This is a genomic window from Marinobacter sp. ANT_B65 (genome assembly GCF_002407605.1).
GTDB lineage: Bacteria > Pseudomonadota > Gammaproteobacteria > Pseudomonadales > Oleiphilaceae > Marinobacter.
Genome location: NZ_NXGV01000006.1, coordinates 1 through 115,343 on the forward strand (window position 1 = coordinate 1; position 115,343 = coordinate 115,343).

At 53.7% G+C, this 115,343-nt stretch carries 98 protein-coding genes and 1 rRNA gene (1 of these 99 running past the window's edge); 41 read left to right on the top strand and 58 right to left on the bottom strand.

From position 1 onward, the window contains the following. The 5 genes from CPA50_RS18420 to CPA50_RS18440 all read right to left on the bottom strand — a co-directional run. Window positions 1-794: ribosomal RNA gene (locus CPA50_RS18420) — 16S ribosomal RNA — on the bottom strand; the annotation flags it as partial. 538 nt (window positions 795-1,332) lie between these two features. Continuing rightward, a complete protein-coding gene (pssA, locus tag CPA50_RS18425) occupies window positions 1,333-2,202 on the bottom strand; it encodes a CDP-diacylglycerol--serine O-phosphatidyltransferase (protein ID WP_096784018.1) in 870 nt (289 codons plus the stop codon). A gap of 89 nt (window positions 2,203-2,291) precedes the next feature. Then, a complete protein-coding gene (gene ilvC, locus CPA50_RS18430) occupies window positions 2,292-3,308 on the bottom strand; it encodes a ketol-acid reductoisomerase (RefSeq protein ID WP_096784019.1) in 1,017 nt (338 codons plus the stop codon). Window positions 3,309-3,373: 65 nt separating this feature from the next. Continuing rightward, window positions 3,374-3,865 carry an acetolactate synthase small subunit gene (gene ilvN / locus CPA50_RS18435; RefSeq protein ID WP_096784020.1) on the bottom strand — a complete coding sequence of 164 codons (492 nt, stop codon included), beginning with the start codon at window positions 3,863-3,865 and terminating at the stop codon, window positions 3,374-3,376. 2 nt (window positions 3,866-3,867) lie between these two features. Beyond that, window positions 3,868-5,586: an acetolactate synthase 3 large subunit gene (locus CPA50_RS18440; RefSeq protein WP_096784021.1), complete on the bottom strand. Its 1,719-nt coding sequence runs from the start codon at window positions 5,584-5,586 to the stop codon at window positions 3,868-3,870. 516 nt (window positions 5,587-6,102) lie between these two features. On the opposite strand from CPA50_RS18440, the gene CPA50_RS18445 reads away from it, so the two are divergent. Further along, complete coding sequence (locus CPA50_RS18445; RefSeq protein ID WP_096784154.1) at window positions 6,103-6,567, top strand: DUF4124 domain-containing protein; 465 nt, start codon at window positions 6,103-6,105, stop codon at window positions 6,565-6,567. A 72-nt stretch (window positions 6,568-6,639) separates the two neighbouring features. On the opposite strand, the gene clpB is transcribed toward CPA50_RS18445, so the two are convergent. The 3 genes from clpB to rluD form a co-directional block, all read right to left on the bottom strand. Beyond that, window positions 6,640-9,216, bottom strand: a complete 2,577-nt coding sequence (gene clpB, locus CPA50_RS18450; protein WP_096784022.1) for an ATP-dependent chaperone ClpB — start codon at window positions 9,214-9,216, stop codon at window positions 6,640-6,642. 134 nt (window positions 9,217-9,350) lie between these two features. Continuing rightward, a complete protein-coding gene (gene pgeF, locus CPA50_RS18455) occupies window positions 9,351-10,118 on the bottom strand; it encodes a peptidoglycan editing factor PgeF (RefSeq protein WP_096784023.1) in 768 nt (255 codons plus the stop codon). Continuing rightward, window positions 10,108-11,085 (bottom strand): 23S rRNA pseudouridine(1911/1915/1917) synthase RluD, encoded by a 978-nt coding sequence (gene rluD / locus CPA50_RS18460; protein WP_096784024.1) that lies wholly within the window; start codon window positions 11,083-11,085, stop codon window positions 10,108-10,110. The genes pgeF and rluD overlap by 11 nt, the downstream gene beginning before the upstream one ends. A 155-nt stretch (window positions 11,086-11,240) precedes the next feature. Here rluD and CPA50_RS18465 point away from each other — a divergent pair, with 155 nt between their 5' ends. Beyond that, on the top strand, window positions 11,241-12,074 hold the full coding sequence (locus CPA50_RS18465) for an outer membrane protein assembly factor BamD (RefSeq protein WP_096784155.1): 834 nt from the start codon (window positions 11,241-11,243) through the stop codon (window positions 12,072-12,074). 17 nt (window positions 12,075-12,091) lie between these two features. On the opposite strand, the gene CPA50_RS18470 is transcribed toward CPA50_RS18465, so the two are convergent. Next, on the bottom strand, window positions 12,092-13,756 hold the full coding sequence (locus CPA50_RS18470; RefSeq protein WP_096784025.1) for an NAD+ synthase: 1,665 nt from the start codon (window positions 13,754-13,756) through the stop codon (window positions 12,092-12,094). Between the two features lie 93 nt (window positions 13,757-13,849). Between CPA50_RS18470 and CPA50_RS18475 the strand changes: the two genes are divergently transcribed. The 10 genes from CPA50_RS18475 (at window position 13,850) to CPA50_RS18520 (ending at window position 24,874) form a co-directional block, all read left to right on the top strand. Continuing rightward, a complete protein-coding gene (locus tag CPA50_RS18475; RefSeq protein ID WP_096784026.1) occupies window positions 13,850-15,490 on the top strand; it encodes a sensor histidine kinase in 1,641 nt (546 codons plus the stop codon). Window positions 15,491-15,510: 20 nt separating this feature from the next. Continuing rightward, the gene (locus CPA50_RS18480) at window positions 15,511-16,890 is read left to right on the top strand and encodes a sigma-54-dependent transcriptional regulator (RefSeq protein ID WP_096784027.1); all 1,380 of its coding nucleotides are present in this window, start codon (window positions 15,511-15,513) and stop codon (window positions 16,888-16,890) included. 126 nt (window positions 16,891-17,016) lie between these two features. Then, window positions 17,017-17,589, top strand: coding sequence for a GspH/FimT family pseudopilin (locus CPA50_RS18485; protein WP_096784156.1), 573 nt, complete (start codon window positions 17,017-17,019; stop codon window positions 17,587-17,589). 163 nt (window positions 17,590-17,752) lie between these two features. After that, a complete protein-coding gene (locus CPA50_RS18490) occupies window positions 17,753-18,241 on the top strand; it encodes a GspH/FimT family pseudopilin (RefSeq protein ID WP_096784157.1) in 489 nt (162 codons plus the stop codon). Next, the gene (gene pilV / locus CPA50_RS18495) at window positions 18,238-18,717 is read left to right on the top strand and encodes a type IV pilus modification protein PilV (RefSeq protein WP_179397266.1); all 480 of its coding nucleotides are present in this window, start codon (window positions 18,238-18,240) and stop codon (window positions 18,715-18,717) included. The genes CPA50_RS18490 and pilV overlap by 4 nt, the downstream gene beginning before the upstream one ends. Before the next feature lie 2 nt (window positions 18,718-18,719). After that, window positions 18,720-19,853 (top strand): PilW family protein, encoded by a 1,134-nt coding sequence (locus CPA50_RS18500; protein WP_096784029.1) that lies wholly within the window; start codon window positions 18,720-18,722, stop codon window positions 19,851-19,853. Continuing rightward, the gene (locus CPA50_RS18505) at window positions 19,850-20,380 is read left to right on the top strand and encodes a PilX N-terminal domain-containing pilus assembly protein (protein WP_096784030.1); all 531 of its coding nucleotides are present in this window, start codon (window positions 19,850-19,852) and stop codon (window positions 20,378-20,380) included. The genes CPA50_RS18500 and CPA50_RS18505 overlap by 4 nt, the downstream gene beginning before the upstream one ends. Window positions 20,381-20,452: 72 nt before the next feature. Further along, a complete protein-coding gene (locus CPA50_RS18510) occupies window positions 20,453-23,956 on the top strand; it encodes a pilus assembly protein (RefSeq protein WP_179397267.1) in 3,504 nt (1,167 codons plus the stop codon). Between the two features lie 89 nt (window positions 23,957-24,045). Continuing rightward, window positions 24,046-24,429, top strand: a complete 384-nt coding sequence (locus tag CPA50_RS18515; RefSeq protein WP_096784032.1) for a hypothetical protein — start codon at window positions 24,046-24,048, stop codon at window positions 24,427-24,429. A 40-nt stretch (window positions 24,430-24,469) separates the two neighbouring features. Further along, a complete protein-coding gene (locus tag CPA50_RS18520; RefSeq protein ID WP_096784033.1) occupies window positions 24,470-24,874 on the top strand; it encodes a type IV pilin protein in 405 nt (134 codons plus the stop codon). Between the two features lie 33 nt (window positions 24,875-24,907). On the opposite strand, the gene ispH is transcribed toward CPA50_RS18520, so the two are convergent. The 6 genes from ispH to murJ form a co-directional block, all read right to left on the bottom strand. Then, entirely contained in the window at window positions 24,908-25,858 is a 951-nt protein-coding gene (gene ispH, locus CPA50_RS18525) for a 4-hydroxy-3-methylbut-2-enyl diphosphate reductase (RefSeq protein WP_096784034.1), read from the bottom strand. Between the two features lie 2 nt (window positions 25,859-25,860). Next, window positions 25,861-26,313, bottom strand: a complete 453-nt coding sequence (gene fkpB / locus CPA50_RS18530; protein WP_096784035.1) for an FKBP-type peptidyl-prolyl cis-trans isomerase — start codon at window positions 26,311-26,313, stop codon at window positions 25,861-25,863. A gap of 5 nt (window positions 26,314-26,318) precedes the next feature. Next, window positions 26,319-26,843 carry a signal peptidase II gene (gene lspA, locus CPA50_RS18535; protein WP_096784036.1) on the bottom strand — a complete coding sequence of 175 codons (525 nt, stop codon included), beginning with the start codon at window positions 26,841-26,843 and terminating at the stop codon, window positions 26,319-26,321. Next, window positions 26,843-29,662, bottom strand: coding sequence for an isoleucine--tRNA ligase (gene ileS / locus CPA50_RS18540; protein ID WP_096784037.1), 2,820 nt, complete (start codon window positions 29,660-29,662; stop codon window positions 26,843-26,845). The genes lspA and ileS overlap by 1 nt, the downstream gene beginning before the upstream one ends. Window positions 29,663-29,685: 23 nt before the next feature. Next, on the bottom strand, window positions 29,686-30,663 hold the full coding sequence (gene ribF, locus CPA50_RS18545; protein ID WP_096784038.1) for a bifunctional riboflavin kinase/FAD synthetase: 978 nt from the start codon (window positions 30,661-30,663) through the stop codon (window positions 29,686-29,688). A gap of 83 nt (window positions 30,664-30,746) precedes the next feature. After that, the gene (gene murJ / locus CPA50_RS18550) at window positions 30,747-32,327 is read right to left on the bottom strand and encodes a murein biosynthesis integral membrane protein MurJ (protein ID WP_096784039.1); all 1,581 of its coding nucleotides are present in this window, start codon (window positions 32,325-32,327) and stop codon (window positions 30,747-30,749) included. Window positions 32,328-32,626: 299 nt separating this feature from the next. On the opposite strand from murJ, the gene rpsT reads away from it, so the two are divergent. Beyond that, window positions 32,627-32,896 carry a 30S ribosomal protein S20 gene (gene rpsT / locus CPA50_RS18555; protein ID WP_096784040.1) on the top strand — a complete coding sequence of 90 codons (270 nt, stop codon included), beginning with the start codon at window positions 32,627-32,629 and terminating at the stop codon, window positions 32,894-32,896. 70 nt (window positions 32,897-32,966) lie between these two features. Here rpsT and proB read toward each other — a convergent pair whose 3' ends face one another. The 4 genes from proB to rplU all read right to left on the bottom strand — a co-directional run bounded on the left by proB (window position 32,967) and on the right by rplU (window position 36,051). Continuing rightward, entirely contained in the window at window positions 32,967-34,091 is a 1,125-nt protein-coding gene (proB, locus tag CPA50_RS18560; protein ID WP_096784041.1) for a glutamate 5-kinase, read from the bottom strand. 15 nt (window positions 34,092-34,106) lie between these two features. After that, entirely contained in the window at window positions 34,107-35,297 is a 1,191-nt protein-coding gene (cgtA, locus tag CPA50_RS18565) for an Obg family GTPase CgtA (RefSeq protein ID WP_096784042.1), read from the bottom strand. Between the two features lie 146 nt (window positions 35,298-35,443). Further along, window positions 35,444-35,704, bottom strand: a complete 261-nt coding sequence (rpmA, locus tag CPA50_RS18570; RefSeq protein ID WP_096784043.1) for a 50S ribosomal protein L27 — start codon at window positions 35,702-35,704, stop codon at window positions 35,444-35,446. A gap of 35 nt (window positions 35,705-35,739) precedes the next feature. Beyond that, entirely contained in the window at window positions 35,740-36,051 is a 312-nt protein-coding gene (gene rplU / locus CPA50_RS18575; RefSeq protein ID WP_096784044.1) for a 50S ribosomal protein L21, read from the bottom strand. A gap of 249 nt (window positions 36,052-36,300) precedes the next feature. On the opposite strand from rplU, the gene ispB reads away from it, so the two are divergent. After that, complete coding sequence (ispB, locus tag CPA50_RS18580; protein WP_096784045.1) at window positions 36,301-37,269, top strand: octaprenyl diphosphate synthase; 969 nt, start codon at window positions 36,301-36,303, stop codon at window positions 37,267-37,269. Here ispB and CPA50_RS18585 read toward each other — a convergent pair. After that, window positions 37,262-38,248 carry a glutathione S-transferase family protein gene (locus CPA50_RS18585; RefSeq protein WP_096784046.1) on the bottom strand — a complete coding sequence of 329 codons (987 nt, stop codon included), beginning with the start codon at window positions 38,246-38,248 and terminating at the stop codon, window positions 37,262-37,264. The two genes, ispB and CPA50_RS18585, sit on opposite strands and share 8 nt — an antisense overlap. Window positions 38,249-38,407: 159 nt before the next feature. Between CPA50_RS18585 and CPA50_RS18590 the strand changes: the two genes are divergently transcribed. Next, complete coding sequence (locus CPA50_RS18590) at window positions 38,408-39,319, top strand: LysR substrate-binding domain-containing protein (protein WP_096784047.1); 912 nt, start codon at window positions 38,408-38,410, stop codon at window positions 39,317-39,319. A gap of 125 nt (window positions 39,320-39,444) precedes the next feature. Next, window positions 39,445-40,989, top strand: a complete 1,545-nt coding sequence (locus CPA50_RS18595; protein WP_096784048.1) for a wax ester/triacylglycerol synthase family O-acyltransferase — start codon at window positions 39,445-39,447, stop codon at window positions 40,987-40,989. A gap of 22 nt (window positions 40,990-41,011) precedes the next feature. Here CPA50_RS18595 and CPA50_RS18600 read toward each other — a convergent pair whose 3' ends face one another. Next, window positions 41,012-41,716, bottom strand: a complete 705-nt coding sequence (locus tag CPA50_RS18600) for a DUF2057 family protein (protein WP_227519728.1) — start codon at window positions 41,714-41,716, stop codon at window positions 41,012-41,014. Window positions 41,717-41,972: 256 nt separating this feature from the next. Between CPA50_RS18600 and CPA50_RS19745 the strand changes: the two genes are divergently transcribed. Further along, a complete protein-coding gene (locus CPA50_RS19745) occupies window positions 41,973-42,176 on the top strand; it encodes a DUF6316 family protein (protein WP_096784049.1) in 204 nt (67 codons plus the stop codon). Between the two features lie 24 nt (window positions 42,177-42,200). On the opposite strand, the gene CPA50_RS18610 is transcribed toward CPA50_RS19745, so the two are convergent. From CPA50_RS18610 to glyA, 8 genes are all read right to left on the bottom strand, one after another. After that, window positions 42,201-42,728, bottom strand: coding sequence for a phosphatidylglycerophosphatase A (locus tag CPA50_RS18610; RefSeq protein WP_096784050.1), 528 nt, complete (start codon window positions 42,726-42,728; stop codon window positions 42,201-42,203). Continuing rightward, window positions 42,725-43,699 carry a thiamine-phosphate kinase gene (gene thiL, locus CPA50_RS18615; protein ID WP_096784051.1) on the bottom strand — a complete coding sequence of 325 codons (975 nt, stop codon included), beginning with the start codon at window positions 43,697-43,699 and terminating at the stop codon, window positions 42,725-42,727. Before thiL ends, CPA50_RS18610 begins: the two co-directional genes overlap by 4 nt. 3 nt (window positions 43,700-43,702) lie before the next feature. After that, window positions 43,703-44,179, bottom strand: coding sequence for a transcription antitermination factor NusB (gene nusB, locus CPA50_RS18620; RefSeq protein WP_096784052.1), 477 nt, complete (start codon window positions 44,177-44,179; stop codon window positions 43,703-43,705). Then, entirely contained in the window at window positions 44,179-44,655 is a 477-nt protein-coding gene (ribE, locus tag CPA50_RS18625; RefSeq protein WP_096784053.1) for a 6,7-dimethyl-8-ribityllumazine synthase, read from the bottom strand. The genes nusB and ribE overlap by 1 nt, the downstream gene beginning before the upstream one ends. A gap of 47 nt (window positions 44,656-44,702) precedes the next feature. Then, entirely contained in the window at window positions 44,703-45,818 is a 1,116-nt protein-coding gene (ribBA, locus tag CPA50_RS18630) for a bifunctional 3,4-dihydroxy-2-butanone-4-phosphate synthase/GTP cyclohydrolase II (RefSeq protein ID WP_096784054.1), read from the bottom strand. 75 nt (window positions 45,819-45,893) lie between these two features. Next, window positions 45,894-47,009, bottom strand: coding sequence for a bifunctional diaminohydroxyphosphoribosylaminopyrimidine deaminase/5-amino-6-(5-phosphoribosylamino)uracil reductase RibD (gene ribD / locus CPA50_RS18635; RefSeq protein ID WP_096784055.1), 1,116 nt, complete (start codon window positions 47,007-47,009; stop codon window positions 45,894-45,896). Beyond that, window positions 47,006-47,524, bottom strand: a complete 519-nt coding sequence (gene nrdR, locus CPA50_RS18640) for a transcriptional regulator NrdR (protein WP_096784056.1) — start codon at window positions 47,522-47,524, stop codon at window positions 47,006-47,008. Before nrdR ends, ribD begins: the two co-directional genes overlap by 4 nt. Before the next feature lie 72 nt (window positions 47,525-47,596). Further along, window positions 47,597-48,850, bottom strand: coding sequence for a serine hydroxymethyltransferase (glyA, locus tag CPA50_RS18645; protein WP_096784057.1), 1,254 nt, complete (start codon window positions 48,848-48,850; stop codon window positions 47,597-47,599). Window positions 48,851-49,132: 282 nt separating this feature from the next. Between glyA and ettA the strand changes: the two genes are divergently transcribed. Both ettA and radA read left to right on the top strand, forming a co-directional pair. Next, window positions 49,133-50,794 carry an energy-dependent translational throttle protein EttA gene (gene ettA, locus CPA50_RS18650; protein ID WP_096784058.1) on the top strand — a complete coding sequence of 554 codons (1,662 nt, stop codon included), beginning with the start codon at window positions 49,133-49,135 and terminating at the stop codon, window positions 50,792-50,794. Then, a complete protein-coding gene (radA, locus tag CPA50_RS18655; protein ID WP_096784059.1) occupies window positions 50,794-52,170 on the top strand; it encodes a DNA repair protein RadA in 1,377 nt (458 codons plus the stop codon). The genes ettA and radA overlap by 1 nt, the downstream gene beginning before the upstream one ends. Window positions 52,171-52,221: 51 nt before the next feature. Here radA and CPA50_RS18660 read toward each other — a convergent pair whose 3' ends face one another. From CPA50_RS18660 to CPA50_RS18715, 12 genes are all read right to left on the bottom strand, one after another. Next, window positions 52,222-52,590, bottom strand: a complete 369-nt coding sequence (locus tag CPA50_RS18660; protein WP_096784060.1) for a PilZ domain-containing protein — start codon at window positions 52,588-52,590, stop codon at window positions 52,222-52,224. Window positions 52,591-52,672: 82 nt separating this feature from the next. After that, complete coding sequence (gene hemE / locus CPA50_RS18665) at window positions 52,673-53,737, bottom strand: uroporphyrinogen decarboxylase (RefSeq protein WP_096784061.1); 1,065 nt, start codon at window positions 53,735-53,737, stop codon at window positions 52,673-52,675. A 128-nt stretch (window positions 53,738-53,865) separates the two neighbouring features. After that, window positions 53,866-55,284, bottom strand: a complete 1,419-nt coding sequence (locus tag CPA50_RS18670) for an FAD-dependent oxidoreductase (RefSeq protein WP_096784062.1) — start codon at window positions 55,282-55,284, stop codon at window positions 53,866-53,868. 90 nt (window positions 55,285-55,374) lie between these two features. Continuing rightward, on the bottom strand, window positions 55,375-59,823 hold the full coding sequence (gene gltB / locus CPA50_RS18675) for a glutamate synthase large subunit (RefSeq protein ID WP_096784063.1): 4,449 nt from the start codon (window positions 59,821-59,823) through the stop codon (window positions 55,375-55,377). 222 nt (window positions 59,824-60,045) lie between these two features. Further along, window positions 60,046-61,560, bottom strand: coding sequence for an AAA family ATPase (locus CPA50_RS18680; protein ID WP_096784064.1), 1,515 nt, complete (start codon window positions 61,558-61,560; stop codon window positions 60,046-60,048). A 35-nt stretch (window positions 61,561-61,595) separates the two neighbouring features. Next, complete coding sequence (gene aroB, locus CPA50_RS18685; RefSeq protein ID WP_096784065.1) at window positions 61,596-62,693, bottom strand: 3-dehydroquinate synthase; 1,098 nt, start codon at window positions 62,691-62,693, stop codon at window positions 61,596-61,598. Next, the gene (gene aroK / locus CPA50_RS18690) at window positions 62,686-63,252 is read right to left on the bottom strand and encodes a shikimate kinase AroK (protein WP_096784066.1); all 567 of its coding nucleotides are present in this window, start codon (window positions 63,250-63,252) and stop codon (window positions 62,686-62,688) included. Before aroK ends, aroB begins: the two co-directional genes overlap by 8 nt. A gap of 133 nt (window positions 63,253-63,385) precedes the next feature. Beyond that, window positions 63,386-65,455 carry a type IV pilus secretin PilQ family protein gene (pilQ, locus tag CPA50_RS18695; RefSeq protein WP_179397268.1) on the bottom strand — a complete coding sequence of 690 codons (2,070 nt, stop codon included), beginning with the start codon at window positions 65,453-65,455 and terminating at the stop codon, window positions 63,386-63,388. A 65-nt stretch (window positions 65,456-65,520) separates the two neighbouring features. Next, entirely contained in the window at window positions 65,521-66,069 is a 549-nt protein-coding gene (locus CPA50_RS18700) for a pilus assembly protein PilP (RefSeq protein ID WP_096784068.1), read from the bottom strand. A 2-nt stretch (window positions 66,070-66,071) separates the two neighbouring features. Beyond that, the gene (locus CPA50_RS18705; RefSeq protein WP_096784069.1) at window positions 66,072-66,683 is read right to left on the bottom strand and encodes a type 4a pilus biogenesis protein PilO; all 612 of its coding nucleotides are present in this window, start codon (window positions 66,681-66,683) and stop codon (window positions 66,072-66,074) included. Further along, entirely contained in the window at window positions 66,683-67,246 is a 564-nt protein-coding gene (locus CPA50_RS18710) for a PilN domain-containing protein (RefSeq protein WP_096784070.1), read from the bottom strand. The genes CPA50_RS18705 and CPA50_RS18710 overlap by 1 nt, the downstream gene beginning before the upstream one ends. After that, complete coding sequence (locus CPA50_RS18715; RefSeq protein ID WP_096784071.1) at window positions 67,246-68,310, bottom strand: pilus assembly protein PilM; 1,065 nt, start codon at window positions 68,308-68,310, stop codon at window positions 67,246-67,248. The genes CPA50_RS18710 and CPA50_RS18715 overlap by 1 nt, the downstream gene beginning before the upstream one ends. 195 nt (window positions 68,311-68,505) lie before the next feature. Here CPA50_RS18715 and CPA50_RS18720 point away from each other — a divergent pair, with 195 nt between their 5' ends. Then, the gene (locus tag CPA50_RS18720) at window positions 68,506-71,043 is read left to right on the top strand and encodes a penicillin-binding protein 1A (protein ID WP_096784072.1); all 2,538 of its coding nucleotides are present in this window, start codon (window positions 68,506-68,508) and stop codon (window positions 71,041-71,043) included. 98 nt (window positions 71,044-71,141) lie between these two features. On the opposite strand, the gene CPA50_RS18725 is transcribed toward CPA50_RS18720, so the two are convergent. Together CPA50_RS18725 and rpmE are read right to left on the bottom strand one after the other, a co-directional pair. Continuing rightward, a complete protein-coding gene (locus CPA50_RS18725) occupies window positions 71,142-72,407 on the bottom strand; it encodes a malic enzyme-like NAD(P)-binding protein (RefSeq protein WP_096784073.1) in 1,266 nt (421 codons plus the stop codon). A 227-nt stretch (window positions 72,408-72,634) separates the two neighbouring features. Further along, entirely contained in the window at window positions 72,635-72,856 is a 222-nt protein-coding gene (rpmE, locus tag CPA50_RS18730; protein ID WP_096784074.1) for a 50S ribosomal protein L31, read from the bottom strand. Between the two features lie 262 nt (window positions 72,857-73,118). Here rpmE and CPA50_RS18735 point away from each other — a divergent pair, with 262 nt between their 5' ends. The 6 genes from CPA50_RS18735 (at window position 73,119) to hslU (ending at window position 81,855) form a co-directional block, all read left to right on the top strand. Further along, window positions 73,119-75,293, top strand: a complete 2,175-nt coding sequence (locus CPA50_RS18735) for a primosomal protein N' (protein WP_096784075.1) — start codon at window positions 73,119-73,121, stop codon at window positions 75,291-75,293. Window positions 75,294-75,493: 200 nt separating this feature from the next. After that, a complete protein-coding gene (locus CPA50_RS18740) occupies window positions 75,494-77,404 on the top strand; it encodes an Ig-like domain-containing protein (RefSeq protein WP_096784076.1) in 1,911 nt (636 codons plus the stop codon). Window positions 77,405-77,568: 164 nt separating this feature from the next. After that, window positions 77,569-79,254 carry an arginine--tRNA ligase gene (gene argS / locus CPA50_RS18745; RefSeq protein WP_096784077.1) on the top strand — a complete coding sequence of 562 codons (1,686 nt, stop codon included), beginning with the start codon at window positions 77,569-77,571 and terminating at the stop codon, window positions 79,252-79,254. Between the two features lie 9 nt (window positions 79,255-79,263). Continuing rightward, entirely contained in the window at window positions 79,264-79,884 is a 621-nt protein-coding gene (locus CPA50_RS18750) for an SPOR domain-containing protein (protein WP_096784078.1), read from the top strand. Between the two features lie 81 nt (window positions 79,885-79,965). Then, window positions 79,966-80,511, top strand: coding sequence for an ATP-dependent protease subunit HslV (gene hslV / locus CPA50_RS18755; protein WP_096784079.1), 546 nt, complete (start codon window positions 79,966-79,968; stop codon window positions 80,509-80,511). A 12-nt stretch (window positions 80,512-80,523) separates the two neighbouring features. After that, window positions 80,524-81,855, top strand: a complete 1,332-nt coding sequence (hslU, locus tag CPA50_RS18760; protein WP_096784080.1) for an ATP-dependent protease ATPase subunit HslU — start codon at window positions 80,524-80,526, stop codon at window positions 81,853-81,855. Window positions 81,856-81,918: 63 nt separating this feature from the next. Here hslU and CPA50_RS18765 read toward each other — a convergent pair whose 3' ends face one another. The 3 genes from CPA50_RS18765 to CPA50_RS18775 form a co-directional block, all read right to left on the bottom strand. Then, window positions 81,919-83,163 carry a patatin-like phospholipase family protein gene (locus tag CPA50_RS18765; RefSeq protein ID WP_096784081.1) on the bottom strand — a complete coding sequence of 415 codons (1,245 nt, stop codon included), beginning with the start codon at window positions 83,161-83,163 and terminating at the stop codon, window positions 81,919-81,921. A 126-nt stretch (window positions 83,164-83,289) separates the two neighbouring features. Further along, window positions 83,290-85,596 (bottom strand): phosphoenolpyruvate--protein phosphotransferase, encoded by a 2,307-nt coding sequence (gene ptsP, locus CPA50_RS18770; RefSeq protein ID WP_096784082.1) that lies wholly within the window; start codon window positions 85,594-85,596, stop codon window positions 83,290-83,292. 14 nt (window positions 85,597-85,610) lie between these two features. Beyond that, complete coding sequence (locus CPA50_RS18775; RefSeq protein WP_096784083.1) at window positions 85,611-86,141, bottom strand: RNA pyrophosphohydrolase; 531 nt, start codon at window positions 86,139-86,141, stop codon at window positions 85,611-85,613. Window positions 86,142-86,312: 171 nt separating this feature from the next. Between CPA50_RS18775 and CPA50_RS18780 the strand changes: the two genes are divergently transcribed. Further along, entirely contained in the window at window positions 86,313-86,969 is a 657-nt protein-coding gene (locus CPA50_RS18780; RefSeq protein WP_096784084.1) for an HAD family hydrolase, read from the top strand. A 45-nt stretch (window positions 86,970-87,014) separates the two neighbouring features. Here the strand turns inward: CPA50_RS18780 and CPA50_RS18785 are convergent, their stop codons facing one another. The 3 genes from CPA50_RS18785 to CPA50_RS18795 form a co-directional block, all read right to left on the bottom strand. Continuing rightward, window positions 87,015-88,211 (bottom strand): class I SAM-dependent rRNA methyltransferase, encoded by a 1,197-nt coding sequence (locus CPA50_RS18785; RefSeq protein ID WP_096784085.1) that lies wholly within the window; start codon window positions 88,209-88,211, stop codon window positions 87,015-87,017. A 183-nt stretch (window positions 88,212-88,394) separates the two neighbouring features. After that, window positions 88,395-88,787 carry a glycine cleavage system protein GcvH gene (gene gcvH / locus CPA50_RS18790; protein ID WP_096784086.1) on the bottom strand — a complete coding sequence of 131 codons (393 nt, stop codon included), beginning with the start codon at window positions 88,785-88,787 and terminating at the stop codon, window positions 88,395-88,397. A gap of 44 nt (window positions 88,788-88,831) precedes the next feature. After that, window positions 88,832-89,722 carry a LysR family transcriptional regulator gene (locus tag CPA50_RS18795; RefSeq protein ID WP_096784087.1) on the bottom strand — a complete coding sequence of 297 codons (891 nt, stop codon included), beginning with the start codon at window positions 89,720-89,722 and terminating at the stop codon, window positions 88,832-88,834. 122 nt (window positions 89,723-89,844) lie between these two features. On the opposite strand from CPA50_RS18795, the gene metE reads away from it, so the two are divergent. After that, window positions 89,845-92,166 (top strand): 5-methyltetrahydropteroyltriglutamate--homocysteine S-methyltransferase, encoded by a 2,322-nt coding sequence (metE, locus tag CPA50_RS18800; RefSeq protein ID WP_096784088.1) that lies wholly within the window; start codon window positions 89,845-89,847, stop codon window positions 92,164-92,166. Here the strand turns inward: metE and cpdA are convergent. From cpdA to CPA50_RS18815, 3 genes are all read right to left on the bottom strand, one after another. Then, entirely contained in the window at window positions 92,160-92,966 is an 807-nt protein-coding gene (cpdA, locus tag CPA50_RS18805) for a 3',5'-cyclic-AMP phosphodiesterase (protein WP_096784089.1), read from the bottom strand. The genes metE and cpdA overlap by 7 nt on opposite strands. Before the next feature lie 160 nt (window positions 92,967-93,126). Beyond that, on the bottom strand, window positions 93,127-93,609 hold the full coding sequence (locus CPA50_RS18810) for a DUF1249 domain-containing protein (RefSeq protein ID WP_096784090.1): 483 nt from the start codon (window positions 93,607-93,609) through the stop codon (window positions 93,127-93,129). Continuing rightward, complete coding sequence (locus CPA50_RS18815; protein WP_096784091.1) at window positions 93,609-94,226, bottom strand: NUDIX domain-containing protein; 618 nt, start codon at window positions 94,224-94,226, stop codon at window positions 93,609-93,611. The genes CPA50_RS18810 and CPA50_RS18815 overlap by 1 nt, the downstream gene beginning before the upstream one ends. A 271-nt stretch (window positions 94,227-94,497) precedes the next feature. On the opposite strand from CPA50_RS18815, the gene CPA50_RS18820 reads away from it, so the two are divergent. After that, the gene (locus tag CPA50_RS18820; RefSeq protein ID WP_096784092.1) at window positions 94,498-95,856 is read left to right on the top strand and encodes a TolC family outer membrane protein; all 1,359 of its coding nucleotides are present in this window, start codon (window positions 94,498-94,500) and stop codon (window positions 95,854-95,856) included. A gap of 87 nt (window positions 95,857-95,943) precedes the next feature. Here CPA50_RS18820 and waaA read toward each other — a convergent pair whose 3' ends face one another. Continuing rightward, window positions 95,944-97,197, bottom strand: coding sequence for a lipid IV(A) 3-deoxy-D-manno-octulosonic acid transferase (waaA, locus tag CPA50_RS18825; protein ID WP_096784093.1), 1,254 nt, complete (start codon window positions 97,195-97,197; stop codon window positions 95,944-95,946). 122 nt (window positions 97,198-97,319) lie between these two features. Between waaA and lpxL the strand changes: the two genes are divergently transcribed. The 4 genes from lpxL to CPA50_RS18845 are packed head-to-tail and all read left to right on the top strand — an operon-like array spanning window position 97,320 to window position 101,394. Continuing rightward, window positions 97,320-98,267, top strand: a complete 948-nt coding sequence (lpxL, locus tag CPA50_RS18830) for an LpxL/LpxP family Kdo(2)-lipid IV(A) lauroyl/palmitoleoyl acyltransferase (RefSeq protein WP_096784159.1) — start codon at window positions 97,320-97,322, stop codon at window positions 98,265-98,267. After that, window positions 98,254-99,234 carry a mitochondrial fission ELM1 family protein gene (locus CPA50_RS18835; RefSeq protein WP_096784094.1) on the top strand — a complete coding sequence of 327 codons (981 nt, stop codon included), beginning with the start codon at window positions 98,254-98,256 and terminating at the stop codon, window positions 99,232-99,234. Before lpxL ends, CPA50_RS18835 begins: the two co-directional genes overlap by 14 nt. Further along, window positions 99,231-100,343, top strand: a complete 1,113-nt coding sequence (locus CPA50_RS18840; protein WP_096784095.1) for a glycosyltransferase family 4 protein — start codon at window positions 99,231-99,233, stop codon at window positions 100,341-100,343. The genes CPA50_RS18835 and CPA50_RS18840 overlap by 4 nt, the downstream gene beginning before the upstream one ends. A gap of 10 nt (window positions 100,344-100,353) precedes the next feature. Further along, complete coding sequence (locus CPA50_RS18845) at window positions 100,354-101,394, top strand: glycosyltransferase (protein WP_096784096.1); 1,041 nt, start codon at window positions 100,354-100,356, stop codon at window positions 101,392-101,394. Here the strand turns inward: CPA50_RS18845 and CPA50_RS18850 are convergent. Next, window positions 101,372-102,055 (bottom strand): SGNH/GDSL hydrolase family protein, encoded by a 684-nt coding sequence (locus tag CPA50_RS18850; RefSeq protein ID WP_096784097.1) that lies wholly within the window; start codon window positions 102,053-102,055, stop codon window positions 101,372-101,374. The two genes, CPA50_RS18845 and CPA50_RS18850, sit on opposite strands and share 23 nt — an antisense overlap. Window positions 102,056-102,147: 92 nt before the next feature. On the opposite strand from CPA50_RS18850, the gene CPA50_RS18855 reads away from it, so the two are divergent. The 4 genes from CPA50_RS18855 to CPA50_RS18870 all read left to right on the top strand — a co-directional run bounded on the left by CPA50_RS18855 (window position 102,148) and on the right by CPA50_RS18870 (window position 107,103). Beyond that, the gene (locus tag CPA50_RS18855; protein WP_096784098.1) at window positions 102,148-102,816 is read left to right on the top strand and encodes a YrbL family protein; all 669 of its coding nucleotides are present in this window, start codon (window positions 102,148-102,150) and stop codon (window positions 102,814-102,816) included. Between the two features lie 123 nt (window positions 102,817-102,939). Next, window positions 102,940-104,355, top strand: coding sequence for a mannose-1-phosphate guanylyltransferase/mannose-6-phosphate isomerase (locus CPA50_RS18860; protein ID WP_096784099.1), 1,416 nt, complete (start codon window positions 102,940-102,942; stop codon window positions 104,353-104,355). Continuing rightward, on the top strand, window positions 104,352-105,257 hold the full coding sequence (locus CPA50_RS18865) for a lysophospholipid acyltransferase family protein (RefSeq protein ID WP_096784100.1): 906 nt from the start codon (window positions 104,352-104,354) through the stop codon (window positions 105,255-105,257). The genes CPA50_RS18860 and CPA50_RS18865 overlap by 4 nt, the downstream gene beginning before the upstream one ends. A 25-nt stretch (window positions 105,258-105,282) precedes the next feature. Next, a complete protein-coding gene (locus CPA50_RS18870; protein WP_096784101.1) occupies window positions 105,283-107,103 on the top strand; it encodes a glycosyltransferase family 2 protein in 1,821 nt (606 codons plus the stop codon). 28 nt (window positions 107,104-107,131) lie between these two features. Here the strand turns inward: CPA50_RS18870 and CPA50_RS18875 are convergent, their stop codons facing one another. Genes CPA50_RS18875 through CPA50_RS18885 form a run of 3 tightly spaced genes read right to left on the bottom strand, consistent with a single transcriptional unit; the run spans window position 107,132 to window position 110,339 of the window. After that, window positions 107,132-108,142, bottom strand: a complete 1,011-nt coding sequence (locus tag CPA50_RS18875) for a hypothetical protein (protein WP_096784102.1) — start codon at window positions 108,140-108,142, stop codon at window positions 107,132-107,134. A gap of 55 nt (window positions 108,143-108,197) precedes the next feature. Beyond that, window positions 108,198-109,265 carry a CDP-glycerol glycerophosphotransferase family protein gene (locus CPA50_RS18880; RefSeq protein ID WP_096784103.1) on the bottom strand — a complete coding sequence of 356 codons (1,068 nt, stop codon included), beginning with the start codon at window positions 109,263-109,265 and terminating at the stop codon, window positions 108,198-108,200. Further along, a complete protein-coding gene (locus CPA50_RS18885; RefSeq protein WP_227519730.1) occupies window positions 109,266-110,339 on the bottom strand; it encodes a glycosyltransferase family 4 protein in 1,074 nt (357 codons plus the stop codon). Window positions 110,340-110,540: 201 nt separating this feature from the next. Here CPA50_RS18885 and CPA50_RS18890 point away from each other — a divergent pair, with 201 nt between their 5' ends. From CPA50_RS18890 to CPA50_RS18900, 3 genes are read left to right on the top strand one after another with little or no spacing between them, the layout of a single operon-like run. Further along, a complete protein-coding gene (locus tag CPA50_RS18890) occupies window positions 110,541-112,139 on the top strand; it encodes an aldolase catalytic domain-containing protein (RefSeq protein WP_096784104.1) in 1,599 nt (532 codons plus the stop codon). A 7-nt stretch (window positions 112,140-112,146) separates the two neighbouring features. Further along, on the top strand, window positions 112,147-112,884 hold the full coding sequence (locus CPA50_RS18895) for a 3-deoxy-manno-octulosonate cytidylyltransferase (RefSeq protein WP_096784105.1): 738 nt from the start codon (window positions 112,147-112,149) through the stop codon (window positions 112,882-112,884). Continuing rightward, the gene (locus tag CPA50_RS18900; RefSeq protein WP_096784106.1) at window positions 112,881-113,528 is read left to right on the top strand and encodes an HAD family hydrolase; all 648 of its coding nucleotides are present in this window, start codon (window positions 112,881-112,883) and stop codon (window positions 113,526-113,528) included. Before CPA50_RS18895 ends, CPA50_RS18900 begins: the two co-directional genes overlap by 4 nt. Here CPA50_RS18900 and CPA50_RS18905 read toward each other — a convergent pair. Continuing rightward, complete coding sequence (locus tag CPA50_RS18905; RefSeq protein ID WP_096784107.1) at window positions 113,507-114,238, bottom strand: 3-deoxy-D-manno-octulosonic acid kinase; 732 nt, start codon at window positions 114,236-114,238, stop codon at window positions 113,507-113,509. The genes CPA50_RS18900 and CPA50_RS18905 overlap by 22 nt on opposite strands. A 160-nt stretch (window positions 114,239-114,398) precedes the next feature. On the opposite strand from CPA50_RS18905, the gene CPA50_RS18910 reads away from it, so the two are divergent. Then, a protein-coding gene (locus CPA50_RS18910; RefSeq protein WP_096784108.1) for a glycosyltransferase family 9 protein crosses the window boundary here: on the top strand, window positions 114,399-115,343 show its 5' portion. Its footprint extends 102 nt past the window's final position; only the first 945 of its 1,047 coding nucleotides appear in the window; its start codon is at window positions 114,399-114,401; its stop codon lies beyond the right edge, outside the window.

Consider the following 115,343-nt stretch of genomic DNA (forward strand, 5'->3'; position numbering starts at 1 on the left):
GGTATCTAATCCTTTTTGCTCCCCACGCTTTCGCACCTCAGTGTCAGTGTTGGTCCAGGTAGCCGNCTTCGCCACTGGTGTTCCTTCCTATATCTACGCATTTCACCGCTACACAGGAAATTCCACTACCCTCTACCACACTCTAGCCGAGCAGTTCGAAGTGCCGTTCCCAGGTTAAGCCCGGGGCTTTCACATCTCGCTTACTCAACCACCTACGCGCGCTTTACGCCCAGTAATTCCGATTAACGCTTGCACCCTCCGTATTACCGCGGCTGCTGGCACGGAGTTAGCCGGTGCTTCTTCTGTGAGTAACGTCAATCCTCCAGAGTATTAATCTGAAAGCCTTCCTCCTCACTGAAAGTGCTTTACAACCCGAAAGCCTTCTTCACACACGCGGCATGGCTGGATCAGGGTTGCCCCCATTGTCCAATATTCCCCACTGCTGCCTCCCGTAGGAGTTCGGGCCGTGTCTCAGTCCCGATGTGGCTGATCATCCTCTCAGACCAGCTACGGATCGTCGCCTTGGTGGGCCATTACCCCACCAACTAGCTAATCCGACTTAGGCTCATCCAATAGCGCAAGGTCCGAAGATCCCCTGCTTTCCCCAAAAGGGCGTATGCGGTATTAATCCGGGTTTCCCCGGGCTATCCCCCACTACTGGGCAGATTCCTAAGCATTACTCACCCGTCCGCCGCTCGACGCCTGGTAGCAAGCTACCATCGTTTCCGCTCGACTTGCATGTGTTAAGCCTGCCGCCAGCGTTCAATCTGAGCCATGATCAAACTCTTCAGTTTAAATCATACAAGAATCCGAAGATTCTTAATTCTTGCTCAAGACAAAACTCAATTTTCGACGAGTCGCTTGCCTTGGTATTTCTTGTCGAAATACTCCAGCCAGCGCCCACACGAATTACTTGGTCAATTTGTTAAAGAGCGTTTGAGCCGTTGCTCAATCAAGGAGGCGTATTCTACTTTCTCTCGCCGCCTTGTCAACCGTTTTTTTCGAGNCGTTTCAGAAGCTTTCCTTCCAAAACCACCGATACTTACCGGCTGATTCATACTTGATTCCGAGGGGCGTATTCTACATCGAATCCCGACCCTGTCAACCGTTATCTCGAAGAATNCTGAAAGCTTTTTCTTCAACATTTTCAAACGGTTAACTCTCTCAAAACACTCCGCTGCTCCGGTGTGTCCCTCAAGCGAGATGCGCATTCTACAGAGCTGGGCGCAGGTGTCAACGGCCACTTTCAGTTAATTCTGCCGGACTTCGGTTTCCACTTATAAAACCACCCGTTCAACGGCAGAATCGGTTGAAAATCGCACCTCTATTCCTTTAAACCTCCGAATCCTGCTTACCGGCTTTCGCCGACCGGCGACGCGGCTTTCCCCGGAATAGCGCGCGAACAGGTCCCGACGCCGCATAAATCAGAAAACCAGTGAATAGTACTGTAGCCGGATCCAGAGCAATAACCACAAGAATCAGGACGACAAGCAGAATTGCAGCGAAAGGAACGCGGCCGCGCAGATCAAGGTCCTTGAAACTACGATACAACACGTTACTGACCATCAAGACTCCCGTACCACCCACAACGACGACTGTCAGTAATGTCAGCCAGCTCGAAGGCTCAAAAGCATGAAAACACCATACCAGGCCAGCAACGCATGCCGCAGCCGCAGGGCTGGGCAGTCCCACGAAAAACTTTTTATCAACAGAGCCTATCTGCGTATTGAATCGAGCCAGACGCAGCGCTGCACCAGCAACGTATATGAACGTAATGGCCCAACCGATTTTATCCAGGCTGTTAAGAGACCAAAAGAATGCTACAAATCCGGGAGCGACACCAAAGGCAACCATATCTGCGAGGCTGTCATACTCCTCACCGAATTTGCTCTGGGTATTGGTCATTCGGGCAACCCGCCCATCAAGACCATCGAGAATCATGGACACAAATATAGCGATGGCAGCATTATCGAAAACACCGCCCGCCGCAGAAACAACCGCGTAGAACCCAGAAAACAACGACGCCGTTGTAAGTGCGTTAGGCAGAAGGTATATCCCCTTCCTGCGTACTGGCGCACCTTCAACAAGCTCTTCTTCAACCACTTCGCCCGGTTCGATATCACAATCGACGGCCGAGCAGGAAGTCGGTTTGGACTCACCGGCCACGGAGCCCGGTTCAGCATCTTTTCTTTCTTCAGTCATTCCCATTACTCCGGAAAGTATTTGGGCGAAGTATATACGAAAAACGCGGCCACCCGGGCCGCGTTTCGTTAAACCAAGCAGAACTCCGCTTAGTTTTTATCCTTATCTACAATCTTGTTTGCAGAGATCCACGGCATCATTCCGCGAAGCTTTTCGCCTGTTACTTCAATCTCATGAGCTGCATTCTGACGACGGCGAGCTGTCATGGACGGGTAACCAAGGGCACCTTCCGAAATAAACATCTTCGCGTACTCGCCACTCTGAATACGCTTCAGTGCATTACGCATGGCTTCACGGGACTGCTCGTTGATAACCTCAGGACCAGTAACATACTCTCCATACTCTGCATTGTTAGAGATGGAGTAGTTCATGTTGGCGATGCCGCCCTCGTACATCAGGTCTACAATAAGCTTCAGTTCGTGCAGACACTCAAAGTACGCCATTTCCGGCGCATACCCTGCTTCAGTCAGAGTCTCAAAACCGGCCTTTACCAGCTCAACAGCACCACCACACAGAACGGCCTGTTCGCCGAACAGATCGGTTTCAGTTTCGTCCTTGAAGGTTGTTTCAATGATGCCAGTACGACCACCACCGATACCGCTGGCGTATGACAGGGACAGATTCTTGGCGTTGCCTGAAGCGTCCTGGAAGATCGCAATCAAATCAGGAATGCCGCCACCATTGGCGAACTCAGTACGAACGGTGTGACCAGGCGCCTTGGGCGCAACCATAATAACATCCAGATCCTTACGCGGAACGATCTGGTTGTAGTGAATAGCAAAACCATGTGCAAACGCCAGGGTTGCGCCCTGCTTCAGATTCGGCTCGATTTCAGCTTTGTACAGCTGGGACTGGAACTCATCCGGAGTCAGAACCATAACTACATCAGCAGCAGCAACTGCAGATGGCACATCGCTGGTCTTCAGGCCGTAGGCTTCTGCCTTGGCGATAGAAGAAGACCCGGGGCGCAGACCTACAGTTACATCAACACCGGACTCTTTCAGGTTGCACGCATGCGCATGACCCTGTGAGCCAAAACCGATGATGGCAACTTTCTTGCCCTGGATGATAGAAAGATCGCAATCCTTATCGTAATAAACCTGCATAACAAACCTCTGTTATTTGTGGCGGCCTTTCAAAAGGCCAGACCGTTCGTAATATATGAAAACGCTTAAAGGCTCAAAACCTTCTCGCCTCTGGCGATTCCGGAAACGCCAGAGCGCACTACCTCAAGAACACCCGACGTACCGATAGCCTGAATAAAGCCATCCAGCTTGTCGCTGTCACCCGCTAACTGAACCGTATAGACAGAACTTGTCACATCAACAATCTGCCCCCGGAAAATATCTACCGTGCGCTTTATTTCAGCGCGCTGAGAGCCTGTCGCCTTGAGCTTGACCAACATCAGTTCCCGCTCAATGTGCGGACCTTCAGTCAAATCTACCAGCTTGACCACTTCAACGAGCTTGTTCAGCTGCTTGGTGATCTGCTCAATAACCCGATCAGAACCGGATGTGGTAACCGTCAGCCGGGATAAGGTTTCATCCTCCGTGGGCGCGACAGTCAGCGTCTCAATGTTGTAGTTCCGCTGCGAAAACAGCCCGACCACACGAGACAGGGCGCCCGGTTCATTTTCAAGCAACACAGAAATGATTCGACGCATGATCACACCCTCTCCGTCTTGCTGATCCACATATCCTTCATGCAGCCGCGGGCAACCTGCATCGGATATACGTGCTCAAAACGATCAACCTGAATGTCCACGAAAACCAGCTTGTCTTTCATGGCCAGAACTTCTTTGAGCATCGGCTCCAGATCTTCTTTTCTGTCGATCCGGACACCCACATGCCCGTATGCTTCCGCCAGCTTGATAAAGTCTGGCAAGGATTCCATATACGAATGTGAGTGGCGGGACTCGTAGTTCATGTCCTGCCACTGCCTCACCATACCCAGAGACTGGTTATTCAGGTTGATGATTTTCACCGGCAGATTGTACTGCTTGCAGGTAGACAGCTCCTGAATATTCATCTGGATACTGCCCTCACCGGTAATGCAAAGCACTTCATCATCCGGGTGAGTCAGCTTTACTCCCATAGCTGCAGGCAAGCCGAAGCCCATAGTCCCCAGACCACCTGAGTTGATCCAACGATTGGGCTTGTCGAACTTGTAGTATTGGGCTGCGAACATCTGATGCTGCCCTACGTCGGAAGTAACAAATGCATCGCCCTTGGTAAGACGGCACAGCATTTCGATCACTTCCTGAGGCTTGATTACATCCGGACTGGTTTCATAGCGCATACCGTGGAAGGCTCGCCATTCATCGATCTGCTTCCACCACGATGCAAGAGCCTCCGCATCCGGCTTTTCCTTACTCTCTTTGACCAGCGCAATCATTTCCTTGAGAACAGCATCAACAGGCCCGACAATCGGGACATCTGCATCTATTGTTTTGGAGATGGACGCCGGATCAATATCAATATGAATAATCCGTGCACCAGGACAGAATTTTTCAGTTGCGTTGGTTACGCGATCATCAAACCGGGCACCGACCGCCAGGATAAGATCCGAGTGGTGCATCGCCATATTGGCTTCATATGTTCCATGCATACCCAGCCAGCCGAGATGCTGCTTGTCACTGGCCGGATAACAACCAATACCCATCAGGGTGTTGGTGATCGGAAAACCCAGTTTGTGCACCAGGTCGGTCAACTGGTCCGAAGCCTTACCTAGAATAACTCCGCCGCCGGCATAAATGATCGGACGACGAGCCGCCAACATCATGTCTACCGCTTTTTTGATCTGCCCCGCGTGACCGCGTATTGCCGGATTGTAAGATCGAAGTTTGACCTTCTTCGGATAAGCATACTCAAAGCGCTCATTCGGTGCGGTCATATCCTTGGGAATATCAACAACAACAGGCCCGGGACGACCAGTCGACGCAATGTAATACGCCTTACGGACAACCTCGGGAATCTCGGAAGGATGACGCACACTGAGGTTGTGCTTAACCACGGGCCGGGAAACACCAATCATGTCGGTTTCCTGAAAGGCATCTTCGCCGATCAGGGTAGACGCAACCTGGCCGCACAGAACCACCATCGGAATGGAGTCCATGAAAGCGGTCGCGATACCGGTAATAGTGTTGGTAGCTCCAGGACCGGAAGTGACAAGCACGGTTCCAGGCAGCCCGGTTGCACGGGCGTAGCCGTCAGCCATATGTACAGCTGCCTGCTCGTGCCTTACCAGAATATGCTTGACCTTATCCTGCCTGAACAACGCATCATAAATATGCAGGGCTGCGCCACCCGGATAGCCGTATATGTACTCGATCCCTTCATCCTGCAGGGAGCGGATCAGCATATCGGCGCCAGACAATAACTCCACGATTTTCTACCCTCTTCTACGAGTGAATGAGCCGGGCACATGCCCGATTGCCTGGATCCACGGTTTCCCTGCTTCTTTTGAAAGCGGAACCGGCTGCTCCACACCTTGTTAAGAGGTTGTCTCCTGGCCAGCCGCCCTCCTGAGGGTTGCGGAGAACGGCCAATCAACGGGTTGCACGTAAGCAACAACCATTCCGCGACAGATGCGCGGCACGCTCAGTGTGGTAAATAACAGGGGATACTTGCACGGGATTGCCGGCCGTATTAACCCCAGTCTTCAGGCAATCGGTAATTCTGACAGCGGGAAACTCCCTGTCAATAGCCTCTGCTGCTTTCTATGCCCATACTGACCAATGCTCTGGCATAATTAATCGCAACTGAGATGCATAGATTTGAACCAGGCGGAAGAAAATGCTTCGCTCAAATGGCATTATAGGAATACATGAAACAGAATAACGGGCCCGGATTTGCAGGCTGCGGCCTTGCCGGGAGCAGTGCACACACCACGAGTATAGCCATGAACAGAAAAACCCTGACGCTGACACTTTTGATGGCCTTAACACCTGGCATGGCCATGAGCGCCTCCGTATTCAAATGGACCGACGAAAATGGCGTGACACACTTTGGTGACCGCCAGCCCACAGGCGCAAATTCTGAAACAGTAAACGTTCGTTCCGGAACATCTTCGAGTGCCGCAGCCAGCCGACCCAGCCCTCAACAGCAACTTGGAGAGCTTCAGGAACAGCAAGAGGAAGAAGCTCAAAGAGAAAAGGAAACGGCAGTCGAAGCAGCTCGCCGCAAACAACGCGAGGCAAACTGCGAAACCGCCCGCACGAACCTGGACGTCATTAAAGACAATGCCCGGATTCGCATCAAGGAAGACGGTGAAATGCGTTACCTGACCCCGGAAGAAATCATTGAACAACGTAAGAAGCTGGAAAAAATTGCAGCTGAAAATTGCGAACCCGAAGCTCCACAATAAAGTCAGGACCTGACGGCAAAAAAAAGGGGGCAAAGCCTAGGCTCTGCCCCCTTGTATGCCCTAAAGCTCTGTTCAGGCCTTGTCGAAAACCAGCTTACCCCCCTCCACTTTAGCCAGGATCGTGTCGCCAGCAACAAAGTCACCTTTCAGCAACCTCTGAGCCAGAGGATTTTCGATCATCCGCTGAATTGCACGCTTGAGTGGTCGCGCGCCGTAAACCGGGTCATACCCCACTTCTGCCAGCAGATCCATGGCGGTTTCGTCCAGCTCCAGCTTCATATCCCGCTCTTGTAATCGTTTACCAAGAATCTCTATCTGGACTTTAGCGATACCATGTATCTGATCTTCCGCAAGCGGATGAAATACAACCACTTCATCAACACGGTTAATAAACTCCGGACGGAAGTGAGTACCCACTTCTTCCATCACGGCACTCTTCATGGACTCGTAATTCTCTTCTCCCGCCCTCTGCTGGATGATGTCCGAGCCAAGGTTAGATGTCATTACAATCACTGTATTACGGAAGTCTACTGTGCGGCCCTGGCCGTCCGTCAGGCGGCCGTCATCCAGCACCTGCAGAAGTATGTTAAATACATCCGGGTGCGCCTTCTCAACTTCGTCGAGCAGAAGCACAGAGTACGGGCGGCGACGAACCGCTTCAGTGAGGTACCCCCCCTCCTCGTAACCAACATAACCCGGGGGCGCACCAATCAAACGGGCAACAGAGTGCTTCTCCATAAACTCTGACATGTCAATACGCACCATGGCGTCGTCGGTGTCGAAAAGGAACGAAGCCAAAGCTTTACAAAGCTCGGTTTTACCCACTCCGGTTGGGCCCAGAAAGAGAAACGACCCATTTGGCCTGTTCGGATCTGAAAGGCCTGCCCGCGAACGACGAACAGCGTTCGAGACAGCTTCTACAGCCTCGTTCTGACCAATTACGCGATTATGCAATGCATCTTCCATGCGCATCAGTTTGTCGCGCTCGCCTTCAAGCATCTTGGAGACCGGAATTCCCGTCCACTTGGATACCACTTCCGCAATTTCCTCATCGGTAACGCGGTTTCTCAGGAGTTTCATTTCCATCATTTCTGCCTGGCTCGCCATATCCAGCTGGCGCTCCAGCTCCGGAATGCGACCGTACTGCAGTTCAGACATCTTGCCCAGATCCCCTGCCCGCCGAGCGTTTTCCAGATCAATGCGGGCTTGCTCAAGCTGACTCTTGATTTTCTGGGAACCCTGCAACGCAGCTTTTTCGGTGTTCCATACTTCCTCAAGGTCTGCGTACTCACGCTCAATACCCTGAATCACCCCGGACAACTCTTCCAGGCGCTTCTTCGATGCCGCGTCCGTTTCCTTTTTCAAGGCTTCACGCTCAATTTTGAGCTGAATCAGCCTGCGCTCGAGGCGATCAAGGGGCTCCGGCTTCGAGTCCATCTCCATACGAATCTGGCTGGCCGCTTCATCGATCAGGTCAATGGCCTTATCCGGCAGTTGACGGTCCGTTATGTAACGCTGTGACAACTTGGCGGCAGCAATAATCGCTCCGTCGGTCACTTCTACACCGTGGTGCACCTCATAACGCTCTTTCAAACCACGAAGGATCGCAACCGTATCTTCTTCACTCGGCTCGGCCACCAGCACCTTCTGGAACCGACGCTCCAAGGCTGCGTCTTTCTCAATATTTTCACGATACTCGTTCAACGTGGTGGCGCCCACGCAATGCAACTCACCACGTGCCAAAGCAGGCTTCAGCATATTGCCCGCATCCATAGAACCTTCGGCTTTACCCGCACCCACCATGGTATGAATTTCGTCGATAAACAGGATGATCTGGCCTTCCTGTTTGGCAAGCTCACTCAACACTGCTTTCAGGCGCTCTTCAAACTCGCCCCTGAACTTGGCACCCGCAATAAGCGAGCCCATATCCAAGGACAAAACCCGCTTGTTTTTCAGGCCTTCCGGTACCTCACCGTTTACAATCCGCTGCGCCAGGCCTTCCGCGATTGCAGTTTTACCAACCCCTGGCTCACCAATCAGAACCGGGTTGTTTTTACGCCGACGCTGCAACACCTGAATAGTGCGACGAATTTCATCATCGCGACCTATCACCGGATCAAGTTTCCCCGCTTCCGCTCTCTCGGTCAGATCAATCGTGTACTTCGACAAGGCCTGACGGTTTTCCTCTGCACCCGCATCATTCACTGTTTCACCACCCCGCACCGCATTAATAGCGTTTTCCAGCGCCGCTTTATCCACACCCTGCTCACGTAAAACCCGACCAAGCGTGCCCCTGTCTTCCAATGCGGCCAGCAGCATTAACTCACTCGAGATAAACTGGTCTTTGCGCTTCTGAGCCAACTTGTCGGCTATATTAAACAGGCGTCCCATGTCGTTTGACATGGCAACATCTCCAGCGCTGCCGCTTACTTCAGGCAGATCCTCAATTTCCTTCGCCACAGCCTGACGAACCCGGCCAGGCTCAGCACCCGCCTGCTTGAGAAGCGGTTTGATCGAACTACCCTTCTGGTCAAGCATCGCCTGCATTAAATGCAGGGGTTCGATAAAGTTATGATCCTTGCCTACAGCGAGTGACTGGGCATCGGCCAGCGCGGTTTGCAGAAGACTGGTAAGTTTGTCAATTCTCATGAATTTTTCCCCGATTTATCCGGCAAATGCGATCATTTATTATGCATTTTGCTTTCCTTTGACAACTAATGTAGGGGCATTCGGAGGAAGTTCAAGGTCAGCACCAAAGGCAACCGTCAGGAAATTGACATGGCTCAGTTTTTCCAGACGAGCGTTACCATACGGCCTGTCTGCCCATCACGCCGGTAAGAGTAGAAACGCTGAGTGTCGGCAACCGTGCAAAAATTACCGCCCGATATATTTTTGACGCCCAGCGCCTCGAGCCGCTGTCGGGCAAGACGGTATATGTCGGCCATATAATGGCCTTCGCGGGCACCCAACGAACTGAAAGCCACCTCGGACCGTGGGTCTTGTTCTATAAAAGCGGCTTTTACTTCAGGCCCGACCTCAAACGACTGCGGGCCTATTGCGGGCCCGAGCCAAGCCATCAGCGTTTTACCCGGCAACTCCATGCTGGCAACCAGATTTTCCAGGACTCCATTACAAAGACCCCGCCAACCAGCGTGAGCTGCAGCTACAGTGGTTCCATCCTGATCGCAAAGAATTACAGGCAAACAGTCTGCCGTGAGAATTGCACAGGCCCTGCCGGATACCCGGGTAAAGCATGCATCTGCGTCCGGAATACCAATGAGGCCTCCTGCAAACAGTTCGACAACCTCTGTGCCATGAACCTGATTTAACCACCCAAAGGCGTCAACCGGAAGACTACAAGCACCAGACAGCCTCAAACGGTTTTCGGCCACATGCTCCGGAATGTCGCCCACGTGGGCTCCCAGGTTCAGGCTCGCCCAGGGGGGCTGACTGACACCACCATCTCTGGTTGTGCACAGGGCACAGATATTCGGAGGCGCTGACCAGTCAGGGCGAATAAAGGTTAGCAAAGACGCAGCTTCAGAACTCATTACTCTCCAGTTCATGGGCATGCTTACGCAAAGCAGCGAGCAGGCCGACGAAATCCTCTGGCAAAGGTACATCCCAGCTCAGGGTTTCTCCGGTCTCCGGGTGTTCCAACGTGAGTTGGCGCGCATGCAGAGCCTGCCGGTGAAACGCCGATAACACTTCCCGCAACTCTTCCGTTGTACCCTTTGGCAGGCGCAGGCGACCACCATAAAGCGGATCACCAACCAGCGGGTGTTTTACATGAGCCATATGTACACGGATCTGATGAGTACGACCGCTTTCAAGTTTGCAACGCACATGGGTATGGGCAGCAAAGCGCTCAATCAGACGGTAGTGGGTTATTGCGGGCTTACCACTTTTGACCACCCCCATTTTTTTACGCTCATGGGGATGACGGCCAATGGGCGCATCCACTGTAGCACCACCTGTCAGGGTGCCTACGACAACTGCTTCGTACTCACGCCCCATAGTACGGGTCTGCAACTGACCTACCAGAGATGTATGAGCAATCAGGCTTCGAGCCACCACCATAACGCCGGAGGTGTCTTTATCAAGACGATGGACGATGCCCGCACGGGGCAGATTTTCCACTTCTGGCGCGTAGTTCAGAAGCGCGTTCACCAGTGTGCCATCAGCATGACCAGCAGCCGGATGAACAACCAGACCAGCGGGTTTATTGATCACGAGAATGTGTTCGTCTTCATAGACGATATCCAGGCTGATTGCTTCGGCCTGCCAGGTCACCTGAGCCTCAGGCTCAGCGTCAAGCTCCAGCCGGTCGCTCAGCATAACCTTGTCTCTTGGCTTGCGAACTTCGCCGTTTACCGTTAGCGCGCCGCTGCGAATCCATGACTGCAGGCGCGAACGGGAATGCTCCGGCATGAGTTCAGCAGCAGCCTGATCCAGGCGCCGGTCACTGAGAGCGGGCGGCACAGAAAAACTGGCAATTATTCGGTTTTCAGATGACATTAAGCCCCCGGGGCCTTGTGTGTGTTACGTTTCAGTCAGAATATTTGAAGCATCTGGGGTGTACACTCTACTTGGATTACGTGAGACTGCACATGAGACAAGTTCCCCGCTACAATACCGCACTCGAATTTATCGACATTATACGGGATTCCGGCATGAGATCAGGTTTTCGTTTACTGCTACTTTCCACACTGGTTGTACTGATCAGTGCCTGCGCGTCACACAAGCAGGAGGAAGTATTGCCGGAGAAGCTTTACTACGACAATGCCCGCCAGGCAATGAATTCAGGCAACTTCAACGAAGCCGAACAGAACCTTGATGCTCTGGAGACATACTATCCGTTCGGTCGCTACGCCGAACAGGCACAGCTTGATCTTATTTATGCCCGCTATCAGAACCTGGACCTTGAAGGCTCCAGGGCGGCAGCAGACCGTTTTTTGCGCCTGAACCCTCAGAGCGAACACGCTGATTATGCACTTTATATGCGCGGCCTCGCTTCCTATAATCTCGACATAGGACTGGCAGCGCGTTACCTCCCTATTGATGTCGCAGCACGGAACCCGGGGGAGCAACAGCAAGCATTTCGTGATTTCAGCGAACTACTGAACCGCTACCCGGAAAGCGCATACGCCTCCGACGCACGCCAGCGCATGATTGCTGTTCGCAACCGTATGGCAGAGCTGGAGTTATACGCTGCACGCTACTATATCAAGCGCGAAGCCTACGTTGCCGCCAATAACAGGGCACGCTTCATCATAGAGAGCTTTCCTTCATCACCGGCTGTCGAAGATGCCTTGATTATCCTTGCAGAAACCTTCGATTTTCTGAAGTTCAAAAAAGGCTCTCAGGATGCAATCGCCCTGCTTCGTCAGAACTTTCCGGAAAGTGATGCATTCAACAGCGACGGCGAATTCGAGGCCAACCTGCTGAAACGCGAGAACCGCTCGCTTTCCAGCGTAGTTACCTTCGGTCTAATGGGCGACGAGTAGTCTCGCCCCCCCTTTAATTAGTTGCCGCTTTTCCAGCCACTGGTAATGGGATAGCGGCGATCCTTACCAAACCCCCGTTCTGTGATCCGAACTCCGATCGGTGCCTGCCGACGCTTGTACTCATTGATATCCACAAGACGGATAACACGGTTTACATCCACCTGATCGAAGCCTTCAGCAATAATTGCATCTGCACTGAAATCCCTCTCCACGTAGAGATTAAGAATCTCGTCCAGCACGTCATAGCCGGGAAGGCTGTCTTCATCTTTCTGATCCGGAGCCAGCTCTGCTGATGGCGGACGCGTAATAACCCTCTCGGGAATCACTGGCGACACTGAATTACGGAACCAGGCAAGACGAAACACCAGCGTTTTGGGCACATCCTTTAGCACATCAAACCCGCCAGCCATATCACCATACAGAGTGGAGTACCCCACGGCCATTTCGCTTTTATTTCCGGTTGTCAGCACCAGCGAGCCAAACTTGTTGGATAGCGACATAAGCAATACACCACGAATGCGTGCCTGCAGATTCTCTTCTGTAGTGTCAGGAGTCGTCCCTTCAAATGGCGCCGCAAGTGTTGCCATGAAAGATTCGTACATCGGCTCAATCGAATACACATCATACTGTACACCCATGGCCACAGCCTGAGCTTCCGCGTCTTCAAGACTGATATCCGATGTGTACCTGAAAGGCATCATAACGGCCCGGACACGCTCAGGCCCCAGCGCATCTGCAGCAATGGCCAGGGTTACGGCGGAATCAATACCGCCAGAAAGGCCAAGCACTACCGACTTGAAACCATTTTTATTTACATAGTCACGCACGCCGGTTACAAGCGCATTGTAAACGTTTGCTTCAAGCGAAGGCGTGTCAGGCAATAACTGAGACGCAGGCTGGCAATGATGGTCACAGAGGAAATCGACCGGAAACAGGCCATCTTTGAACTGGGGAGCCTCCACAGCAAGCGTGCCGGAATGGTCATAAACCATCGAGCCGCCGTCGAACACCAGTTCATCCTGAGCCCCCACCAGGTTTACATAGACAATACTCACGCGATTCTCGCGCGACTTGCGTTCAAGCAGCGCCTTTCTCCGCTCCTGCTTACCGATATCATAGGGTGAGGCATTCAGATTGATGATCAACCGCGCGCCTGCAGATGCAGAGTCTTCCACAGGGCCATCTGACCAGATATCTTCGCAAACGGTAAGGCCCACCGGCACACCACAGATCTCAACCACCGCCGCAGCCTTACCATCCGAGAAATAGCGTTTCTCATCAAAAACCTGGTAATTGGGGGGGAACCGCTTGAAGTAGCGACCGGTGACCTGGCCGTTTTCAATCACAACGGCGGCATTGTAAAGCAGGCCATCAACCCTCAAAGGTGCGCCAATAACGATTGCCGCGCCAATGTCTGCAGCTTGCAGCCGCTCCAGCGCCTCGCTCACTCTGAGATCCATACTGGGGCGCAGTAACAAATCCTCAGGCGGATATCCGGTAATGCAAAGCTCAGGAAAAACGACGATATCTGCCTGGAGCCCGGAGCAAGCTCGCTCCGCAGCGTCAATGACCAGCCCGGTGTTGCCGGGAATATCCCCAACCAGAAAATCAATCTGGGCCATCACAATCCGCAGCTTGCGGTGCGATGCATTAGAAAGCAGGGTGCGCCCGGAAACAGACATAAATTGGCTCCTGTAACTCATTGCCACGAAAAGGCTATTATAACCCTGCACAGACCCTGATTTCTTCCGCTCATCAACGGATTCCCGAAAAGCATGGCGACAGATACAGTATCGGCAGTCAGTACCGGCAAGAGAACCTCCGGCTTCCAGCAGGCTAAGCTGTTTCGCATCTATAACCATTACCGGGTTGTAATCAGCCTGGTTCTGGCCGCCCTGTTGTTTGTTGACCCTGTCAATTTTGATACCCGTTTCCGGATGCTGGATGACTACCAGTTTGGCGTACTGGGTTACCTGGCTCTGAACAGTTTTATTTCGCTCACCCTGCTGGCAGGCTTTCAGCCCAAAAACCGGCATATCACCTTATCAATCCTGCTGGACATCCTGATTCTGCATGGACTGTTACTTGCCAGCACAGGCGTAACCAATGGACTCGCAAACCTCGTTATCGTGTCCGTGGCTGCCGGAAACATTCTTACCCCCAGCCGAACAGGCACCTTCTATGCAGCACTCGCTGCGATCTGCTCACTCAGTATTTCAGGGTGGGCAGTACTGGTACTCGACGAATCCGCTGATGAAATCGTGCGGGCAGGCTCTCTGGGCATTCTGTATTTTGCCGCGGCATTTATCCTGCAGAACATTTCGCGAAGGATGATGAAGAGTGAAGCTCTCGCCAATAGCCGGGCACAAAGCATTGTGGAACTGGAACAGATTAACCAGCAGATTATCCAGCGCATGCGCACCGGCATTCTGGTGCTTGACCGTAACGACCATATCCGTCTGGCGAATGCTGCTGCTGAAGAGCTGCTATTTGGGATTCCCACAGATACGGAAGTGCCCGCCACGAAACTACGGGCCCTTCCACAACCACTCAAATCCGGGCTTGATGCCTGGTTAAAAAACCCCGAAAAGCGCACGGAACCCTTCCAGTCCGCGCCCACTTCGCCTCTGCTACAAGTCAACTTTACTCAGCTTGATCAGGAACGCGGAGACCAGATACTGGTATTTATCGAAGACATGAGCAAAGTAACGCAGCAGGCCCAACAAATGAAACTGGCCTCGCTCGGACGACTGACTGCCGGCATTGCCCACGAAATCCGCAATCCGCTCGGGGCCATCAGTCATGCAGCCCAGCTGATGGAAGAGTCTCCCCACCTCGATAGTGGAGACATTAAAATGCTGGATATTATCCGGCGCCACTCCCGTCGAGTGAACGGTATTATCGAGAATGTGCTCAGTCTTTCACGGCGTAAATCAGCCAATGCTGATATCGTTGACACAGGAAACTGGCTGAAGGAATTCAGAACAGACTTCCTCCAGACTCAGGAAAACGCCATACCTGCGACCATTGTGAAATTAAATGCCGTATCAGCCATACCCGAAGCGCGCTTCGATAAAAGCCAGATTGAACAGGTGATGGTGAATCTGTGTGATAATGGTTTGCGCTACTCCCATCAGCAAACCGGCGCACGCAGAATTGAATTGCGCGCAGGTGCCACTGCAGATGGAAAGCGAGCTTACGTGGATGTAAGGGATTTTGGCCCAGGTATACCTCCGGGCTCTCGCCACCAGATTTTTGAGCCGTTTTACACTACGGATAAAGGCGGTACAGGCCTTGGGCTTTATCTGGCAAAGGAACTGTGCGAGGCTAACCAGGCTCATTTATCCCTGGTGGATGACAACCAACCCGGCTGCTGTTTCCGCATTACCTTTGCGCCCCCAGGACGAATGATCTGACATGGAACCGAAAAAACAAGATGACCACTCACACAGCGCTGATTGTTGACGACGAACCCGACATCCGGGATCTCCTTGAAATTACGCTCACCCGTATGGGCATTAAAACCCTGACCGCTCCAGACCTTGGCAGTGCGCTCAAGCTGTTGGAACAACATACGCCGCAGCTCTGCCTGACGGATATGAACCTGCCTGATGGCAATGGCATTGAGCTGGTGCAGTGGATCCAGAAGAACCGGCCAGACACACCGGTTGCCGTTATCACCGCCCATGGCAATATGGACACAGCGATCGAATCCCTGAAAGCCGGCGCGTTCGATTTTGTATCCAAACCCGTTGAACTCCCAAGACTTCGTGAGCTCGTGAACAGTGCTCTGAAGCTATCGGAGCCAAGCCCGGAGATTAATGACGCCGGTGATGACCCAGGCCTCCTGCTTGGCAACTCCACACAGATTAAAAAACTACGCAACCAGACCCGCAAGCTCTCACGAAGCCAGGCACCGGTTTTTATCAGCGGAGAATCTGGCAGCGGTAAAGAACTGGTAGCGAGAATGATTCACCTTCAGGGCCCCCGCAGTGACAAGCCTTTTATTGCTGTTAACTGCGGAGCGATCCCTTCCGAGCTGATGGAAAGTGAATTTTTCGGGCACAAGAAAGGCAGTTTTACGGGCGCAGTTGAAAACAAGGATGGGCTATTCCGTTCCGCTGACGGCGGCACACTGTTTTTGGACGAGGTAGCAGACCTGCCTCTCGCCATGCAGGTAAAACTACTACGCGCCATTCAGGAAAAGGCTGTTCGCCCAGTAGGCGATACCAAAGAACTGCCTGTCGATATCAGATTACTGAGCGCAACTCACAAAAATCTGGCTGAACTTGTTCAGGAAGGGAGCTTCCGGCAGGATCTGTTTTACCGGATTAATGTAATCGAGCTTGCAGTCCCTCCCCTGCGGGATCGCAAGGACGATATCGGGCTTCTGGCCAACCACATCCTTGAACGCATTGCCCGGGAATACGAGTGCGACAAGGCAACGCTCACCCAGGACGCGATCAGCAGGCTGAAAGAGCACGATTTCCCGGGCAACGTGCGGGAACTGGAAAATATTCTTGAGCGCGCCTTCACCTTGTGTGACGCTGAAAAAATCAGCGCCTCCGACCTGCACCTTGGCAATGGCCTGCATAACGAGGCGGACAGCCTAAACGACGGAACTATGTCTGACACCAGCTCAGCCCTGGTACCAGAGGGGGACATTGATCTGGAAGGGTATCTGGAGTCTATCGAGCGCCAGGCCATTGAGAAGGCTCTGGAAGCGACTCGCTGGAACAAGACTGCAGCAGCAAAAAAACTCGGAATCAGCTTTCGTGCACTGCGATACCGCTTGAAGAAGCTGGAAATGGAGTGATCACTATCGCAAATGACGATCTGAATCCGTGCTCAAGAAGCTCGTTATATTTAAACTTTTAATCCGCTTTTCCCACAGGATGTGAAAAAAGCTGAAAACAGTATCAACCAACATGGAAGTTGAACAATGCAAACCCCAAAACTGTCTCAGGGATTTACCCTGACAGAGCTCGCCGTAACCCTGTTACTCATTGGTCTCCTGGCCGGACTGGCAGGCAACTCCTGGACATCTCTGGTCTCCTCAACCCGCCACGTCAGCGCCATTAACGAGACGCACCGGGTGTTTGCTTTTGCCCGCTCCTACGCCATTAACAAAAGAGTCCTGACGACGATTTGCCCACTATCCAGCTCAATGACCTGCACGGATGACTGGAACAAGCCTGTATCTGTATTCCCCGACGAAGATAACGACAAGCGCCCGGACGGCGGAAAGATCCACCGGATCAGTCACCTCGCTAATAGCAACCTGGATTTTTACTCAAGAACTGCTGGCAGGGGATACTTTCAGTTCTCACCAGACGGGATGAGCCACGGCACCATGGGCAGCCTGATCATCTGCTCCCGGTCAAGCAAAGACCCTGTCGAGATCAGCTACCTTGCTCTTAACATTGGGGGCCGTTTACGACATCTGCGTGATGACAATGGTGATGGGGTTATCAAGCTTCCATGGGGTGTCAGCCTGACCTGCCCAAAAACCTAGCGCCAGAAACAACCGGGAGCATCCAACAAAACAATGTGACATCGATCACACCCACAACTTATGGTTGCCGTTCGTTCATGATCTTCTACCGCTTGTCGCATACCCGGTGCATATCACCAGCAGCTTTGATCTACTAACTTCGGGCCTACCAGCAGGATAAAGCATGTTGAAAAAAGCAGCAGGTTTCACATTAATTGAACTGATAATAACCATGGTGATTCTCGCCATAGTCGCGATGGTCGCAATTCCCGGTTTTGGTAATTTGATTGAAGGCAACAGGTTAGTATCTGGCACCAATCTTTTGGCATCGTCGATTAAGTTCGCACGAACAGAAGCCATCAAACGCGGCACCAACGTCACCTTTAGCTCAGATGGTGGTTTGGGAACTGGCTGGTGCGTCCATACCGGAGATGCAACAGGAGATTGCGCCAACGATCAAATTCGAAGTTTCGAGTCACCGGGAAATTTGACGTTTAATCCATCTGTCGGCTTCGATCTCGTCTTCGACCGACGTGGCTTTCTGGTTCCACAAACAGCCCAGGCCTTTGACATCTACCCGGATAACTGCACCAGTGGGAGCAGTTCATTTCGGACAGTACGTGTAAGCCCGGTAGGAAGAACTGAAATTGACGATAACGGAGTATGCCCGTGACTCAAGCAATTCCTATGAAAACCAAGTGGCAGAGTCGCCAGATTTCCCTCAAAAAACAATCAGGCCTCGGCCTGATCGAAATTCTTGTCGCTGTTCTGGTATTGGGTATAGGCATACTCGGTGTAGCCTCAACCCAGGTCGTATCTTTGAAAATGAACTCTCAGTCACAAAGCCGGAGCCAGGCAGTTCTGCTTGCAGAAGACATTCTTGACCGCGTTCGGGCCAACCCCGACAACCCTGCGGCTTATGCCTTAGCCAACGGCAGCGCCAATGGCGGGGTATGTAACACAGCATTTGCTGCAAATGGCGGAACCGTGGCCGCGAATGATATTGCCGCCTGGGAAAACAGTCTGGCCTGCCTGCTTCCAGAGGCGGAGCGCACTATCACTGTGGCAGGCAATACAGTTACAGTCACCATCGACTGGGATCAGGATGATGCAACCATGATCCCCCTCGTCGTAAGGACAGAGATCTGACCATGAAAAAATCAACGCTCCCTTACGGTTTTAAACCTCGCAAGACCTCCAACCAATTCGGCTTGTCGATGGTCGAGCTACTTATTGCAATGGCTCTGGGCTTGCTGCTCACGCTGGGTGTAACCCAGATCTACCTCAGCAGCAACGAAACCTATCGCCAAACCCAGGGCTTTGCACACGCCCAAGAGAGTTCACGTTTTGTGTCAGCGATACTCACGCCGGCCCTGAGATCCGCAGGAAGTTTCGGTTGTCTCACTCAGGAGAGCCGACCTCTTGACAGCGAGATTACCCCTCAACTAAATGCTGATCTAAATCTAACGGTACCATTGGGGGAAGCACTGCGCGGTTGGGAATATACCGGCACAGGCCCCAATGACTCAATCACCCTTGCTGGCGGGGCGCTGGCAACGCCCGGTGCAGGAAATTGGGCGTCAGGTACAGCGGGCACTAATTTGCCTGCATCTCTTGCCGGTGATGTCGTAACCAATTCCGATGTGATCATTGTTAATGCGCTCACCCCCACTCCGGTAACCGTTAATGCCGTTACCGCGGTTGGCGGAAATAGCATAAGCCTGTCCAGCGCATCTGGCATTAATGCAAATCATGTGGTCCTCGCAACAAACGACAATAGCAGTGGCGCATGCTTCAGAGGGGAACTGTTCCAAAACGGTGACAATGCTACCGATAGCTCCGTCGCCATGCTCGCCGGCAATACATTCAACCTCAGTTATGGCCCGGAGACCCGGATTTATGAGTTTACTCAAATGGCGTATTACATTGCCGAAGGGACCAACCAAGAACCGGCACTTTTCCGAAGATTAATGACACCTCTTGAAGCACCACAAGAACTGATCTCCGGTGTAGAAACGCTTCAAATTCTTTATGGCATCAGAAACGCGACGGGGAGCAATAACGCTGCAGCCAATTATGTAACGGCAGCCCAGGTAACAGACTGGGACCGGGTAGTAAGCGTTCGGTTTTCCGTCATGACCCGAAGCCCTGACAATGTTCTTGATGAAGTAAACGATCGTAATTTTAATATGCTTGGCAGCGAAGTGACCCAAGGTATGGGCGGAGACCGGCGAGCACGCCTGGTATCCGTTGGTACAACAGCACTCAGGAGGATATTGCCATGAGAACTACTCAAGGATCACCAGAACTGACCAGATCTGCAGGCAGTCCTCCACGATTCCAACAGGGGGCCACACTTATTATCGCTCTCGTTATGCTGCTGCTGATATCGCTGCTCGCGATTGGTGGGATGCAAGGCTCTATTCTGCAGGAACGCATGTCGAGTAACGCACATGACGGTGCGATTTCATTTCAGGCGACTGAGGCCGCACTAAGACAAGCAGAGGCGGACCTGATGGGATCCATTGCGTCACGCACCGCAGCAGAAACGATCGCACCACTGGTAACGCTAGGAACACCAGCGGACTGGGATGGAGCAAACCCCGCACCCGCCGGGACAGGCGATGCCGGCGGCAATGTAAGCGCACAACCGGTTTATCATCACGCCAAGTTGTCAGAAGTTTTTCCATCGGGCGCGGAAACAGGAGGCGGCGGCGTCTTCGAACGATTTGAAGTTACATCCCGCGGGCAAGGCGGCACCGATGAAGCCATCACCGTGCTGCAGTCAACCGTACTATTACCTCCGCAATAAAGGTAATAAGAAAGTTAATCACAAGACGACAACGGTCACTATTTAATGCTGACTCGATATGGAGAGTTTGTCATGAGAAACGATAAGCAAAAGGGGCATAACAGCTCCCGTTTCACAAAGTTTGGTACATTTGCAGCCAGCCTCGTGTTGTCGCTATGCACCGTGCAGTCCGCACTGGCACAGGTCAACCTGTCCCAGGTGCCGCTGTTCCTGAAAGAGTCTGTCGACTCAAACCTCGTTTTTGTTTTTGACGACTCAGGATCAATGGGATGGAGATACATGCCGGATAGTCTGGGGGGCAGCGGCAGCAGGAATTACTATTACTCCAGTCACGTCAACAAGGTCTACTACGACCCAACAGTAACCTATCTGCCACCTTTCAAGCCAGACGGTAGTGGGCGCTTCCCTGATTCAAGCTACACCAATGCCTGGGTCGATGGTTTCAATCCATCCGGAGCCAGAGACAATTTAAGCAACAATATCCGGTTCGACTCGCTTGGTGCGATTGAGGAAGGCTTTTACATGCAGTTCAACTCCTCGCCGAGCTGCGACAGCAACCCGATGCAGGATAGTTGCTATACCCCTGTCCTTCTTAATACTGCCTCCGCCGACATTAAACAGAACTATGCAAACTGGTTCTCTTACTACAGTACACGTGCGCTGGCGGCAAAATCCGGGATCACGGAAGCCTTCTTTGACCTCCCCGAAACTATCCGCATTGGCTACGGAGCCATAAACGTCAATAACAATACAATCGACGGCGTGAACAATACCGATACTCTGGTGAGTGGTGTACGCACCTATGATGCGGCACGCCGCCAGCAATTTCTTACTTGGCTGCAGGGAAAAAATGTTAGTGGCGGCACTCCACTAAGGACTGCGTTGAAGGATGTGGGCGAATACTACTCCCGCGCCGACAACAGGGGGCCTTGGGGCGAAACACCTGGCACCAACGACAACACCGATCATATTGAGTGTCGCCAGAGCTTCGCAATCTTGATGACAGACGGTATATGGAATGGGTCTAACCCTGGCGTAGGAAATACCGATAACACAGCTGGCCCGTCCTACATTAACCCGGACCCGGATGGCGCCGATTTTACTTATAGTCCTGTCTCACCCTTCTCAGACAGTCACTCCAACACTTTGGCCGACGTTGCCATGGAGTACTGGAAAAATGATTTACGAACAGATCTGGACAACAAAGTTCCGCTTACATCCACGGACCCAGCGTTCTGGCAACACATGACAACATTTACCATCGGCATGGGGGTTGTCGGTGATGTAAGTGAAGCCGACGCACTCGCCGCCTTAGATCCTGCAAGTGGCATCACAATCACTTGGCCAAACCCTACAAACGGTACCGCGAAAATCGATGACCTGCTACACGCGGCAATCAATGCGCGAGGGGGCTATGCAAGCGCCCAGAACCCTTCTGAATTTACGGCTAAAATTCAGGGTTTTCTTGGCGATGTGATCGCCCGCTCTCAAACATCCGCCTCCGCTGCCGCTGTTAGTTCGGCTGTGCTAGAGACTGAATCCCTGGGCTTCTTCGCTGGCTTCCGAAGCGATGACTGGTCCGGAACACTGACAGGCTACAGTTTTTCTTTAGGTTCAGAAATCTGGGACGTTGAAGAAGTTCTTGCAAATACACCCCCGGCTAACCGCAAGCTGATTACCCATACAGGTAGTCAGGCCGTCGAACTAAAATTCAACTCTGCCGGAGACCTCTCAAACCTGTCAACAGCACAACAAAACGCGCTCAATGCTGACCCGACATTAAGTGCTTCTCAGGACAATCTTGGCCATAACCGGCTCGCCTGGCTTCATGGTGACAATACTGCTCACCCTACATTCAGGAATCGTCTGGTGAAAGATTCCGGTGGTGCAGACGTTCTCCGACTGCTGGGCGATATAATTAATGCAAACCCTCAGCTTGCGGGTAAAACCAATTACGGTTTTTCCACACTGGATGGCACTGAAGGCACCAGCTATCCCACCTTTCGGGCAGATTCATCTTATCAAAACAGAATTGATGCTCTCTATGTTCCGGCAAACGATGGCATTCTGCACGCCTTCAACAGTGAGACCGGCGAAGAGCTCTTTGGGTATATCCCCTCAGAACTGCTGCTTCCCTCCGGCTCAAATACATACGCTAGAATTTCGGAGCTGATGTCTCCTACCTATACCCATAAGTACTTTATGGACGGCACCCCCCGCATTCAGGATGCCTATATAGATAAAGACGGGGATGGTACAAAAGAGTGGCGAACCATTCTTTTGGGCGCAATGGGAGCCGGGGGTAAAACTATATTTGCCCTTGACGTAACAGATCCCGGATCTTTCTCTCCAGCTGATGACGTACTTTGGGAATTCAAGCATCCAAACCTTGGCTATGGAGTTTCGAACCCAAACATCTCGCGCCTGGAAAGCGGTCAGTGGGTCGCGCTATTCGGTAACGGCTATAATGGTAACAGTAATGAATCAAGCCTTTTCGTCGTTGACCTGGCAACCGGATCCCTCATCAAAGAGCTCAATACCGGGGCTGGCAGTACGGCGACTCCCAATGGGTTGGCAGAGGTCGGCACAGCGAGCTTTCCTGAATCCGACGCCATCACCCGGTACGCCTATGCAGGTGACCTGTTAGGCAATCTCTGGAGATTCAGCCTCACGGGCGCAGCAAGTGGCTGGGGTACAACAAAACTGTTCAACGCAAAGAGCCCTGCGGGATACACCCAGCCAATCACCGTCGCGCCCCGGCTTGCGATCAATCCCGATGCAAGAGACGAGTTGGTGATCGCATTTGGAACCGGCAGTTTTATGCGTAGCGGTGACGAAGGGGACTATGATATCCAAAGTCTCTATGCCATTTATGACAACCTTTCAGTGTCAGAGCTGAACCGTTCAGACTTACTTGAACAAACCATCACTCAACAGAAAAGCGTGGTTGTAGACAAGGCGTCCGGCAGCGGCACCAACAGCTTCACTGTACGTGACACATCCAATAATGAACTCACTGATGAAAAAGGCTGGTACCTCGACCTGGTGTACAATTCAAATCAGGTTGGCGAACGAGTCGTCAGTCAAGCGAGCTTTCCCTTCGGTATAGATCCGGACCGGATCCGCTTTACTACAATGATCCCGGATAGTGACCCATGTGGTAGTGGACTTACTGGCTTTATCATGGACCTGAAACTCACCTCAGGAGCACCTTCAGAAAGCCCGGTATTTGACCTCAATAGCGATGGAATTTTCGACACCGGCGACCTGATAAGCGACTTCGTTGGCGGCGGCACTGGCACTGGCACTGGCACTGGCACTGGCAATGGCACTGGCAATGGCACTGGCACTGGCACTACTGATGGAGGCGCACCCAGCGGCATCCAGGTAGGATATGGAGGCGAAATCCGCACCATCGCAACAACCGATGGCGAGACTGAAATTTTAATCCCTGGTCTCGACCCGACACAGCTTTCCCCAGAGGATCCTTTTGGAACTAACCCCTCAGGGTCAAGCCCTCTAGGGCTGCTCTCTGGCGGAAACCTGGGAAGACAAACCTGGGAACAGGTTCGGTAAGAAATAATCCAGATTGTGGAGCAGCTTCGCCAAGAGGTTGCTCCACAAGGCAAGATCAAAACCATTAATCCTGATGGCAGGAAAAGATTATGATGACTCGTTTTCTTTCACATGAACTGAACAGACAACTCGCAACAGTCCTGTTTTTACTAATGGCAGCGCTGTCCGGCCCATTGGTAGCCAGTGAATCTCGTTCCGAAGATCAAATAACTGAAACGGCCCTGCCTAATGAAAATCAGCCTTACCAGGGAACGGTGAACTTTGTACACCAGAGTTCCTTTGAACTGGTCATCGATGACCACTTATTCGCATTGCCCCCGGTCGTTCGCTTCAATAACGCCTCATGGTCGCGGGAACAAGTAGTGCAACGGATAAAACAGGGAGATTTGGTCAAAATGGAGCTTGGCGACCTTACAACCCGCGATGACGCCTATACACATACCATCCGGAGTATAACCGTCATAGGTCAATGATTGCCGGCAATAGTCCATGAACGACTGAAGGATACTAGACTTGAACAGATACAAGCAGACAGGTTTCACCCTGATTGAAATGTTGGTTACCGTAGCGATTATCGGCATTCTTGCGGCAATCGCGTTCCCTATTTATCAGAACCAGGTTGAGCAAACCAGGCGAACAACGGCAAAATCTGACCTGCTGGAACTGACGCAGTGGATGGAGCGGCGCTATTCCAATGGGTTTGACTATCGCGATGCTGGTGGCGACCCTGCATTACCTTTTACTCAGTCACCACAGAATGGTACGGCTTTTTATAATATCAGCTTCGTAGGCAGCGTAACCAGAGATGCTTTCTCTCTTCAGGCTGTCCCAACGGCAGGACAATCAAACGATGACTGCGGCACGCTGACTATAGACGAGCAAGGCACTCGTGGGGCCGCTCAGGCAGGCTGTTGGTAGAAAACTCAGACAATCCAGGCCATTGAGCTCAGGCTAGAGCTCAATGGCTTCAATTCTTAACTCTTTTGGCATAGAGAACACAATATTCTCCTCACGCCCCGCAATCTCTTCCGGCACACTGCCGCCCAGGTCCTGCAAGCGGGCAATCACATCATTAACCAACACTTCCGGCGCCGAAGCACCTGCGGTAACACCAATAGAAGACTTGCCTTCCAGCCATACAGGGTCAATCTGAGAGGCTTCGTCAATCAGATAGGCTGGCGTTCCCATGCGCTCGGCCAACTCCCGCAGGCGGTTGGAGTTGGAACTGTTAGGAGAGCCAACTACCAGCATCAGGTCGCAGTCGCCAGCCAACTGCTTTACCGCATCCTGACGATTTTGGGTGGCATAGCAAATGTCATTTTTACGCGGGCCTTCAATCTTTGGGAATCGCGCGCGCAGTGCGTCGATTACGCGGGCGGTATCATCCATGGAAAGCGTGGTCTGAGTAACATAGGAAACGTGAGCTGGATCATTCACTTCCAGACGTGAAACGTCTTCTTCATTCTCGACCAGATAGATATCACCACCATTTCCAAGATCATATTGTCCCATGGTGCCTTCTACCTCCGGATGACCATGGTGTCCGATCAGCACGCATTCACGCCCATCGCGGCTATAACGCATGACTTCCAGGTGCACTTTGGTGACCAGCGGGCAAGTAGCGTCGAATACTTTGAGGCCCCTGCGGGCGGCTTCATTCTGTACGGCCTGGGATACACCGTGGGCACTGAAGATAACCAGCTTGTCGTCTGGCACTTCATCCAGTTCATCCACGAAGATGGCGCCGCGATTGCGCAGATTATCAACCACAAATTTATTGTGCACCACCTCATGGCGGACGTAGATAGGCGCACCAAACACGTCCAGTGCTCGATTTACAATTTCGATAGCGCGATCCACGCCAGCACAAAAGCCACGGGGGTTTGCCAGTCTTATCTGCATAGTCAGTGCGTCTGCCCTGCCGGTTCTACATCAACAATTTCTACATCAAAAGTCAGTGTACGCCCCGACAACGGATGATTGAAGTCTACTTCAACCTCATCACCTTCCACACGGCTCACCACTCCTGGAAGCTCTTGCTGGCGTGCATCCGCGAAAGAAATCATCACTCCGGGTTCCAGAACCATATCCGCACTGAACTCGTGCCGCTTGAATGTCTGCACATTATTGGGATTGCGCTGACCAAAAGCCTTTTCTGGCGGCACCTGATAGCTGGCCTTGTCACCGGCTTTCATGCCCATCAGATAAGCCTCGAAGTTCTCCGGCAAGCTTTCATCACCGATCTCCAGAGTCGCTGCATCTTTATCAAAGGTGCTATCGACGACTTCGCCGCTCTCAAACTTCAGCGCAAAATGCAGAGTCACACGTGTTCCCTTATCTACAGGCAGTTCTTTCATTAACTTTATTCGCTCCTGTCCGCAGCCGCTCCGGAATCAGCAGGCTTGCGGAACATATCAAGAATCATCATGGCTGCACCCACAGTAATAGCGGTATCAGCCAGGTTGAATGCGGGAAAGTGCCAGTTCTGCCAGTAAAAATGCAGGAAATCTACAACGTAACCGTGAATAACCCGGTCGTATACGTTGCCAAGAGCACCACCCAGGATCAGTACTATAGCAATGGCTGTCCAGGTTTCATGTCGCTTCAGGTTTCTCAGCCAGCCCACCAGAACCACGCTGACAATAAGCGCCAGTGCCACGAAGAACCATCGCTGCCAGCCAGCAGCGCCAGCAAGAAAGCTGAACGCTGCCCCCGTGTTGTGCAGCAGCGTCAGATTGAACATTGGAACTACCGGTACCGCGTTGCCATAGGTCAGCATCGCAGTAGCCATAGACTTGGAGCCGAGATCAAGTACGATCACCAGCACCGCAAGCCATAGCCACTTCAATTTGGTACCGGTTACCTGTTCACTCATTGCCGCACCCATCAAGCGAACGAGCGGGTTTCACCCGGTCCATCCACATTGGTGATACAACGGCCACAAAGGTCTTTATGGGCTGCATTCGCGCCCACGTCCTCCCGGTGATGCCAGCAGCGCTCGCACTTCGCGTAGGTTGCAGGGCTAACTTTCACACGTAATCCTTCATAACCTGTCAACTCGGCATCGCCTGCTTCCGATACTGGCCTCACGGTTGCTTCAGATGTGATCAGAACAAACCGGAGTTCTTCACCGAGAAACTCCAGGTCAGCAGACAGATCACCTTCACAGTACAGCGTGACTTCAGCACTCAATGATCCCTTGATCTCACCGCGGGCACGGGCTTCTTCCATACACTTGTTTACGGCTTCTTTCACACCGTATATCCGGCGCCAGTAATCACGACCCAGCTCGGCGTCTTCAGGAAGCTCTGTGAGGCCCTGATACCAGGTTTCATAAAATACGGTGTCGCCACGCTCACCTGGCAGGTGCTGCCAGATTTCATCAGCAGTGAAGCTCAGAATCGGAGCGATCCAGCGAACCAGAGCCTCAGCTACGTGATAAAGCGCAGTCTGGCAGGAACGCCGGGCCAGACTATCAGCCTGAGTTGTGTACTGGCGATCCTTGATAATGTCCAGGTAAAAGCCACCCAGCGTAGCTTCACAGAAACTGTATACCTTCTGATAGATTCGAAGAAAAGCGTAGTTCTGGTAATCCTCGTGCAGCTCGTTCTGCAGTTGCAGGGCACGATCTACCATCCAGCGATCCAGAGCAATCATCTCATCCGGAGCGACCATGTGCTGCTTCGGATCAAAACCAGTGAGATTGCTCAACAGGAAGCGTGAGGTATTACGAATACGGCGATACCCGTCGGCTGTCTGCCGCAGGATATCCTTGGAAACCGTCATTTCGCCACTGTAATCGGTAGCAGACACCCACAGGCGAAGAATGTCGGCACCCAACTCGTTCATGACTTCCTGAGGCGCAATTACGTTGCCCAGGGATTTGGACATTTTCAGCCCTTTGCCATCCACAGTGAAACCGTGGGTCAGAACCTGCCGATAAGGCGCTACACCATTCATGGCGATAGAGGTTTTCAGTGACGACTGAAACCAGCCGCGATGCTGATCAGAGCCCTCCAGATACATATCCGCGGGAAACTGGCCCAGCTCCGGGCGCACACGCAAAACAGACTCATGGGTCACACCGGAATCAAACCATACATCCAGGGTATCCAGAACTTTTTCGTAGTGATCCGCATCGTCGCCAAGCAGTTCACGGGCATCGATCTCATACCAGGCATCAATGCCACCGGTTTCGATCGCCTGGGCCACTTTTTCAATTAAGCCCTGAGTATCCGGGTGCAGCTCCTGCGTCTCTTTATGGATAAACAGGGTGATAGGCACGCCCCAGGTACGTTGACGCGAGATACACCAGTCCGGGGACTGCTGAACCATAGCCTCAATGCGATTCTGGCCCCAGGCCGGCACCCAGCGCACACCTTTGATGGCCTCCAGAGCGTCTGCCCGGAGATTTTCTTTTTCCATACTGATAAACCACTGCGGTGTCGCACGGTAGATCAGCGGCGTTTTGGTGCGCCAGCAATGGGGGAAACTGTGGCGGAATTTTTCCTTGCGGACCAACTTGCCTTCGCGCGTCAGAGCATCGCAAACCGGGTCATCAGCCTTGTAGACATGAATGCCAGCAAACTCTCCGGCAGCACTGGTATAGGTACCATCGGCCTGCACCATGTTAAGGGTGCCGATGTCGTAGGCTTTGCCCACCACAAAATCTTCCATACCGTGGTCGGGCGCAGTATGCACGGCACCTGTACCTGCTTCGAGGGAAACGTGGTCACCCAGGATTGTGGGCACCTGCTTATCATAAACCGGGTGATGCAGAGACATGTGCTCAAGCGCAGCACCCAGACAGGTACCCAACACTTCAAAATCTGTAATATCCCAACGCGCCATAACTCCTTCGACCATGGCCGCGGCAAGAATCATGCGCTCAGGTCCATTGCCAGCATCAACCTGTACCAACGCATATTCCAGGTCAGCATTAACAGATACAGCCTGATTGGCAGGGATGGTCCAGGGAGTGGTAGTCCAGATAACCAGAGACACGTCACCTTCGCCTTTATCCGTACCAAACAGCGACAGGGCTTTAGCCTGATCCACCGCTGTAAAGCGCACATCAATCTGTGTTGAGGTTTTATCCTGGTATTCCACTTCAGCCTCTGCGAGCGCGGACTGACCAACCACACTCCAGTAAACAGGCTTATATCCACGAACCAGATGGCCTTTAGCGATGATCTTGCCCAGTGCCCGCACAATGCCCGCTTCTACCTTCGGGTCCATGGTGAGGTATGGCTTGTCCCATGACCCCATCACGCCAAGACGGATAAAGTCCGCCTTCTGGCCGGCGATCTGCTTGGTAGCATAGTCGCGGCATGCCTGGCGGAAGGTTTTGTAATCAACCTTCACACCGGCCTTGCCAATCTCCTGCTCAACCTTATGCTCAATCGGCAAACCATGACAATCCCAGCCGGGCACATAGGGCGCATCAAAACCCATGAATCCGCGGGACTTGACGATCATGTCCTTCAGAATCTTGTTAACCGCATGACCAATGTGAATGCTGCCGTTGGCATAGGGAGGGCCGTCGTGAAGAATAAATTTTTCACGACCTTCACGCTGCTGGCGCAGATTGGCATATACATTCAGGTCCTGCCAACGCTTGAGCATCTCAGGCTCGCGCTTGGCCAGGTTGCCGCGCATTGGGAACGCGGTTTCCGGCAGATTCAGAGTGTGCTTATAGTCGCTCATGATTTGTGTGCGTACTCTTTTGGTCAGTTTGGGTCAGTAGTGCTCTGTCCGGGATGTTCGGCCAGCCATACTCTGGCAGCGGCGAAATCCCTGGCTATCTGTGCTTTAAGTGCGTCGATGGAGTCAAATTTTTCTTCGTCCCGCAGTTTATGGCGGAAAACAACATCAATATGCTGGCCATAAAGTGTGCCAGTAAAGTCAAACAGGTGCACTTCCAATGCTGGCTGTTTGCCATCTACCGTCGGACGCAGCCCTATATTGGCAACACCGTCCTGTGTCATACCGTTTTCCAGTGTCACATCAACCACATAAACACCACGCAGGGCGGGCATCTGAGACAGCAGAACATTGGCAGTAGGGGATCCGATGCGGCGACCTAGTTGCCTGCCATAAACGACCCGTCCGAATATACGATAGGGGTACCCAAGCAGGGCTTCGGCCTTTTCCAACTGATTTTCAAGAAGCAGGTTACGGATGCGAGTGCTGCTTACGCGCGCTCCCTCAACAGTTATCGTGCGGGTGTTTTCCACTGAAAAGCCAACAATCGCGCCCACCGCTTCCAACAATCCGAAATCCCCGGCCCGATCACACCCAAAGCGGAAATCGTCACCAACAACGAGGTGACGTACTGCAAGCCCCTCGATAAGAACATCCTCAATAAAACCCATGCCAGAATATGCGCGAAAGGTGTCATCAAACTTCAGGCATAACACGACATCAATACCCGCCGCCAGCAATGCGCCAAGCTTATGCCGGAATCCCATCAGCCTGGGCGGCGCCTCCAGCCCCTGAAAGAATTCCCTGGGCTGTGGCTCGAAAATAATGACAACCGAAGGCAGACTCAATGCCAGGGCTTTGCTTTTTACCTGATCGATAATGGTTTGATGGCCCAGATGAACACCATCAAAGTTGCCAATGGTAGCGACACAGCCTTCTGCCAGTGGTGAATTCACCTGCCGGGAGAGTATTTTCAGGTTGGTCAGACCCCGAATCAGACGCATGCAATGCGAACCTTCATTTGCCAGTTGGCTTTCAGCGCAGAATAAGTGCGTAAGGCGCTGGTGAGAAAACGCGCGATTATACCTTACCTGTGACGGAAATGTCTTACCCGAACCCCCACCAGCCCCAGAACAATAAAGTAGGTACCGCCTGCTACAGCTACCAGCATCCCCATATGCAGAGAACGCTCGATACCATCCGCCGACAACCAGCGCATGACAGGCATATTCAGCCAGAGTATGACAGCAACCATAGCGGTGTTCGCCAAAAGGATCTGCGCGAGATATTCAGGCCAGCCAGGCTGGCTTTTCCAGGCCCCCTGACGCTTCAGGCCACGCCAGAGCAAAACAGCATTAAGCCATGCGGACAAAGATGTCGCCAGAGCCAGACCTGCGTGAGCCATAGGAACAATGAGAGCCAGATTGAACACCATATTCGCGACCATCGCTATGATCCCGATTTTCACTGGCGTGCTCGTGTCCTGACGGGCGAAGAATCCCGGCGCCAACACCTTGATTACCATAAAGGCGAGCAAACCGGCGGAGTAAGCCCGTAAGCTTTGGGCTGACATGGCGACATCCCGGTCGGTGACTTCACCATAATGAAAGAGCGTCGCTATCAGCGGCTCAGCCAATAAGGCCAAAGCCAGAGCTGCGGGCACTCCTATAATCAAAACAGCACGAACGGCCCAGTCCAGTGTTGCAGCAAACTGGTCATTGGAGGCGGCAGCATGCTTGCGGGACAGGCTAGGAAGAATCACTGTTGCAATAGCAATTCCGAATACGCCCAAAGGCAATTCTGAAAGCCGGTCGGAGTAGTACAGCCAGGACACGCTTCCGGTTTCCAGGAACGAAGCCAGAACAGTATCCAGCAAAAGGTTGAGCTGACTGACCGACACGCCAAAAAGGGCTGGCACCATAAGCTTGAGAATACGGCTGACACCTTCGTGCCGGTAATCCACTCTGGGCCGCGGCATCAGCCCCAGGCGCATCAAAAACGGTAACTGGAAGAAAAACTGCAGCGCACCGGCAATCAAGACCCCCCAGGCCAAAGCCATAACCGGCTCACTCATTACAGGAGCCAGGTAGACCGCAGCGCCAATCATCGCCAGGTTGAGCAGCACCGGCGTAAACGCAGGCACCGCAAAGCGGTCATAACTGTTCAGAATACCGCCAGCAAACGCAGTCAGAGAAATCAGCAACAGATAGGGAAAAGTGATGCGCAGCATGTCACTGGTCAACGCAAACTTGACGTCATCATCCAGAAAGCCGGGGGCGAAAACGGCCGTCAGAAGTGGTGCACCAAGCATGGCTGCAAGGGTGATACCCAGCAGAACAAGGCCAAGAGAGCCGGCAACTGCATCTACCAGGCGCTTTACGTCGGAGGTAGGGCAGTTCTCACGATAAGATGAAAGCACGGGCACAAACGCCTGAGAAAACGCACCTTCGGCGAAAAGCCGGCGTAAAAAGTTGGGGATCTTAAAGGCAACAAAAAACGCATCGGCACCAGCGCCGGCGCCAAAATAACGCGCAATGACCATGTCCCGCACCAGGCCCAGGACCCGGGAGAGCATGGTCATTATACCCACCAGACCAGAAGACCTGAGCAGGCCTGGCCCTCTGGCGGGTGGTTGTTCGTCCGGTGACGTGTCGGGCTGCGATGACATTCGGGCTTTATTCCGGGTTGCACACTCTTTCGGCTGGGCACTTCGGGAATTACCTGCTTCCCTGTGGAGCCCTTATCCGGCGAGCCGGGAGTTTAACACAGCCCTATTGATTCCTGGGATCAAATGGGGTTTAGTATTGACATTAACGGGTTTGAGCGGCATAGTTCCGCGTCATTTATTTCGACGCGCTGGTTATGGGCGCGCCCGCGATTTCAGGAATCCTCTGGATAGTATTTTGCCCAGAGTTTTCTGTACGAATCATTCAGTAACGAATTTTAAGTACTTTCAGGAGTTTTACGGTGGCAAATACCCCGCAAGCCAAAAAGCGCGCACGTCAGAACGAGAAGAACCGCAAGCACAACACAAGCCTGCGTTCCATGACCCGCACTTACATGAAAAAAGTTCAGGTTCAGATTGAATCCGGCAATTATGAAGAAGCCCAGGCTGCCTTCAAAGCTGCCCAACCGATTATGGACAGCATGGTCAACAAAGGCATCTTTGCCAAGAACAAGGTTGCCCGCCAGAAGAGCCGCATGAGTGCCAAAATCAAGGCCCTGAAGAGCGCCTGACAGCATTTGCTGCACTAGCTCAAAGCTCTTACTGCTAAAAAAACCGGCCTCCAAGCCGGTTTTTTTTATTTCAGACAATAACCATGTTATCCCGATGAATCATCTCTTCGTCGGATATATAACCCAGAACATCTGCAATACTGCGACTTGACCGACCAGCTATCGCTCCGGCATCACGAGAATCGTAATTTACCAACCCACGGGCAATCTCCCTACCCTCAGAGTCAACGCAAGACACCATCTCTCCACGCCGGAACTTCCCGGCAACACGCCTGACCCCAACCGGCAGAAGACTACGACCACCTTGCCGAAGCACCTTCACAGCCCCATCATCAAGCATCAACTCACCCCGGGTTTGCAGGTGACTAGCCAGCCACTGCTTGCGTGCAGCAATACGCTCCTGCTCCGGAAGCAGCAAAGTACCAATAACATCCCCCTGGCGTAGCCGGGCAAGAACACCCTCAATACGCCCTCCCGCAATCACCGTAAACGCTCCGGAGCGTGCAGCGAGGCGCGCTGCGCGAAGCTTGGTCTGCATACCACCACGACCAAGAACCCCCGCACTCCCACCAGCCATGGCATCCAGCTCACGATCACCAGCAAACCTCTCTGTTACCAGACTTGCATCGGAATTCTTGCGAGGATCCTTATCAAACAAGCCAAGCTGATCAGTCAGAATAATCAGCCCGTCAGCCTCAACCACGTTAGCCACCAGGGCACCCAAGGTATCGTTATCGCCAAAGCGGATTTCATCTGTAACAACCGTATCGTTTTCATTCACAATCGGCACAACACCAAAATCCAACAGCGCCTTCAGCGTACTACGCCCATTCAGATAACGCTTACGGTCAGAAAGATCATCATGAGTCAGCAGAATCTGGGCAGTGTGTATACCATGGCGCTTGAACTCTGCCTCCCAGGTCTGTACCAATCCCATCTGACCCACTGCAGCCGCAGCCTGAAGTTCGTGCAACTGTTCTGGCCGCTTTGCCCATCCCAGACGACTCATACCCTCCGCCACCGAGCCGGAAGACACCACAACGAGCTCAACACCCTGCCCAACCAGTGCCGCCATCTGATCCACCCAAAGTCCAAGTGCAGGCACATCCAACCCCTGGCCATCGTTTGTCAGAAGGGCACTACCAATTTTCACCACCAAACGGCGTGCCTGACGCAGCCGGACGCGTTCTGTCATAGGAAAGTCCAAAATCTACTCAGGCGCATATACCACTTCAACGTCATAATCATCGTCGTCGAAGTCATCATCACTTTCTTCACGGGCTGCGCGGCGGGCCTGTCGCTCTTCCTCGATACCAGCCCTGGCCTCTTCATCCATACGCTTGCGCCTTGCAGCTTCCTGCTCGGCAACCTCCGGGTTTTCAGCCTCTTCCTCTGCACGCTCTTCAATCCAGCGCATAACCGCCTGAGTCAGCGGCTTGGTACCCTCACCAGTTAGTGCAGAAATACGGAATACCGGACCCTGCCAGTCAAGCTCATCGATGATCGCCTGACAATGAGCATCACGATCCTCTTCCGGCACCATATCCACCTTATTCAGCACCAGCCAGCGATCACGACCAGCCAGAGTCTCGCTGAACTTTTCAAGCTCATGCGCAATCGTTGTTACTGCATGAGCTGGTGAGGAGCCGTCGTAAGGCGCCACATCTACCAGATGCAGCAACAATCGGGTACGCACAAGGTGCTTCAGGAAACGAATCCCCAAGCCCGCCCCTTCCGCAGCCCCCTCGATCAGACCGGGTATGTCCGCAATAACAAAGCTCTGGTGCGTCTGCACACTAACAACACCCAGGTTCGGCACCAGTGTTGTAAACGGATAATCTGCCACTTTTGGCGTCGCGGCTGATACAGAACGTATAAACGTGGACTTGCCGGCATTGGGCAACCCAAGAAGGCCGACATCTGCCAGAACTTTCAGCTCCAGACGCAGATTCCGAAGCTCACCCTCGGAACCTTTGGAAGTCTGGCGGGGCGCACGGTTTATCGATGATTTGAACCGGGTATTGCCAAGGCCATGGAACCCACCCTGAGCCACCTTCAGGCGCTGCCCGACACGGGTCAGATCCCCAAGCACCTCATGGGTATCCACATCAACAACCGTGGTACCAACCGGCACAGGCAACACCAGATCCTCACCTTTGGTGCCGGTACAGTTGCGCCCGGAACCCTGCTCACCTCCGGGCGCCTTGTGCTTACGCTGAAACTGGTAGTCCACCAGCGTATTAAGAGCATCGCTGGCCTCAAGATACACGGAACCACCATCACCACCATCGCCTCCATCAGGACCACCTCTGGGGACGTATTTCTCTCGCCGGAAACTAAGGCAGCCGTGTCCGCCTTTGCCGGCTTCAACGATGATGGTGGCTTCGTCTACGAATTTCATGGATCAACCCTTTGCGCGTAGCGCATAAACTAAAAAGCCCCGCAGCCTCAAAGAAGCTTTGCGGGGCTCCGGGCGATTCTGAATTCTGATTATACTAGCAGAATATCAGAGCCACCCAAGATTCGACAGAACCGGATCGCCGCTGCTTATGCAGCCGGAACGATACTTACAAACTTGCGGTTTTGCGGACCTTTTACTTCGAATTTGACCTGACCGTCTGCTTTCGCAAACAAGGTGTGGTCTTTACCCAGGCCAACATTAACGCCAGGGTGGAAACGGGTTCCGCGCTGACGAACGATAATGCTGCCTGCGGATACGGATTCGCCGCCGTAGCGCTTGACACCAAGTCGTTTCGACTCGGAATCGCGACCGTTACGGGTACTACCTGCTGCTTTTTTGTGAGCCATGACAAGCCTCCTGATTAAGGGGTTTTTCCGGGAGCTTAGCCCTGGATACCCGTGATCTTGACTTCAGTAAACCACTGACGGTGGCCCTGACGCTTCATTGAGTGCTTACGACGACGGAACTTGATGATATTGATCTTGTCGTGACGACCGTGGCTTACCACTTCCGCAGTCACTTTGGCACCATCAACTACCGGCGCGCCAACTTTGAAATTGTCGCCATCGGCGATCAGCAGAACGCGGTCAAACTCAACGTTGCCGCCAGTTTCCACTTCCAGCTTTTCAAGCTTCAGAGTTTCGCCTTCTTTCACTCGGTGCTGTTTACCACCGCTAACAATAACTGCGTACATTAACTTTCTCCGCGATTGACCCATCCCTGCTCTTATCCGCCTGATTCTAAGGGAAGCGCTTTGGCAACCCTATAACAGGGAGCGCAGGTTGGGATGAGTTGGGCGCGTGATTGTACGAAAAGGCGCCCGGCAATACAAGTCAAGTTGACACTAACTACAGCAATACCTAGCATTGCCGCGTCCTCCCTGTATTATCAGCAGGCCAGACAGTCACATAACTACGACACCAGCAAGGGATCCAGAAGCCGCATGACAGCCCAGCGCATTTACGACACAGTGGCGGACGACTTCAACCGCGTTAATGACCTGATCATCAAACAGCTTTCTTCAGACGTTCCGCTGGTAGAAAAAATAGCCCAATACATCATCGAAAGCGGTGGCAAGCGCCTGAGACCCCTGCTGGTTTTACTTGCCTGCAGGGCTGCAGGCTATAGCAAAGACGAGCATCTCAAGCTGGCAGCTGTCATAGAGTTCCTGCATACCGCCACCCTCTTGCATGACGATGTGGTAGATACCTCTGATATGCGCCGGGGGCGGAGCACTGCCAACGCAAAATGGGGAAACGCCCCAAGCGTGCTGGTAGGTGATTTCCTTTACGCCCGTGCATTCGAGATGATGGTAGAGCTGCAAAGCCTTCCGATCATGACAGTTCTGTCCCACGCCACAGCAGTAATTGCCCAGGGCGAAGTCATGCAACTGACGAACGTAAAAAACCCGGACCTGACCGAAGATCAGTACATGCAGGTCATCCACAATAAAACTGCCATGCTTTTTGAGGCAGCCTCCCATACCGGAGCCTTACTCGCCAATGCAGACCAAACCCAGGAGCAGGCCCTTAAAGACTACGGCAAACATCTTGGCCTTGCCTTTCAGTTGGTGGACGATGTTCTGGATTATCGCGGCGATGCCGAAGCTATGGGCAAAAACGTCGGTGACGATCTGGCCGAAGGCAAAACCACCCTCCCCCTGATCCACGCCATGACCCACAGTAAAGAAGAAGACCGCCAACTCATTCGCAAAGCTATCCGTAAAGGCGGCCTGGATGACTTGCCACTAATCCTGAAACTCGTTGAGAGCTCCGGAGCTTTGGAGTACACCATGGAGCGGGCCAGGGCAGAGGCCACAAAAGCCTCAGACACCCTGAAAGCTCTTGCAGCCTCTCCGCACAAAGAAGCTCTGGAACTGCTTACTCAGGTTGCTGTCGCGCGAGTCAGCTAAGGCCGCTCCGACCGTGGGGCGCGCTGAAATCCAGCCGCGGCCCCACCGGAACAATCTGCACGGGGTTAATGGTACGCTGACTCACGTAATAGTGGCGTTTGACCTGGTCAATATTCACCGTACCAGCCACACCAGGCATCTGATACAACTCGCGCAAATACCCTGAAAGAGCAGGAAAATCGCTCACTGGCTGGCGATTGCATTTAAAGTGCCCATAGTACACAGCATCAAACCGGACCAGTGTTGTAAACAAGCGCCAATCGGCTTCAGTAACACGATCACCCATCAGATAACGCTGCCGTGACAACCGCGCCTCCAGCCAGTCCATAGTGTCAAACAGATCAGAATACGCATTCTCATACTGTGCCTGAACCGTCGCAAAGCCTGCCTTATAAACACCATTATTAACTGTGTGATACACACGTTCATTCACTGCATCGATGTCTGCACGCAACGCCTCTGGATAGTAATCCAAATCGCTGCGAACACCATCCAGGCTGTCAAATTCACAGTTAAACATCCGGATAATATCAGCCGACTCATTACTGACAATGGTCTGCCTGTGTTTATCCCACAAAACCGGAACTGTCACTCGCCCCGTATACTCAGGCGCCGCTTTCGTATAGATCTGACGCAAAAAGCGGAAGTCGTACAAATCATCCCTGCCCCCCTCTTCTCCCGGGCGGAATTCCCAGCCATCCTCCAGCATATCCGGATGCACAACCGACACCGAAACATGAGCCTCAAGCCCCTTCAGTTTCCGGAAAATCATCGTACGATGGGCCCAGGGACAAGCCAGAGAAACATAGAGATGGTAACGTCCTGACTCAGCTTTAAAGCCCCCCTCACCCGTCAGCCCCGGCGAGCCATCCACGGTCACCCAGTTCCGGAACCGCGCCGCATCACGCTCAAACCTGCCGCCGGTCTTGCCGGTGTCATACCACTGATCATGCCACTTACCATCGACGAGAAGGCCCACTAATGACTCCCATGAACAAACGAATAGCTCAACAACTGAAGGTGCAGGCTCAGTTGCCACCATGCACCTGCACCCAACATTTAATAAGAGTAGAATAACGGCGACCCTGCTACCCTCACAAACGAGCAATTCTGGCCAACAACTTCAGATAATTCGAACATGCACGCAGCCATCACTATAGACGCCCTCCGGGTGCTCGACGCCATTGACCGCAAAGGTAGTTTTGCAGGTGCCGCCGGAGAGCTCTTCCGAGTGCCATCAGCCATTAGCTACACAGTGCAAAAGCTCGAAGAAGACCTGAGCGTAGCTCTGTTCGACCGAAGTGGACACAGGGCTGTACTTACTCCAGCAGGCCGTTACCTGCTAAATGAAGGCAGGACCCTCCTGGGTGCTGCCGAAAACCTCGCACATTCAACCCGGCAAGTTGCACAAGGCTGGGAAACCCGATTGCGCATCGGGTTCAATTCACTATTACCAGCGGAGTGCCTGTTCCCGGCCATCAAGGACTTCTCCGCACTGGGCGTTCCTGTCGACGTTCAAATTACAGAAGAGGTTTTTGCCGGCACATGGGATGCACTCCAAAGCCGCAGAGTAGATCTGATTGTCGGAGCCGACGACATCAGCAAGCCCGCCGGAAACTTTACCAGCCATATACTAGGCAACATGGAATTTATTTTTGCTGTCTCACCTGACCACCCACTGGCATCGGCAGAAGAGCCGTTAAGCGAAGAAGTGATCTGTGGCTTCCCGGCAGCGGTTGCCGCAGACACATCCCGCTCCCTGCCCGCTGGTAACGCCGGCATCTTTCACAGACAGCGTACGCTGACCGGTGCCACTATCGACCATAAAATTGCCATACAAAAAGCCGGCCTTGGCATAGGCTGGCTACCAAAACCTCGTATAAAGGAACTCCTGGCTTCTGGCCAGCTCATAGAGAAGCAAGTATGCGAACCCCGGCAACCCATTTCACTCCAGACCGCCAGGCACGCAGACGACAAACGTAAGGCTTTGACATGGTTCTGGAAAAGACTGGTTGAAGACCCTGCAGTGGCAGAATGGCTAACTGACTGAACCAGCCTTGCAGGGTAGAGCCATAATGCCTCCGCCGATAAGGCCGTACACACAGATGAGCCATCCGGGACGACAGAAGAATAATCTATACTGCGACGAACCCTGATAAAGAATGGAGCCCATCGATGCGGCAGCTAACCGAACTGGACGCCTCCTTCCTGAACCGAGAATCGGCGAAAGCACCGATGCATATCGAAAGCATCTACCTCTTCGATGCCAGCGAGCAGGAAACGCCTCTGGCATTCAGTAGTTTTGCCGCCTATCTTCGGAGCCGCCTGCACGCATTGCCTGTTTTCCGGCAGCGCCTGAAAGAAATTCCCCTGCGTCTCGGCCGACCATACTGGATTGATGATGCTCACTTCAGACTCGAAAGACACCTGGCCCACGTCAGGCTCAGCGAAAACAGCAGAGAGGCCAGCCTGATGACGCTTGCATCGAGGATTCTTGAAGAGCCATTAAAAAGGGATCGCCCGCTCTGGCATATAACATTCGTAGACGGTTTTCGGCTGGATGACAGAAACAGTAATGACAAAGCAGGCCCTGAAGGTTTCGCGCTCATCGTCAAACTGCATCACGCAGCCATTGACGCCTTCAGCGGCGAGGAAATCATCAGTAAACTGCTGGAATATACACAGGAGCCTCAGCCCATAAGCCCGCCACGACCCTGGCAATCGAGACCGGAACCATCAGAAGAACGAATACTGATCCAGGCCGGCGCCAATATGTTGCGCACTCCCTGGCGATTCGCATCCTCGGCCGCAGGCGCCATAGAGACGAAGGTCCGGAGCCTGATCCAGAAGCAACTGTTAAAAACCCCCTTGCCAGGCCCACTGTTTTCCGCCTCTCACAGCCCGCTAAGCCGACAAATCACAGCCAATCGCCACATCATATCCGTTAAAATCAAATTATCCCGTCTCAAAGCAGTCAAGGCCACGCTGGCTGGCAATATCACACTGAATGATGTGGTACTGGGGCTCTGCGCAGAAACACTGAAGCGATATCTGAACGAGCAGCGAGCAGGGTCAGGCCAGTCTCTGATTGCCATGACACCTATTTCAGTACGCTCTGACACGCTGCGCAGAACCACAGGGAACCAGATGGCCGCCATGCTGCTGGATCTTGCCACAAACGAACCCGATCCGGCCCTGCGCATTTACAGAATCCACAGTAATGCAGTGGCATCCAGGCCATACCGGGATGCGATCGCCGCAGACAGGCTAACGGAGCTATTACCCTCCAGCATGCTGGCATTGTCTGCACGTCTGTATTCGGAGTTGCAGATTTCCAAGCGCTACCGACCAGCATTCAACCTGCCCATTACCAACGTACCCGGCCCTCAGGTGCCCCTCTACCTGCGGGGCGCGAAACTTGCGCAACAATACAATGCTGCGCCGCTATTCGATGGGATGGGTCTCGTTATAATTGCCGTGAGTTATCAAGGTAGCCTGACACTCAACTTTACCCTCTGCCCCGATGTCGTAGTCCGGGGCGACTCACTCCGGAATCATGTTAATGAAAGCCTGGAGGCCATAGTAGACGCCGCCAGCGCATTGAAACCAGAGGTGGTACACACCCCTTTCACAACGCCCCGGAGCCAGACACCGACAGACGATGAAAAGAGCCTGCCAGAGAGTGCGCTAAAGAAACCTAAAGGTCGCTTCAGGCGCTAACAGTCGGCAGAGTTCCGGACACCTACTCAAACGCCCAACGCAAAAACGCTTTTTTCTCTTCGTCATTAGCGGTTGCCCAGACTGCCTTCAAACGGTTCAGGGAACTCATATCACTATCAGACAAAGCTCCGTCGTCTGCACCCGGATCACCCGGAACGGGAGTTCGTACTGTCAAAGTACTGTCTGAGGGTGACCAATCCGAAGACGTTGCGAGGATCCCGCCATCAGCGCTCACAATGGAAGCGGAGAACTCAGGCATCATCTGCTCTGCTTGTCGCCGGGTTTCCGGCTTGTCAAATTCAAATCGATAGGTCTCATCAGGGCTCGCCTCGAATCGTACGACCTGCGGCTCGCTTTCAATCACGTAAACTTTCGACTCACCATTGCCTACAACGCCGGGCTTGGCCCAGATAGTTTTATAAGTGAAGACCACTTCGTTTTCACCCGGGAGCAGCGCATAATCCAGCGCCAGGTCATCCATCATATAATTGGTCATCGCACGCCCGTTCACCTGGCTTACGCTGATAGCACCCGGCGCCTTCAGCGTAGACGCATTCACAGCTGTGGCTGGATTTCCCTCCCAGGTCTCCAGCTTGGTAACCGCCGACGAACAACCAACCAGTAAACCAAGAAGCGCAACCGGAAGCAGCGCCCGAATCAACCGGAAACACCAGCCGGAATGGTTCAACTTCAACCTGCTAAGACGTAAAACGTGACTGATACTCATTTTATCTCCTGTACGATTCGGATGAGAGCCAAGACGGGCAAAGGATACAGCCTGCTATCTGTGTATTCTGAACACAGCCCCCGCATAGAGCAACAAGATACACGAAAGAGTATGGCGCGTGCTCAGGCTGCATGCGCGACCATATAAATGTCAAAAAATGTTGAATTTGCCCAGAATTGTATTAATTTTAAACAAACGCCTATCAATTACGCAGCCTCACGAATACAAGCGCAAACAAGGGGCTCAGGAGCCGGCCATGAACGTTCATGTCAGATCGGGAGAAGAGGGCCGCGCGCCCTTTCGCAGCAATCGGTTCTTCTGTGTCGGAAACAGGTGGTATTTCACTACTCGAGAAGGCTTTGACAGCGGCCCCTTCGCTTCCAGGGAACGGGCTGAAACCGGGCTGAAGCGTTTTCTGCACGTAGTCAGACTGCTCCCTGAGGAACCGAAGGTGCATTGAGTCCGAAATGCGGAGAAAACTCTTTTAAAGAATGTATGGCATCAGCCAGGTATCAATGGCGAGCAGACACAATAGTGACATAATGCCCGCAACCACATCGTCTACCATAATCCCCAGCCCACCAGGCAAGCGCTCATCCAGCCAGTTAATAGGCCAGGGCTTGAGGACATCAAAAAACCTGAACAACAGGAAAGCCAGCAACACACCATAGATCTGGTCCGGGAAAAGCCCGAGGGCGATCCACATTCCCACAAACTCATCCCACACTATCCCTCCATGGTCATGTACTTTCAGGTCGTCCGCTGTTTTTCCACAAAGCCAGATACCCACCACAAAGGCCAGTGCAACAACAAGCCAGTAGGCGACCGGAGGCAGCCAGGCAAACCCGTACCATATGGGAATTGCGGCCAGGCTACCCCAGGTACCCGGAGCCCGGGGCGCAGCACCGCTACCGAACCCGAACGCCAACAGGTGTACAGGGTTTTTCAGAAACCCCGGCGGCAGGATAGCCTGAGGTAAATCCGGCTCAGGCCACTGATCTTCCTGGCTCATAATTCTCTCCTGAAGTGATCAAAGCCAACGGCACCAGATTCCGAAACTACAGTATCGCCATCAAGTCGCAACCCCGGTGCCGCTTCAACCACACCAATAACCGTGAACTGCTGCTTCAGTGATGATGACGCCCCCATCCAGGCTGATTCAGGGATCGTTGCGCAAAGCTCGTAGTCATCCCCGGAATGCAGCGCATAATCGAGGGACTCAACACCCTTCAAGCGGGTCAGTGCAGCCGAAACAGGCACCCTGGCACGCTCGATATTCGCGCCAACCGAGGAGGCCTCTAGAATATGCCCCAGATCTGCCAGCAAACCATCTGATATATCAATAGCAGAGGTCGCAAGGCCTCTCAGACCAGCCCCCAACCCCAGTCTTGGCAAGGGATGGTGGTAACGTTCCAGCACAAACGCCTCATCAGCAAAGGAACTTTGTGCGTCGACGTCGCTCCGGGACTCAAGATAGCCCAGCGCAGCCCCGGCATCACCCAGAGTACCGGATACCACCACAAGGTCGCCTGGCCTGGCCCCGGAACGAAGAATGGCAGCCCCTCGCGGAACCAGACCATGCACCTGCAGACTCAACACCAGAGGACCCCGGGTTGTGTCACCACCTGCAAGTATAAGCCCGAATGCGTCCGCAGCTTTCCCCAGCCCGGAGGCAAAGCTGCACAACCAGGCCTCATCAGCCTCGGGCAGGGTCAGCGCAAGAGTATAGGAAACCGGTTCAGCACCCATAGCAGCAAGATCACTGGTGGCTACCGCAAGCGCTCTCCAGCCAAGGTAGTCAGGGCGGTAATCAAGCGGGAAATGCACGCCCTCAACCAGTGTATCTATGGAAAAAACCAGATCAGAATCTGAAGGAACCCGTTGGACAGCACAGTCGTCACCCGGCCCCACAAGAATAGAGTGAGCGCCGTGCAATCGGGCCAGAGGCATAAAATACTGCCGAATCAGCTCAAATTCGCCCATCGATCAGCGAGGACGGGTCTCGGCAAGACGCAAACGCCGACCCAGCTTGTCCAGCACGCTGTTAACAAACTTGTGCCCGTCTGTGCCTCCGAAACGCTTAGCCAGCTCGATGCCTTCGTTGATCACCACTTTGTAAGGTACATCCAGGCGGTGACGCAGTTCATAGGCACCCACGCGGACAATCGCAAGCTCCACCGGGTCTACCTCATGCAGAGGGCGATCGAGAAACGGCTCAATCAGCCTGTCCAGTTCGGACTGATCACGATATACCCCACGCAGGACGTCACGGAAGTACAGGGTATCAACCTTGGTCATGTCGTTGTCGACCATGAACTCGGCTTCAATATCCGAGATCGGGCTCTTGGTAAAGTGGCGCTGATAAAGCCCTTGCATTGCCAGAACCCGGGCACGGCGACGATCACCAGCTTTTGGCTGGCCGGATGGCGCCGGGCGGGATGTTGTATCTTCAGTATCGCTCATTACTCACCCAGCTTATTGAACAGGCTGACCATTTCCAGCGCCGTGATTGCCGCTTCAGCGCCTTTGTTCCCGGCTTTGGTGCCCGAGCGCTCGATTGCCTGTTCGATAGAATCAACAGTCAGCACACCAAAGGTCACAGGTACGTCTGTTTCCAGACTTACCGCACCAAGGCCGCTGGAGGCTTCGCCTGCAACATACTCAAAATGAGGAGTTCCACCCCGAATAACCGCACCCAGTGCAATGATGGCGCTGTATCCACCCGTTTCCGCAACACGCTTTACAGCCAGCGGCATTTCATAGGCTCCGGGGACCCGCACAATGGTGATATCACTATCAGCAATACCGTGCCTACGCAGGGTGTCAACTGCACCACTTACCAGGCTCTCCACAACAAAGCCGTTAAAACGCCCAACCACAAGCGCGTAACGACCACTGCACTGGGTAAAATCACCTTCAATTACTTTGATATCTGCCATCTGTGGCTCCTTCTCGTGCTGCAGGCACAATGCTGCAGCCAGGTTTGTCAGTCTGGTGTGTAAGGAATGTACTCAACCACTTCCAGATCAAATCCGGAAATTGCCGAGTACTTGACGGGAGGGCTCAACAATCGCATCTTGCTGACACCAATGTCCCGCAGAATCTGGGAGCCTGTGCCCACGGTAAAATATACACCAGAGCTGCCCTTGCCAGCGGGGCCGTGCCCTTGATCAAAAAACTCCTGAATACGGTCTTCCAGATTATAACTGTCCTCAGCACTGTTCAGCAGAACTACAACGCCGCAACCCTCTTTCGCCACCTTGGCAAGAGCATGATGCAGTGGCCAGCTACGGGAATCCTTCCGACGCGCTCCAAGCAGGTCCCGAAGCGTATCAGTAATGTGAACCCGCACGTGTACCGGCTCGTCCGTGGGAATTTCGCCAAATACCATGGCCAGGTGCGTTGAGCCCTGAATAACATCCCGGTATGTACGTAGCTTGAACAAACCATACTCGGTATCGAGCTGATTCTCTTCAACACACTCAACTGTGCGTTCATGGGTGGTGCGATAGTGAATCAGGTCAGCAATAGTCCCGATTTTGAGTCCGTGCTCTACAGCAAAGCGCTCAAGGTCTTCCTTCCGCGCCATGGAACCGTCGTCGTTCATGACTTCGCAGATAACACCCGCTGGCTCACAACCTGCTAAAGCAGCCAGATCACAAGAGGCCTCTGTATGGCCCGCCCGGCTAAGAACTCCGCCCGGGTCGGACATCAGGGGGAAGATATGCCCTGGCTGAACCAAATCCGTTGCTTTAGCATTGCGGGCAACTGCTGCCTGCACAGTGCGGGCACGATCCGCCGCCGATATCCCAGTGGTTACACCCGTAGCGGCTTCAATAGACAGCGTGAATTTGGTGCCAAAACCGGAAGCATTTTGTTGCACCATTAACGGCAGGCCCAACTGTTCACAGCGATCACGGGTCATGGGCATACAGATAAGGCCCCGGCCAAAGCGAGCCATGAAGTTGATATCTTCGGCTGTACAATACTCGGCCGCCATCACCAGGTCACCTTCGTTCTCCCGGTCTTCATCATCCATCAGGATAACCATCTTGCCCTGGCGGATGTCCTCAATTATTTCTTCTACGCTGTTCAGTGCCATGCTGTTTTGCACCCTTTCAATGCACCCGTCGCAGCCTTACGCAGCAACCTTGGGGCGCACTGTGAATTTAAACGTTTAGCGGCGAACCAGAATCAGACGCTGGTCGTCTCCTACCTGTCGCCGGTCCTGTACGATCCACTCAACCTTGTCGGCCATGGTCTCCAGCGGAAGGTGCGCTGTCGGCCGGCCGGTACTTCCCAAAAAAACCGGGGCCTGGTAAAGCCAGAGCTCATCCACCAGTTTCTCACTGATGAATGTTCCCGCCAGCGTTGGCCCCGCTTCAACCAGCAATTCGTTGATACCTAATTTACCCAACGAATCCAAAAGCTGGGCAACATCGATACCATTATCTTTCCATGCAACACCCTTCAGCCGGATACCCAAGGCGGCAAGATCCTGCGCCGGAGCCGTCGCCAGGGTGGATGAGGCACAAAACACCTGAACCTTCCCGCCGCGCAAAATGGTTGCTGAAGGAGGCGTTCTGGCGTCCCGGTCAGCAATAACACGCAATGGCTGCCGGGAAGGCTCGGTTGCATCACCAATATCTCCAAGCTCTTCACGCCGCACAGTTAATGAGGGATCGTCTGCAAGCACAGTTCCTACACCCGTAAGAATGGCATCACTGACCGCCCTCAACCTCTGAACATCGCGACGGGCCTCATTACCGGTTATCCACTGGCTTTCACCCGAAGCCATGGCCGTGCGGCCATCGAGACTGGCAGCCATCTTGAGCCGGACCCAGGGACGACCGGTATTCATCCGCTTCATGAATCCCGGGTTCAGACGGGCCGCTTCATCCGCCAGAAGCCCTTCCCTGACTCTGATTCCGGCTTCCCGAAGCATGTCCAACCCCCTCCCGGAGACAGACGGGTTCGGATCTTTAGTGGCGGCAAAGACGCGCGACACACCTGCATCAATCAAAGCTCTTGCGCACGGAGGTGTGCGCCCAAAATGACTACAAGGTTCCAGTGTGACATACGCTGTAGCACCACGGGCGGCATGACCAGCCTGACTCAGCGCGCGGATTTCTGCATGAGCCTCTCCGGCCCGCTCATGCCAGCCCTCGCCCAGAATCTTGTCACCACGAGCTATCACGCAGCCAACCCGCGGGTTGGGGTGCGTTGAATAGCGGCCCCGCCATGCAAGCTGCACTGCTCTGGCCATCATGGAGCGATCCCGGGCTTCGGTCATTTCTGTCCTTTTGGTGAATGGTTGTCCGCCAGCGCTTTCGCAACATCAACCGCCGTTTCGCCGCTGGAGGCAGAGAGCCGCTCAATTTCCTCCTTGAATTCGTTGATATCCTGAAAACTACGGTAAACGGAGGCAAACCGGACATAGGCAACTTTGTCGAGCTGACGTAGTTCGGTCATCACCTCTTCACCCAGTTGCATGGATTTAACCTCACGCTCTCCAGTCGCCCGCAAGCGATATTTGATGCGATTCAACGCGGCATCAATCTCTTCAATGCTGACCGGACGTTTTTCCAGAGCCTTCATAATCCCCGAACGCAGCTTCTCTTCATCAAAGGGCTGACGTATGCCGTCCTGCTTAACGACTCGGGGCATGACCAGCTCAGCAGATTCAAACGTGGTAAAGCGTTCACGACAGGAGATGCACTCCCGGCGGCGGCGCACCTGATCTCCCTCGGCCACCAGACGCGAGTCAATAACCTTGGTATCTGCTTCACCACAGAAAGGACAGTGCATATCAGAAACTCCGGAGAGAAAGCCCGGCAGCGCGGTTAATTCACGCGCTACCCGGGAGGTGCTGCCAAATGCTTAGCCGTACACCGGGAAACGCGCGCACAGGCTTGCAACCTGCTCACGGACCTGGGTGTTTACAGCTTCGTCGTCCAGGTTATCAAGAATATCGCAGATCCAGCCTGCCAGCTCACGGCATTCTGCCTCACCAAAACCACGAGTAGTAACGGCTGGCGTACCCAGTCGAAGGCCTGAGGTCACAAACGGAGAGCGTGGATCGTTGGGAACTGCATTCTTGTTCACCGTAATATGTGCACGACCCAAGGCAGCATCTGCATCCTTACCAGTAATGTCCTGCTTGATCAGGCTGACCAGGAACAGGTGATTTTTGGTACCACCGGAAACCACGTCGTAGCCACGATCAATGAAAACCTGAGCCATGGCCGAAGCGTTCTTCACCACCTGCTGCTGATAGGCCTTGAACTCGTCACTCATAGCTTCTTTAAAGCAGATCGCCTTGGCGGCAATCACGTGCATCAGCGGGCCGCCCTGACCACCAGGGAAGACAGCAGAGTTCAGCTTCTTGTGCAGCGCCTCGTCGTCACAGGCCAGAATCAGTCCACCACGGGGGCCGCGCAGCGTTTTATGCGTGGTAGTGGTTACCACGTGTGCGTGGGGCACAGGATCGGGATACACGCCGGCAGCGACCAGACCGGCCACGTGGGCCATGTCTACGAACAGATAGGCACCAACCTTATCCGCAATGGCACGGAAGCGGGCGAAATCAAGCTCCTGGGAGTAGGCCGAGAAACCAGCAATAATCATCTTCGGCTTGTGTTCAACCGCCTGGGCTTCCAGCTCATCGTAATCAATCAGGCCGGTATCGGTGTTGATACCGTACTGAACAGCGTTATAGATCTTGCCGGAAAAGTTCACGCTCGCACCGTGGGTCAGGTGACCTCCGTGGGCCAGACTCATCCCCAGAACGGTATCACCCGGTTTTACCAGTGCCATGAATACAGCAGAGTTAGCCTGCGAGCCGGAATGGGGCTGGACGTTAGCGTATGCGGCACCGAACAGTTCTTTGGCGCGGTCAATTGCCAGCTGCTCAGCAATATCAACAAACTCGCACCCACCGTAGTAGCGCTTACCGGGATAACCCTCTGCGTACTTGTTGGTCAAATCGCTGCCCTGAGCTTCCATGACCCGAGGACTGGTGTAGTTCTCAGATGCAATCAGCTCAATATGAGCCTCCTGGCGCTTGCTTTCCGCCTGCATGGCGTTCCAGAGTTCGTCGTCAAAACCGGCGATCTTCATATCACGATTAAACATCGGTGCGCTGCCCCTGTGTGCTTGGCTGGCCCGGAGAGTCTTGGAAATAGCCCCCGGAATCCCTTAAAATTCGGGCCGCTATTCTAGCCCATTACCGGGTTGAAAATCACCTTTTATACAGTTCGCAGATACCGCCATACCGATATCACTCATTTTCCTGAAATTGCTATAGCACCCGGGTTTCGATACCTTACAAACCCAATTGCAACATTCAATGATGCGCTTACTGAAAGCGCCTCAGACACCCGACATATCTCGCATTCTAAAGAGGGTAATGCTTTTATGGCCCAGTACGTATACAGCATGAACCGCGTGGGCAAAGTGGTTCCGCCCAAGCGCGAAATTCTCAAAGATATTTCCCTGAGCTTCTTCCCGGGTGCAAAAATAGGTGTACTCGGCCTCAACGGTTCCGGTAAATCCACCCTTTTACGCATTATGGCGGGAGTGGACCAGGATTACATTGGCGAAGCCCGGCCTCAGCCAGGCATCAACGTAGGCTACCTGCCCCAGGAACCCGAACTGGACGACAGCAAAACCGTTAAAGACATTGTTGACGAAGCCGTGGCCGACGTTCATAACGCTCTGGCAGAGCTGGATCAGGTTTACGCCGCCTATGCAGAGCCGGATGCGGATTTTGACGCCCTGGCCAAAAAACAGGGCAAACTGGAAGCTCTGATACAGGCCACCGATGGCCACGATATTGAACGTAAAATGGAAGTTGCCGCCGACGCGCTGCGTCTGCCCGCCTGGGATCAGCAGGTAAAGAACCTCTCTGGTGGCGAGCGCCGCCGTGTAGCCTTGTGCCGTCTGCTACTCTCAGGCCCGGACATGCTGCTGCTGGACGAGCCAACCAACCATCTGGACGCAGAATCCGTCGCCTGGCTGGAGCGCTTCCTGCACGACTACGAAGGCACAGTGGTTGCCATCACTCACGACCGCTATTTCCTCGACAACGTAGCCGGCTGGATTCTTGAACTGGACCGGGGCCAGGGCATTCCATTTGAAGGCAACTATAGCCAGTGGCTGGAAAACAAAGAACAACGCCTGGGCACCGAAGCCAAACAGGAAGCCTCGCGACAGAAAGCGATCAAGCAGGAACTGGAGTGGGTGCGCAGCAACGCCAAAGGCCGGCAATCCAAAAGCAAAGCCCGCCTTGCCCGCTTCGAAGAAATGAGCTCTCAGGATTTCCAGAAACGCAACGAAACCAACGAAATCTATATCCCGCCCGGCCCCCGCCTTGGCGACAAGGTCATCGAAGTCGAGAGCATCAGCAAGGCTTTTGGCGACCGACTGCTTTATGAAAACGTTTCTTTCTCGGTACCACCGGGCGCCATCATTGGCATCATCGGCGGGAACGGCGCAGGTAAGTCCACTCTGTTCCGCATGATCGCCGGCCAGGATCAGCCCAATTCCGGCACCATCACCGTAGGTGAAACTGTCAAACTGGCCTATGTGGACCAAAGCCGCGACCTGGACGGATCGAAAACTGTCTGGGAACTGCTCAGCGAAGGCCAGGACATCATCAAGGTAGGCAACTACGAAACCCCATCAAGGGCGTACGCCGGCCGCTTCAACTTCAAAGGTTCAGACCAGCAAAAACGCGTAAGCGACCTGTCCGGGGGTGAGAGGAACCGCCTGCATCTGGCCAAACTCCTGAAAGAAGGTGGCAACGTACTGCTACTGGACGAACCTACCAACGATCTGGACGTTGAAACCCTGCGTGCGCTGGAAGAAGCTCTGCTGAACTTTCCGGGCTCCGCCATGGTTATCTCGCACGACCGATGGTTCCTGGACCGCGTGGCGACGCACATTCTGGCATTTGAAGATGACGGTGAGGTGGTGTACTTCGAGGGTAACTTTGCCGAATACGACGAAGACCATAAAAAGCGCAAAGGGGATTCCGCCATGGTGCCCCAGCGCATGAAGTACAAGAAGCTCGCCTGATGGCAAAAGCAAAAACCGCCTATGTCTGCACCGAGTGCGGTGCGGACTATTCCAAATGGCAAGGCCAGTGCACAGCTTGCCAGACCTGGAATACCATCAGCGAGGTCCGGGGCGTCAGCAGCAATGCAAAAGGTGCACGCGGCGTTCGTTTTGAAGGCTTTGCCGGCAGCTTATCAGCCGTGCAAAGCCTGGACGATGTAAGCCTTGCCGAGCAGGAGCGCATCAGCACTGGCATGCAGGAATTCGACCGGGTTCTGGGTGGAGGACTTGTTGAAGGATCCGCAGTGCTTATGGGCGGGCACCCCGGTGCCGGCAAGAGCACCCTGTTACTTCAGGCCGTGTGCCATCTGGCCGCCAGCGTTCCAGCGCTCTACGTTACCGGCGAGGAATCCCTGCAGCAGGTCGCGATGCGGGCAAAACGCCTGGGCCTGCCTACAAAAGACCTGAAAATGCTCTCTGAGACCAGCGTTGAACGGGTCATGCAGGTAGCAGAAACAGAAAAGCCGCGAATTCTGGTAGTGGACAGTATTCAGGTAATGCACGTTGCAGACATTGAATCTGCCCCTGGCTCCGTATCCCAGGTTCGCGAAAGCGCAGCATTTCTGACCCGGTTTGCCAAACAGACGGGCACCATTCTTTTCCTCGTCGGTCACGTCACCAAGGACGGAAGCCTCGCCGGCCCCAAAGTGCTGGAACACATGATCGACTGCTCTATTCTGCTGGAAGGCTCCAGCGATAGCCGTTACCGCACTCTGCGCGGCATAAAAAACCGCTTTGGGGCGGTGAACGAACTGGGCGTCTTTGCCATGCTGGAGCAAGGCCTTAAGGAAGTTAAAAACCCCAGCGCCATTTTCCTGAACCGCGGAGAGGAAGCGTCTCCGGGCAGTGTCGTAATGGTGGTCTGGGAAGGCACCCGGCCGATGCTGGTGGAGATTCAGGCCCTGGTGGACATGGCTCAGGGTGGATACCCGCGGCGCGTGGCCGTTGGCCTCGATCAGAACCGGCTGGCAATGCTGCTGGCAGTACTACATCGTCATGGCGGCCTGCATGTATCAGACCAGGATGTGTTTGTGAACGTTGTAGGCGGCGTGAAAGTCAATGAGACCAGTGCTGACCTGGCATTGCTGGCCGCGATCGTATCATCATTTCGCGACCGAGCCCTGCCACAGGATCTGGTAATTTTCGGGGAAGTCGGCCTGTCGGGAGAAATCCGGCCTGTGCCCAGCGGCCAGGAGAGAATCAATGAAGCTGCAAAGCATGGCTTTACCCGTGCGCTGGTGCCCAAATCCAACGCGCCCCGCAAGGCTATCGAGGGCATGAAAGTGATTCCTGTGACCAAGCTGAGTGAAGCGATCACAGCTCTGGAGGAGCTTTAGGCTCAAGCCCAGACTTTTGCCTCCGGAGCATGGTTCGCACTGAAGGCAGTGCTAGTCAATTAATCGGGCAAACTCCCGCTCAAGAAGAATCTGATCCCCAAGATTCAACTCGACCAGGCGCCTCAGGTGACCAGCACTTTCCAGATCAATGTACTGACACCTGAAACCCAGCCTGTGCGCCTCAACATGCTTTAAATCCACAGCCATGACAATACCTGCCTGCTGGCCATCCAAATGAACGATTAACTCACAAGGCTGACTCAACGGCACATTCCACCCTTCCGGCCGCCTGACCAGAACTCCTTTCAGGGAGATATCCAGCACTTCCGTTGTCCACACGCTTTCCAGCGCGTGCAACTCGCATGGCGCATCAAAGGTAATGCGTTGAAACTTCCGTTTCTCGGACGCTTTGGCGGGCAAAATAGCGCTCCTCATATTGTCGATAACATCTGGTATGACTATAGACCTCCACACAGATGTACGCTATTCACGGGAACAAGCGCTAGCGATGATACTCGGGGCTCAATTCAACAACAGCCTCAATGAACGCTTTGGCATGCTCCGGATCGACATCTGGAGTAATGCCGTGACCGAGGTTGAAAATATGACCCGAACCGGAACCATAGCGGCGCAGAATATCCCCCACCTCCTGGCGGATCCGCTCAGGTGGCGCATAGAGCATGGTGGGATCCATATTACCCTGCAAAGCTACACGGTCGCCCACACGAGAGCGGGCATTGCCAATGTCCGTGGTCCAGTCCAGACCAACGGCGTCAGCACCGGAATCGGCAATTGACTCGAGCCACTGCCCGCCATTTTTGGTAAACAGTATTACCGGAATATAGCGCCCGTCATTCTCGCGAATCAGGTTGTCGACAATCTTCTTCATATAGCGCAGCGAAAACTCTTCATACGCCCAGCTACTCAGCACGCCGCCCCAGGTATCAAAGATCTGTATCGCCTGAGCACCAGCCTTGATCTGCCCATTGAGGTAGTCAATGACCGCATCTGCAAGGCGATCCAGCAAACTGTGCATTACCTCTGGCTGGCCATACATGAGTTTCTTGGCTTCACGGAAATCCTTGGAAGAACCACCTTCAACCATGTACGTCGCCAACGTCCATGGGCTGCCCGAGAATCCAATCAGCGGGACGCGACCATTGAGGGCGCCGCGAATGGTGGAAACAGCGTTCATAACATAGTCGAGATCTGTTTCCGCCTTGATCTTCGGCAGCGCATCTACATCCGCTTTGGAGCGAATCGTATGCCGGAACTTAGGACCTTCGCCGGTTTCAAAATACAGACCAAGGCCCAGCGCATCCGGAATAGTGAGAATGTCCGAGAACAGAATCGCAGCATCCAGCGGAAACCTCTCAAGAGGCTGAAGGGTCACTTCACACGCCAGAGGCGTATTTTTGCACAAGCTGAGGAAGTCGCCTGCTTTCTCCCGGGTAGCGCGGTACTCAGGCAGATAGCGGCCGGCCTGGCGCATCATCCATACCGGGGTACGATCAACAGGCTGGCGCATCAGAGCGCGCAAAAAGCGGTCATTCTTCAACTCGGTCATAAGGATTCCAACGTTGTTTCTTTCAGGTGGTCTTAATGGAATGGAGGCAATGATACCCCGTTTCCCATAATAAAAAAGGCCAGCTTACCTTTAGTAAGCCGGCCCGATGATCCAGAGCAAAACAATTTTCAGATATCCAGATAATCCATAATACCCTCAGCCGCCTGACGCCCTTCCCAGATCGCGGTAACAACAAGATCCGAACCCCGAACCATATCTCCGCCCGCAAAAATCTTAGGGTTGCTGGTCTGAAAGCCGTATTCCGCCTCTGCGGGCGCTGTTACCCGACCGGAATCGTCGGTGGTGATCGCAAATTCATCAAACCATTCAGCCGGGCTCGGACGGAAGCCAAACGCAACCAACACAGCATCAGCAGGTATAACCTCTTCACTCCCAGGAACCACCTCCGGGCGGCGGCGACCATTTTCATCCGGCTCGCCAAGCTGCGTTGAAACCACCTTCACACCTTCCACCTGATCTTCACCGATGATAGCTATGGGCTGACGGTTGAACAGAAATTTCACCCCCTCCTCCTTTGCATTCGACACCTCACGGCGCGAACCTGGCATGTTGGCCTCATCGCGGCGGTAGGCGCAGGTCACGCTCTCCGCCTGCTGGCGAATCGAGGTGCGATTACAGTCCATGGCAGTATCACCGCCACCCAGGACAACCACACGCTTACCTTGCATATCAATGAAATCCGCTGGATCTTTTTCAAACCCAAGGCGGCGATTCACGTTGGAGATCAGGAACGGCAAAGCATCATATACCCCGGGAAGGTTTTCACCAGGGAAGCCGCCCTTCATATAATTGTAGGTACCCATACCCATGAAAACCGCATCGAACTCATCGAGGATATCCTGCACCTGAACGTCTTTGCCCACCTCTGTAGAGAGGCGGAATTCGACGCCCATTTCCTCAAATACCTGTCGCCGGCGGGCCATTACGGACTTTTCCAGTTTGAACTCGGGAATGCCGAATGTCAGCAAGCCACCAATTTCCGGGTAGATATCAAATACCACGGGCTTTACGCCGTTACGCACCAGCACATCAGCACACCCCAGGCCTGCAGGGCCGGCACCAATAACCGCTACTTTTTTATCCGTCCACTTGACCGCCGACATATCCGGCTTCCAGCCCAAAGCAAAAGCCGTATCGGTAATGTACTTTTCAACCGAGCCGATGGTAACCGCACCAAAGCCATCATTAAGGGTACAGGCCCCTTCGCACAAACGGTCCTGCGGGCAAACACGACCACATACTTCGGGCAGCGAGTTGGTCTGATGACACAACTCAACTGCCTTCATGATGTTGCCCTCGGAGACCAGCTTCAACCAGTTAGGGATATAGTTGTGTACCGGGCATTTCCATTCGCAATACGGATTGCCGCACTCCAGACAACGGTGAGACTGTGATGCTGCGTTATCAGCGCTAAAGGGGCGATATATTTCGCCGAACTCTTTCTTGCGTTTTTTAGCAGGGACTTTCTTTGGGTCTAGCCGCCCCACTTCCACAAACTGGAAATCATTACCAAGTCGTTCTTTCATGTTGACGCTCTCATCAGCTCAATATCGACACGGACTGCTCTTAATGGCACCCCTGAACCCTTGCAAGTATTCAGACTCAACGCGTCGCGCTTATTCAGGGCGCGCACGGGTACTTGCCAACAGGCTGCGCAAATTGGCAGCTTTGGGTTTCACCAACCAGAACCGGCCGATGTAGTCGTCGAAATTTTCAAGAATATGCTCTGCCCATGCACTGCCGGTTTCCGAGATATGTTCCCGGATCACGCTGCGCAGGTGATTGCGGTAAGCCTCCATTTCTTCGCGGGCGATACGCTGAATCTCAACCAGCTCATGGTTGTATTTGTCTACAAAGGTGTTGTCCCTGTCCAGCACATAGGCAAACCCGCCAGTCATACCAGCGCCAAAGTTAGCCCCCGTAGAACCCAACACAGTAACCAGACCACCAGTCATATACTCACAGCAGTGGTCGCCGGCGCCTTCGATAACGGAATGAGCTCCCGAGTTGCGAACAGCAAAACGCTCACCTGCAGTACCTGCAGCAAACAGCTTGCCGCCGGTGGCGCCATAGAGGCAGGTGTTACCGATGATCGCAGTCTCCTGAGTTTTGAAGGCGCTGACACGGGGCGGCTTGACGACCAGCTTGCCACCCGTCATACCTTTGCCGACATAGTCATTGGCATCACCTTCGAGAATCAGGTTCAGCCCGCCAACATTCCAGACGCCAAAGCTCTGGCCTGCAGTACCAACAAGATCCAGGGTAATCGGCGCATCGACCATACCCTGGTTTCCGTGTTTCGCGGCAATCTCGCCGGAAAGGCGCGCTCCAATGGAACGATCGCAGTTGGTCACCCGGAAACTCCAGGCACCGCCGGTTTTCCCTTCAATCGCAGGCGCAATTGCTGCAAGCATTTCTTCAGCAAGCAACCCCTGATCGAATGGTATGTTGCGCTCAACCTGGCAGGTCTGAGGCTTGTCCTCCGGAATATGATCATTGGACAACAAGCGCGTCAGGTCCAGTTTCTTCTGCCGCTCAGTGTCACCCGGCAAGCGCACGAGAAGATCAACGCGCCCAACCAGTTCTTCCAGACTGCGAACACCCAGCCGAGCCATCCATTCGCGGGTTTCTTCCGCCACAAAGCGGAAGAAGTTCATAGCCATCTCCACTGTGCCTTTGAAGTGCTCTTCGCGGAGATGCTCGTTCTGGGTTGCAACGCCGGTTGCACAGTTGTTCAGGTGACAGATACGCAAGTACTTGCAACCCAAAGCCACCATGGGAGTGGTACCAAAACCGAAGCTTTCGGCGCCAAGAATGGCGGCCTTCACCACATCCAGGCCGGTTTTGATACCTCCATCCGTTTGCAGGCGAATCTTGCCGCGCAAATCGTTGGCACGCAGCGCCTGCTGGGTCTCTGTCAGCCCGAGCTCCCAAGGAGAGCCGGCGTAGCGGATAGACGCCAGCGGGCTTGCAGCCGTACCACCGTCATATCCGGAAACCGTAATCAGATCTGCATACGCCTTTGCCACACCTGCTGCAATCGTGCCGACACCCGGTTCAGAGACCAGCTTTACAGACACCAGGGCTTGCGGGTTGACCTGCTTGAGATCAAAGATCAGCTGCGCAAGATCTTCAATCGAGTAAATATCATGGTGGGGCGGCGGCGAGATCAGTGTGACGCCCGGAACCGAATAACGCAGACGCGCGATCAGCTCATTCACTTTACCTCCGGGTAACTGCCCCCCTTCCCCCGGCTTGGCCCCCTGGGCAACCTTGATCTGCATCACATCGGCACTGCGCAGATATTCTGCTGTAACACCAAAGCGGCCCGAAGCGACCTGCTTGATTTTGGACCGTTTTTCAGTTCCATAGCGGGCAGGGTCTTCACCACCCTCACCGGAGTTGGAACGCCCCCCAAGCCTGTTCATAGCTACAGCCAGCGCTTCGTGAGCCTCTGGTGACAGAGCTCCCAGAGACATAGCCGCAGAGTCAAACCGGGTAAAAATCTGCTCAACCGGTTCAACCTCGGAAATTCCAATGGCTTCAATACCTTCACGGAAACCCAGCAAATCTCTCAGGGTAGCAACCGGGCGCTCATTCACCAGCGCCGCATACTCCCTGTAATGACCGTAATCGCCGGTAGTGACCGCCTCCTGCAACTTGCCCACCACATCGGGATTGAACGCGTGGTATTCCTGACCGTGAATATATTTCAACAAGCCTCCCTGGGAAATCGGCTTTCGCGGCTTCCAGGCATCGGATGCAAGCTGCTCCTGATCCTGCTGAAAATCAACAAAGCCAGCGCCCTGAATTCTGGAGGGCACACCAGTGAAGCAAAGGTCGACCAGCTCATCCGCAAGCCCGATAGCTTCGAACAACTGAGCCCCGCGATAGGAGGTAATAGTCGAGATCCCCATCTTCGACAGAATCTTCAGCAGACCCTTGTTGATCCCCTTGCGGTAGTTGTTTTTCGCTTCGAGGGGATCCATCAGCAATTCGCCGGTACGGATCAGATCGTTCAGCACCTGGTAGGCCAGGTACGGATAGACAGCTGTGGCGCCAAATCCAAACAATACAGCAAAATGGTGGGGGTCGCGGGCCCAGCCGGTCTCTACGATAATGTTGGAGTCACAACGTAATCCGTTCGCCACAAGATGGTGGTGGACTGCTCCGGTTACCATCAGGGAACTGGCGGGCAACTCGCCTTGTACAAGGTCTTTATCTGAAAGAATCAACAGAACCTTGCCACTTCGAACCGCTTGCTCGGCCTCATCGCAGACACGACGAACAGCTTGTTCAAGCCCCAGCTCAGGAGAGTACCCCATGGAAATCCGGGCAACCGAAAATCCCGGGCGCTCGTTGCTGGTAATCTGGAGAAACTTCATTGGCGACAGAATCGGCGTGGTCAGAATAATTCTGTCGGCATGCTCCGCAGTTTCTTCGAAAACATTGCGCTCTGCCCCGATACAGGTTTCCAGCGACATCACAATCGCTTCCCGCAGTGGATCAATAGGCGGGTTGGTCACCTGAGCAAACTTCTGCCGGAAGTAATCAGCAACATGACGAACCTTGCTGGACAGCACCGCCATGGGCGTATCATCACCCATGGAGCCCACAGCTTCCTGGGCGTTTTCTGCCAGAGGACGCAAAATCTGGTCACGCTCCTCATACGACACCATGAACATCTTCTGGTGTACCAGCAGTTCATCCGGCCCCATCAGCCGGAACTCCGGAGTCTCCTGGTTCAGGGTTGTTTCCATTCGCAGCGCGTTTTCGCGTAGCCAGCGCTTATAGGGCTTTGCAGTTTTGAGCCGCTGATCGATATCACCCGTGTGCAAAACTTCACCGGATTCGGTGTCAATGGCCAGCATTTGCCCCGGCCCGACCCGGCCTTTTGAAACCACGTCCTCCGGCTGATAGCTGTGGGTGCCTATTTCCGACGCCAGAGTGATGAAATCGTCTTTGGTAACCACCCAGCGTGCAGGCCTCAGACCGTTGCGATCAAGCATGCAGACAGCGTAACGGCCATCCGACATAACCAGACCGGCTGGGCCATCCCAAGGCTCCATGTGCATGGAGTTATATTCATAGAATGCCCGGAGCTCAGAATCCATGGTATCGACATTCTGCCAGGCCGGCGGAATCATCATCCGCGTAGCCCGAAACAGATCCACACCACCGGCCAGAAGTATTTCCAGCATGTTATCCATACTGGACGAGTCGGAACCAGCCAGGTTAACCAGGGGCTGGAGAGTCTGCAGATCGGGCAGATCCGGGGAACTGAACTTCGCAGCCCGGGCAATGGCCCAGTTGCGGTTGCCGTCGATGGTATTGATTTCACCGTTATGTGCCAGATAACGGAACGGCTGGGCCAAGGGCCATCGCGGCATGGTGTTGGTTGAGAAGCGCTGATGGAACACGCATATGGCAGTGGCAAAATCAGGATCACCCAGATCCTGGTAAAAGTTCGCCAGGTCCGCCGGCATCATCAGGCCTTTATAGGCCAGAGTGCGGTGAGAAAGGCTGCAGATATAGAATTCGGAATCATCCGCCATATCCCGCTCGGCATTTCGACGCCCGATGAACAGGCTTATAGCAAATTCCCGCTCTGATTTGGCTGCAGGTGTCACAAACACCTGCTCTATCCGGGGCATGCAGTCCAAAGCCATTGGGCCCAGGCAACTGTCATCAACAGGCACTTCACGCCAGCCCATGACTTCCAGCCCTTGGTCAACCAGGCGCTTCTCAAGCGCAGCACGCCCGCTGGAAGCCTTATCCGGGTCCGGGTTGAGAAAAACCTGGCCAACAGCAAACAGCCCTTCGGGCTCTTCACCAAACGCTGTTTTGGCAACTTTTTTCAGGAACGCGTCAGGGCTTTGAACAAGCAGACCACAGCCGTCGCCGGTTTTTCCGTCTGCTGCAATACCACCCCGGTGAGTCATGCACGTGAGCGACTCAATGGCCGTCTGTAACAACTTATGGCTGACCTCGCCTTTCATGTGGGCCATAAGCCCAAAGCCGCAGTTGTCTTTAAATTCGTCGGGATGATACAAACCAGACTTCATATGCGCTCTCTTACATGTAAATGCTTTTTAATCAGCTACTTATGCACCAAAAGAGTGCAAAAACCAACCGACATAAAAAAAATGGGCTGATCATTTTACACACGTACAAACACGTACTCAAACAGATTTGGAAATATTTCCAGAAGAGATTCCCGTTATTCCCCACCTTTAAGGATATGAAATAACGGGTTACAAGGATTGTTTTCTTTTTCGGAGGATTCTTCACAACCCGTCGGTTGTGCGTACCCAGGGAGAACTGGAAACCAGCGAACCAGGAAGCCCGGCCGCCGCTTTCTGGGCGTCTTCCTTGGTCGGATAGTCTCCATAAAACACCATAAACCAAGGCTCGTTTTTACGCTCGCCCCTGGTATAAACCATATCGTCCAGAGATGGGTAGCGGGAGATAACATTAAGCGCTGTCTGCTCCAGGTTCCCAGCCACCAACTGAATGGTCCAGCCCTTACTCCGGCTGCGCAACTGACTAAGCTCCACATACTTACCGGGATTGCCGGGATTGAAATCAGGCTCAGGCTCAGGCTCAGGCTCAGGCTCAGGCTCAGGCTCAGGCTCAGGCTCAGGCTCAGGCTCAGGCTCAGGCTCAGGCTCAGGCTCAGGCTCAGGCTCAGGCTCAGGCTCAGGCTCAGGCTCAGGCTCAGGCTCAGGCTCAGGCTCAGGCTCAGGCTCAGGCTCAGGCTCAGGAGGAGTATCCGGCGGAGCCACAGACTCTGTCAACGGCGAAGGCAACTCCCCCGTATCTTCTTTTTCAGATGCGCCGGGACCAATCGTGATGCTCTTCCGGATACGCTCGGGCTCTGGAACTGTCTCGTGCTCAAGAGCGACAGTTTCCTCATATTGCTGGGATACAAACCACCAGGAACCACCCAACAGCATCAGCACCAGTGCAGGAAGACGGAACTGTCTGAAATCGATACCCTGAGAGCGCGCCTGCTTCGAAGCATCGGAAACAATATCCATCCAGATACCGGGCGTCACCCTTTTCAGACGGGAAAAGCTACCCTGACTAAGCTCATGTATTCTCGCCAGCCGGACGGGGCTCAAGAGTTCATTCACCTTGCCTCCCGCTTTGTGGACACGAGGCTCAAGATAGGAGAAAACCTCCTCTCTGGTAAGCGGACGCAAATGAATCTGGTGAATGGAGACTGACGAATCTTCAAGATCCAGAAGCGTCACAAGCCGATCTTCACCGGCAAATACCGGAACGGCTGCCTTGGAACGATCTGCGGCCAGGAAACCATCAAGAATCAGCCGGAGCAGATCAGGAGGCGCGTGATCAGCATCATCGATAAGCAGCACCATGCGCTGCCCCTTCTCGACCCTGCTTTCCGACCACCGAAAAAAACGATATACGGTTTCACGCGGGTTATCGTATTCGCTCGCACCCGCCCCGGAACGAGCAACCTGTTTAAGATCTCTTGCCAGCGCGTTCGAGCTTGTCATGGCTGCTGCAGACAAACGATGAAACCCCAGCCGCGATGACTCACTGCGCACCAACTCAGCCAACAACCTGCTCTTACCCGAACCAGGCGCACCGGTCAGCAGCAGCGCCATGTCACCAAACCCACAGAGATGACGAAGCGCTTCCAGCGCATGGTGCCGCATAGCATCCGGAAAGAAGGGCGTCTCCATTTCCAGCGGGTTATCTCTTAGACCATATCGCTGCTGTAACCGGGAAAACAACCCACCACCGTCAAGACTGTTGAAGCTATCGTCTGTCACAAAAGATCCCTGCGTTTCAATATTACAACTTTTGCCTAGATTTCCTGCTCACAGAATGCCACCAGTGTTGCAGCAAGGTTTTCCGGGGAGGCGTCAGACGTAACAACTGCGTTCCCTACAGAGCGAAGCAGTACCAGCCTTAACCACCCATCGAGATTCTTCTTGTCAACAGCCATCAGCCTCATGAAATCTGCCGGAGTCATATTCGCCGGAGGTGAAACCGGCAAGCCGGCCCGGCTAATGATCCGGACGATACGATCATAATCCGCCTGACTGATTGAGCCTTCCCGCACAGACAAATCGGCGGCCATAACCATGCCCGTTCCAACCGCCTCTCCATGCAGCCAGTTACCGTATCCGGCAAATGTCTCTATTGCATGACCAAAGGTATGACCAAGATTCAGCGTCGCCCGGAGCCCACTCTCACGCTCATCCTGAGCCACAACATCGGCCTTGCAAACACACGACCGGAATATAGCTTCAGCCAGAGGCCCATTGTCACGAGCTATCAACTGGTCTACCGCCTGCTCCAGCCACCCAAGAAAGCCTGTGTCGCGAATCAGACCGTACTTGATAACTTCTGCAAGCCCGGCGGAAACCTCCCTCGGCGGCAAGGTCTGAAGGGTACCGGTATCTATCAGAACTGCTTCAGGCTGGTGAAAAGCACCGATCATGTTTTTTCCAAGCGGATGATTGATGCCGGTTTTACCACCCACAGAAGAGTCAACCTGGGACAAAAGAGTTGTCGGTATCTGAATAAACGGCACACCACGCTGGTAGGAAGCTGCGGCAAACCCCGTCATGTCACCAACAACACCCCCACCCAAAGCCACAAGAGTGGTTTTACGGGTATGCCGTTTTTCCAGCAGGGCATCAAAAATCAGATTCAGCGTCTGCCAGTTTTTATGCTTTTCACCATCCGGCAATACAACGAAGTCCACACTCTTGCCAGGGAAACAACCTCTGGCCAGCTCGAGGTACAAAGGACCTACCACATCGTTGGTAACGATCATCACCTGGTCACCACAAACATGACCAGAAAGATCGTACTTACCCAGCATACCTTCGCCGATCATAATCGGGTAACTGCGCTCACCCAGACAAACCTGGAGTTCATTAAGCAGCTTATACATGGTTCCGGCCTTCCTTTCGTACCTGTCTTTGGTGTCGCGGTGTTTTAGGATTTATGCGATTGACGAGCTGGCGTACCACAAGCCGGGGACTCTTGCGGTCTGTATGCATGATAATATCAGCAAGTTCCGTGTATAACGGATCCCTCAGAGCAAACAGGCGACGCAGAACCCCTTCCGGATCATCACTCTGAAGCAATGGCCGGTTACGATCTTTGCTCGTGCGTTCAACCTGTTGTTCTATCGACGTCCTCAGATAGACAACAACCGAATCTTTTTTCAACATCGGGTGATTCTCCGGGCGCATAACCGCGCCACCACCGGTGGCCAGAACTGTTCCCGGTTCAGCGGACAGCTCATCCAGCATAGCTGTTTCCCGCTGCCTGAAGCCATCCTCGCCTTCAACATCGAATATCCAGGGAATATTTGCCCCACAGCGCTCTTCAATGATGCGGTCAGAATCCAGGAATCGATACCCCAGTTCCCGGGCCAGCATCCGGCCAATTGTACTTTTACCAGCGCCCATGGGGCCAACCAGGACTACGCGTTTGGGCAAAGACATATCTTCCGCTCAATAATGTTCAGGCGGGTGAGAATATCACAGGGCTGCAGATTGCATAAGCTTCAGCTCCGCCGGCTTTACAGGCACAAAAAAGCCGCCGATTTACTGCGGCGGCTTTTTCTACCTGGTCAGATTACCGAATCAGGTCGTTCTTGATGATCTTGGGTGTGATAAAGATCAACAGTTCACTGCGCTCATTGACCTTTTCCGTGCGCTTGAACAAGCGCCCAAGATAGGGGATATCTCCAAGGAACGGCGTTTTGGTAACCGTGGTTGCAACCTCGGACTGGAAAATACCACCCAGCACTACCGTTTCGCCGTTACCAACCAGCACCTGGGTTGTAACCTCATTAGTATTGATAGATGGAACGCCCGCAGTTTCTTCGCCACGAGAGTCCTGATTCACCACCAGATCCATAATAATTTTATCGTCCGGTGTAATCTGCGGAGTTACTTCCAGAGACAGCACTGCTTCTTTGAATGAAACAGAAGTTGCACCACTGGATGAGGCCTCCTGGTAAGGAATTTCTTCACCGGACTTGATAGATGCTGTCTGGCGGTCCGCCGTTACTACCCGGGGCTGAGATACAACTTCCGCCCGGCCATCTGTTTCAAGTGCAGACAGCTCGAGATCGACCAGAAAATCCTGACCACCCCAACCGAGAGCGAAAGATGAGGCTCCGTCACCGGTTACACCAAGATCCACTGCAAGTGCCCCCGGGAATGAAATGCCGCCTGTACCACCGCCAGCCGCATCACGAGCTTCCTCAACCGCACCCTGAGATCCGCCGATAGAAAACACGTTGTTTCCGCTTACATCGTATGCCGCACCACCCCAGCTAACACCGAGATCTTCCGCCACATTTGTCTGAGCGCGCACTATGCGGGCCTCTATAGACACCTGCCGGACAGGCACATCCCAAGTAGCGACAAGACGCCGAATTTCTTCCAGCTTGCCAGACGATTCGCGAAGGCTAATGGTATTTGTCCTGACATCAGAGGACACAAACCCGCGGTCCGAAATCAGCTCTTCATCCGCTTTGATCAGCTCAACAATATCAGCAGCCTTCGCGTAATTGACCTGAACAATATCCAATCGGACCGGCGCAAGCTCGGCGATCTGCTTACTCGTTTCAAGCTCAAGTTTTTCGCGGGCAGCAATTTCATCAGCCGGCGCGACAAGCAACACGTTACCAATCTGGCGCTTATCCAGACCTTTGGTTTTCAGGATAAGCTCCAGAGCCTGATCCCAGGGCACGTTCTGCAGTCGCAGTGTGATGCTGCCTCCTACAGTGTCGCTGGCCACGAGGTTCAGTCCAGTGAAATCTGCTATAAGCTGCAGCACCGAGCGAACCTCAATATCCTGAAAGTTCAGGGAAAGCTTTTCGCCAGTGTATGGAAATTTTTCTTCGCGACGGGATTCCGCCTCTTCCTCACTAAGCTTTTCTACACTGACCGTGAATTCACTACCGGACTGGTAAGCAATATAGTCATAGTTGCCTTCCGGGCGAATCTCAATGACCGCATTACCATCTTCAACAAACGTGTCAATCCTGCTGACCGGTGTAGCAAAGTCAGTTACATCGAGACGACGGCGCAGGTCTGAAGGTACAGCGAGCCCATCCATGGTCAGACGAATTTTCCCGCCAAGTTCAGACAGATCTATCTGAGTACCTGAATTGCCAAGATCGACAATCACACGACCCTCGCCGTCCTTTCCACGACGAAAATCAACGCCCGCAAGTGTATTCGGGGATGCTGCAGGTTTCGCTGAAGCTGAAACAGGACTCCCTGACGTGCTCGCGGCCACCGAACCTTCGCTCGATTCCCCGCCAATAGTCATTACCAGGGAATTGCTATTGCGAACCGTATCGTAAGGCGCCAATTCAATCAGATTGAAGATCAGGCGAGTACGATCTTTGGTCTCTACCACCGTCATGCTCTGGGCATTTCCAGATCCCAGCGGAATGCTGCGACTGTCAAGACCACTGGTGGTATCGCGCAAGTCTACTGCGATGCGCGCGGGGCGCTCGATAGTGTACCCCGATGGTTCTGGTGGCTGACCATCAAATTTGAGCGTCACTTCCAGGCGTTCACCCGGTAATGACGAAAACGAGATATCTTCCAGCGTGACCGCACTGGCCAGACTGGAGAACAACCCAAAAGTAACCACGCTGACGTATACATTGAGTTTTCTGAACATCGCTAGCCTCGACCCTGAACTTTTTTGTATATGCATGTTTCTTTCAATTTTCATCCAGCCACTCCTTAGCCTGCGTCTTCGTCGAGGGTCAGAAAGCGAGGACGCTCTACCCAACCACCCCGGCCATTCGGAACGATTTCGACAAGCTCGATCCGGGTTTCACTGACGCCAATTACACGGCCGTAGTTCTGTCCCATAAAGTTTCCGGTCCGAACGCGGTGAATACCACCCGCATTGTCCCGAATCAAAGCAAAAAGCCCCCCTGACACGCCTTGCAGTGTGCCAACCATTCCGAGATCCTTGAGATCAAAGTTCTCAAGTACCTCCCTTGGCCGATCCAGATCTGGTTCAACATCGCTGACAGGCTCTTCGTCAAGCATAGTCATCTGAACATCTATTGGCGGCTCAAATGGCGCCCGCCGATCCGCTGCAGAATAGCTGAATGCCTCGTACGCGTTGAATTCAGGCAATGGCTCGACATACCCTCGAGGTTTGGCTCGGGTGTCTGCCATAAACTTGTCCAGATCAGAAAAACCGCTGCCCTGCGAACAGGCAGTCAGGAGCGATACCAGACAGATACCCAGCCAGGCTTTTCCCGCATGCTTCGCTGCCATGCTCATTCTCCAGCCCGGTAGCGGTAGGTACGGGCAACAACTTGCATATCAAGCCGCTCACCGTCTCCGCCAGTTGGTTTAATGGTTAAATCATGCAGGGTTACAATCCGCGGAAGGCTTGCGACACTGCTGACAAAAGATGCCAGCTCGTGATAGGACCCGGAAACACGGATATTGATCGGCAACTCAGAGTAGAAGTCACGCTTCTGCTCAGGCTGAAGCTTCACTTCCTGAAGAGCCAAACCATTACCTAAAGCAGTATTGGTAATATCTTCCAGCAGCCCTGGCACTTCGGTTTCACTCGGAAGCTGCCGCACAAGCGCGCCAAAGGTTTCTTCCATCTCAACCATCTGCGTCTTGAAAACTTCCAGGTTAGCCACCTGATAAGCCTTCTCTTCGTATTTTTTGCGCAGGTCCTGCTCAATCTTCTCAACCCGGTCGAGCTGCACATACTGATCCTTTATAAAGAACCAGTAACCACCGCCCATAATCAGACCAAAAACGATCAGAACAACGATAGCCTTGACAGGGACTGGCCATATACCCGCATTATTTATATCAAGGTCATTAATATCAAATTCATTGAGGCCTTTTAAAGAGTCCGCGAGGCTCATTATTTATCCTCCCCTTCGGGCTCAGGTGTTTTTTGTTTAACCGTCATAGTGAACTGGCTGTACCCTGATCGCTGACTATCTGCCGACGATACATTGGAGAGATTAGGACTGGTAAACCAGTCAGACTCTTCAAACTGCCGCATGAGTGTGGAGACGCGACTATTCGACTCCGACATACCGACAATACTTACCTGATCACCTTCCTTCGTCAGATCTGTATAAAACAGACCATCTGGCAAGGTGCGGACCAGCTCATCAAAGGCCCGAACAATAACCGGGCGCTTGCCCTGAAGATCCTGGATAACCTTCATCCGGGCCAGGAGTTCATCACGCTTACGTTTCAGACTCTCAATTTCACGAATCTGCTCGTCCAGTTTTTTGCTGGCCGATTCAATATAGGCGTTCCGGGATTGCTGATACGCGATGCTATTATCGAGGTCTGTCTTCCAAAGAAATGTGAGCCCCCCCGCAATAATGGCAGCACCAAAAATCATAACAACAAACTGTTTCTGCTTCTCTGCCCGGAGCTCTTCGCGCCAGGGCCTGAGGTTAATTCTTGCCATCAGTCGAAGCTCCTCATTGCCAGCCCGCAGGCAATCATCAGCGAGGGCGCATCGTTACTGAGAGCAGATGCGTTAACCCGAGAACCAACCGCCATTTCAGCGAAGGGATTCGCGACAAGTGTCGGCGTTCCTGTCTTCTCTTCCACCATTTCCGTCAGCCCCTGAATCGAAGCAGTACCTCCAGCGAGAACAACGTAGTCAACTGCGTTGTACTGACTGGCTCCGAAAAAGAACTGAAGCGCACGTGCAACCTGCTGAACAACCGCTTCCCGGAAGGGTGTAAGTACTTCGGACTCATAATCATCTGGCAGACCACCCTGCTTTTTGGCAAGCCCTGCCTCTTCAACAGACAAACCATACCGGCGCTGAATCTCTTCGGTAAGCTGTTTGCCGCCGAAGATCTGCTCCCGGGTGTAAACCGTTTTGCCTTCCGCCAGCACACTGAGCGTCGTCATAGTGGCGCCAATATCGACAACAGCCACCACAAGATCTTCACCCTGCGAATCCAGCTGAGATTCAATCAAAGCGTAGGCTCGCTCCAGGGCGTAGGCTTCAACATCGACAACCTTTGTATTAAGTGATGCAATTTCCAGCGCATCCTCACGGATATCAACATTCTCTTTACGGCACGCCGCAAGGAGAACGTCTACCTGATCCGGATTGGTTTCCGATGGCCCCTGCACCTCAAAATCGATGGCCACCTCGTCAAGCGGATATGGAATATACTGATCAGCCTCAAGGGCAATCTGATCTTCCATTTCAAACTCGTTGAGCCCTCCATCCATCTGGATGACCTTGGTAATGACCGCTGACCCGGACACTGCCACTGCCACCTGCTTAACGCTGGTACGGGATTTAGAAGCCACTCGCTTGAGGACCTCACCAACAGCCTCTACATCCGTGATGTTTTTTTCAACGACAGCATTGGCCGGCAACGGCTCAACTGCGTAGCTCTCGACCTTATAACGATCGCCCTGCTTCGACAGCTCAAGGAGCTTGACGGAGCTGGAGCTCACATCGACGCCCAACACTGCACTGGATTTCTTTCCGAACAATCCGAACACGCGCTCACCCTATTACCTGGCCAGAAGCACCCGGTTACATGTGTTATGTGTTTTTTATTTAAGAGAATTTCTTCATTATTCCGTTTACAATGTTCACCTTATTCTGCTGAGAACAATTGTAGCGGTGAAGCGACTCATCCTTCCTAAAGCAATTTCTCAAATGATAGACCTATATCCAACAGTTGTCAGAAAAAAATGTCTCATTTGTTGCGTACTTCTCGCCTTTTTGCATGGTTATTTCTCACCGGACTGAGCGCCTCCATTATTGTAGGCTCAGGCTTCTATCTCTACCTTCGTCCGGGCCTCCCTCCCGTGGAGCAACTTCTGGACATAAAACTCCAGACACCGCTTCGGGTATACAGCAAAGACAACAGATTAATAGCAGAATTCGGTGAAAAGAGAAGGGCACCGATCACAATCGAACAGATCCCCACAATTCAGTTACAAGCCTTTATGGCAGCGGAAGACTCACGATTTTACGAGCACTTCGGGGTCGACATCAAAGGCCTGGCGCGGGCTGCCATCGAACTGGTCACTACCGGTTCGATCCAATCTGGCGGCAGCACCATCACAATGCAGGTTGCAAAAAATTACTTTTTGTCACGCGACCGGACGTTTATTCGTAAGTTCAATGAGATACTTCTGGCAGTTCAGATAGAACGTGAACTGGACAAAAACCGGATCCTTGAACTTTACCTGAACAAAATTTACCTGGGCAACCGAGCCTACGGTATCGCCGCCGCCGCCCGGGTTTATTACAACAAACCCGTCAGCGAACTTTCCCTTGCACAAATGGCCATGCTGGCAGGCCTGCCAAAAGCCCCCTCCGCCTACAACCCGCTGGCAAACCCGCAGCGCGCACTGATTCGCAGAGACTGGATTCTTGGCAGGATGAAAGAACTTGGCTTTATTAGCCCGGACGCCTATGAGCTAGCCGTAAATGCGCCGCTAACAGCCACCTACAACGCCACTGAAGCAGAAGTAGACGCCGACTACGTCGCCGAAATGGCGCGGGCTGAAATGGTAAGACGCTTTGGCGAAGAAGCCTATACCGATGGATATACCGTTACGCTGACGGTCGACAGCAAAGACCAGCAAGCAGCCACGGACGCACTCAGAAACGGCCTTGAAGCCTATGATCGCAGACACGGCTTTCGCGGCGCCGTCGATCAGCTCGATACAGAAACCCTTTCCAGCGGAAATCTTTCCAGCATTATGCTGAACTATCCGAGAATCGAATCCCTGATGCCCGCAGTTGTAACGTCCGTCACCGATGACAAAAACGAAGCCCTTGCCCACGTACGCAGATTCGGCCCCGCCGTCATCCCTTTCGAATCCATGCAATGGGCCTCACGCTACAAGACAGAAAACTGGACCGGCCCCAAGCCGAAAAAGCCCTCTGACGTAGTGAGCGTGGGCGACGTTGTATATGTCCGCGTAGACGAGCTACCACAAGCTCCCTCCGCAGCAACAGAGTCTGCAACTGCCCCAAATGAGACTGGCGAGCCAGGGAATGATTCAACGCCCGGAATTGGCCAGCCGACCAGGGTTTCACTCATGCAAACACCCAAAGCCGAAGGCGCACTTATTTCTCTTGAAGCAAAAACCGGTGCAATAAAAGCACTCGCCGGCGGTTACAGCTTCCGCCAAAGCAAGTACAACCGCGCCATGCAAGCAAGAAGGCAGCCGGGATCAACCTTTAAACCCTTCCTGTATCTGGCAGCCCTGGAAAGCGGAATGACGCCAGCAACCATCTACAACGACGCCCCCATAGTGTTTGACGACTCTCAACTCGAAAGCTCATGGCGTCCAGAAAATTCCTCCGGACAATTCTATGGACCAACCCCGCTTCGCGAAGCGCTATACCGCTCACGAAACCTGGTGTCCATTCGCCTGCTGAGAGATATCGGCATTTCCCAGACACTGGACTACCTCAAGCAGCTCAAAGTCCCCACGGAGAATATGCCCAGAGACCTGTCCCTGTCTCTGGGTAGCGGCCAGCTATCTCCCATGGAGCTGGCCCGGGGCCTCGCCGTCATAGCCAACGGAGGCTACGATGTTGAGCCGTTCCTGATCCAGAACATTTCAGACGTCAACGGGGAGACGATATTCCAGGCTCCGGAGGTCATCCTCTGCAACCGGAACTGCAATACCAGCGACGAAGAGACGACAAACCCTGACGACGAAAACAGGACATCTCCGGCAGTCACTACAGAAACAACTCCGGAAACCCGAGTCATGCGACGACTCGCAGATGAGCGCTCTGTATATATTCTGCACTCAATGCTCCAGGACGTTGTCAGGCGCGGAACCGGGCGTCGCGCCCTGGCGCTGGGTCGGGATGATATCGCAGGCAAAACAGGCACAACCAACGAACAAAGAGACACCTGGTTCGTCGGCTTCAATCACAACCTTGCCACCACTGTATGGGTAGGCTTCGACCAACCCGCACCCTTGGGGCGCAGAGAGTTCGGCGCGAGCACCGCCCTCCCCATCTGGGTCGATTATATGAAAGTAGCCCTGGAAGGAGCACCTTCAGCCTTTATGCCCAGACCGAACGGCATCGTCAACATCCGCATCAACCCCGAAACCGGGAAGCGTGCACGGCCTGGCGAGCAAGGTGTTTTCGAGATCTTCAAAGAGGAGGATGCGCCCGCACCTCTGGCTGCAGACGACACGAACCCGGATGGCACACACGGAAACGGGGATGACCTTTCGCGCCAGATTTTCTGAATAGCCACAGAGCTACCCCGCGACCCGAAAGATAAACATCCACAAAAAAACCGGCGGGATCACCGCCGGTTTTTTTTGTGGATACATAACACCATCAATCAGATGATGTCATCCATGCTCTTTAACGGATAGTGGGCAGGATACTCTTTACGAGCAACACCTGAATCCACCGCTGCCCGAGCCACCGCTGCCGGAACAACTTCCAGAAGACGAACATCCATAGGCTTCGGAATAATATATTCCTTACCAAACTCAAAGCTTTCAGCGCCATATGCTTCACAGATTTCCTGCGGCACAGGCTCTTTTGCAAGCTTACGAATAGCGTCTACCGCAGCCACCTTCATTTCTTCATTGATACAACTCGCACGAACATCAAGCGCACCACGGAAGATGAATGGAAAACCAAGAACATTGTTTACCTGGTTCGGGTAATCCGACCGCCCCGTAGCCATGATCAGGTCATCACGAACCGAGTGAGCCAGCGCCGGATCAATTTCCGGGTCCGGATTGGAACAGGCAAACACAATCGGGTTCGGAGCCATCTTCTTGAGCTGCTCACCACTCAACAAATCAGGACCTGACAGACCAACAAACACATCTGCACCATCTATTGCATCGTCCAGAGTGCGCTTGTCAGTAGTATTGGCAAACATGGCCTTGTACTGATTCAGATCATCGCGACCCGAGTGGATCACACCCTTGCGATCGACCATGAAGATGTTTTCAGAACGAACACCGCAACTGATCAAAAGCTTCATACATGCGGATGCTGCCGCACCAGCGCCAAGACAAACTACTTTCGCCTCTTCAATCTTCTTGCCCTGCAACTCAAGAGCATTGATCATGCCGGCGGCTGTAACAATTGCTGTACCGTGCTGATCATCATGAAAGACGGGCACGCTACACCTTTTGATCAGTTCGCGCTCAATCTCGAAACACTCTGGCGCCTTGATATCCTCAAGGTTAATTCCGCCGAAGGTGTCAGCAATACGCTCAACAGTTTCAATGAACGCCTGCGGGCTTTCAGAATTAACTTCGATATCAAACACATCAATTCCGGCAAAACGCTTGAACAGTACGCCTTTGCCTTCCATTACAGGCTTGCTTGCAAGCGGGCCCAGATTGCCCAGACCAAGAATCGCAGTACCATCAGAGATGACCGCCACAAGGTTGCCCTTGCCAGTGTACTTATAGGCGTTCTCCGGGTCCTTCGCGATCTCACGGACCGGCTCAGCAACCCCAGGACTGTATGCCAGCGCAAGATCGCGGGCGGTCGCTGTTGGCTTGCTGATTTCAACACTGAGTTTCCCAGGCCGCGGCTTGGCGTGATATTCAAGGGCTGCTTCTTTCAGATCTTGAGACATTGCCACTGTTCCGTTTGTCACGTTTAAAGGTAATAAGCCTACAGACGGCACAAGCCAGCCTGAAGGAGCCCGACATTATGGCCCGCCAGCCCCAAAACGACAAGGGCGAACCGAACAAAATACAACCAGTCAATACGGCAAATTGCTTATAATCAAAAAAACAAACCGCTTTTTACCTGCCACAAAAAAAGCGCCCTGAGGCGCTTTTTTTCAAATCTGCAGAAATATCAGTCTTTCTTACCAGCGATACGACCACCAAAACGCTTCTGGAAGCGATCGATACGACCACCTGTATCCATAACCTTCTGCTTGCCGGTGTAAAAAGGATGGCACTGCGAGCAAACGTCAAGCTGCAGATCATGACCGATAGTAGAACGGGTCTTGATCACATTACCGCAGGAGCATGTTGCGGTGATTTCTTCGTACTTGGGGTGAATACCTTCTTTCATGGCGAACCTCTGTGGGTCATGCCGCTACCTGATCACGGGGCGATAAATGACGCCCTGGTGCCAGGCACCGCATGTTTGAATCAATGGAGAAGACGGGGCACAATCATGCCCTGCCGCAAACAGACCGCGAATCTTACTTGCAATTATCTTTACAGGCAAGCGTTACGCACACCCTGATCTTGCGCTTTTCATCAACCCGGCCATACTGCGGCCGGCAAGATAAGCAGATACCCTAACGCCCAACATCACCAGGGAGCACTCAGTGCCATCCACAGCCCGCATTGCGCTGAACCGGCCGCTCAGAAGGCTCTTTGACTATATTGTCCCCAACGGGCTTTCCCTGAAACCCGGGCAGCGCGTAAAGATTCCTTTCGGGCGCCAGCAGGCTATCGGCCTGATAGTGGACACTGACGTTGAAGCGCCGGCTGGCATCACACTCAAACCAGTCCATAGCACCATTGAAGACTGGCCAGCCCTGCCAGAAGAAACCTTTCAGTTGCTGAGCTGGGCCAGTAACTATTACCAGCATCCATTAGGAGAGTGCCTGTTCGCCGCCCTGCCCCCAGCAATGCGCCGAGGCCGTCCAGCCATCGAAAAAGCCGATGACTGGTGGCTGGCTTGCGGCAGCGGAGTAGCACTACCGGCAAATGCTCACAAGCAGAAAGCCCTTCTGGACTGGATTGCACAGCACACACAAGGTGTAAAAGGCAGCGACATCATAAAGGCCGGGTTCTCCCGGCAGCAAATCAAAGCTCTAAGGGACAAAGAACTGGTCCGGGCGACATCACCTGCCAGCAAAAGCCCTCAAAGCCAGAGACACAATGAATCCACCGCAGCCCCGGTGTTATCGGCAGCACAACTTGAGGCCGCCGCTCAACTTCCCTCTCCGGCAGACGGCTTCAACACCTCCCTTCTATATGGCATTACAGGCAGCGGTAAGACTGAAATCTATCTGCACTACCTCAAACAAAATCTTACAGCCAGCGATCAGGCACTGGTGCTGGTTCCGGAAATAAACCTCACACCGCAGACTGTGGCTCGCTTTCAGCACTATTTCGGCGAGCGTATTCTTGTGTGGCACTCTGCACTGAATGACAGTGAGCGCCTCAACGCCTGGCTGAAAGTCCGCAACGGTGAGCCCGTCATACTCATTGGCACACGCTCCGCAGCACTCCTTCCGTTTACCGCACTGAAAACACTGGTCGTAGATGAAGAGCATGACAGCTCATACAAACAGGGCGAAGGTTTTCGCTATTCCGGCCGGGACCTGGCCGTTTATCGGGCTCACCTCAATCGCTGTCCGGTTATTCTGGGATCCGCCACCCCGTCACTCGAGTCATATCACAACGCCCTCACGGGCAAGTACAGACTTATCCGGCTTGAAGAGCGCGCGGGCAAGGCAATACCACCAACAATCAGCTTGCTCGATATACGCAGCCGGCCACTGGAAGGCGGACTTTCCCGCCCTGCCATGGAGGCAATCAGACAAACCCTTGATAGTGGCAGCCAGGCGCTGATTTTCGTGAACCGCCGGGGGTTTGCGCCAGTCATGATGTGTTTTGACTGCGGTCACATGGTTGAGTGCCCACGCTGCGATACACGGCTCACCTACCACCGCCGCGACCGGGCAATGCGATGTCACCATTGTGATTATCAGGCTCCGGCGACCGAAACCTGCCCCAAATGCGCAAGCGAAGCCTTCAAGCCCGTCGGCCAGGGAACCGAGCAAACGGAAGACATTCTCGCCGCCAGCTTTCCGGATACACCCGTGGTTCGCGTTGATCGCGACAGCACTCAGCGTAAAGGCAGCATTCAGAGCATACTGAAACAGGTAAACAGCGGAAAACCCTGCATTCTCGTAGGAACCCAGATGCTGGCAAAAGGACATGATTTCCCCAATGTCACCCTGGTGATCGTGATCAATGCAGACGGGGGCCTGTTCAGCGTTGATTTCCGGGCCCCGGAACAACTGATCCAGACGCTTCTTCAGGTAAGCGGGCGAGCCGGACGGGGGGCAAAAGCAGGAAAAGTGGTCGTGCAGACCTGCCACAGTGACCACCCCCTTCTCAAAACACTCTGCCATGGTCGCTACCTGGATATAGCCGACCAACTTCTGGAGGAACGTGAAAGTGGCCAGCTTCCACCTTTTCGCGCCATGGCGATTTTCCGTGCCGAAGCAGACACGATGGAACAAAGCCTGAAAATACTGGACAGCATAAAACCGCTCGCAAGCATGCCCGGCATTGAGGTATGGGGCCCACTACCTGCATTAATCGCACGGCGAGCCGACAGACACCGGGCGCAACTCGTACTGAACACCAATAACCGACGCAACCTCAACAGACTCCTGACAACAACCTGTCAGTCACTGGAACAGGAAAGGCTCCCAAAAGGCGCAAAATGGATGGTTGATGTAGACCCACAAGAAACAGGTTAAAATGTGACACAGTCCGCGACATTCAAACTGTTACAATCCTTTGCATAAAACTGTACTGCAAAGAATTGCCGTTGCGGATACTGTGCTATTGTTTTTACGATACATTTAAAATGCCGGCAACAGTCTGAGGTTGTGCTCCTCGCTCGGGAAACGCATTACCAAAGATTAAAGTGCTGTAAACGAAAACTGGAGATAAAAAAATGTCAGGGAAAATCCTTGAGCGTGTACTGGCTCTGTCGCTCGCGCTTTTTTTGGTAGCCTGTGGTGGCGGTGACGACGGAAACTCTACGCCACTGGCAGGTGGTTCGGAAGGTGGCGGTGGCAGCACCGGCGGCACGTCTGGAGAGGAGGTCAATGTAGGCTCGTTACAACTACTGGCCAGCCCGGTTCAGATAGGCACTTCCTCCGGAGCCACATCGACCTTGACAGCATTGGTGAAGGATCCGAACGGTATTCTGCTTCCAGACGTACCTGTTCAGTTTTCGGTCAACAACAATGGAACTCTGCGCGTAGACGAGCCCACCACGGACGACTCTGGCACTGCAACAGCGATTCTCAGCACAACGGAAGACGCGAGAAACAGGGTTATCACTGTCAGCGCCAATGCCGGCGGTAAAGGTGACTCGGTAGATATCGCCATTTCAGGCACATCCATATCCATTTCAGGCCCTACGTCTGTCTCTCTTGGTGACACAGTACCTTACCGCATCAAACTCAACGACGGGAATGGAGATGGCATCAGTGATCAGGAAATAACGATCACCTCAACCAACAGTACAATCACCTCGTCAAGCCTCACCACCACCAATGGCGTAGTGGATATAGAGCTGGCAGCCCAATCCAGCGGCGAGGACATACTGACCGTCTCTGCGTTTTCGGGAGAAAGCAAGGTTGAAGCATCTCAAACCATCAGTATCTCGCCTGAAACCTTTACATTCGCCTCGCCGACAGCCAATACAGAAATCAATCTGAACACACCACAAACCATCACGCTCCAATGGGAATCTGACAACGCCCCAGTGAACGGTCGTACCGTCCGTTTTAGCAGCACACGAGGCACACTGGTACCGGCCGATGGCCTTGTAACCACCTCAAATGGACAAGCTTCCATACAGATAAGCTCGGACATCTCGGGGCCTTCGACCATCACTGCGAGATCCGTCGACTCAGGACTGTCCACCGAGCGCACCTTTGAATTTGTGGCGACCACTGCGAGCTCCGTCGATGTACAGGCGACAAAAACCCAGCTCGATTTCGGTGAAACCACTGAAGTTCTGGCCGTGGTTCGCGACCAGAACAACAACCTGGCCAAAAACCAGCTTGTCACCTTCCAGATCGTTGCCGATGGCAGCAGTGGCAATCTGTCCGCGAGCTCAGGGGTTACCAACGGCCTTGGACAGGTGTCGACTACCTATACCGGCGGACAGTCGGTCAGTGCCCGGGACGGAGTCCAGATCCGAGCCACCGTTGCCGGCACCACCGTTACTGGCGATCTTTTCATGACAGTGTCCCGGCGCGCCTTACGGGTTGTTATCGGCACAGGCAACTCAATTTCAGAGCCTGACGAAGCCAGCTATCTCAAGGAATTTGTGGCTATAGTCACCGACGCGAGCGGCGCTCCCGTGGAAGGTGCATCTGTTGAACTCAGCGTTCTGCCAGTGAGCTATGCCAAAGGACGGTATGTACCTGCCGATTATGATGACGTCTGGGTAACAGAAATCTCCAGCGTGCCAGATCCAACCAACAATCCTAACTCAACCGGATTTTGCACCGCTGAAGATACCAACAGGAACGGGATACTGGATCCAGGTGAAGACCTGAACCTGGACGGCAGCCTGACACCGACCAATCCGGCGACAACCAACGTCTCCTCCTTGACCACTCTTGTTGATGGCTCTGGTAATTTCTCGATTAAATACCCCCAGAGTGTTTGTAGCTGGGTGAAAACCCGCATCACTGCAACCGTCAGGGTTGGAGGAACGGAAAGCGTTGAAGATTATGATTTTGCCTTGAGCTGCGCATCCACTGACTTGAACGATCTGGAAATTACGCCTCCGGGCGGTCAAAATAGCCTGTTCGGCACAGGAACCAGCTGTTTCGACACCAACTAGTATCTTCCTGGTAACGCGAGCCACCTCGGCTCGCGTTACTTCCCCTTACCTGCGCCTGAGTCCATTGAGAATCCCCCTCCTTTCCGCGATAATACTACCCCCACAATCCCGGTAGGGACGCCCGTCGTCTCCAAACACCCCGAATCATCGAGTTACCAGAAAGCATGAAAGAGACCGTTTGCGACCTGATCCAGTCCGCACTGGCCAGCCTTCAGTCAGAGGGAATACTGCCTGCCGACCAGACCTACACTCCACAAGTAGGCAACACCAAGGATAAATCCCATGGTGACTATGCCTGCAACATTGCCCTGGTTGCGTCCAAAACAGCGGGCTGTGCGCCTCGCAAGCTGGCAGAAATGCTGATTGAAAAGCTGCCTGAAAGCAGAGCCCTGGAGAAAGTGGAAATCGCCGGTCCCGGCTTTATCAACTTTTTCATGAGCACTGCCAGCACCTTTGAGATCGTGAACACGATCCTGAATGAGGCCGGTGACTTTGGCCGCAACAACAGCGGCAAAGGTGAAAAAGTCCAGGTGGAATTTGTCTCCGCCAACCCAACCGGGCCATTGCATGTTGGCCATGGCCGGGGCGCCGCCATTGGCGACTGCCTTTGCCGCCTGCTGGAAGCCAACGGCTACGACGTTACCCGCGAGTTCTATTACAATGACGCTGGCGCTCAGATCAACAATCTCGCGCTCTCGGTGCAGTCTCGTGTTAAGGGGCTGACTCCTGAGGACGATAGCTGGCCGGAAGACGGCTACAGAGGGGATTATATTACCGATGTTGCCAAGGCGTACCTGACCGGCGACACAGTCACCGCTGATGATCGCGAAGTAACCGCCAGCGGAGATCCTGAGGATCGCGCCGCCATACAAGAGTTTGCAGTTGCATATCTGCGCCGGGAACAGGATCTGGATCTTAAGGCCTTCGGTGTCCAGTTCGATGTGTACTTCCTGGAATCCTCCCTGTATGCGGATGGCAAGGTTGAAGCCACCGTCAAGCGCCTTCAGGATAATGGTTACACCTACGAGGATGGCGGCGCCTTGTGGCTGAAAACCACCGAGTTCGGTGACGATAAAGACCGGGTGATGCGCAAGAAAGATGGCGGCTACACCTATTTCCTGCCAGATGTAGCCTATCATCTGGACAAGTGGGAACGCGGATTTACAACCGTGATCAATGAACAGGGCGCAGACCACCACTCCACTGTTACCCGGGTTCGCGCCGGGCTACAGGCACTGAATGCGGGCATCCCGCAAGGCTGGCCAGACTATGTTCTGCACCAGATGGTCATGGTTACCCGGTCTGGCCAGGAGGTAAAGATCTCCAAACGTGCCGGCAGCTACGTAACCATTCGCGATCTGATCGATGAAGTGGGGCGGGATGCAACACGCTTTTTCCTTGCTGCACGGCGCGTCGACTCCCAGCTGACCTTCGATATTGATCTGGCCCGCTCTCAGACCAATGAAAACCCGGTGTACTACATTCAGTATGCCCATGCACGCATTTGTAGCGTGATGCGGAAACTGGCCGCTGAGGGGGTTGACCGCGGTTTCAATGAGTCCACGGGCGATCTGTCCCTGCTGACTCTGGCTGAAGAAAAAGAACTGGCGAACCAGCTGGCAAAGTATCCGGAACTGATAGCCAACTCCGCTTCCCAGCGCGAACCACATCACCTTACACACTATCTGAGGGACCTGGCGGGACAGTTCCACACCTATTACAACGCACATAAAGTGCTGATTGAAGATACCGCAGTGCGGGATGCTCGTATCAGCCTTTATCTGGCGGTGCGCCAGGTGATCGCCAATGGCCTTGGACTGCTGGCTGTCAGCGCCCCGGAAGAGATGTAAAAAACGACAATGTCCCGAGACTATGCCCGCAAAAGCCGGACAGCCACGCCGAAGAAGAAGCCGGCCAAGCCTGCGCGCACACAGAAAAAGCGCACGAAGCCTGCAGCACCAGCCCGCTCTCAGCACGGAGGTTTGTCCTTGAAGTGGATCTTGTCACTAGCTACGGTCGGTGGATTTATCGGGTTTATTGTCTACCTGAACTCCATCCCACCCAGCAAGGGCCCGCAACAGCAGCCGGTGACAGAAAAGCCCGCTCAGCAGGCCCCTGCGGCAACCACTAAACCGGCAGAGAAAAAGCAGGGCTTCAGGTTTTATGAAATGCTACCGGAATCGGAAGTTATCCCCCCGAAGGTGGAAGAGTACACGCCGGGCCCGAGCAAACAGAATTTCGACTATCTAGTGCAGTCGGGCTCATTTCGCAGCAAGGAAGATGCCGAACGCCAGCGCGCTCAGATTGCCTTTCAGGGACTCAGGGCCGCAGTTCAACGCATTGAGCTCGACAGCGGTTCTGTCTGGTACCGGGTAAACGTTGGGCCGTTCAAGTCCCGCAGTCAGATGAGCTCTGCCATCGACAAACTGGTGTCTATCAACATCCAGCCGCTCATCCGGAAAATCCCCAAGCAGGGCTAACTGTTTCCGGAGCACTTGAATTCTCCGGTCCTGCCTCCATTACTGCTCAATACCGATTTTTATCAGGCAATTGGAGCCCTAATGACTACCATACTTTCCGTCAGACGCGATGACGAAGTTGCCATGGGAGGCGACGGCCAGGTTTCTCTGGGAAATACTGTGATGAAGGGCAACGCCCGCAAGGTTCGTCGTCTTTACAACGGCCAGGTGATCGCAGGCTTTGCCGGTGGCACTGCGGATGCTTTCACCCTGTTCGAACGGTTTGAAGCCCAGCTCGAAAAGCATCAGGGCAACCTCACGCGCGCGGCCGTTGAACTGGCAAAAGACTGGCGTACGGACAGAGCTCTGCGGCGACTGGAGGCACTGCTGGCTGTTGCAGATAAAACCGCATCCCTGATCATTACCGGCAACGGCGATGTGATCGAGCCGGAACAGGGGTTGATCGCTATTGGTTCCGGCGGCCCCTTCGCTCAGGCCTCAGCCCGCGCACTGCTTGAGAACACAGAATTGTCCGCTCATGAGATTGTGGAGAAAGGTTTGGATATAGCTGCAGACATCTGCATTTACACGAACCACAATCGCACCATTGAAGTGCTCTCCAAAGACGCACCTTCCAAAAACGACTGATCCGGAGCAACCATGTCTGCAATGACACCCCGTGAGATTGTCCATGAACTCAACAAACACATCGTGGGCCAGCAAGACGCCAAGCGAGCCGTGGCCATTGCCCTCAGAAACCGCTGGCGCCGGATGCAGCTGGACAACCCCCTTCGCGATGAGGTCACACCCAAAAACATTCTGATGATCGGCCCAACTGGCGTGGGAAAAACCGAAATTGCCCGCCGTCTTGCCAAGCTGGCCGATGCACCTTTCCTGAAAGTGGAAGCCACCAAATTTACCGAGGTGGGCTACGTTGGGCGCGACGTTGAGTCCATCATCCGTGATCTGGCGGATATGGCGGTTAAAATGCTGCGTGTACAGGAAATGAAACGCCATGAAGAAAGAGCCCTGGACGCAGCAGAAGACCGGATTCTGGACGCCCTGATTCCTCCACCCCGGAGTTTCACTGAAGACAGCCAGAAGTCTTCTGAAGATTCATCCACCCGCCAGCTATTCAGGAAAAAGCTGCGGGAAGGCGAACTGGACGACAAGGAAATAGAGATCGATCTCCGCAACTCAGGCGCCGGCGTTGAGATCATGGCGCCCCCAGGCATGGAGGAGATGACCAGCCAGCTACAGAGCATGTTTTCAAACATGGCTGCGGACAAATCCAAACCCCGGAAAATGAAGGTGGCTGACGCCCTTAAACGGGTGAAGGAAGAGGAAGCGGCCAAGCTGGTCAACGAAGAATCAATCAAACACAAGGCCATTCTTGCGGTAGAGCAAAATGGCATTGTGTTTCTCGATGAAATTGACAAAGTCGCCAAACGTTCGGAGAACACCTCTTCCGATGTGTCCCGGGAAGGGGTTCAACGTGACCTGCTGCCATTGATTGAAGGCAGTACCGTGAGCACAAAATACGGCTCAGTGCGCACGGATCACATCCTGTTCATTGCCTCCGGTGCGTTTCACTTGTCCAAGCCCTCGGATCTGATCCCGGAACTCCAGGGCCGCTTGCCTATCCGTGTTGAGCTGCAGGCTCTCAGCCCTGACGACTTCAAGCGCATTCTTACCGAACCGGACGCTTCGCTGGTACAACAGTACGAAGCCTTGATGGCTACTGAAGGCGTCAAGCTGACGTTCAGTGAAGGTGCCATCGCGCGAATCGCGGAAATTGCCTGGAAGGTAAACGAGACAACAGAGAACATCGGAGCACGGCGCCTTCATACAGTACTGGAGCGACTACTGGAAAGCCTGTCATTTGATGCTGGCGATGGCGTAACCGAAGCATTTGAAGTGAGTGCAGACTATGTTGATGAAAAACTTGGTGAACTGTCGGAAGACGAAGACCTGAGCCGCTACATTCTCTGATTCACCAGCATGCGCCAACCAAGCCCCTGGACCAGATGCGTATAATGCAGTTGGTCCAGGGGCTTATTTGGCTTTTGAAAACAGTTGCGTGACGTTTCCCAGTCCAGTCACGAACCGCCCTTTCCCCGCTGCTTTTTTCTGCCGGCTCCTGGCCACATACAACGGCAGCATTTCTCCGTAAAGACTGGTACTTATAGTTCGCTGCTCATCTTCCAGGCGATCCCGGCGCAACCTGATACCATATTTTGCAAGCTTTGGTTCAAGCTCATCAGCACGGTTCAGCAGATCCCGGCGCGTCATTTGATAAGCGTGCTCGCAAACCATTCTCCGCGACTGAAAGCTGAAGACGTTGGAGAAAAACAGCTTGGCATCATCCCCGGTGGGTTCAAACAACAAAATATCCTTATTCGGATAGTCCGCCGCGTAATTTGCAATTCCCGACTTCATACGTGAATACACCATAGTACGGAACATCTGCGACAACAGGTTGGGCATTCCCGAGTGAGTCAATTCTCCTGGAGCCATGGTTCCGGCCCTGACGGCGGCACTGGCATCAATCGGCACCTGAGGGTTTACGGCAAAAACCAGATCCGCGCCATCTTCGAAAGCCACAGAGGCATGCAGACCTTTACGCAGCGTACCGTCCACATAGTATCGGTCATCTATCTCAACGGGCACATATAGGCCTGGTGACGCCGTACTTGCCTGAATGGCTTTGGAAATCGGCACATGGTCAAATCCGGGAGCACCAAAACATACGGCCTCAGTACTTTCCACGTCCGCTGCCACAATGTAGAGATTGTGTTTCAATTGGCGGAAATCGTTCGAGCGCCCAAGCATGGAAAACGCACGTCTGAGGTACTCATGCAATCCTTCATTATCGAAAAGACCAGCAGGAACCGCCTGTGCCATGAGAGTAAGGGCTTCGAGAAGGCTCTGATCGTAGGGGTTATTGATAAAACGCCGCAACGCGGTGGAAAACAACCCGGGCATGGCCAGCAACCGGCTTCCCATTTCTTTCAGTGCCGGACGAAAGAACACATCCGGGTGAAAAGGATGGACCTCAGCCTCATTCCGTACAAAGATCCGGCATAACTGCGCAGTGGTCATCTGATTTGCCAGATTGGCGGCGACAAAAGAGCCGGCATTAACTCCCACGTAAACATCCAGGTTATTGAAATCGAGCCCATCCAGTGCCTCGTCCAATGCCCTAAGCGCGCCAATTTCATAAATGCCACCCAAGGGACCTCCCCCACCAAGCGCAAGCCCGATGCGTGGAGCAGGTTTCAGATCGGTTGGCGCTTTCATAACCTTCCCTTTTCCGGATAAATGGCATGATCGGAACAACTGAGCTTTCTTGTCTTCCTGACCATCACAGACTACAAGTTAGCAGTATGGTTTAGAGCAAGCACACTAGATTTGAAAGACTTCGCTTCAGGAAGCTGCTTGTCCGGCAAGAGCTGCAGACGTGGACTTGCCTGGCCGCAGGTAACGACCAAAGCCGGCATTGCGTAAAGAAAGCTCCACACAGCTCTTGATAACATGCGGCGAATCCAGCAAGAGAACATCTTTCAGAAGCTTCACAGCCCATTCCCGACTGACGCTGCGAATCACGGACTTCACTTTCGGCAAGCTGGCCGCGTTCATAGACAGTGAGTCATAACCCATGGCCATGAGCAGCAATGCGCCACCGGGATCCCCCGCCAACTCACCGCAGATACCCACGGGTTTACCTACAGCGTGGGCATCCTGGGCTATCCGGACAAGTGCCTGCAACACTGCCGGATGAAAGGAATGATAGAGTTGTGCGACACGGGGGTTGTTGCGATCTACCGCAAGCAGGTACTGGGTCAGATCGTTGGAGCCAACCGACAGAAAGTCTACACGGTCAGCCAGCTCACGAATCTGGTAAACCGCGGCTGGTATTTCTACCATTACGCCCACTTTGGGCATACGGATATCATAACCCTCTTCCCGTACCTCATGGTAAACCCGGTATATGAGATGCAGGGACTCCTCTACCTCTGAGATATTGCTGATCATAGGCAGCATGATCTGAAGATTGTTCAGGCCTTCGCTTGCCTTGAGCATAGCCCGCACCTGCACCAGAAAGATCTCCGGGTGATCCAGCGTCACCCGGATACCCCTCCAGCCCAAAAACGGATTTTCTTCCTCTATCGGGAAATACGTCAAAGCTTTGTCACCGCCGATATCCAGAGTACGCATGGTTACCGGGTTAGGCGCAAAGGCTTCCAGCTGTTCACGGTAATACTGACGCTGCTCCTGCTCTGAGGGGAAGCGGTCTTTGATCATGAAAGGTACTTCGGTGCGGTAGAGGCCTATACCCTCGGCCCCGTGCGACAGGGAACGCACCACATCCGTCATCAGCCCGGTATTGACCAACAAAGGAACCCGATGGCCATCCGTTGTTATACAAGGCTGATCGCGGAGCGCCTCCAACCCACGGTCAAGCTCATCCTCCTCATCACAGATTTCCTGGAAAAACGCCCGGAGATCCGCAGAAGGAGAAGCAAAAATCTGCCCCTCAAAACCATCCACGATCAACTCTTTACCATCAAGCTGATTAACCGGAATATCTACCAATCCCATTACTGTGGGCACGCCCATTGCCCGGGCCAGAATAGCAACATGGGAGTTGCTGGAGCCCTTGACCGAAACCAGGCCTACCAACTGCCCCCGGGGAACCTCGCCGAGCATGGCTGGAGTCAGCTCCTCGCTGACCAGAACTGTACGCTCGGGATAATTCAGATCCTTTTGCTCACCTTCCTGCAAGTATGAAAGCAGGCGGCGACCAAGGTCTCGAATATCGACCGCTCTTTCCTGGAGGTAGTGATCGTCCATCATTTCAAAATGACGCACGTAATGCTGGACCACCTGTTTGAGCGCGCCCTGAGCCCATACGCCTTCGCGGATGCGGTTATTAACCTCTCCGGGCAAAGCTCCATCACTCAGCATACGCAGATAAACATCGAACAAGGCCAACTCTTCAGGCCGAAGCCGTGAAGTCAGCCGTTTTGCAACCTGTTCAATGTCTTCATAGACCGCCTGGACAGCTGACCGGAAAAGCTCCAGCTCCTGCTCAATGTCCTCAGCCGGCTTATCAGGAACCACGTCCAGGTCAGCTGCCGGGTAGACCACCACGCCGTGACCAATAGCCACGCCAGGTGAGCCTGGCACCCCGTTAAAGCTGACATCACGGGCTTCTTCGCCGGTAATCGAAAGGCCGCTGATTGCTCCCGTCGCCTCACTATGCGCAATAACACCGGCAAGCTGGGCAGAAACCGTGACCAGAAAAGCCTCTTCGCCCTCATCGAAGCATCGGGAGCTCTCCCTCTGCTGGACGACAAGAACACCAAGTACCCGACGATGATGAATAATGGGAACCCCAAGAAACGAGCGGAAACGTTCTTCGCCAGTTTCGGGAAAATAACGATAGCGAGGGTGGGACGGAGCATCTTCCAGATTGATTGGTTCTTCCCGGGACCCAACAAGCCCGACCAGCCCTTCTGAGTATGCAAGACTTACTTTGCCTATGGCCTTCAGATACAAACCTTCTGTTGCCATCAGAATATAGCGGTTGGAGGCCGGATCCAGCAGGTAAACGGAACAGACCTCGGTCCCCATGGCTTTCTGCACACGCGACACGATGATACCCAGTGCCTCATGAAGATCCCGGGCACCGTTTACCTCTTGTACAAGACTTCGCAGAATGCTCAGCATGGGGTGTCAGTCCGTCAGTTCGTCTGGTCCTTTAAACGCCGGTTATGCTCGCCACGATGCCACTGTTCCATGTTATAGAACAGTCGCGGCGCAAGCTCTCTCAGCGCACGTCGATACACTTCGCGCTTGAAGGAAACCACCTGACCCAACGGATACCAGTAGCTTACCCATTGCCAGCCATCGAACTCCGGTGAATCCGTTCCATCAACGCGTACTTGTGCATCCGGTGATAACATCCTCAGCAGGAACCATTTCTGTTTTTGGCCAACGCAGATGGGGTGAGAGTTATGCCGTACCATCCGCTTGGGAAGGCGATATCTCAGCCAGCCCCGGGTACAACTGATGATTTCAACATCGTTGCTGCCCAGGCCAATCTCCTCTCCAAGCTCCCGGTACAGTGCCTCTTCCGGCGATTCTTCATTATTGATGCCGCCTTGGGGAAACTGCCAGGAGTCCTGCCCTATTCGCCTTGCCCAGAGAACCTCTCCCTGGTGGTTGGCCAGAATGATTCCGACGTTGGGTCTGAAACCGTCTGAATCGATCACGGCACAGTCCTCTTTAATAAGTCGGTTGACCGGTCAGATATTTACCGGTCGGATTTTTCCAAGTTGCGCTCATTCTTACAGAATCCCAAGACTTCGGCAAACGCAGCTACGCAGCCACACCCATGATAAGATGCCAGTCTTCCCGAAGTACCCTGTCTCTGGAGGTAACGCTTGACGCTCGCAATTTTTGATCTCGACAATACTCTGCTGGCCGGTGACAGTGATCACGCATGGGGTGAGTTTCTTGTAGAAGAAGGCATCGTGGATGCCGAGACCTACCGCAAAGCTAACGACCGGTTCTATCAGGAATACCTGAATGGCGAGATGGACATACTGAACTACCTTGGGTTTGCTCTTCAGCCTCTGTCGACCCACGGCATGGATGAACTGCTCGAATGGCGCGCTGCCTTCATGGCGAAAAAGGTGCGCCCTATGATGCAACGCAAGGCAAATGAGCTGCTAAACCGGCACAGGGAGCGCGGCCATACCCTGATGATCATCACGGCCACCAACCGCTTTGTGACCGAGCCTATCGCGGAGGCACTGGGCATCGAACACCTGATTGCCACCGACCCCGAGATGATCAATGGGCGCTATACCGGCGCCGTTGCTGGCACGCCCAGCTTCCAGGAGGGCAAGGTCACACGACTGACCGACTGGCTGACGGCACACGGAAAAAGTCTGGACGGCGCCTGGTTCTATAGTGATTCACACAACGACCTGCCGCTACTGGAAAAAGTGGAAAACCCGATTGCGGTTGATCCGGATCCGAAACTTGAAAAACACGCAAAAAAGAAGGGATGGCAGGTTATCAGTCTTCGCGGGTAACACTGGCTACAGGCAAGCGGGCCGCAAATACAGGCCCGCTTGCTCTTACATAAAGCCGGTCAGCGAACGCACAAAACAGGATTTGATGTAATCCGTTTCAGGAATTCCCGGAATGATCGGGTGATCCGGCGCCTGATGCCCTTGCTCGAGAAGCTGCACAAAGCGATCAATCTTGCGACCGCTACCCCGAATGATATCAACCAGTTTCTCTTGCGAAAGATGCATGGAACATGATGCAGAAACAAGAATCCCATCCCGCTCCAGCAACCGCAACCCAAGCTGATTAAGGCGGGCATACGCTTGTTCACCGGCTTTCTGATCCCGACGGCGCGGGATCAGCGCTGGCGGATCCAGCACAACAATATCGTACTTCTCCTTTTCGTCCGCCAGCGCCTTCAGCGCCTCGAACGCATCGCCCTCAACGGTTTCGACATTATCCAGGCCATTTAGCCTGGCATTATGGTGCACAGAGTCAATTGCACCTGAAGAACTGTCCACACAGGTAACCTGAGTCGCGCCCGCACATGCAGCCTGAATACCCCAGCCACCGACATAGCTGAACACATCCAGCACCCGCTTACCCGGCGCATAAGCCTGCAGGCGCTGCCGATTCATACGGTGATCATAAAACCAGCCGGTTTTCTGGCCACCCTCAAGAGGCACCTCAAAACGAACACCATTTTCTTCCACCTCAAGCAGCAGCGCCTCGGGGCCGTGAGCCTGCTCAACGTACGAGCCCAAACCTTCAACACTCCGCATCTTGCCATCGTTTTTCAGGATAATGGCCTTGGGATGCGCCAGCCGCTGAATCGCCCGGACTATTGCCTCTTTCATTTGTTCCATACCAGCGGTGGAGATCTGTACCACAACGGTATCGCCAAACCGGTCCACTACCAGCCCTGATAGTCCGTCACTGTCTCCAAACACCCAGCGATAAAACGGCTTATCGAAAAGCCTCTCCCGCAGTACCAGCGCCGTTTCCATCCTCTGGGTTAACCGGTTGGGAGTCATACCCTGCGCCGGATCACGACTAATCAAACGACCACAGATAAGTGCATGCGGGTTAACGAATACAACACCAAGCGGTTTGTCATTGGAGGCGCGCAGCTCTGCCTGAGTACCGGCTTCAAACCCTGCCAACGGTGAGCGCTGGATATCAACTTCATTGCTGTAAACCCACAGATGGCCTGCCCGGAGCCTGCGCTCCGCGCCTTTGCGTAAATATAAAACCGGGAAATTCATTGCGACCACCTAGGAAAGAAATTCAGGGCGGGGATTATACATGAAGGGAATGCCGGCGCACCTGAGCTGAGAGTATGGAACCGTCGGGCACAGCTTTCCAAAACACGCTCCTTGCGGCACATCCATGTGGCGCTTGGGCTCCGCACAGTTTTGGAAAGCTGTGCCCGGCGGCCCCTGATCGACTTACTCGGCGGCCGCTACATGCTCCGCATAAGCCACGGCATCCATCAGGCCATCAATCTCACCTTCATCAGCCAGCTTTACTTTAAACAACCAGCCGTCGCCGTATGGGTCTTCGTTGACCTTTTCCGGCTCGTCTTCAAGAGCTTCATTAATCTCGAGGACCTCCCCCGTTACCGGACTGAACACATCGGAGGCCGATTTAACCGACTCAGCAACACCTGCCTCCTCGCCACCGGTAACCATTTCCCCTACTTCGGGAACGCCGATATACACCACATCGCCCAACTGCTCCTGGGCAAAGTCAGTAATGCCGATAGCCGCAGTGCCATCAGCGTGCACGCGCACCCACTGGTGCGTTTCAATGTACTTGAGATCAGAAGGGATTTCGCTCATAAGGGTAATTCCTGACAAATTTTTGCGCAGTGTAACTGAAGAGATTAGCGCCAGCGAACTTCTCGTGCCAGCTTCATAAACGAATCCATATATTCTACCCCCACCTCGCGCTCGCGACGGCCCAGAAAAATCTGTTTGGAAACACCGTCTTTCCCCAGTTTTACAGGCACAAGGGCCAACCGCTCACTGTATTCCGTCACCAGCCAGCGGGGCAGCGCCGCGACTCCGCGGCCAGCAGCAACCATTTGCAGCATGATATCCGTGGTCTCGATAGTTTTATGCCGGGCCGGGCGCATATTTGCCGGAACCAGCAAGTGATTGAATACATCCAGCCGCTCAATTGCCACGGGGTAAGTAATCAGGGTTTCCCGCTCCAGATCCCCTGCCTCGGCCCAAAGCTTCCCCGCCAGACGATGATCCGCCGCAACTACCAGCACCTGCTCATAGTCAAACACTGGTTCAAACACCAGACCAGGCCGGTGCAGCGGGTCAGGGGTTACCAGTATGTCGATATCATGTCCAAACAGCGCACCGATACCACCAAACTGGAACTTCTGTTTCACGTCTACATCTACCGACGGCCACTGTTCAAGATAGGGGCCAACGACCTTCAACAGCCATTGATAACATGGGTGGCACTCCATTCCGATACGTAAAGTGCCTGCCTGCCCTCTGGAAAACTGGTCAATCAGCATTTCCGCATGTTCAAACTGCGGTAGCAGGCGATTTGCCAAAGCCAACAGGTGGTTGCCGGCTTGAGTAAGCCGAAGCTGCCGCCCTTCTCTCAACCAGAGAGGCGTCCCAAGCTGCTGCTCCAGTTTGCGAACCGAGTGGCTGAGCGCCGACTGAGTAAGGTGAAGGCGTTGGGCTGCTGCCGTCAGCGAACCTTCTGCCTCCACGGCCCGGAGAACTTCCAGATGACTACGCTCAATCATGCGACGACCCATGAACAAAATTAATGGAACCCTGAAATAATACCATTATTTTTCATGCACCCATAAAGCTAATCTGACCGCTCTTCCAAACGACAAACAAAATGCAGAATCAGGAGTATCGGATGACCACAACCCACAGCCTGGGCTACCCGCGCATCGGCGCCCGCCGGGAACTCAAGTTTGCCCTGGAAGCCCTCTGGAACGGAAACTCCAGTGAAGACACGCTGTACGAAACTGCCGCCGAACTACGCAAGCAGAACTGGCAGGAACAGGCGAGCCTGACCTTCGCTCCGGTGGGCGAATTTTCCCTGTACGATCAGGTACTGGATATGAGCGCCACACTCGGAAATCTGCCGGCACGGGCCAGCACCCGTGAAGGCTCTGTACTGGATCAGTATTTTCGTGTCGCCCGAGGCCGCTCCCCCAACGACAGCGCCTGCTGCAGTGTACATGCAGGTGAAATGACCAAATGGTTTGACACAAATTATCATTATATCGTGCCGGAATTCACTGCTGACACTAGCTTTAACCTGAATGCCGAGCGCCTTCTGGAACAGTTTGCCGAGGCTTGCGCACAAAGTGTGAACGGCAAACCAGTCATCATCGGCCCGGTAACCTATCTCTGGCTCGGCAAGGCAAAAGATGGCTCAAACCCGCTTGACCTCCTGCCAGCATTGTTACCTGTATACAGCGAGTTACTGGAAAAACTCGCTGCCGCCGGAGCGGAGTGGGTTCAGATCGACGAACCCGCGCTCGTCACAGAGCTGGACGCTGACTGGCGCCATGCGTTTGTACTTGCTTACCACGAACTGAAAACGGCGCCTGTGAAGCTGCTGCTGACAACCTACTTTGGTGAATTGCGGGAGAACCTTCAACTTGCCTGCGAGTTGCCGGTGGCAGGACTTCATCTCGACGCCGTCAGCGCCCCCGTGGAAGTTCCACGACTGGCCGACTGGCTGCCAGCCCACAAGATTCTGTCTCTGGGCGTTATCAACGGGCGCAACATATGGAAAACGGACCTGAACGCTGCGCTCGATTGGCTGGAGCCGATAGCGCAAAAGCTCGGCGACCGCCTGTGGCTCGCGCCCTCCTGCTCACTCTTGCACGTTCCGGTTGACCTTGAAAGTGAGACCACTCTGGACCCGGAAGTCCGAAACTGGCTGGCATTCGCACGGCAGAAACTGCAGGAATTAAGCACGTTGGCGACGGCTCTGAACGAGGGACGGGAAGCCGTTGCTCAAGAGCTGACAGACAACCAGTGTGCGGTAGACAGCCGCCGCACATCTTCCCGGGTCCATAACCCGGCGGTTGCACAGGCCTTGTCATCCATCACTCCGGAACACGGTGAACGCAAGAGCCCCTTCAGTACCCGGTCCAGACTGCAGCACGAGAGGTTCCGGCTTCCCGACTATCCTACAACCACCATTGGCTCCTTCCCGCAAACGCCGGAAATACGCAAGGTTCGCAATGAATTCCGCCAGGGAAAACTGAGCCAGCAGGACTATGCAGCGAGGATTCGTGAAGAAATTGCTTACTGTGTGGAACAACAGGAGGCACTTGATCTGGATGTACTGGTACACGGCGAAGCAGAACGCAACGATATGGTGGAGTATTTCGGCGAGCAGCTCGAAGGCTACGTGTTCAGTCGCTTCGGCTGGGTTCAGTCCTATGGCTCAAGGTGCGTGAAGCCCCCCATTCTGTTCGGTGACATCACTCGCCCCAACCCCATGACAGTGGACTGGACCAGATTCGCCCAGTCACTAACGGAAAAACCGATGAAAGGCATGTTGACAGGCCCTGTAACCATCCTGAACTGGTCTTTTGTACGTGACGACCAGCCGCGCAGGGATACCTGCCTGCAGTTGGCTCTGGCCGTGCGTGAAGAAGTGCAGGACCTGGAAAAAGCCGGCGTTGGCATCATTCAGATTGATGAAGCAGCCCTGCGTGAAGGCTTGCCTCTGCGCCAGTCAGACTGGAACAGCTACCTGGAATGGGCTATCGAAGCCTTCCGGATATGCGCCAACGGCGTAGAGGACGACACACAAATCCATACCCACATGTGCTATTCAGAGTTCAACGACATCATTGGAGCAATTGCCCGCATGGATGCTGACGTGATCACCATTGAAACGTCCCGGTCGGCCATGGAACTGCTTGATGCGTTCAAGGGTTTCGAGTATCCCAACGATATTGGTCCAGGAGTCTATGACATCCACTCACCAAACATTCCAACAATAGAACAGGTGACGGATTTGATGAACAAGGCAGCAGAAAGAATTCCGGCAGACCGCCTGTGGGTCAATCCAGACTGCGGCCTGAAAACCCGACGCTGGGAGGAAGTGATACCAGCACTCGAAGCCATGGTTTCTGCCGCCAGGGAACTGCGGGCGCAAAAACAGAAGAGCGCGACTCCAGACCGGGAACTGGCCGCAGAGGCTCAGTAACCGGAACTGGTCTGATCCAGCTCGAACTGGAAATCCAGGGCCCGGCACACTTCAGAAGTGAAGCTGCCGGACGCCTGGAGTTCAAACCAGCGATACCCTGGCGCCAGATTTTCCACGGAAAACTTGCGAGAACCAGAGGTAAACTGAATACAAGTGGAAGGCGTCGCCAGCAGTTGTACGCCATTTCGCTGCTTCTCATGAGCCTGGTGAATATGCCCCCACAACACCACTTTCACTTGAGGAAAACGATCAATTATCCGCCAGAAATCCTCACGATTCCTGAGACCTATATCTCTCATCCAGTCAGCACTGATATCAACCGGATGGTGGTGTAACGTAACAAGAGCGGGCAAATTCGGATATTGCTCCAGCACTCCGGCAAGAAACTCCAGCTCCGACTGAGCAAGCTCCCCGAATACTTTCCCGGGCACAGAAGAATTCAGAAGGATAAACTGCCAGCCGCCCTCAACAATGTGCCTGCGATCTGAACCATAGAGTGCGGCAATTTCAGCCAGCCGCCCGACCTGATCATGATTCCCGGCAATCCAGGCCGATCCTGCGCTGAAAGCACGAAGACGATCACCAAAAACACGATAGGCTTCTTCCGAACCGTCCTGGGCGATATCACCTGTGGCGAGAATCAGATCCGGCTGCCCGCGAGACTTGATCACATCTGCAATAACGGCATCGAGACTGTCACGGGTATTTACACCCAGCAACGCGCCATCCTCGCTGGCCATCAGGTGCGGATCGGTCAACTGCAGCACCCGAAATGGCCGGGCTGTTTCCTTTGAAGTCATGATGCTCTTGTTTTACCCGTTGCCATCACTCGAGAAACTCAATTAGATGATTTCAGCACCAGTGTACGTTGTCAGCTACCGGATCTATTGCTCACCTTTGCAACCGGCGTCACATTCTGACCAACTGACGGGAGAAATATTGCATCATTTAACAAATTGGCTAATTTTTTTCGCCGGCTATCCAGGCAGCATGCTCAAGAGGCAGGTGGCCAAATTTCAGGCAGTACTCGAGCCAGTCGGCAAGAAACCCGTTAACCTGAACTTTTTCATCCGGGTGGTGCATGAAGCGATTGGGGTAATCGTTGGTCGGCGCGATTTGCCGGTCCCGATAGCAGCTGATGACTTCCGCCATGAGTGCATCGTGGTATACCCGAACAGTCATCTGCGGGTTATTGAGCCAGCGACCGTTATTGTGAATCTGCTCGAGCAGAAGGGTGTCAGTAAAACGGGCAGTCTGCAGCACTTGAATCCGCACGCGGCCCAGGTACTCATTCTCCCGATGCAGCTCTATTTCGAACACAGGCTGCCCATCAACCCTGAGCTGGCGCAATCTGCGAAGTCGCTGATAGTTGCCCTCGCACAGGGCTCCGAGTTGGCGCAAATCCGGAACATAGCGCCTGGGTTTCATTGCCCAGTCACCCATCACTGAAACCCTGCACGCAATCTGGTCCGGTTAAGCTGCAACCATTGGATGGCGATGATCGCCGCCGCATTATTGATGCGACCATCACCAATCATTGCAATGGCTTCATCTGCCGAAACTACGTGGACCCGGATATCTTCGTGCTCATGCTCAAGGCCGTACAGACCACCGGCACCCCGGGTACTGACCTGGCCGTAATAAAGATAAATCATTTCGGTGGTTCCACCCGGAGAAACCAGATAATCACAGATTTTTTCGAGTTTTCTGAAGCTAAGTCCGGCTTCCTCCTGCCCCTCTCTGCGGGCAACGTCCTCACTGCTCTCGCCGTCTTCATTCATTCCCGCCACCAGCTCCAGCAACCATGGAGACTGGTCGCGCCCTAATGCACCAAGGCGGAATTGCTCCAGCAGAACAACTTCATCGCGGCAGGGGTCGTAGGGTAGTACACAGGTTGCATCACCGCGGAGGAATAGCTCGCGGGTAAACCGGGGCATGTTTCTGCCATCGAAGCGCGGATGCGTCAGCCACAGTTTATCCATGCGAAAAAAGCCCTGAAAGACAGTTTCGCGTTTTTCGATTGTGACATCACTGGCTTTGAACTGAAACGGCTCGACCATCATATATCCTGACGTGCAACTGGATTTCGAACGATAGCTGCTTGAAGTCATTTATTGCAAGCGCAAGCTTGGCTTGCATAGCAAACTATATAAATGCTGGTCGCAGCTGTAGAGCTGAGGGCGATTATTGTCCATAATGTCAGGTCTGTTTCGGCCGGCTCGGCTTACTCATGTCACCAATGGTATCGCCTCCATGTCACCAGGAGCGATCCGGCATTCCTTTTCAGCGCCCCGATTGGGTGCAGATGCGCACATGTAATCAGGAGTAACGATGAAGAAACGACTGCTTTCCGGACTGGTTGGCCTCTTGGCGGCACAGCCAGCCCTTTCCCTGGACCTGGTAGAAACCTACGAGAAAGCACTCTCTTATGACTCCGGCATTGCTGCCGCCCGCGCGAGCTATGAAGCACAGCAGGCTGCCAGCGATGTCAGCCAGAGCTACCTGCTACCACAGATCGGGGTATACGGTGAAGGCAACCTGGTTGATCTTGATGGTTCCACTGCAGATTACAGTTACCGTGAACTGTCGTACGGCATCCAGCTATCCCAACCTCTGTTCCGTGCAGACATCTGGTTCCGCCATGATACCAGCCAGTTCCAGACAGAATCTGCCCGGGCCGAATATAACCTTGCCCAACAGCAACTTATCCTGGATGTAGCAACCGCTTATTTCGACGTGCTCCGTGCTCAGGATACAGTCACCACAGCGGGTGCTACCGAATCTGCTATCCAGCGCCAGTACGAACAGGCTCAGGAACGCTTTGACGTTGGCCTGATCGCCATCACTGAAGTGTACGAGGCTCGAGCCAGTTACGACGACAGTAAAAGCCAGCGTATTGCAGCGGAGAACCAGTTGAACATCGCACGGGAGCAACTGGCAAGGCTGACAGGAGAGTATGCGGAGGAACTGGAAAATCTGCGCCAGAATTTCCCTCTAAGCCGTCCGGAACCCATGAACCCTGCCGCCTGGGAAGCCACAGCACTGGAACAGAACTGGTCAATCCAGTCTGCCCTGCACCTGCTTGACGCCAGCGAATCCGTCCTGAAAGAAGCCAAAGCCGGACATTATCCGACTCTGGACCTCAGTGCCTCCTATGGCGACACCAACATTGCCAACGGCACCAGCAGTCAGTTCGACGGCACTCAAGGCACAGTTGGCCTGACACTCAACGTCCCATTGTATGCCGGTGGCGGTATCCAGGCGGGTGTTCGCCAGCAGCGGTCACAGGTGACCGTCGCAGAGCAGACTCTGAATACAGTTCGTCGTGACGTTCGTGTTAACACCCGCAGCCTGTATCTGACTATTAACAACAACATTGAGACAGCCTCGGCTCTGGAGCGCACCATTATTTCCCGCCGTAGTGCTCTGGATGCCACCCGTGCTGGCTATGATGTCGGCACCCGGAATATAGTCGAGGTACTGGATGCGGAGCGGGCCTACTACGTAGCGCTGAGAGATTACGCCAACGTCCGCTATGACTATGTGAACAACACCCTCCAACTGAAGCAGGCTGCGGGCACCCTGAGCCCGGGAGATCTGATTGAACTGAACAACTGGTTAAGCGCCACAGCCCCTGGCATAGAAGCTCTGGCCAGTGACCAGGAGACTCTGGAAGACCCCGCCCGCTGAGTTACGCAGGAAAGGGCGAGAAAACCGGGTGAGGAGAAAAACTCCTCACCCAAAATCATCTTTGCTACGACCAATGCCCTGATTTCCTCAGACCCTCTCGATAATCCCGTCAACCACCCTGTCCAGCGCCCCCCTGTTTTTGTTGACCACAGAGAGTGCACGCTGGCCACTGGCTTTACGTTCACCTGCATCATTAAACAGCGTCAACAGACGATGATAAAGTTCATCGGCATCTTCGACCATTGTCACGCCACGATCGTCGAGAAGCCGCTGATATATGGTTTCAAAGTTGAACACCTGAGGCCCAGAGATTACCGGAATTCCCCAGCCTGCGGGCTCCAGCGGATTGTGACCGCCACGCTCAATCAGCGAACCACCCACAAATGCCACATCACTGGCACCATAAAGCATCATCAGCTCGCCCATGGTATCCCCAAGATAGACATCTGCACTGGAGGGATCTTCACCAAGAGATCTCCGAGCCAGAGAAAGTCTTTGCCTGCTCACCTTTTCCGTAACTGATTCAAAGCGTTCCGGGTGGCGGGGCACCAGTATCAACAGTGCATCCGGATGACTGACCAAAAGCTGCCGGTGGGCAGCCAGCAGCTGTACATCTTCACCTTCATGGGTGCTGCCGGCAATCCAGACCGGGCGTGAGGCAAAAGTTCCTTTGAGCTTTTGCGAAGCCTCCCGAACCGCGTCAGGAATATCCACATCAAACTTGACGCTTCCTGTGACTGCGACCTTGGATGCCGCAACGCCAATTCTGCGAAACCGCTCTGCGTCTTTCTCTGCCTGAGCGGCCACCCAACTGATACTGCGCATGATCGGCGCGACCAGACTTTTGATCCGTTCATAACCCCGGGCGGAGCGTTCCGAAAGCCTTGCATTGACAAGAAAAACAGGGACGCGACGGGAACGGCTCTGGCGTATCATATTCGGCCATATTTCCGTTTCCATGATAACCAGAATTCTAGGGTTGGTACGGTTCAGAAAGCGACGTATCGAGCCCGGGGTATCATAGGGCGCGTATGCATACTGCACCTGATCACCAAACATTTTCTTGGCCTGAGTAAGACCTGTATCTGTCATAGCGGTCATCAGAATGGTTATCCCGGGACTGCGGGCAAGCAGACGCCTCACCATAGGCGCAGCCGCAATGGTCTCACCAACTGATACCGCATGCACCCAAACCACAGTGCCACTGATCCGGGGAAGGAACCCCAGGCGTTGCTGCCAGTTTCGGCGCAGTTCCGGGGCCTGACGGCCCTGCCACCACAAACGCAAAAGAATAAATGGAAGCAGCACCCGTATAAGCTGTGAATAGATAAATTGAAGCACGCAGGACTCCCGGCAAACCAGTGCGCTATCATATCTTAAACCCTGTTGATTTGCTTCTGACTGACCCTGCCGGGCACCATAGCCAGGCCAGTCACTTACTAACCTCTCAGGACCTGTTTCCAGTGAAGAAGAAATACCGCCGGCAGCCACGCAATACCAATTATTCGGCATATCGCCACCCTCGCTGGTGGCTGACCTGGGCCGGAATTGCGGTTATGTGGTGCGTGGCTCATCTCCCGATCCGGTTTCAGTGGTGGCTCGGAAAATGGGCCGGCATGCTGGCCTGGAGACTTGCCCCAAGGCGCCGCCATATCGCCGAGGTGAACATTCGGCTGTGCTTTCCGGAACTCACCCGGGCGCAACAGGACGAGTTGGTTCGCAATACGTTTATCGCAAATGGCATTGGACTGGTCGAGCTTGGAATTGCATGGTTCCGAAACCCTGCAGAGTTCACTGGTATAACGGAAGTTCATGGCAGGGAGCACCTTGACAATGCCCTCGCCGAAGGCAATGGAGTGCTGCTGCTGGGCGGCCACTACAGCACACTGGATCTCGGCGGCAGCCTGATTACCGAGTATATTGAAGCGGATGTAATGCAGCGGGATCACAACAACCCGCTAATGAATGCCGTCATGACCCGGGCACGGGGGCGTCGGTATGGAACAGTTCTGGGTGCCAGGGATCTTCGCGGCTTGTTCCGGAGCCTGCGAAATAATCGCACAGTATGGTATGCGACCGATCAGGACTATGGCCGCAAGGATATAGTATTTGCGCCATTCTTTGGTATTCCGGCCGGAACAATCACTGCTACGTCACGAATTGCGGCACGGAGCCACTGTAAAGTTGTACCTTTCAGCCATTTCCGGCGAAAAGACAGGCCCGGTTACGACATTTATTTTCACCCGCCGCTGGAACCATTCCCCAGTGGTGACGACCTGCGGGACGCAACTATGATCAACGGAATTCTTGAGAGAGAGATACGACGCGCCCCGGACCAGTACCTCTGGATGCACCGGCGCTTTAAAACGCGACCGGACAAGGACGACCCGGGCTTCTATGGCGACAAATAGAGAGTCAGCGGCACCCATAATCTGGCTGCTCACAGACAACAAACCGGGACACCGGAATCAGTTGAGAGGCCTGGGCAACCGCTTGCGGGTCAAAGCTGGTGCCAGCCTGTTCTGGATCAATGCTGACGACGTTGGTGTTCCCTTGTGGCGCGCGCTATTGGCTATACCACCACCACTGGACAAGGCACTGCCCCACCCGGATCTGATCATCGCTGCCGGCACAGGAACTCACAGGCTCTTGCTCGCCCTGAGGCGTCTCAGGAACACAAAAACCTTGATCATCATGAAACCAGGATTCCCGCGTACGTGGGTCGATGGCGCCATTATTCCAGCCCATGACGGGGTCGCCCAGAACAAGGATACGCTTGTCACAGAAGGTGTCATTAACACGGTTACACCCCTTGCCAGAATTACTGACAAACCGGAAGCCTTGTTATTACTGGGGGGACCGTCCCCGCATTTTGACTGGGACGACGACGTCGTTTTCGGACAAATCACTCATCTTATTGGCAAATACACCCAATGGCGCTGGACGATCAGTGGCTCCAGGCGCACACCGGAATTGCTCAGGGCAAGGCTGGATGAACTTGTAGGGCCCCGGATCACCGTGGCAGACCCCGACAGTACCCACGAGGACTGGCTCAGCCATCAAGTTGCTGCATCCAGAGCCATCTGGGTAACCCCGGACAGCATGTCTATGGTGTGCGAAGCCGCAACATCCGGCGTCCCAACCGGACTGTTCCAGCTATCCGAACACCCGGACAGCCGGGTTGCAAGCGGCGTCCAACGACTGGTCGAAGCCGGCTATGTGGCGCGCTGGAGCGATCATGCTACGGTAATGGGCGGGAAAACCGGGCAGGAGAAGCCTCTCTGGGAAGCCGACCGGGCGGCACAATGGGTAATCCAGCGCTGGCTCTCACCGGATGCCGGTAAAAAACGAAAAGAACAAAAGAGGAAGACTACTTGAGAATCCTTCAGGCACTGCCGGCGCTATACAGTGGCGGTGTGGAAAGAGGAACCGTGGAATTTGCATCTGATCTGGTACGACGCGGCCATGAGTCGTTTGTTGTGTCCAGCGGAGGTCCGCTGGCGAAACGCCTTCAGGAGCAGGGTTCAACTCATATCCAGATGCCCATTCATCGCAAATCGCCCGCATCGTTCGGCCAGATCCTGCCTATGCGGAAGCTGATCCGGGACCTGCAGCCAGACATTATTCACGTGCGCTCCCGCATGCCTGCATGGATTGTGCGTCTGGCATGGAAGGCGTTGCCCGCGCACCAGCGCCCGGCGATTGTTTCAACCTTTCACGGCATGTATTCCGTTAACCCGTACAGCGCCATCATGGCGCAGTCAGATCACGTGATTGCGGTTTCAAACTGCGTGCGCGGCTACGTGCTCCGGAATTTTCAGGTTCCGGAACAGAACCTGACCGTGATACAACGTGGCGTAGATGTCGACTACTTTCAGCACCGGGCATTGAGTACTGAGTGGCGACGCACTCTGATTACACAGTTCCCGCAACTTGAGAACAGGCGCATTCTGATGATGCCTGGCCGTATTTCCAGATGGAAAGGCCAACTCCAGTTTCTTGAGGCAATGGCGGAAATTACCCGCGAAAAGCCCGACTGTCACGGCATCATTGTCGGTGGTGTGGAGCCAGGAAAAGAGCATTTCATGGGAGAGCTTGAGCAACACAGGGCCAGACTCGGGCTTACCGACAAGGTCACTTTCCTCGGGCAACGGGATGACATGGCAGAACTCTACCTGTTCTCTGACCTCGTCTGCCACATGTCGACAAAGCCAGAACCCTTTGGCCGCACAGTTACCGAAGCACTATCATCAGGCACACCCGTCGTCGCATTTAACCGTGGCGGCGCAGCAGAAACATTGCAGGCATGCTTTCGAGACGGGCTGGTAACGCCCGACGACACTCAGGAGTTCGCCAAGGTTACCCTCAGGCTACTGAGCGCAGAAACACCAAATATCGAGATCCCTTTCCGGTTCCGTCTTCAGGCGCAAACAGAGTCAACGCTGGAGGTTTACCGAAAAGTGCTCGGCAAAGCCCCTGCCCCATGATGACAACTCAATGACCGCGCCGCGCAGACTCACCATTGCCCTGATCATAGCTACCCCCGGCCAGGGCTGGGGCGGAATGGAGCAGCATACAGCGGACCTGTCAGAGGAACTGACCCGCCGCGGGCATGAGGTACATGTCCTGGCGCATCCGGACTACCAACAGCGCTTTCCTGCCACCGTTGATTTTCATGCTTTACCGGTCCAGCTGGGGCGGCGAAACCCCTGGCTTGCATTACGTTTGCGGCAAAGGCTTAGCAAGCTATCGCCAGACGTGCTTCACGCCCAGGGTAACAAGGCTGCAGCACTGCTCTCCGGCATAAGGAAATGTCATAGCATTACGGTTGGCACTGTCCACGGAACCAAATCCAGCCATAAATCTTTCCGCAAACTCGATGGCGTGATTGCCGTGAGTGAAGGAATCTGCCATGCACTCCAGCATCTCAACGCAAAGCTCATTCACAATGGAATCAAACCACAGAAAAGCAATACTGAAACGACCTTTCCAGTTCCTGAAGAGCCCATATTTGCGGTGTCCATAGGGCGTCTTGAGCCCGTCAAACAGTTTGAAAACCTTATCTCTGCATGGGCAAGCATCAAGCCGCCGATACCGCTTTATATTCTGGGCGATGGCTCGGAAGCCGGCAAATTAAAGGCACAGATCCACAGGCTTGGCGCTGAGCACCTTATTAAGCTCCCCGGCTATGAACGCAATCCGGCCCCCTGGCTTGCCCGGGCGGCCGTGTGCCTTATCAGCTCTCAGCGGGAGGGCTTTCCCTATACACTGGTAGAAGCGCTGATGGCCCGGTGCCCGGTATTGTCGACGCCGGTAAATGGTGCGGCTGACCTTCTTCCCGCCGGTAGTCTTGCAAAGGCAACAGATCTTTGCTCGCTGCAAACACTTCTTTCAGGGCAACTTCAGGATCTGGGAGAACTTAAAAAGAGCCAGGCAGCGTGCTTTGAATACGCCTCACAAGAGCTGACACTGGACGCAATGGCAAGCCAGACAGAAGATTTCTATTACGAACTTCTCAACAGGAAACCCCGATCCTGAGCAAATTCAGCACCCTGTCAGCAATAATGCGATGGCCCCGGGTTGTCAGATGTGTGCCGTCATCCATCAGGCAGACCTCAACATTACTCCAGAGTTCGTCCCAGGCATCAGCATAGATAGCATTCTGCTCCTCACAGGCAAGTGCGGAAAGAGCTTCGTTATATTGCAGAATTCCCGGATTCCGGGCGATATCGCGGTTCGGCGCCGTAGCCACAAGCACGAACTGACTGCCAGGCGCCGACCTGAGCACCGCCCTAATGTTGCTGATGTATTCATCCAAGGGCACCACTTCGACAGCCCCGAGTTTCTTCTGGAGTTGAAGATGGCGCGCCCACTTTTTTAGCTTCTTGACCAGCTTCCTTGCCAGTTTCCGGCGCGGGTTGTCCGGGTAGTAAAGAACATAAGGCGCACCACGAAAAGTCAGCCACGAATCAACCAACCCGTACTGTATGAAAACAAAGGCGTATGCCGAAGGTGGGAACTCATTAGCGTACTCAAGTAACTCACGGGTGGTACTCATGGTATGCCCGCAATTGTCCAGCCCCATGTCCATGGCGCCAGCCACAAGCTGAGCCCATACAGGGCCGTCAAGGGTCCGGAAACCCTCTGTGTTACAATCTCCGAATGCCACACAACCTTTGCCGGCCTTCAACACACTCATTGCATTAAACTCCTGACGTGATCGGAATGGATTAACATTAAACAGTGCCACTCCGGCAACCGTGATAAAACACCTGGAGAAAAAGCTCCGCCGTGATCGACCTTTCAGACCAGAAACCCTTTGCATCAGGATACAACCGCCACTGCTATTGGCATCCGGAAATTCCCGGCCGGTGCCTCAAGGTAATTCGCCCGGAAAACGTAGAGGCCCGGTATCAAAGGCAGCAACCCCTTAAGAAAGTCCTGGGGAAATCCCGGCTGAACGACAACAAACAGGAACAGCTTGCGTATAAGCAGAGTGCGATAGTGTCGTCGATAAAGCAGGGCCATGAAAGCATCATCTGGCTTCATCTCCCACGATTCTACGGCGAAACCCGGACCTCTCTGGGCGCCGCAAACGAAAGCGAAGTTCTTCTCGATGACCAGGGAAATCCGGCTCAGACACTTGAGAGCTACCTGCAGCAACGCGGCTTCGACGAACCTGTAAAAGCAGCTGCAGCACGCTTTTGTGAATGGCTTGAGGCGACAGGCATACTTACCCGTAATCTGCTACCGCACAATCTGGTTATCGCTCAGCGGGGCGGTCAACCCGAGTTATTCCTGGTCGATGGACTGGGCGCGCCCAATATCCAGAGCAGGCTTTCAATCATTCCTGCCTGGCGAAAGCGGTATATTTCGCGTCGGGTCAGGCGCTTTTACAAGCGTATTACATGGGAACTGAGTGATAGAAAAGAGACCTGGGAGGCATCACAACGGTTGTAACTTGTCCAGGGACACAACAACACAGCGCAGGCTCGCTGTTGATAATCGTTCCATATGGTAAGATTTCGCAATTCAGCCAACTATTCACAAAAGCTTCCACACACTCATGCCCGGAGTAAGCTCATGATTCACCCCGTCATTATGGCTGGCGGCACCGGTTCGCGACTTTGGCCACTTTCACGACAACTGAACCCGAAGCAGTTTCTTAAACTGACAGATGGCCCGCTCTCGATGCTGCAGTCTACTGTGGCCAGACTTGACGGAATGGAGGTTCAGAAGCCACTCCTGATCTGCAATGAAGAGCATCGTTTTCTGGCTGCGGAGCAAATGCGGCAATCAGGCTACGAGGATAGCCGGATAATCCTTGAACCCTGCGGCCGCAACACTGCACCCGCCATCGCGCTGGCTGCGCTTCAGTTATGCGAGAACGCCGAAGGCGATGACCCGCTTATGCTGGTGCTTGCAGCTGATCACCTGATCAAAGATGTGGAAGCCTTCCAGAAAGGCGTAGAAAAAGCGGTACCTCTGGCCAACGAGGGCAAGCTTGTTACTTTCGGAATTGTTCCTCAGCAACCGGAAACCGGATACGGTTATATACATCGCGGCGGCGAACTTGCTGCAGATTGTTATTCCGTTGACGGTTTTGTGGAAAAGCCTGACATTGAGACCGCAAAAACCTATCTCGCATCCGGTGAATATCTCTGGAACAGCGGAATGTTCCTGTTTAGCGCACGGCAGTATCTGGCTGAACTTGAGCGGCATCGCCCCGACATTCTGTCTGTCTGTCGCGAAGCAATGACCGATACCTGTGCGGACCTTCATTTTATCCGGGTGAACCTGGAACTATTCGCCAAATGCCCGTCGGAGTCCGTGGACTACGCGGTCATGGAGAAAACTGATCACGCTGCCGTAGTATCCCTGGACGCAGGGTGGAGTGACATTGGATCCTGGTCGGCACTTTGGGATGTCAGCGAAAAAGACTCCGATGGAAACAGCCTGAGCGGCGACGTGATAGCTCACCAAACCAGTAACACCCTCGTTCGCGCAGACAGTCGCCTTGTAGCGACAATCGGAGTTGATGATCTCGTGATAATCGAGACCAAAGATGCGGTGCTTGTTGCTCATAAAGACAAGGTGCAGGACGTAAAAGCTGTGGTAGAACAAATTCGCAGCGATGGCCGTCACGAGCACATGAATCACCGGGAAGTTTATCGCCCCTGGGGCATCTACGACTCGATAGACAGTGGTGCCCGCTATCAGGTAAAGCGCATCACAGTAAAGCCCGGCGCAAAGCTGTCCGTTCAGATGCACCATCATCGGGCCGAACACTGGATTGTTGTCAGCGGCACGGCTCGAGTGACCAATGGTGAAAAAACCTATCTGGTGACAGAAAATCAATCTACTTATATTCCCATAGGCCAGGTGCACTCTCTCGAAAACCCCGGGGTTATTGATCTGGAACTGATTGAAGTGCAATCCGGCTCCTATCTCGGCGAGGATGACATTGTCAGATATGAAGACCGGTACGGCAGAAAATGAGCAAGCTGAAATACCTTATTGTCGCAGGTCTTCTCCGTATCGCGGGCTGCCTGTCTCTCGCAAACGCCCAGAGAATCGGCAAGTTTGTAGGCCTGCTTATGTGGAAATTCCCAACCCAGCCTCGAGAGGTTACTGACATTAACCTCTCGATTTGCTTTCCGGAACTGTCACAACCCGACCATGCAGCAATGACAAAAGAGTCTCTGAAGAATACAGGGATGACAATGCTTGAGGTTCCGTTGATGTGGGAGTGGCCGGTTGAAAAATGCCTTGATCTGATCAGGGAAACAGAAGGGCTGGAGCTCATTGACGAAGCAATGTCTGATGGCAGTGGGCTGATCCTGCTAGCCCCCCATCTCGGGAACTGGGAACTGGCAGGTCTGTTTTTCTCATCCCGCTACAAAATGGCTGCACTGTATAGCCCTCCAAACATGCCGGAGTTTGAAGACTATATGATCCGTGTCCGGGGGAGGCTGGGGTCAGAGCTCGTTCGTGGCGACAGGCGCGGACTCGGAAGGCTGACTTCAATTCTTCGGGAGGGCGGTGTTGCAGGCATCCTTCCCGACCAGTCCCCTCGCGGCAAAGGCAACGCTTTTGCCCCGTTTTTTGGCATGGAAGTCAAAACCATGACCCTGGTATCAAAGCTCATGCAGCGAACCGGTGCCAAGGCACTGGTTACCTACGCCGAAAGGCTTGAGAATGCCGAAGGCTTCCGGGTAGTCGTGCGTCAGACCGAGCCGGACCTTGACAGCAAGGACGCCGTGACAGCAACTACAGCGCTGAACCGCACGATCGAACAATGTATCCGGAACATTCCCGGGCAGTACCAATGGGAATATAAACGCATGCGGCACCGGCCAGCCGGCGAAGTCAACCCTTACAAACCGGACCGGATATGCTGATGCTTTGCCTGTCGGACAGTCCAACATGATCAGTCACATCAAAAAACCTATTCCCCTGCTTTTTGTGCTCGGTATCGCGGGCGCACTTCTGTCTTCCGGCATTCTGACAGCCGCAACCGCACTGCTTGCTATAGCAGGCCTCGTAATCAGCTACCGGAAATGCCTGTATCAAGCCGGATGGGACAAGCCAAAAGAGCTACGTTTACTGCACTTCGCGTTCTGGTTTTTTGTGCTCGTGAGCTTTTGCTCCTGGGCAATCGAGGGCTTCGGCTACGAGGGTGGAAAAACTCTTGCGACCCACGGCCGTTTTATCCTGTTCTGGCCGTTGGTTGTTGCACTGAGTTACGCCCGACTGGGTGCGAGCACACTATTTACTGCGGCGGGACTGGCGGCAGCATCCGTTATTGGCATAATGGCAGCCACGCTGATCGCAAACCAGGGCCCGCCAGACGAACTTTTGAACAGCCCGTTCAGCAGCGGCCTGAATCCGGTGATTTTTGAACACATTGCGCTGCTGAGCAGCTTGCTCGCTCTGACCGGCGGACTGTTTTTCTTCCGTAGCAAACGCACCCCTCTTGCCTTTCTCCTTATCATTGCCGGGGCGGCCGGCGTTGCGATTGCCATGCTATCGCAAACCCGAAGCAGTCTGATTGCCCTGCCCTTGCTTCTAATTCTTCTGGTTCCGCTTCTCAACAGAAATCTTCATGTCATCAGTATGGTCACAATTCCAGTGTTGCTGGCGGCCGCTATCGCAACGAATGACCACAACGACCTGCTCAGCATTGCCGCCGCCAGCAGCATTCCTGGCATTCTCAGCCGGACTTTCCTGATTTTTATACCTCTGGCAATTTTTGCGCGACACCTGTCCAGTACTCATACAGCTACGGCACATCTTGCAGCAGCAGGCTCGATGGTCAGCGTTGGCTACCTCATGTTCGGATTAGCAGGGGGGACATTTGACCACCCCCTGCTCCTGACTTTCTACCTGCTGTCTGTTGCGGGTATTGCCGCAGCCATGTTCAACGAACTGAGTACATCTTATGTGCGGCAACGGACTAAAAAAGTATCGGCAACAATTATCACGAAAAACGAGGAAGACAATATTGCCGATTGCCTGAAGTCGGCCAGGCTGGTTGCTGACGAGATTATCGTACTTGATAGCGGAAGCACCGACAGAACAGCTGAGATTGCAAAACAGTATGCAGACATCGTTGAAATCACCGACTGGCCAGGCTTTGGAATCCAGAAACAGAGAGCCCTGGAAAAAGCTACTGGCGATTGGGTGCTGTCACTGGACGCCGATGAGCGCATAACACCGGAACTGGCCCGAGAGATCAATCACAAGCTTGCCGACCCGGATGCCGATGCCTACAAACTCCCCTGGGCCGTCACCATCTATGGCGCCCGGCTGGATTTCGGCCGCAGTGGCCGGGCACCTCTGAGGCTGTTTCGGCGTGAGGGCGTGCGGTTTTCTGATGCACTGGTTCACGAGCGCATACTGATCCCGGCGGGCCGAAAAACCAAAACCCTGCGAGGCCGACTGACCCACTATACCCATAGAGACTTTGGTCACTCGCTGGAGAAGAGCGCCAAATATGCCTGGCTGGGATCGCTGGAAAAGCACCGGAAGGGCAAAAAAACGCGCACTATGCTTTATCCCACCCTCCGAGGTTTAATGACCTTTGTACAAGTCTATTTTATCCGGTTCGGATTCCTTGACGGTGCGGTAGGGTATCTCACCGCAGTCACCTATGCACAAGTGACCTTTAACAAATACGCGGGTTTATGGACGCTGAGCGGCTCTCCCGAGTCTGCCCGGGGCGGGGTTAACAAACCTCAGAGATAAACAGGCCTGAGCCCGGGTAGCGGAGCCTTCATTCAACACTCCCTCCGGGCCTGAACTCAATGGTCTCTACACCTGCATGACCCAGTATTTGCCAAAGCTCGTCAGGATGATGAATAGCTTCGGAGATACCTTTATCTTCAATGCGGTAAACGGAAAGCTCCGGAAATAGCTTCTTTAGCGAAAACAGTGCCGTGGAAGTAAAGCCGTAAAAGGCTTCGATTCTGTCATCTGACAACGCCATTGCAATTTCGATAGGCATGGAATTCGACTGGATATTAACAGGTACCCCTTCGAAACAAGGCGACAACAACTCCAACCGCTGCTTTCTATGCATAAAATAGATCAGTGGTGTGTCAGGGTGACGGCCCTTCAAGTACAGAAAATGCTCCCTCAGGCGTTCCAGAAGAGCCTGTTTTCCATGATTCTGCCCCAAATAGCCAACCCCGTTAACTTTCGGGCAATCGGTTCGGCGCTGGTTGAGACCAAACAGCTCCCTGAACACCTGAAAATGGTGCTGCACGATGTCTACAGATTCGATAGGGGACAGAGGAAAGCACGTGAAAAATGTCATTTTTTCCTTCCGAAGCGGCGCAAGCCGGATACCCAGCATGGCCAGCAGCCAACCTTTCCGCTTCGAGATTTTTGACGCCACCATACCTCGCTTTGCTGCATCGTAGCAGAGAACCGTAGCGCCAAGCCCATCGTCCAGGAAAACGATTTCCGACGACACAAGAGCACGAAAAAATATTTCGTGCATCCAGCTTCCTTTATTTCCGACAAACAGCCGGTTGAGCCGTTGTTTTTTCAATCTGCAAAGAAGCAGCCAGAGCCAGACATAAAACAGCCGCTTTGGCAGCCATATCACCTCCCCTGACCAGTCGAGTTTCGCTATCAGGAACGCCATCTGTTGTTCCGTTGCCTTATTATCAGGGCGAACGATAACCAGCAGTGGATGTTCAACATCATAGTATGATCGCGCCTCTCCACAGCCTATAAGCTGAAACGGAGTGCTGGCCAAAAATACATCCAGACCGCTCATGAATGGTCCTTTTCCGGGAACTCTGTCTCCAGTTTCGACATCAAGATACCGTTAGTTAGTCAGGCGTTTTCGCCAGCTCTCTGCGCAGGCGACGTCGGACTTTGAGTTTCCTGATCAGATTCAACGGCTTGTTTTTTAAAGTGTGCACTTTTTCGGCCAGGAACTGATCAATCGCATCCAAAACCCTCTCGCTCGAACGCCCGTCAACAAACTCATGGAGATCCCGGCACAGACGCCTTTGTGCTTCAAGAAGTCCTTCCGGGCGCTGAACCGCCTGGGAGAGCCCAGCCTCTAACAGGTCAACGTCTTGCACATCTATAAGATATGGCCCCGGCATTTTTGTGCGGAAAGTCACCACAGGCCGCTGGAGAAACATGAATTCAAACATAATGGACGAAGTGTCACACAGCATGAGATCGGCTTCAGGCAGTAGCGGAATCAAGTCCTCATCACTCTCGACGAACCTCAGGTTGGCACCCCGCATTGACCGGTAACGTTCAACGGTACTCTCGTCCATCTTCGGATGCAGTGTCACAATAAAACGCCACCGCCCACTCTGCGAAAGTTCCTCGATTTTGTCCGCCAGCTGCGGAGCACAAGTGACCGACCGGCTGAAGGTTGAGGCAAAAAATACCGTTGGAGGTTCATCCTCAGCACGGACCCGCTCACCACCAACGACATCTTTCAGCAATGGATCGAGCTTGGGCCAGCCGGTTTTGGCGACCGAAAAATGTCCCAGTTCTTGCGCTAAAGCCTGAAATTTTTCGGTATCCCCCTCAGCCTGAGTACAGTAAAGATCAAACCAGCCACGAATCCGGTAGTGGTCACTTTCATCTTCACTTTTGTGTCCACGCTTGTTTCTCGCCATTCCATGGAATACTTCTACTTTTATACCCGGAAAAAAGTAAGGCACCCAGTCGCCCGGCACAAACGTCGCCGCCGCCCCATAGGCTTCCACCTCTTTGACGGTCTTCAATCTCTTCTCATCAGGCTTCAGGGGGGCCGTTGAACACCCGGCAACAAACCATGCAACCTCGTCGCCCCGGCGCCGGATTTCCGCCTGCAATGGGCGCAGAATCGAATAGGAGTAAGGTTGATTAACGAAGAAAAGGTAGCGGCGCATTCAGTTCTGCCCCGTTAACCCGCAATAGATGTTACCCATCTGCTGCACAGTCCGGGAGGTATGGAAATCCGTGTCTATCCGCCGGCGAGCATTACCTCCCATCCGCTCCAGGAGTTCCCTGTCCCGGTATAGCTTCAACAATGCATCACTGAGCGACTGCGCATCATTGGGAGGCACTACCAGCCCGCTCACACCCTGTTCAACAAGCTCAGGCATACCGCCAACATCCGTCACAACAGGTGTCACTCCGTAAGACATGGCCTCAATGACCGCGCGGGGCAAGCCTTCACGCTCCTTGGAGGGCAAAACAAAAATATCACTGGCGGCAGCAAGTGCGGGAGCATCTTTCCTGAACCCTGTGAAGTGCACCCGTTCAGGGTTAGGCAATGCCTGCACCTGTTGCCGAAGCGCTTCATTCCGGTCCAGATCCCCCACCAGCAACAAGTGAACAACAACATCAGAGGGTAACCGTGCCAGAGACTCCACAAGCACATCGAAACCCTTTCTCGGCACATCCCTTCCTGTGCAGCAAATCGTGAATGCGCCTTCAGGAATACCAAATTCCTGCAGGTCTGCAGGGGTATCCCGATACCACCCCAGATCATGCCCCTTGTATACTGTTTTCAGTTTCGAGGGCGGCAAGTGCAACCAGAGAAAATGCAATCCGGCGAGATAGTTCCGAATGGCCTCCGCCACACAAACGATACAATCTACTCTGGGGTGAAGGAAGGTAATCCAGGATTCCGGGTTGAGGTAACTGATGTTGCCAATGATGCCCCGGTAAGCAACTATCTTTATCGGCATCCCGCGGCTGGCCCGCAACGCACAGGCAAGAGCGCGTGGATTGAATGCATGCACAACATCGTACGCTCCAGTCTCCAGCACTTTGCGAATAGCCGCAGTTCCTTCTTTATCAAAGCGATTTTTCAGGGCAATCTGACCAGCAATCAGACCGGCATGGCTCAACCTCTCAAAGTTCGCGCCATCCGGGTTCGCCATAACATCTATGGGGAACCCTTCATTTCTCAAGCCGATAAACAATTCGCTTTCCGGCCGGTCACATTTGTCGGTCAAACAAAGAATTCCGGGGCGCTTTGCTGGGGACTGTATTTCAATCAAACCCGATTCCTTCTACTCTATTCGTGACGCCGTATTGCACTGCTATTACGGCATAGTATCCTCTGATTGCACAGTTTACTGCCTGGCAAAAAGAAAGTCCTGAACAACCGTGCCGGGGCTATTTATCAGCAACCAACTTACGTCTGGAAACAATAGATGATCCTTCTCGATTGCACGTTAAGAGACGGTGGTTACTACAATGCCTGGGACTTCCACCCCACTATGGTTCAGTCATATCTGGCTGCTATGCAGGCAGCAGGAGTCGATGTCGTTGAGCTGGGTTTCCGCTCGCTGAAGACCAATGGATTCAAAGGCGCCTTTGCCTATAGCACTGATGAGTTTCTTTACTCACTGAGCATCCCGCCAGGCATGAAAGTCTGCGTCATGGTAAATGCCTGTGAGCTTGTATCGCCTGATTTGTCTCTGGAAAATCTGTCGACACTGTTTCCTTGTGGAGCCGACGACTCACCAGTTGGTTTGGTCAGAATCGCCTGTCACGCGCATGAGTTTGAAAAAGTCCTGCCTGCTTCGCGCTGGCTGCAGGAGCATGGATACAGGGTCGGATTCAATCTCATGCAAGTTGCCGATAAACCACACAACGAGATCATACAACTGGTACAGCAGGCCAATGATTTCCCCATCGACGTTCTCTACGTTGCCGACAGCCTGGGAAGCATGAGCCCGGACGAGACCCGGAACCTGGTCGAATCAGTCAGAGACGGATGGCAGGGAGCCATAGGCATTCACACTCACGACAACCAGGGGCTTGCGCTGCAAAACTCCCTTGCTGCAGCAGAGGCAGGTGCAACCTGGGTTGACGCAACCGTGACCGGAATGGGGCGGGGCCCGGGCAATGCAAAAATGGAAGAACTTCTCATTGCCATAGCAGACGAGCTGCCAGAACAGCCGAACCTGATACCTCTTCTGGCCCTGATCCGCAGACACTTCCAGCCAATGAAAGAGCATTATGGCTGGGGCACGAACCCCTATTACTATCTGGCGGGAAAGTACGGGATCCACCCGACATACATCCAGTCCATGCTGACAGACTCACGATACACAGAAGAAGACCTGCTTGCAGTTATTGACCGGCTGCGAGTAGAAGGAGGCAAAAAATTCAGCCTCGACACTCTTGATGCCGCTCGCCATTTTTATAAGACGGAAACGACGGGGTCCTGGAACCCCGTCGAGCTATTCAAAGACAAAACCATTCTTTTGCTTGGAACCGGGCCCAGCGTGCGGCAATACAGCAAGGCGCTTGAGAGTTACATTGAACGCCACCGCCCCGTTGTTGCAGCATTGAACGCACAGCAGGATATTCCGGCGGCACTGATTGATGTAAGGATTGCATGCCACCCAATGCGCCTCCTCGCAGATTGCGACGAACACGCACGCCTGCCGCAACCTCTGATCACCCCTGCATCCATGTTACCGCCCGAGGTAAAGCGGGCTCTGGGCAACAAGTCCATTCTCGACTATGGTCTCAGCGTCGAGGCAGATACCTTCAGGTTTTCTTCAGAAAGCTGCGCCGTACCCTCATCTCTGGTTGCCGCATACGCACTCGCCGCAATTGCCAGCGGTGGCGCATCGCAGATTCTCATGGCCGGATTTGACGGCTATGACTCTGACGATCCCCGGTCTATCGAGATGAATCAGATCATTAATGCATACTACAACTCCGGGGGAGCAACACCGCTAATGGCCGTCACGCCGACGCGCTACCGACTCCCCATTCAGTCCATCTATTCACTCTGAGGCATCCATGAGAAGCGTCGTACTGATTCCCGCTCGCTATGCGTCGTCCAGATACCCTGGCAAACCTCTCGTCAACCTGATCAACAAGCCAATGATTATCTGGGTTGCGGAACTCTCAGCCCGTGCTGTCGGCCGCGAACACGTCTACGTGGCCACGGATGACGACCGTATTGCCAATGTCGCGAAAGCGGCCGGTTTTCAGACTGTAATGACCAGTCCGGAAGCTCTGACAGGTACCGACCGGCTTGCAGAAGCTGCGGAGCAGATCGATGCGGACATATTTATCAATGTCCAGGGAGATGAGCCATTGGTCATGCCAGAAGATATCCTGAGAGTCCGGGACGCAAAGCTGGCCGACATGGACTCGGTTATAAACGGGTTTAGCTGGGTATCCGGGCAGGAAGATGTTCACAGCGTTAATATCCCTAAGGTCATTACCACCGAAGACAATCAGCTCGTTTACATGTCCAGACTGGCCCTGCCCGGTTTTAAAGATCCGGAAAATGCACCACAAGCCTACAAAAAACAGGTATGTATTTACGGTTTCAGTAAACCTCAACTGGCAGCATTCAGACGGTTTGGGCGGAAAAGCCTGCTGGAGAAGTCCGAGGACATAGAAATCCTGCGTTTCCTCGAACTCGGAGTGCCAATAAAGATGATAGAAACTCACCCGGGCAGCCTCGCTGTCGACGTTCCGGAAGATGTACCTGGTGTAGAGGCGGCACTAAGGAAGCGGCTCTCATGATTCGTGGAAAATCGGAATACCGGACTCTGATTTTTGACTGTGACGGGGTGGTTCTGGATTCCAACCATCTCAAGACTGACGCCTTCTTCAAGGCTGCTCTTCCCTATGGCCAGGATCTGGCTTGTGCGCTCGTGGATTATCACCGTAACAATGGCGGCATCTCCCGGTATCGCAAGTTTGACTATTTCCTCAGCCATCTGGTTCCCGAGGGAGCCAGAGGTCCCTCCCGCGAAGAGCTCCTGGCAGAGTATGCGAAGCTGGTATTCAACGGATTATTGTCATGCGAGGTTGTTCCCGGCCTGGACCAGCTAAAAGCATCCATGCCTGATTGCCGGTGGCTGATTGTCTCAGGAAGTGACCAGGACGAACTCAGGACAGTTTTCGGGAAGCGACAACTCGCCCCCCTTTTTGAAGGAGGAATATTTGGCAGCCCGGATAGCAAAGATCAGATCCTTGCCCGCGAGATGTCCAGAGGAAACATTCTCCAGCCAGCACTCTTTCTGGGTGATAGCCGTTATGATCATGAGGCTGCCAGAAACGCGGGTCTGGACTTTGTTTTTATCAACCAATGGACAGAATTCAGCGAGTGGCGGAATTACTGTCGCCTGAACAACATCGCGGCTCACCCGGCCTTGCCCTGGTAACCCTCTTTCAGCCCAACCCAGCGGTCTTCCAGACCTCCCGCATTCTCACGGGGCCAGCTCAGGCGCTCCAGAGAGCGATGAAGCCTTGCCAGATTTGCAGCTTTCCAGGAAGCAGCCCGGTTTGATTTTTCCCTGATCTCCCCCTTGTCAAAATCGATAAGATAAAAGCCGTCGTCCCGAACCAGAATATTGAAACAATTCAGGTCGGCATGACATACGCCGGCATCATGGAACCGGCGAAGAATCCCACCAAGGGACCGCCACCGATTTAAGGAAAGATCACCGATACGGTCGGCCAGCGGTGCAGAATCCTTCAACCTCTCAAGAAGGATTGCCCCCTGATAAAAGGTAGAAGCCGTCTTCCTGTAACCTGCTGCAATGGGCCGGGGAACGGGGAAACCATCATCGTGCAGTTTCAGCAGGAGCCGGAATTCCGCAAACGAACGAACTCGTTTTTCACCAAGATAGAGGTAATTGGATCTGGAGATTCGTGCAACAAGCCCTCCTCGCAAGTACTTTCGCAAGACTGCCGACATGTCCGCCGTCTCAACAAACCACGCCCCTCCACGACCGCCGCTGGTGACGGGCTTCGCGGCCACACCCCAGGCATCCGGATCAAACCATGCCGGAGTAACAATGGCCCCATAGTCCTCACGGGCTATAGAGACAAAGTCATGCTCTCGCGAAATACACACACCGTCGACCATCATAACTCTCGTTAAATTAATGAAATTGCGCTCAACCGCTCCGAACGATCTGAGACGATTTTCGCTGAGTCAGTTAGAATACTCCAAAGTTTATCAGTGATCGCAAGCAATGCTCCATGGAAGGCAATAACGGCTTAATGAAACCCAACAGGACTTCGGTTTAATGAAATCAGTCTGCATTCTTCGCCTGTCTGCGATAGGCGATGTCACTCATGTCGTGCCCGTTGTTCTCAGCCTTCAAGAGCAATGTCCGGGCATCCATATCACCTGGATTATCGGTAAAATCGAGTCACGCCTGATCGGTGACCTTCCCGGTGTCGAATTTATTGTATTCGACAAAAAGAGTGGCTGGCGCGGCTACGCTGAATTCTGGAAAAATATGAGGGGGCGCAGATTTGATGCTCTGCTGCACATGCAGGTTGCTCTCAGGGCAAACCTTGTTTCTGCCTGTATCCGCGCAAAAATCCGGGTGGGTTATGACAAAGCACGGAGCAAGGACCTGCATGGATTATTTGTTAACCGCCGGATTCCTGCCGCCACCAGACAGCATGTCCGGGACTGCCTTGCGAGTTTTCTGACACCTCTTGGCCTCAAACCCGCGCCGGCAAAATGGTTGATACCTGTTTCTGACTCCGACCGGAGCTTCGCATCAGCTTATCTGAGACAGGATCGCCGGAACCTGATTATCAGCCCCTGTGCCAGCCATATACTTCGCAACTGGTCACCAGATCGTTACGCGCTTCTGGCCGACCATGCAATCAGGCAACATGGAATGAACGTCATTCTGGTTGGCAGCCCTGCGACTTTCGAAATAGATTTTTGCAATTCCATTGCCAGTCAGATGCAGGAACCTGCCATTAACATCTGTGGTAAGGACACCCTCAAACAGCTGACGGCTTTAATGGCCGCCGCTGACCTTGTAGTTGCCCCGGATACAGGGCCCGCCCACATCGCCAGCGCAGTGGGCACCGACGTCATTGGTCTTTATGCTGCGAGCAACCCGCATCGTTCCGGCCCATACAACTCATTACCATGGTGCGTTGATCACTACGATGAAGCACTGGAGATCTATACCGGAAAGAACACTGAATCAGCCCGCTGGGGAGCA

Coding starts and splice junctions, on each gene's coding strand:
- pssA (WP_096784018.1), bottom strand. CDS start 2,202: ATGACTGAAGAAAGAAAAGATGCTGAACCGGGCTCCGTGGCCGGTGAG.
- ilvC (WP_096784019.1), bottom strand. CDS start 3,308: ATGCAGGTTTATTACGATAAGGATTGCGATCTTTCTATCATCCAGGGC.
- ilvN (WP_096784020.1), bottom strand. CDS start 3,865: ATGCGTCGAATCATTTCTGTGTTGCTTGAAAATGAACCGGGCGCCCTG.
- CPA50_RS18445 (WP_096784154.1), top strand. CDS start 6,103: ATGAACAGAAAAACCCTGACGCTGACACTTTTGATGGCCTTAACACCT.
- clpB (WP_096784022.1), bottom strand. CDS start 9,216: ATGAGAATTGACAAACTTACCAGTCTTCTGCAAACCGCGCTGGCCGAT.
- pgeF (WP_096784023.1), bottom strand. CDS start 10,118: ATGAGTTCTGAAGCTGCGTCTTTGCTAACCTTTATTCGCCCTGACTGG.
- rluD (WP_096784024.1), bottom strand. CDS start 11,085: ATGTCATCTGAAAACCGAATAATTGCCAGTTTTTCTGTGCCGCCCGCT.
- CPA50_RS18465 (WP_096784155.1), top strand. CDS start 11,241: ATGAGATCAGGTTTTCGTTTACTGCTACTTTCCACACTGGTTGTACTG.
- CPA50_RS18470 (WP_096784025.1), bottom strand. CDS start 13,756: ATGTCTGTTTCCGGGCGCACCCTGCTTTCTAATGCATCGCACCGCAAG.
- CPA50_RS18475 (WP_096784026.1), top strand. CDS start 13,850: ATGGCGACAGATACAGTATCGGCAGTCAGTACCGGCAAGAGAACCTCC.
- CPA50_RS18480 (WP_096784027.1), top strand. CDS start 15,511: ATGACCACTCACACAGCGCTGATTGTTGACGACGAACCCGACATCCGG.
- CPA50_RS18485 (WP_096784156.1), top strand. CDS start 17,017: ATGCAAACCCCAAAACTGTCTCAGGGATTTACCCTGACAGAGCTCGCC.
- CPA50_RS18490 (WP_096784157.1), top strand. CDS start 17,753: ATGTTGAAAAAAGCAGCAGGTTTCACATTAATTGAACTGATAATAACC.
- CPA50_RS18500 (WP_096784029.1), top strand. CDS start 18,720: ATGAAAAAATCAACGCTCCCTTACGGTTTTAAACCTCGCAAGACCTCC.
- CPA50_RS18505 (WP_096784030.1), top strand. CDS start 19,850: ATGAGAACTACTCAAGGATCACCAGAACTGACCAGATCTGCAGGCAGT.
- CPA50_RS18510 (WP_179397267.1), top strand. CDS start 20,453: ATGAGAAACGATAAGCAAAAGGGGCATAACAGCTCCCGTTTCACAAAG.
- CPA50_RS18515 (WP_096784032.1), top strand. CDS start 24,046: ATGATGACTCGTTTTCTTTCACATGAACTGAACAGACAACTCGCAACA.
- ispH (WP_096784034.1), bottom strand. CDS start 25,858: ATGCAGATAAGACTGGCAAACCCCCGTGGCTTTTGTGCTGGCGTGGAT.
- fkpB (WP_096784035.1), bottom strand. CDS start 26,313: ATGAAAGAACTGCCTGTAGATAAGGGAACACGTGTGACTCTGCATTTT.
- lspA (WP_096784036.1), bottom strand. CDS start 26,843: ATGGGTGCGGCAATGAGTGAACAGGTAACCGGTACCAAATTGAAGTGG.
- ileS (WP_096784037.1), bottom strand. CDS start 29,662: ATGAGCGACTATAAGCACACTCTGAATCTGCCGGAAACCGCGTTCCCA.
- ribF (WP_096784038.1), bottom strand. CDS start 30,663: ATGCGTCTGATTCGGGGTCTGACCAACCTGAAAATACTCTCCCGGCAG.
- murJ (WP_096784039.1), bottom strand. CDS start 32,327: ATGTCATCGCAGCCCGACACGTCACCGGACGAACAACCACCCGCCAGA.
- proB (WP_096784041.1), bottom strand. CDS start 34,091: ATGACAGAACGCGTCCGGCTGCGTCAGGCACGCCGTTTGGTGGTGAAA.
- cgtA (WP_096784042.1), bottom strand. CDS start 35,297: ATGAAATTCGTAGACGAAGCCACCATCATCGTTGAAGCCGGCAAAGGC.
- rpmA (WP_096784043.1), bottom strand. CDS start 35,704: ATGGCTCACAAAAAAGCAGCAGGTAGTACCCGTAACGGTCGCGATTCC.
- rplU (WP_096784044.1), bottom strand. CDS start 36,051: ATGTACGCAGTTATTGTTAGCGGTGGTAAACAGCACCGAGTGAAAGAA.
- ispB (WP_096784045.1), top strand. CDS start 36,301: ATGACAGCCCAGCGCATTTACGACACAGTGGCGGACGACTTCAACCGC.
- CPA50_RS18590 (WP_096784047.1), top strand. CDS start 38,408: ATGCACGCAGCCATCACTATAGACGCCCTCCGGGTGCTCGACGCCATT.
- CPA50_RS18595 (WP_096784048.1), top strand. CDS start 39,445: ATGCGGCAGCTAACCGAACTGGACGCCTCCTTCCTGAACCGAGAATCG.
- CPA50_RS18600 (WP_227519728.1), bottom strand. CDS start 41,716: ATGAGTATCAGTCACGTTTTACGTCTTAGCAGGTTGAAGTTGAACCAT.
- CPA50_RS19745 (WP_096784049.1), top strand. CDS start 41,973: ATGAACGTTCATGTCAGATCGGGAGAAGAGGGCCGCGCGCCCTTTCGC.
- CPA50_RS18610 (WP_096784050.1), bottom strand. CDS start 42,728: ATGAGCCAGGAAGATCAGTGGCCTGAGCCGGATTTACCTCAGGCTATC.
- thiL (WP_096784051.1), bottom strand. CDS start 43,699: ATGGGCGAATTTGAGCTGATTCGGCAGTATTTTATGCCTCTGGCCCGA.
- nusB (WP_096784052.1), bottom strand. CDS start 44,179: ATGAGCGATACTGAAGATACAACATCCCGCCCGGCGCCATCCGGCCAG.
- ribE (WP_096784053.1), bottom strand. CDS start 44,655: ATGGCAGATATCAAAGTAATTGAAGGTGATTTTACCCAGTGCAGTGGT.
- ribBA (WP_096784054.1), bottom strand. CDS start 45,818: ATGGCACTGAACAGCGTAGAAGAAATAATTGAGGACATCCGCCAGGGC.
- ribD (WP_096784055.1), bottom strand. CDS start 47,009: ATGACCGAAGCCCGGGATCGCTCCATGATGGCCAGAGCAGTGCAGCTT.
- nrdR (WP_096784056.1), bottom strand. CDS start 47,524: ATGCACTGTCCTTTCTGTGGTGAAGCAGATACCAAGGTTATTGACTCG.
- glyA (WP_096784057.1), bottom strand. CDS start 48,850: ATGTTTAATCGTGATATGAAGATCGCCGGTTTTGACGACGAACTCTGG.
- ettA (WP_096784058.1), top strand. CDS start 49,133: ATGGCCCAGTACGTATACAGCATGAACCGCGTGGGCAAAGTGGTTCCG.
- radA (WP_096784059.1), top strand. CDS start 50,794: ATGGCAAAAGCAAAAACCGCCTATGTCTGCACCGAGTGCGGTGCGGAC.
- hemE (WP_096784061.1), bottom strand. CDS start 53,737: ATGACCGAGTTGAAGAATGACCGCTTTTTGCGCGCTCTGATGCGCCAG.
- CPA50_RS18670 (WP_096784062.1), bottom strand. CDS start 55,284: ATGAAAGAACGACTTGGTAATGATTTCCAGTTTGTGGAAGTGGGGCGG.
- gltB (WP_096784063.1), bottom strand. CDS start 59,823: ATGAAGTCTGGTTTGTATCATCCCGACGAATTTAAAGACAACTGCGGC.
- aroB (WP_096784065.1), bottom strand. CDS start 62,693: ATGTATAAGCTGCTTAATGAACTCCAGGTTTGTCTGGGTGAGCGCAGT.
- aroK (WP_096784066.1), bottom strand. CDS start 63,252: ATGTCTTTGCCCAAACGCGTAGTCCTGGTTGGCCCCATGGGCGCTGGT.
- pilQ (WP_179397268.1), bottom strand. CDS start 65,455: ATGTTCAGAAAACTCAATGTATACGTCAGCGTGGTTACTTTTGGGTTG.
- CPA50_RS18700 (WP_096784068.1), bottom strand. CDS start 66,069: ATGGCAGCGAAGCATGCGGGAAAAGCCTGGCTGGGTATCTGTCTGGTA.
- CPA50_RS18705 (WP_096784069.1), bottom strand. CDS start 66,683: ATGAGCCTCGCGGACTCTTTAAAAGGCCTCAATGAATTTGATATTAAT.
- CPA50_RS18710 (WP_096784070.1), bottom strand. CDS start 67,246: ATGGCAAGAATTAACCTCAGGCCCTGGCGCGAAGAGCTCCGGGCAGAG.
- CPA50_RS18720 (WP_096784072.1), top strand. CDS start 68,506: ATGTCTCATTTGTTGCGTACTTCTCGCCTTTTTGCATGGTTATTTCTC.
- CPA50_RS18725 (WP_096784073.1), bottom strand. CDS start 72,407: ATGTCTCAAGATCTGAAAGAAGCAGCCCTTGAATATCACGCCAAGCCG.
- rpmE (WP_096784074.1), bottom strand. CDS start 72,856: ATGAAAGAAGGTATTCACCCCAAGTACGAAGAAATCACCGCAACATGC.
- CPA50_RS18740 (WP_096784076.1), top strand. CDS start 75,494: ATGTCAGGGAAAATCCTTGAGCGTGTACTGGCTCTGTCGCTCGCGCTT.
- argS (WP_096784077.1), top strand. CDS start 77,569: ATGAAAGAGACCGTTTGCGACCTGATCCAGTCCGCACTGGCCAGCCTT.
- CPA50_RS18750 (WP_096784078.1), top strand. CDS start 79,264: ATGTCCCGAGACTATGCCCGCAAAAGCCGGACAGCCACGCCGAAGAAG.
- hslV (WP_096784079.1), top strand. CDS start 79,966: ATGACTACCATACTTTCCGTCAGACGCGATGACGAAGTTGCCATGGGA.
- hslU (WP_096784080.1), top strand. CDS start 80,524: ATGTCTGCAATGACACCCCGTGAGATTGTCCATGAACTCAACAAACAC.
- CPA50_RS18765 (WP_096784081.1), bottom strand. CDS start 83,163: ATGAAAGCGCCAACCGATCTGAAACCTGCTCCACGCATCGGGCTTGCG.
- ptsP (WP_096784082.1), bottom strand. CDS start 85,596: ATGCTGAGCATTCTGCGAAGTCTTGTACAAGAGGTAAACGGTGCCCGG.
- CPA50_RS18785 (WP_096784085.1), bottom strand. CDS start 88,211: ATGAATTTCCCGGTTTTATATTTACGCAAAGGCGCGGAGCGCAGGCTC.
- gcvH (WP_096784086.1), bottom strand. CDS start 88,787: ATGAGCGAAATCCCTTCTGATCTCAAGTACATTGAAACGCACCAGTGG.
- CPA50_RS18795 (WP_096784087.1), bottom strand. CDS start 89,722: ATGATTGAGCGTAGTCATCTGGAAGTTCTCCGGGCCGTGGAGGCAGAA.
- metE (WP_096784088.1), top strand. CDS start 89,845: ATGACCACAACCCACAGCCTGGGCTACCCGCGCATCGGCGCCCGCCGG.
- cpdA (WP_096784089.1), bottom strand. CDS start 92,966: ATGACTTCAAAGGAAACAGCCCGGCCATTTCGGGTGCTGCAGTTGACC.
- CPA50_RS18810 (WP_096784090.1), bottom strand. CDS start 93,609: ATGGGTGACTGGGCAATGAAACCCAGGCGCTATGTTCCGGATTTGCGC.
- CPA50_RS18815 (WP_096784091.1), bottom strand. CDS start 94,226: ATGGTCGAGCCGTTTCAGTTCAAAGCCAGTGATGTCACAATCGAAAAA.
- CPA50_RS18820 (WP_096784092.1), top strand. CDS start 94,498: ATGAAGAAACGACTGCTTTCCGGACTGGTTGGCCTCTTGGCGGCACAG.
- CPA50_RS18835 (WP_096784094.1), top strand. CDS start 98,254: ATGGCGACAAATAGAGAGTCAGCGGCACCCATAATCTGGCTGCTCACA.
- CPA50_RS18845 (WP_096784096.1), top strand. CDS start 100,354: ATGACCGCGCCGCGCAGACTCACCATTGCCCTGATCATAGCTACCCCC.
- CPA50_RS18850 (WP_096784097.1), bottom strand. CDS start 102,055: ATGAGTGTGTTGAAGGCCGGCAAAGGTTGTGTGGCATTCGGAGATTGT.
- CPA50_RS18860 (WP_096784099.1), top strand. CDS start 102,940: ATGATTCACCCCGTCATTATGGCTGGCGGCACCGGTTCGCGACTTTGG.
- CPA50_RS18865 (WP_096784100.1), top strand. CDS start 104,352: ATGAGCAAGCTGAAATACCTTATTGTCGCAGGTCTTCTCCGTATCGCG.
- CPA50_RS18870 (WP_096784101.1), top strand. CDS start 105,283: ATGATCAGTCACATCAAAAAACCTATTCCCCTGCTTTTTGTGCTCGGT.
- CPA50_RS18875 (WP_096784102.1), bottom strand. CDS start 108,142: ATGAGCGGTCTGGATGTATTTTTGGCCAGCACTCCGTTTCAGCTTATA.
- CPA50_RS18880 (WP_096784103.1), bottom strand. CDS start 109,265: ATGCGCCGCTACCTTTTCTTCGTTAATCAACCTTACTCCTATTCGATT.
- CPA50_RS18890 (WP_096784104.1), top strand. CDS start 110,541: ATGATCCTTCTCGATTGCACGTTAAGAGACGGTGGTTACTACAATGCC.
- CPA50_RS18895 (WP_096784105.1), top strand. CDS start 112,147: ATGAGAAGCGTCGTACTGATTCCCGCTCGCTATGCGTCGTCCAGATAC.
- CPA50_RS18900 (WP_096784106.1), top strand. CDS start 112,881: ATGATTCGTGGAAAATCGGAATACCGGACTCTGATTTTTGACTGTGAC.
- CPA50_RS18905 (WP_096784107.1), bottom strand. CDS start 114,238: ATGATGGTCGACGGTGTGTGTATTTCGCGAGAGCATGACTTTGTCTCT.